This is a genomic window from Mesorhizobium wenxiniae, from assembly GCF_002284535.1.
In the GTDB taxonomy this organism is placed as follows: domain Bacteria; phylum Pseudomonadota; class Alphaproteobacteria; order Rhizobiales; family Rhizobiaceae; genus Mesorhizobium; species Mesorhizobium wenxiniae.
This window is the reverse complement of sequence record NZ_NPKH01000034.1, coordinates 1-114,541: the sequence shown is the minus strand read 5'-3', so window position 1 is coordinate 114,541 and position 114,541 is coordinate 1. Positions and strand designations below refer to the sequence as shown.

The 114,541-nt window shown below is 63.3% G+C and carries 101 protein-coding genes, 1 tRNA gene and 4 pseudogenes (1 of these 106 cut by a window edge); 64 read left to right on the top strand and 42 right to left on the bottom strand.

The genetic code is table 11. The features are described from left to right. The 9 genes and pseudogenes from CIT31_RS26920 to CIT31_RS26880 form a co-directional block, all read left to right on the top strand. On the top strand, positions 1-685 hold the 3' portion of the coding sequence (locus CIT31_RS26920) for an acyl-CoA dehydrogenase family protein (protein ID WP_095521158.1). 464 nt of this gene lie to the left of the window's left edge; the window shows 685 of its 1,149 coding nt (coding positions 465-1,149); the start codon falls outside the window, past its left edge; its stop codon occupies positions 683-685. 84 nt (positions 686-769) lie between these two features. Next, the gene (locus CIT31_RS26915; RefSeq protein ID WP_095521087.1) at positions 770-1,165 is read left to right on the top strand and encodes a RidA family protein; all 396 of its coding nucleotides are present in this window, start codon (positions 770-772) and stop codon (positions 1,163-1,165) included. A 195-nt stretch (positions 1,166-1,360) separates the two neighbouring features. After that, positions 1,361-2,089, top strand: a complete 729-nt coding sequence (locus CIT31_RS26910) for a GntR family transcriptional regulator (protein WP_095521157.1) — start codon at positions 1,361-1,363, stop codon at positions 2,087-2,089. A 171-nt stretch (positions 2,090-2,260) separates the two neighbouring features. Further along, a complete protein-coding gene (locus CIT31_RS26905; RefSeq protein WP_095521086.1) occupies positions 2,261-3,400 on the top strand; it encodes an aminotransferase class V-fold PLP-dependent enzyme in 1,140 nt (379 codons plus the stop codon). A 99-nt stretch (positions 3,401-3,499) separates the two neighbouring features. After that, the gene (locus CIT31_RS26900) at positions 3,500-4,297 is read left to right on the top strand and encodes an ABC transporter substrate-binding protein (RefSeq protein WP_095521085.1); all 798 of its coding nucleotides are present in this window, start codon (positions 3,500-3,502) and stop codon (positions 4,295-4,297) included. A 193-nt stretch (positions 4,298-4,490) separates the two neighbouring features. Next, positions 4,491-5,165: an amino acid ABC transporter permease gene (locus CIT31_RS26895; RefSeq protein ID WP_095521084.1), complete on the top strand. Its 675-nt coding sequence runs from the start codon at positions 4,491-4,493 to the stop codon at positions 5,163-5,165. A gap of 82 nt (positions 5,166-5,247) precedes the next feature. Further along, a pseudogene (locus tag CIT31_RS26890) lies at positions 5,248-6,528 on the top strand (cysteine desulfurase-like protein). 463 nt (positions 6,529-6,991) lie between these two features. Beyond that, positions 6,992-7,687 (top strand): RNA polymerase sigma factor, encoded by a 696-nt coding sequence (locus CIT31_RS26885; RefSeq protein WP_095521083.1) that lies wholly within the window; start codon positions 6,992-6,994, stop codon positions 7,685-7,687. A gap of 278 nt (positions 7,688-7,965) precedes the next feature. Beyond that, a complete protein-coding gene (locus tag CIT31_RS26880) occupies positions 7,966-9,240 on the top strand; it encodes a hypothetical protein (RefSeq protein WP_245316480.1) in 1,275 nt (424 codons plus the stop codon). Between the two features lie 365 nt (positions 9,241-9,605). On the opposite strand, the gene CIT31_RS26875 is transcribed toward CIT31_RS26880, so the two are convergent. Genes CIT31_RS26875 through CIT31_RS26855 form a run of 5 tightly spaced genes read right to left on the bottom strand, consistent with a single transcriptional unit; the run spans position 9,606 to position 14,888 of the window. Beyond that, positions 9,606-10,436 (bottom strand): dipeptide ABC transporter ATP-binding protein, encoded by an 831-nt coding sequence (locus CIT31_RS26875; RefSeq protein WP_095521081.1) that lies wholly within the window; start codon positions 10,434-10,436, stop codon positions 9,606-9,608. Then, positions 10,433-11,308, bottom strand: coding sequence for an ABC transporter ATP-binding protein (locus tag CIT31_RS26870; RefSeq protein WP_095521080.1), 876 nt, complete (start codon positions 11,306-11,308; stop codon positions 10,433-10,435). The genes CIT31_RS26875 and CIT31_RS26870 overlap by 4 nt, the downstream gene beginning before the upstream one ends. Positions 11,309-11,310: 2 nt before the next feature. Beyond that, positions 11,311-12,228 carry an ABC transporter permease subunit gene (locus tag CIT31_RS26865; protein ID WP_095521079.1) on the bottom strand — a complete coding sequence of 306 codons (918 nt, stop codon included), beginning with the start codon at positions 12,226-12,228 and terminating at the stop codon, positions 11,311-11,313. A 1-nt stretch (position 12,229) separates the two neighbouring features. Next, entirely contained in the window at positions 12,230-13,237 is a 1,008-nt protein-coding gene (locus CIT31_RS26860; RefSeq protein WP_029357038.1) for an ABC transporter permease subunit, read from the bottom strand. A gap of 58 nt (positions 13,238-13,295) precedes the next feature. Next, a complete protein-coding gene (locus CIT31_RS26855) occupies positions 13,296-14,888 on the bottom strand; it encodes an ABC transporter substrate-binding protein (protein ID WP_029357039.1) in 1,593 nt (530 codons plus the stop codon). A gap of 429 nt (positions 14,889-15,317) precedes the next feature. Here CIT31_RS26855 and CIT31_RS26850 point away from each other — a divergent pair, with 429 nt between their 5' ends. Then, a complete protein-coding gene (locus CIT31_RS26850) occupies positions 15,318-17,180 on the top strand; it encodes a long-chain fatty acid--CoA ligase (RefSeq protein WP_095521078.1) in 1,863 nt (620 codons plus the stop codon). Between the two features lie 85 nt (positions 17,181-17,265). Next, positions 17,266-17,925, top strand: a complete 660-nt coding sequence (locus CIT31_RS26845) for a class I SAM-dependent methyltransferase (protein ID WP_095521156.1) — start codon at positions 17,266-17,268, stop codon at positions 17,923-17,925. A gap of 10 nt (positions 17,926-17,935) precedes the next feature. Here CIT31_RS26845 and CIT31_RS26840 read toward each other — a convergent pair whose 3' ends face one another. Then, positions 17,936-18,658, bottom strand: coding sequence for an HAD family hydrolase (locus CIT31_RS26840; protein WP_029357042.1), 723 nt, complete (start codon positions 18,656-18,658; stop codon positions 17,936-17,938). Between the two features lie 5 nt (positions 18,659-18,663). Beyond that, positions 18,664-20,307, bottom strand: a complete 1,644-nt coding sequence (gene pgi, locus CIT31_RS26835) for a glucose-6-phosphate isomerase (RefSeq protein WP_095521077.1) — start codon at positions 20,305-20,307, stop codon at positions 18,664-18,666. 292 nt (positions 20,308-20,599) lie between these two features. Between pgi and pdxR the strand changes: the two genes are divergently transcribed. Both pdxR and CIT31_RS26825 read left to right on the top strand, forming a co-directional pair. Then, on the top strand, positions 20,600-22,093 hold the full coding sequence (pdxR, locus tag CIT31_RS26830; RefSeq protein ID WP_029357044.1) for a MocR-like pyridoxine biosynthesis transcription factor PdxR: 1,494 nt from the start codon (positions 20,600-20,602) through the stop codon (positions 22,091-22,093). 186 nt (positions 22,094-22,279) lie between these two features. Further along, the gene (locus CIT31_RS26825; RefSeq protein WP_095521076.1) at positions 22,280-23,869 is read left to right on the top strand and encodes a trimethylamine methyltransferase family protein; all 1,590 of its coding nucleotides are present in this window, start codon (positions 22,280-22,282) and stop codon (positions 23,867-23,869) included. 21 nt (positions 23,870-23,890) lie between these two features. On the opposite strand, the gene CIT31_RS26820 is transcribed toward CIT31_RS26825, so the two are convergent. From CIT31_RS26820 to CIT31_RS26810, 3 genes are read right to left on the bottom strand one after another with little or no spacing between them, the layout of a single operon-like run. Next, positions 23,891-24,289, bottom strand: coding sequence for a hypothetical protein (locus tag CIT31_RS26820; RefSeq protein WP_065005970.1), 399 nt, complete (start codon positions 24,287-24,289; stop codon positions 23,891-23,893). A gap of 54 nt (positions 24,290-24,343) precedes the next feature. Next, complete coding sequence (gene chrA / locus CIT31_RS26815) at positions 24,344-25,747, bottom strand: chromate efflux transporter (protein ID WP_095521075.1); 1,404 nt, start codon at positions 25,745-25,747, stop codon at positions 24,344-24,346. After that, a complete protein-coding gene (locus CIT31_RS26810; RefSeq protein WP_095521074.1) occupies positions 25,744-26,559 on the bottom strand; it encodes a chromate resistance protein ChrB domain-containing protein in 816 nt (271 codons plus the stop codon). Before CIT31_RS26810 ends, chrA begins: the two co-directional genes overlap by 4 nt. Before the next feature lie 192 nt (positions 26,560-26,751). On the opposite strand from CIT31_RS26810, the gene CIT31_RS26805 reads away from it, so the two are divergent. Beyond that, positions 26,752-27,171, top strand: coding sequence for a GFA family protein (locus CIT31_RS26805; RefSeq protein ID WP_095521073.1), 420 nt, complete (start codon positions 26,752-26,754; stop codon positions 27,169-27,171). Positions 27,172-27,278: 107 nt separating this feature from the next. Here the strand turns inward: CIT31_RS26805 and CIT31_RS26800 are convergent, their stop codons facing one another. After that, positions 27,279-29,084: an IlvD/Edd family dehydratase gene (locus CIT31_RS26800; RefSeq protein ID WP_095521155.1), complete on the bottom strand. Its 1,806-nt coding sequence runs from the start codon at positions 29,082-29,084 to the stop codon at positions 27,279-27,281. Between the two features lie 157 nt (positions 29,085-29,241). On the opposite strand from CIT31_RS26800, the gene CIT31_RS26795 reads away from it, so the two are divergent. Next, positions 29,242-29,691 carry an SRPBCC family protein gene (locus CIT31_RS26795; RefSeq protein WP_065005974.1) on the top strand — a complete coding sequence of 150 codons (450 nt, stop codon included), beginning with the start codon at positions 29,242-29,244 and terminating at the stop codon, positions 29,689-29,691. A gap of 163 nt (positions 29,692-29,854) precedes the next feature. Here the strand turns inward: CIT31_RS26795 and CIT31_RS26790 are convergent, their stop codons facing one another. After that, a complete protein-coding gene (locus tag CIT31_RS26790) occupies positions 29,855-31,048 on the bottom strand; it encodes an Mrp/NBP35 family ATP-binding protein (RefSeq protein WP_095521154.1) in 1,194 nt (397 codons plus the stop codon). 240 nt (positions 31,049-31,288) lie between these two features. On the opposite strand from CIT31_RS26790, the gene CIT31_RS26785 reads away from it, so the two are divergent. The 10 genes from CIT31_RS26785 (at position 31,289) to CIT31_RS26735 (ending at position 40,352) form a co-directional block, all read left to right on the top strand. Then, the gene (locus CIT31_RS26785) at positions 31,289-31,666 is read left to right on the top strand and encodes a VOC family protein (protein ID WP_065006140.1); all 378 of its coding nucleotides are present in this window, start codon (positions 31,289-31,291) and stop codon (positions 31,664-31,666) included. 91 nt (positions 31,667-31,757) lie between these two features. Next, entirely contained in the window at positions 31,758-32,657 is a 900-nt protein-coding gene (locus tag CIT31_RS26780; RefSeq protein WP_095521072.1) for a LysR family transcriptional regulator, read from the top strand. 134 nt (positions 32,658-32,791) lie between these two features. Continuing rightward, positions 32,792-33,271 carry a formate dehydrogenase subunit gamma gene (locus tag CIT31_RS26775; protein WP_095521071.1) on the top strand — a complete coding sequence of 160 codons (480 nt, stop codon included), beginning with the start codon at positions 32,792-32,794 and terminating at the stop codon, positions 33,269-33,271. Then, a complete protein-coding gene (locus tag CIT31_RS26770) occupies positions 33,268-34,824 on the top strand; it encodes a formate dehydrogenase beta subunit (protein ID WP_095521070.1) in 1,557 nt (518 codons plus the stop codon). Before CIT31_RS26775 ends, CIT31_RS26770 begins: the two co-directional genes overlap by 4 nt. A 12-nt stretch (positions 34,825-34,836) precedes the next feature. Continuing rightward, positions 34,837-37,749, top strand: a complete 2,913-nt coding sequence (fdhF, locus tag CIT31_RS26765) for a formate dehydrogenase subunit alpha (RefSeq protein ID WP_095521069.1) — start codon at positions 34,837-34,839, stop codon at positions 37,747-37,749. Between the two features lie 2 nt (positions 37,750-37,751). After that, the gene (gene fdhD, locus CIT31_RS26760) at positions 37,752-38,582 is read left to right on the top strand and encodes a formate dehydrogenase accessory sulfurtransferase FdhD (RefSeq protein WP_029357058.1); all 831 of its coding nucleotides are present in this window, start codon (positions 37,752-37,754) and stop codon (positions 38,580-38,582) included. Continuing rightward, positions 38,572-38,892, top strand: a complete 321-nt coding sequence (locus tag CIT31_RS26755; RefSeq protein ID WP_095521068.1) for a formate dehydrogenase subunit delta — start codon at positions 38,572-38,574, stop codon at positions 38,890-38,892. The genes fdhD and CIT31_RS26755 overlap by 11 nt, the downstream gene beginning before the upstream one ends. Before the next feature lie 125 nt (positions 38,893-39,017). Then, positions 39,018-39,170, top strand: a complete 153-nt coding sequence (locus CIT31_RS26750; RefSeq protein ID WP_245316479.1) for a hypothetical protein — start codon at positions 39,018-39,020, stop codon at positions 39,168-39,170. A gap of 118 nt (positions 39,171-39,288) precedes the next feature. Further along, entirely contained in the window at positions 39,289-39,732 is a 444-nt protein-coding gene (locus CIT31_RS26745; protein WP_245316484.1) for a YybH family protein, read from the top strand. Positions 39,733-39,797: 65 nt separating this feature from the next. Next, positions 39,798-40,352 (top strand): hypothetical protein, encoded by a 555-nt coding sequence (locus CIT31_RS26735; RefSeq protein WP_245316478.1) that lies wholly within the window; start codon positions 39,798-39,800, stop codon positions 40,350-40,352. Positions 40,353-40,599: 247 nt separating this feature from the next. Here CIT31_RS26735 and CIT31_RS26730 read toward each other — a convergent pair whose 3' ends face one another. From CIT31_RS26730 to CIT31_RS26700, 7 genes are all read right to left on the bottom strand, one after another. Continuing rightward, a complete protein-coding gene (locus CIT31_RS26730) occupies positions 40,600-42,027 on the bottom strand; it encodes a gamma-aminobutyraldehyde dehydrogenase (protein ID WP_095521066.1) in 1,428 nt (475 codons plus the stop codon). Positions 42,028-42,056: 29 nt separating this feature from the next. Then, complete coding sequence (locus CIT31_RS26725) at positions 42,057-42,872, bottom strand: ABC transporter permease (RefSeq protein ID WP_065005983.1); 816 nt, start codon at positions 42,870-42,872, stop codon at positions 42,057-42,059. Next, positions 42,862-43,827: an ABC transporter permease gene (locus tag CIT31_RS26720; protein ID WP_095521065.1), complete on the bottom strand. Its 966-nt coding sequence runs from the start codon at positions 43,825-43,827 to the stop codon at positions 42,862-42,864. The genes CIT31_RS26725 and CIT31_RS26720 overlap by 11 nt, the downstream gene beginning before the upstream one ends. Positions 43,828-43,951: 124 nt before the next feature. Continuing rightward, positions 43,952-44,950: an ABC transporter ATP-binding protein gene (locus CIT31_RS26715; RefSeq protein ID WP_095521064.1), complete on the bottom strand. Its 999-nt coding sequence runs from the start codon at positions 44,948-44,950 to the stop codon at positions 43,952-43,954. A 186-nt stretch (positions 44,951-45,136) separates the two neighbouring features. Beyond that, positions 45,137-46,288, bottom strand: coding sequence for an ABC transporter substrate-binding protein (locus tag CIT31_RS26710; protein ID WP_029347787.1), 1,152 nt, complete (start codon positions 46,286-46,288; stop codon positions 45,137-45,139). Positions 46,289-46,415: 127 nt separating this feature from the next. Continuing rightward, a complete protein-coding gene (locus tag CIT31_RS26705) occupies positions 46,416-47,342 on the bottom strand; it encodes a LysR family transcriptional regulator (RefSeq protein ID WP_065005986.1) in 927 nt (308 codons plus the stop codon). A gap of 76 nt (positions 47,343-47,418) precedes the next feature. Beyond that, a complete protein-coding gene (locus tag CIT31_RS26700) occupies positions 47,419-48,195 on the bottom strand; it encodes a DeoR/GlpR family DNA-binding transcription regulator (RefSeq protein ID WP_065005987.1) in 777 nt (258 codons plus the stop codon). Positions 48,196-48,630: 435 nt separating this feature from the next. Here CIT31_RS26700 and CIT31_RS26695 point away from each other — a divergent pair, with 435 nt between their 5' ends. Then, positions 48,631-49,515: a phosphotransferase family protein gene (locus tag CIT31_RS26695; protein ID WP_065005988.1), complete on the top strand. Its 885-nt coding sequence runs from the start codon at positions 48,631-48,633 to the stop codon at positions 49,513-49,515. Beyond that, positions 49,512-51,965, top strand: coding sequence for a GcvT family protein (locus tag CIT31_RS26690; RefSeq protein ID WP_095521063.1), 2,454 nt, complete (start codon positions 49,512-49,514; stop codon positions 51,963-51,965). The genes CIT31_RS26695 and CIT31_RS26690 overlap by 4 nt, the downstream gene beginning before the upstream one ends. Before the next feature lies 1 nt (position 51,966). Here the strand turns inward: CIT31_RS26690 and CIT31_RS26685 are convergent. Then, a pseudogene (locus tag CIT31_RS26685) lies at positions 51,967-52,101 on the bottom strand (class I SAM-dependent DNA methyltransferase); the annotation flags it as partial. 155 nt (positions 52,102-52,256) lie between these two features. Here CIT31_RS26685 and CIT31_RS26680 point away from each other — a divergent pair. Then, positions 52,257-53,252 carry a class I SAM-dependent methyltransferase gene (locus tag CIT31_RS26680; RefSeq protein WP_095521062.1) on the top strand — a complete coding sequence of 332 codons (996 nt, stop codon included), beginning with the start codon at positions 52,257-52,259 and terminating at the stop codon, positions 53,250-53,252. A 263-nt stretch (positions 53,253-53,515) separates the two neighbouring features. Here the strand turns inward: CIT31_RS26680 and CIT31_RS26675 are convergent, their stop codons facing one another. Then, positions 53,516-54,148 (bottom strand): class I SAM-dependent DNA methyltransferase, encoded by a 633-nt coding sequence (locus tag CIT31_RS26675; protein ID WP_095521153.1) that lies wholly within the window; start codon positions 54,146-54,148, stop codon positions 53,516-53,518. 159 nt (positions 54,149-54,307) lie between these two features. On the opposite strand from CIT31_RS26675, the gene CIT31_RS26670 reads away from it, so the two are divergent. Then, on the top strand, positions 54,308-55,210 hold the full coding sequence (locus CIT31_RS26670; protein ID WP_095521061.1) for a phosphotransferase family protein: 903 nt from the start codon (positions 54,308-54,310) through the stop codon (positions 55,208-55,210). A gap of 119 nt (positions 55,211-55,329) precedes the next feature. Here the strand turns inward: CIT31_RS26670 and CIT31_RS26665 are convergent, their stop codons facing one another. The 4 genes from CIT31_RS26665 to ilvD form a co-directional block, all read right to left on the bottom strand. Continuing rightward, positions 55,330-56,250, bottom strand: coding sequence for a DMT family transporter (locus CIT31_RS26665; RefSeq protein WP_095521060.1), 921 nt, complete (start codon positions 56,248-56,250; stop codon positions 55,330-55,332). Between the two features lie 141 nt (positions 56,251-56,391). Continuing rightward, the gene (locus tag CIT31_RS26660; RefSeq protein WP_095521059.1) at positions 56,392-56,646 is read right to left on the bottom strand and encodes a hypothetical protein; all 255 of its coding nucleotides are present in this window, start codon (positions 56,644-56,646) and stop codon (positions 56,392-56,394) included. Positions 56,647-56,760: 114 nt separating this feature from the next. Continuing rightward, entirely contained in the window at positions 56,761-58,053 is a 1,293-nt protein-coding gene (locus tag CIT31_RS26655; protein ID WP_095521058.1) for an amidohydrolase family protein, read from the bottom strand. A gap of 28 nt (positions 58,054-58,081) precedes the next feature. Beyond that, positions 58,082-59,926 (bottom strand): dihydroxy-acid dehydratase, encoded by a 1,845-nt coding sequence (ilvD, locus tag CIT31_RS26650; RefSeq protein ID WP_095521057.1) that lies wholly within the window; start codon positions 59,924-59,926, stop codon positions 58,082-58,084. 272 nt (positions 59,927-60,198) lie between these two features. On the opposite strand from ilvD, the gene CIT31_RS26645 reads away from it, so the two are divergent. Then, positions 60,199-60,672: a VOC family protein gene (locus tag CIT31_RS26645; protein ID WP_095521056.1), complete on the top strand. Its 474-nt coding sequence runs from the start codon at positions 60,199-60,201 to the stop codon at positions 60,670-60,672. A 42-nt stretch (positions 60,673-60,714) separates the two neighbouring features. On the opposite strand, the gene CIT31_RS26640 is transcribed toward CIT31_RS26645, so the two are convergent. Continuing rightward, positions 60,715-62,322 carry a peptide chain release factor 3 gene (locus CIT31_RS26640; RefSeq protein ID WP_095521055.1) on the bottom strand — a complete coding sequence of 536 codons (1,608 nt, stop codon included), beginning with the start codon at positions 62,320-62,322 and terminating at the stop codon, positions 60,715-60,717. Positions 62,323-62,443: 121 nt separating this feature from the next. On the opposite strand from CIT31_RS26640, the gene CIT31_RS26635 reads away from it, so the two are divergent. Next, positions 62,444-63,520, top strand: coding sequence for an NAD(P)/FAD-dependent oxidoreductase (locus CIT31_RS26635; protein WP_095521054.1), 1,077 nt, complete (start codon positions 62,444-62,446; stop codon positions 63,518-63,520). On the opposite strand, the gene CIT31_RS26630 is transcribed toward CIT31_RS26635, so the two are convergent. From CIT31_RS26630 to CIT31_RS26620, 3 genes are all read right to left on the bottom strand, one after another. After that, complete coding sequence (locus CIT31_RS26630) at positions 63,514-64,887, bottom strand: amidase (RefSeq protein ID WP_095521053.1); 1,374 nt, start codon at positions 64,885-64,887, stop codon at positions 63,514-63,516. The genes CIT31_RS26635 and CIT31_RS26630 overlap by 7 nt on opposite strands. 165 nt (positions 64,888-65,052) lie before the next feature. After that, the gene (locus CIT31_RS26625) at positions 65,053-65,853 is read right to left on the bottom strand and encodes a class II glutamine amidotransferase (protein ID WP_095521052.1); all 801 of its coding nucleotides are present in this window, start codon (positions 65,851-65,853) and stop codon (positions 65,053-65,055) included. A gap of 14 nt (positions 65,854-65,867) precedes the next feature. Next, positions 65,868-66,122 (bottom strand): DUF6356 family protein, encoded by a 255-nt coding sequence (locus CIT31_RS26620; protein WP_165778563.1) that lies wholly within the window; start codon positions 66,120-66,122, stop codon positions 65,868-65,870. A gap of 112 nt (positions 66,123-66,234) precedes the next feature. Between CIT31_RS26620 and CIT31_RS26615 the strand changes: the two genes are divergently transcribed. The 6 genes from CIT31_RS26615 to CIT31_RS26590 all read left to right on the top strand — a co-directional run bounded on the left by CIT31_RS26615 (position 66,235) and on the right by CIT31_RS26590 (position 70,743). After that, complete coding sequence (locus CIT31_RS26615) at positions 66,235-66,705, top strand: Lrp/AsnC family transcriptional regulator (RefSeq protein WP_065006000.1); 471 nt, start codon at positions 66,235-66,237, stop codon at positions 66,703-66,705. A gap of 84 nt (positions 66,706-66,789) precedes the next feature. Next, positions 66,790-67,275 (top strand): dUTP diphosphatase, encoded by a 486-nt coding sequence (dut, locus tag CIT31_RS26610; protein WP_095521051.1) that lies wholly within the window; start codon positions 66,790-66,792, stop codon positions 67,273-67,275. Positions 67,276-67,287: 12 nt separating this feature from the next. Further along, the gene (locus CIT31_RS26605; protein ID WP_095521050.1) at positions 67,288-67,995 is read left to right on the top strand and encodes an HAD family hydrolase; all 708 of its coding nucleotides are present in this window, start codon (positions 67,288-67,290) and stop codon (positions 67,993-67,995) included. A gap of 34 nt (positions 67,996-68,029) precedes the next feature. Then, positions 68,030-68,878, top strand: a complete 849-nt coding sequence (locus CIT31_RS26600; RefSeq protein ID WP_095521049.1) for a hypothetical protein — start codon at positions 68,030-68,032, stop codon at positions 68,876-68,878. A 69-nt stretch (positions 68,879-68,947) separates the two neighbouring features. Beyond that, positions 68,948-69,751, top strand: coding sequence for an isocitrate lyase/PEP mutase family protein (locus tag CIT31_RS26595; RefSeq protein ID WP_095521048.1), 804 nt, complete (start codon positions 68,948-68,950; stop codon positions 69,749-69,751). Next, a complete protein-coding gene (locus CIT31_RS26590; RefSeq protein ID WP_095521047.1) occupies positions 69,748-70,743 on the top strand; it encodes a proline racemase family protein in 996 nt (331 codons plus the stop codon). Before CIT31_RS26595 ends, CIT31_RS26590 begins: the two co-directional genes overlap by 4 nt. 145 nt (positions 70,744-70,888) lie before the next feature. On the opposite strand, the gene CIT31_RS26585 is transcribed toward CIT31_RS26590, so the two are convergent. Further along, positions 70,889-71,584, bottom strand: a complete 696-nt coding sequence (locus CIT31_RS26585; RefSeq protein ID WP_029347756.1) for a sulfate transporter family protein — start codon at positions 71,582-71,584, stop codon at positions 70,889-70,891. A gap of 195 nt (positions 71,585-71,779) precedes the next feature. On the opposite strand from CIT31_RS26585, the gene CIT31_RS26580 reads away from it, so the two are divergent. Then, complete coding sequence (locus CIT31_RS26580) at positions 71,780-72,772, top strand: adenosine kinase (RefSeq protein WP_065006006.1); 993 nt, start codon at positions 71,780-71,782, stop codon at positions 72,770-72,772. A gap of 58 nt (positions 72,773-72,830) precedes the next feature. Here CIT31_RS26580 and CIT31_RS26575 read toward each other — a convergent pair whose 3' ends face one another. After that, positions 72,831-75,110, bottom strand: coding sequence for an NADP-dependent malic enzyme (locus CIT31_RS26575; protein WP_095521046.1), 2,280 nt, complete (start codon positions 75,108-75,110; stop codon positions 72,831-72,833). 141 nt (positions 75,111-75,251) lie between these two features. Between CIT31_RS26575 and mutS the strand changes: the two genes are divergently transcribed. Next, a complete protein-coding gene (mutS, locus tag CIT31_RS26570) occupies positions 75,252-78,002 on the top strand; it encodes a DNA mismatch repair protein MutS (protein WP_095521045.1) in 2,751 nt (916 codons plus the stop codon). 51 nt (positions 78,003-78,053) lie between these two features. Here mutS and CIT31_RS26565 read toward each other — a convergent pair whose 3' ends face one another. From CIT31_RS26565 to CIT31_RS26555, 3 genes are all read right to left on the bottom strand, one after another. Then, positions 78,054-78,899 (bottom strand): aldo/keto reductase, encoded by an 846-nt coding sequence (locus CIT31_RS26565; protein WP_095521044.1) that lies wholly within the window; start codon positions 78,897-78,899, stop codon positions 78,054-78,056. Positions 78,900-78,977: 78 nt separating this feature from the next. Continuing rightward, positions 78,978-79,379, bottom strand: coding sequence for a CopM family metallochaperone (gene copM / locus CIT31_RS26560; RefSeq protein WP_095521043.1), 402 nt, complete (start codon positions 79,377-79,379; stop codon positions 78,978-78,980). 43 nt (positions 79,380-79,422) lie between these two features. Then, positions 79,423-81,927, bottom strand: coding sequence for a heavy metal translocating P-type ATPase (locus CIT31_RS26555; RefSeq protein ID WP_095521042.1), 2,505 nt, complete (start codon positions 81,925-81,927; stop codon positions 79,423-79,425). Positions 81,928-82,169: 242 nt separating this feature from the next. On the opposite strand from CIT31_RS26555, the gene CIT31_RS26550 reads away from it, so the two are divergent. The 5 genes from CIT31_RS26550 to CIT31_RS26525 all read left to right on the top strand — a co-directional run bounded on the left by CIT31_RS26550 (position 82,170) and on the right by CIT31_RS26525 (position 89,834). After that, entirely contained in the window at positions 82,170-84,971 is a 2,802-nt protein-coding gene (locus CIT31_RS26550; protein WP_095521041.1) for a [protein-PII] uridylyltransferase, read from the top strand. Between the two features lie 46 nt (positions 84,972-85,017). Further along, entirely contained in the window at positions 85,018-86,631 is a 1,614-nt protein-coding gene (gene murJ / locus CIT31_RS26545; protein WP_095521040.1) for a murein biosynthesis integral membrane protein MurJ, read from the top strand. A 573-nt stretch (positions 86,632-87,204) separates the two neighbouring features. Then, on the top strand, positions 87,205-88,317 hold the full coding sequence (gene trpS / locus CIT31_RS26535) for a tryptophan--tRNA ligase (protein WP_095521039.1): 1,113 nt from the start codon (positions 87,205-87,207) through the stop codon (positions 88,315-88,317). A 90-nt stretch (positions 88,318-88,407) separates the two neighbouring features. Then, a complete protein-coding gene (locus tag CIT31_RS26530) occupies positions 88,408-88,899 on the top strand; it encodes a universal stress protein (RefSeq protein ID WP_029347740.1) in 492 nt (163 codons plus the stop codon). 365 nt (positions 88,900-89,264) lie between these two features. Next, entirely contained in the window at positions 89,265-89,834 is a 570-nt protein-coding gene (locus CIT31_RS26525) for a NifU family protein (protein ID WP_029347737.1), read from the top strand. Positions 89,835-90,025: 191 nt separating this feature from the next. On the opposite strand, the gene CIT31_RS26520 is transcribed toward CIT31_RS26525, so the two are convergent. Continuing rightward, positions 90,026-90,643, bottom strand: a complete 618-nt coding sequence (locus CIT31_RS26520; RefSeq protein WP_029347736.1) for a L,D-transpeptidase — start codon at positions 90,641-90,643, stop codon at positions 90,026-90,028. 225 nt (positions 90,644-90,868) lie between these two features. On the opposite strand from CIT31_RS26520, the pseudogene cueR reads away from it, so the two are divergent. Continuing rightward, positions 90,869-91,290 (top strand): annotated as a pseudogene (cueR, locus tag CIT31_RS26515) (Cu(I)-responsive transcriptional regulator). Positions 91,291-91,332: 42 nt separating this feature from the next. On the opposite strand, the gene CIT31_RS26510 reads toward cueR, so the two are convergent. Further along, positions 91,333-91,659 (bottom strand): GYD domain-containing protein, encoded by a 327-nt coding sequence (locus tag CIT31_RS26510; protein ID WP_095521038.1) that lies wholly within the window; start codon positions 91,657-91,659, stop codon positions 91,333-91,335. Between the two features lie 150 nt (positions 91,660-91,809). On the opposite strand from CIT31_RS26510, the gene CIT31_RS26505 reads away from it, so the two are divergent. From CIT31_RS26505 to CIT31_RS26495, 3 genes are all read left to right on the top strand, one after another. After that, complete coding sequence (locus CIT31_RS26505) at positions 91,810-92,160, top strand: DUF1330 domain-containing protein (protein ID WP_095521037.1); 351 nt, start codon at positions 91,810-91,812, stop codon at positions 92,158-92,160. Positions 92,161-92,183: 23 nt separating this feature from the next. Next, positions 92,184-92,257, top strand: a tRNA-Cys gene (locus tag CIT31_RS26500). Between the two features lie 115 nt (positions 92,258-92,372). Further along, complete coding sequence (locus tag CIT31_RS26495; RefSeq protein ID WP_095521036.1) at positions 92,373-92,873, top strand: MmcB family DNA repair protein; 501 nt, start codon at positions 92,373-92,375, stop codon at positions 92,871-92,873. A 95-nt stretch (positions 92,874-92,968) separates the two neighbouring features. Here the strand turns inward: CIT31_RS26495 and nhaA are convergent, their stop codons facing one another. The 5 genes and pseudogenes from nhaA to CIT31_RS26470 form a co-directional block, all read right to left on the bottom strand. Beyond that, positions 92,969-94,165: a Na+/H+ antiporter NhaA gene (nhaA, locus tag CIT31_RS26490; protein WP_095521151.1), complete on the bottom strand. Its 1,197-nt coding sequence runs from the start codon at positions 94,163-94,165 to the stop codon at positions 92,969-92,971. Between the two features lie 209 nt (positions 94,166-94,374). After that, a complete protein-coding gene (locus tag CIT31_RS26485; RefSeq protein WP_082982096.1) occupies positions 94,375-94,938 on the bottom strand; it encodes an ActR/PrrA/RegA family redox response regulator transcription factor in 564 nt (187 codons plus the stop codon). A gap of 64 nt (positions 94,939-95,002) precedes the next feature. Then, entirely contained in the window at positions 95,003-96,328 is a 1,326-nt protein-coding gene (locus CIT31_RS26480) for an ActS/PrrB/RegB family redox-sensitive histidine kinase (protein ID WP_165778567.1), read from the bottom strand. Positions 96,329-96,361: 33 nt separating this feature from the next. Then, on the bottom strand, positions 96,362-98,941 hold the full coding sequence (hrpB, locus tag CIT31_RS26475) for an ATP-dependent helicase HrpB (RefSeq protein WP_095521034.1): 2,580 nt from the start codon (positions 98,939-98,941) through the stop codon (positions 96,362-96,364). A gap of 91 nt (positions 98,942-99,032) precedes the next feature. Next, positions 99,033-99,253, bottom strand: a pseudogene (locus CIT31_RS26470) (hypothetical protein); the annotation flags it as partial. A 106-nt stretch (positions 99,254-99,359) separates the two neighbouring features. Here CIT31_RS26470 and CIT31_RS26465 point away from each other — a divergent pair. The 13 genes from CIT31_RS26465 to dhaK all read left to right on the top strand — a co-directional run bounded on the left by CIT31_RS26465 (position 99,360) and on the right by dhaK (position 110,329). Continuing rightward, positions 99,360-100,049, top strand: coding sequence for a PIG-L deacetylase family protein (locus CIT31_RS26465; protein WP_095521033.1), 690 nt, complete (start codon positions 99,360-99,362; stop codon positions 100,047-100,049). A 232-nt stretch (positions 100,050-100,281) separates the two neighbouring features. Next, a complete protein-coding gene (locus CIT31_RS26460) occupies positions 100,282-101,613 on the top strand; it encodes an ABC transporter substrate-binding protein (protein WP_095521032.1) in 1,332 nt (443 codons plus the stop codon). 123 nt (positions 101,614-101,736) lie between these two features. Then, positions 101,737-102,684, top strand: a complete 948-nt coding sequence (locus CIT31_RS26455) for a carbohydrate ABC transporter permease (RefSeq protein WP_036267555.1) — start codon at positions 101,737-101,739, stop codon at positions 102,682-102,684. Continuing rightward, positions 102,681-103,631 (top strand): carbohydrate ABC transporter permease, encoded by a 951-nt coding sequence (locus tag CIT31_RS26450; RefSeq protein ID WP_095521031.1) that lies wholly within the window; start codon positions 102,681-102,683, stop codon positions 103,629-103,631. Before CIT31_RS26455 ends, CIT31_RS26450 begins: the two co-directional genes overlap by 4 nt. Then, positions 103,628-103,834, top strand: a complete 207-nt coding sequence (locus CIT31_RS26445) for a hypothetical protein (RefSeq protein WP_095521030.1) — start codon at positions 103,628-103,630, stop codon at positions 103,832-103,834. Before CIT31_RS26450 ends, CIT31_RS26445 begins: the two co-directional genes overlap by 4 nt. A 3-nt stretch (positions 103,835-103,837) precedes the next feature. After that, positions 103,838-104,950 (top strand): ABC transporter ATP-binding protein, encoded by a 1,113-nt coding sequence (locus CIT31_RS26440; protein ID WP_095521029.1) that lies wholly within the window; start codon positions 103,838-103,840, stop codon positions 104,948-104,950. Beyond that, a complete protein-coding gene (locus CIT31_RS26435; protein ID WP_095521028.1) occupies positions 104,943-105,962 on the top strand; it encodes an ABC transporter ATP-binding protein in 1,020 nt (339 codons plus the stop codon). Before CIT31_RS26440 ends, CIT31_RS26435 begins: the two co-directional genes overlap by 8 nt. A 29-nt stretch (positions 105,963-105,991) precedes the next feature. After that, complete coding sequence (gene dhaL / locus CIT31_RS26430) at positions 105,992-106,594, top strand: dihydroxyacetone kinase subunit DhaL (RefSeq protein WP_095521150.1); 603 nt, start codon at positions 105,992-105,994, stop codon at positions 106,592-106,594. Then, positions 106,591-106,980 carry a dihydroxyacetone kinase phosphoryl donor subunit DhaM gene (gene dhaM / locus CIT31_RS26425; RefSeq protein ID WP_027151568.1) on the top strand — a complete coding sequence of 130 codons (390 nt, stop codon included), beginning with the start codon at positions 106,591-106,593 and terminating at the stop codon, positions 106,978-106,980. Before dhaL ends, dhaM begins: the two co-directional genes overlap by 4 nt. A gap of 21 nt (positions 106,981-107,001) precedes the next feature. After that, entirely contained in the window at positions 107,002-107,304 is a 303-nt protein-coding gene (locus CIT31_RS26420) for an HPr family phosphocarrier protein (protein ID WP_095521149.1), read from the top strand. Further along, positions 107,288-108,874 (top strand): phosphoenolpyruvate--protein phosphotransferase, encoded by a 1,587-nt coding sequence (gene ptsP / locus CIT31_RS26415; RefSeq protein WP_095521027.1) that lies wholly within the window; start codon positions 107,288-107,290, stop codon positions 108,872-108,874. The genes CIT31_RS26420 and ptsP overlap by 17 nt, the downstream gene beginning before the upstream one ends. A gap of 8 nt (positions 108,875-108,882) precedes the next feature. Next, positions 108,883-109,308: a hypothetical protein gene (locus CIT31_RS26410; RefSeq protein WP_095521026.1), complete on the top strand. Its 426-nt coding sequence runs from the start codon at positions 108,883-108,885 to the stop codon at positions 109,306-109,308. A gap of 34 nt (positions 109,309-109,342) precedes the next feature. Continuing rightward, the gene (gene dhaK / locus CIT31_RS26405; protein WP_095521025.1) at positions 109,343-110,329 is read left to right on the top strand and encodes a dihydroxyacetone kinase subunit DhaK; all 987 of its coding nucleotides are present in this window, start codon (positions 109,343-109,345) and stop codon (positions 110,327-110,329) included. A gap of 371 nt (positions 110,330-110,700) precedes the next feature. Here the strand turns inward: dhaK and CIT31_RS26400 are convergent, their stop codons facing one another. After that, positions 110,701-111,447, bottom strand: coding sequence for a DUF2259 domain-containing protein (locus CIT31_RS26400; protein WP_245316476.1), 747 nt, complete (start codon positions 111,445-111,447; stop codon positions 110,701-110,703). A 212-nt stretch (positions 111,448-111,659) separates the two neighbouring features. Here CIT31_RS26400 and CIT31_RS26395 point away from each other — a divergent pair, with 212 nt between their 5' ends. From CIT31_RS26395 to CIT31_RS35360, 3 genes are all read left to right on the top strand, one after another. Continuing rightward, on the top strand, positions 111,660-113,567 hold the full coding sequence (locus CIT31_RS26395) for a propionyl-CoA synthetase (RefSeq protein ID WP_095521023.1): 1,908 nt from the start codon (positions 111,660-111,662) through the stop codon (positions 113,565-113,567). Positions 113,568-113,670: 103 nt separating this feature from the next. Beyond that, positions 113,671-113,937, top strand: a complete 267-nt coding sequence (locus CIT31_RS35365; RefSeq protein ID WP_245316475.1) for a hypothetical protein — start codon at positions 113,671-113,673, stop codon at positions 113,935-113,937. Further along, positions 113,934-114,416, top strand: coding sequence for a hypothetical protein (locus tag CIT31_RS35360; RefSeq protein ID WP_245316474.1), 483 nt, complete (start codon positions 113,934-113,936; stop codon positions 114,414-114,416). Before CIT31_RS35365 ends, CIT31_RS35360 begins: the two co-directional genes overlap by 4 nt. Positions 114,417-114,541 lie beyond the last annotated feature (125 nt).

The window sequence follows — 114,541 nt, the reverse complement described above, 5'->3', positions numbered from 1 at the left end:
AAAGACCTGGATTTCCAATGGCGGCATTGCCGATCTCTACGTCGTTTTCGCTCGCACTGGCGAGGCGCCCGGCGCCAAGGGGCTTTCCGCCTTCATCGTGCCTGCAGGCACCGAGGGCCTGACGATCGCCGAGCGGCTGGAGGTGATCGCGCCGCATCCGCTTGCACGCCTGTTCTTCGACAATGTCCGCGTTCCGGCCTCGGCATTGATCGGCAAGCCAGGAGACGGTTTCCGTCTCGCCATGTCGGTGCTCGACGTGTTCCGCTCGACGGTCGGCGCGGCGGCACTCGGCTTTGCCCGGCGCGCGCTGGACGAAAGCATCACAAGAGTGGCCGAGCGCAAACTGTTCGGCGCTGCGATGGCCGAGCTGCAAATGGTGCAGGGCCATATCGCCGACATGGCGCTTGATGTCGATGCCGCCGCCTTGCTGGTCTACCGCGCCGCCTGGACCAAGGACATTGGCGCCGCCCGTGTCACCCGCGAAGCGGCGATGGCCAAGCTGTTCGCCACCGACAAGGCGCAAGAGGTGATCGACAAAGCCGTGCAACTGCATGGCGGTGACGGCGTCCGCAAGGGCCACATCATCGAAAGCCTCTATCGCGAGATCCGCGCGCTGCGCATCTACGAGGGCGCATCCGACGTGCAGAAGGTGGTCATCGCCAGGCAAGTGATGGGAGCGGCCTGAGGCCGATCTAGCGAAGAAAAATTGCGGATTGGACTGGTTCGATTTTGAACATTGCGACCGGGTTTGACTATCGGGAGGCTTGATATGCACACCATCCTGCAGCCGGAAGGCTGGGCGAAACCAATCGGTTACGCCAATGGCGTCGCCGCGCGCGGGCAGCTGATCTTCATCGGCGGCCAGGTCGGCTGGACCGGGCAAGGCCAATTCGAAACCGATGATTTTGTCGGCCAGGTGCGGCAGACGCTTACCAACATCGTCGCGGTGCTCACCGAGGCCGGCGCCAAGCCTGAGCATATCACCTCGATGACCTGGTACTTTACCGACAAGGCCGAGTATCTGGCCAACCTCAAGGGGATCGGCGAGGCCTATCGCGAGGTCATCGGGCGACATTTTCCAGCCATGGCCGCCATGCAGGTGATGGCGCTGGTCGAGGATCGCGCCAAGGTGGAGATCCAGGCCACGGCGGTGATCCCGGACTGAGGCGAGAAGGGAGAGCCACACGCTGGCGCCCGTCTTCTCCCAGTTTCTTCACGGAAGAGGTGGAGGCTGAGAGCGATTGCCCCCAGCGTGCCACCCAGACGGCTTGGCTTAACGCCGGTCTTGTGATCAGATGATCATGCCTGCTTCGGTTGGGCAATGACCGCACATAGCTTCTGTCGGGAGAACAGCGAAACCGTGGCTCTGGGATTTGAACCGGTATCGGGACGTGTGACCGTCCAGGATGGTGTCTACCAGCAGCTTCGGCATGCCCTGATGGTCGGCAGCTTCGATCCGGCCCAGGTGCTGACCATAGCCTCGCTGGCCGAAGCCTTCGGCACCTCGAACATGCCGGTGCGTGAGGCCTTGCGGCGGCTCGCCGCCGAGAACGCGCTGGAGATATCGCAGAACGGCTCGGCCTGCGTGCCGGTCGTCACCCGCGCGCGGCTCGACGATCTCTGCCGGGCGCGCGTCGCCGTCGAAGGGCTGGCGGCCGAGCTCGGGGCGCCGCGCCTGACCGCTTCCGAGATAGCCACATTGCAGAGGATCACCGCCGACCAGAAGGCGATCGGGCGCAATGGCAGCATCTACGAACTGATCGCCAAGAACCAGCAGTTCCATTTCACCATCTACCGCGCCTCCGGCTCCGACGTGCTGTTTCAGTTGATCGAGACGCTGTGGCTGCGCTTCGGCCCCTATATGCGGTTGTTGTCCAACCATGTCGCGCCCTTGATGCGCGCCGGCACGATGGAGCCGTCCGGGCGGCACACTGCGATCATCGCAGCACTGAAGGATCGCGATTTTGCCCGCGCCCGCGAAGAGGTGATTGCAGACATCAGGACGACGCAGGAGACGCTGCGTGCAATCTGCCCCGACGTGCCGGAAACCAAGCCGGTCGAGTTCGCCGGGTTCGGCACGGCCTGCTGAAGCTCCGCTGCGGATTGAACGCCAAATTGACGCCGGAAAGTGCCGATCCGCGACCACTCGCGGTCGGAAAAAATCGCCCCCGATTTCCCGATTGAATCGCATTTCTTCGCGGGCAGCGATTGATCCATATTCGGTTTTGTGATCACATGATCACAAGGGAGCAAAAGCGTCGTGCCTGGTTATTTTCTCTACCATTCGATCGGGACGTTTCCCGGCAAGGCGGAGTGCATGGCTGCTGCCCTGTCGGAATTCTCGGGCGTCTGGTCGGCGGAAGATGACGGCCAGTGGCCGGCGGCCCTGGCGGCGCGGCAGCGGTTTATCGATGCCTGGAGCCGGCTGATCGACGCGCCACAAGGTACGCTGACCACCGCCGAGAACGTCACGTCAGCCCTCTACAGCCTGATCGGCGGCCTGCCGTCCGCGCGTCTGGCGGGAAAGCGCCTGCTGGTCGCGGCCGACTGTTTTCCGAGCCTGCACTTCCTGCTTGCCGGACTTGCCGAACGTTTTGACTTCGTGCTCGACACCGTGCCGCTGCGGCCCGGCGAGAGCTGGGTGCGCGACGAAGATTTCATCGCCCGCTGGCAAGACGATGTCGGTCTGGCCTTGCTGACCTTCGTCACCTCGACGGCGTCGCATCGCTGCGACGTGGCGCGGCTTGCCGAGCATGGCCGGAAGATGGGCAGCATCGTCGGTGTCGACATTACGCAAGGCGTCGGCGTGACGCCCTTCTCGATTGCGAAGACGCCAGTCGATTTCGTCGTCTCGACCTCGTTGAAATGGCTGTGCGGCACTTCGGGCGCCGGCGTCCTGCAGGTGGCGCCCGATCTGCTGTCCGCCTGCCGGCCGGAACTTCGCGGATGGTTCAGCCAACCGAACCCGTTCTCCTGGGATCTCGACAGTTTTTCCTATGCAAGCGATGCGCGACGTTTCGACCATGGCACACCGGCCATCCTGGCCAGCGTCGCATCGCTGCCCGGCCTTGAATGGGTCGCAAAAACAGGCGTCGACGCCATCCGCTCACAGAATGCCAGCATGACCGAGCGCATCATCGGCTGCGCGCTGGACAATGGCTGGGTGCTCCGTACGCCGCTCGATACAGACAAGCGCGGCGGCAGCGTCATGCTGACCCTGCCGCAAGGCGTCGACCCGGTGAAGACGGTGTCGACGCTGCGCAGTGATCGACTCTACTGCGACGCGCGCGGCGCGACGCTCAGGCTGTCGCCCGGCATGGTCACCACAGACGACGCGCTGGGTACATTGCTGGAGCGTCTGCAGCAGTTGATCGGCTCGCGGCAACGCCGCGCATCCTGACTTCAGGCGCCGCCTCGCCTGCAGTGTCCGGAAATACGGCGCTGAAAGGGGCGGAAGTGAAAAGCGCCACAGGGAGTGGCCGAACCAGAGGGAACGAAAATGAGCTTCACTCGCCGTAATCTGCTTCTTCTCGCTGCCGCCATCGGCATTGCCGCCGGCCCAGTCGCCGCCTATGCCGCGGACGTGCTGAATGTCGGCGCCTATCCGACCAATCCGCCGTTCGAGTACAAGAACGAAAGCGGCACCTTCGAGGGCTTTGAAGTCGACATCGTCAACGAGGCGGCCAAGCGTATCGGCATGACCACGGAAATCGCCGATCTCGGATTTCAGGCCCTGTTCGCCGCCACGACCTCGAAGCGCATCGACGTTGCCATCTCATCGATCACGATCACCCCGGAACGGCTGAAGTCGCAGTCGTTCACGCAGCCCTATTACGATTCCGACATGGGCATCGCCGCCAAGGCCGACAGCCCGATCAAGTCCGAGGCCGACCTCAAGGGCAAGATCATCGGCGTGCTGTCCGGCTCGACCGGCGAAGCCTGGACCAAGCAGCACCAGGAGGCCGGCGGGTTCAGCGAGGTGAAGGGTTACGACACGCAGCAGAACCTGCTGCTCGATCTCAGCGCCGGTCGCGTCGACGCCGCGGTCAGCGACATTCCGGGCCTGGAATACTCCTTCACCCGGATGAAGGACCTCGCCGTAAAAGAGCGTATCAAGACCGGCGAGCAGTACGGCCTGATGATGGCCAAGGACCACCCGCTGCTCGGCAAGCTGAACGACGCGCTGACGGCGATGAAGAAGGACGGCACGCTGGCCGCGATCCACAAGAAGTGGTTCGGCAGTGACGCACCCGCCGATTCTTCGACCGTCAAGGAAATGCCTACCCCGAAGGCCTGAGCGGCAGCGGCTGAAATCGAGCCGGCGTTCCACACCGGCACGATTTCACGGACAGCGTTGCGCGTCTCCTGGACGTGCAACGGACGCCGTAGCCCTTCGACTTTCACGCATGATCCGCTCCGAAACCCGATTTCGGAGTTTCGGCAGCATGCTTTAGCGTCGCGGGACGCCAAATCTTTCGGGAATGCTCCCCATGTCGCTGATCGAGACCTTCTTCAACGCCGATGTCATGATCTCCAGCCTGCCGGCGTTGCTGCGCGGCTTCCTGAACACGCTGCTGCTCGGGCTCTTGAGCATCGGCATCGGTATTCCCGTCGGCCTGGCGATCAGCCTGATACGGCTCTACGCGCCGAAGCCGCTGCGGCTGCTGGCGGTCGGCTATATCGATATTTTCCGGGCGATGCCGGTGCTGGTCGTGCTGATCCTGATCTACTACGCGCTGCCGTTCCTCGGCATACGCCTGTCGTCCTGGACCTCCGCGGTGACGGCATTCGCCATCATCATGGCGGCTTACTCGGCCGAGGTGTTCCGCTCCGGCATAGAAAGCATTCCGCGCGGCCAGTTCGAGGCGGCGCAAGCACTCGGCCTGCCGTTTTTGCTGACCTTGCGCAAGGTAGTGCTGCCGCAGGCGATCCGCGTGGTCATTCCGCCGATGACCAGCAACTGCGTCTCCATGTTCAAGGACACCTCGCTCGCCTCAACCGTGGCGCTGCCCGAATTGCTGAAGGAAGCCACCAATGCGCAGTCACTCTACGCCAACCCCTCGCCACTGATCGGCGCGGCGCTGGTCTATCTCCTCTTTCTCTGGCCGATGGTCCGCCTCGTCAGCCTGCTGGAACGCCGCTTCAAAACCGAGAAGACCCGCTGACGTCGCCAGTTTCCCCATCTGCATCTGTCACCTTCCCCATCTGCCAATTTTCATATCTGTCAGCCACTCGCAGGAGACCATCTTGGACAAGCATCAGCCCCACAATGCGAGCGACGTCTCCTCAGCCTTCCCGGTCGACACGATCCGCGCCATGTTTCCAGCCCTGCAGCAGGCCGGCGACTTCATCTTCATGGACAATGCTGCCGGCGCGCAGATCCCGCAAAGCGTGCTCGACGCGGTGACCAACCATCTGGTCGCGCATAACGTACAGCGCGGGGGTCGCTAAGACCGCAGCGTCACCGTCGATCAAGCGATCGACGACGCGCGCGAAAGCGTGGCGCTGCTGATCAATGCCTATAGTCCTGCGGAAATCTGCTTCGGCATGAACGCCACCTCGTTCATCCGGCTCGTCAGCCTCGGCATCGGCCAGATGCTTGGAGAACGGGACGAGATCGTCATCACCGATATGGACCATGACGCCAACATCGCCACCTGGCTCGCGCTGGCGCCCGCTGGCGCCAAGTTCAAATGGTGGCGGATGCGCGACGACGGCAATCTCCATGTCGACGATTTGCGCCCGCTGATCTCCGACCGCACCCGGCTCGTCGCCTGCACCGTCACCGCGCATTCGATCGGCTCGATCGTCGATGTTGCTGCAGTGGCTGATATCGCGCATGCGGCCGGCGCCGAAGTGTTCGTCGACTGTGTGCATTACGGGCCGCACGGACTGATCGACGTGCAGGCCTGGGATTGCGACTATCTGGTCTGCTCCGGCTACAAGAATTTCTCGCCGCATATGGGCTTCTTGTGGGGCCGCTTCGAGACGCTGAAGCGGCTACCGACCTTCCGCGAGGATTTCATTCCCGACGAGCCGCCCTACAAGGTCGAGGCCGGCACCTTCATCTACGAGAACGTCTCCGGCATGGACGCCGCGGTGCGCTATCTCGAATCGATCGGCCGCAACTTCCTGGCCGAGAACAACCGGTCGCGCCGCGACAACATCGTCGCCGGCATGAATGCCATCCGCGACTATGAGCTGGTGCTGGCGCGCGAAATGCTCAGCGTGCTCAAGGAGTGCGGCGCAACGATCTATGGCGTCGCCGACGAAGCCCGCCTCAACGAGCGCGTGCCGACCTTCTGCTTCAACATCGGCACGCTGTCGCCGCAAATGATCGTCGAGGCGATGGCCGAGATGCAGATCGGCATCCGCGACGGCCACATGTACGCGCCACGGCTGATGAAGCGTCTGAACCTCTCGATGGACAGCGGCGCCATCCGCGCCTCGCTGGTGCATTACAACACGATCGAGGAAGTCCGGCGCTTCGGCGAGGCGCTGCGCGCCATTATCGCAAAGCTGTCCTGATCGGCGTCTAGAGCGACATGCATTTAGGTTGAACTCTCGCTCTATCTGTTTTTAGCCGCGCGAGTGCTTCCACTCGGCTGCAAAACGCTGCAGGTCAAAACTCGATCATCTTGCAGCCGCCGATGGCTAAGAGGCGTCAGGAACGCGCCAGGTCAGCTCGTTGCGGAGAAGCTGGCCGAACACCCGCTATGGCGCAAAGCGGTCGCTCGTCACATCAGCACTCCATTGCATTCCGCCTCTCGGCGATAGCAGCCATCGTCTCAGGTTCGATGCACGGATCACGCGCCGCCGCTGCATGCGATTGCGATAGGGATGTACAATTCTCAGTAATCGGCGCCATCATCCACAGTTGGTCTTGGCAGCGCACAGGCCGTGCAGGACTCGCGAACATCTCTTCGGCAGGCACTCTCGTGTTGAGCTGGCCCGCACGCCACAGGTACCGGTGAAGCGCTTGGAGAGCACCATGACGAAGCCGATCGCACCGACCGAGGCAGTGAGAGTGGAAGACCTCGACGATGCGGCATTGGTCGATCGCGCGCAACAGCGCGACGGGGCTGCTTTCTGGTTGATCATAAAACGTCACAACCAGCGCCTCTATCGAATCGCTCGCGCCGTCCTGGATGACGACGCCGAGGCGCAGGACGTGCTCCAGGAGACCTACATCCACGCCTTCATGCATTTGTCCGAATTCCGCGCGGAGGCACAGCTCTCCACCTGGCTCACCCGGATCACGCTGAACGAGGCGCTGGGCCGCCGCCGGCAAAGGCGACCGACGGTCGACGTAAAGGCGATCAAAGCCATGCCCGCTCCGTTCAGCGCATACAACGCTGACCCGGAGGAGGCATCCGCCCTCGCCGAGATCCGCCGGCTGCTGGAACGCGCGGTCAGTGACCTTCCGGAGCACTTTCGCATCGTGTTTGTTATGCGCGATGTCGAGGAAATGAGCACTGAGGAGACGGCCCTCCTTCTCGGTTTGCGACCTCAGACCGTGAAGACTCGGCTGCATCGCGCGCGCCGGCTGCTGCGTGAGACGCTGCGGGACAAGCTTGCCACCGTGTTTACCGACACCTTTCCCTTTGCGGGCGCGCCTTGTGACCGCCTCATGCAATCGGTCCTCGACCGGCTTGGAATTAGTCTTCTGCAATTGCAGGCTTACTAGGCGGCAGAGCGACCGAGCACGGGTTGCGCGAGTCGTGCCGACTTCAGGAGGTCCTCCGGCGGGCAGCGGCGAAGTCGGGAACCTTTTGACAGTTGGGACCATCCAATGCTCATCGGCCGCAGAGCGCCGGTGAAGATCTGTGTTGGATCCGGCCAACCGTGGAGGCTGCCGACCGGCAAATCTATTAGGGAGGACTGCCAATGCTCATGCGTGTTAAGGTAATCGCCTGCTTTTCCGTTCTCGTGCTCTCCTCAACTCTGATACCGACCGCTGCCCAAATGAGCGCGAAGGGATCGACAAGCGGGAAGGATTTTGACGACGCGGCCGCTGAGCAGGCTAAGCAGTATCTTGAAGAAGGCCGCGAGACATTCCGCTTCGATACGTTCGGCAGCGAGGATTTCTGGGGTGGAAAGCTCAAGCTTCACGACGCGATCGCTGGCGATAAGCTAGGTGGCGCAGGACCAGGGCTCAGCCCGCAAAAGGCCCTCGAACTCGGCCTGAAGGTCGATGTGAACGCCATCCCGAAGGATGTGGCCGAGGCACTTAACAAAGGTGAAGTCGATCTCGCGGACCCGGCCAGCACGCTTCTCCTGCTCAAAGCCAACGCCGTTGTCGGAGTAACCGGTTTTTTTGGCGAGGACGGGAAGACGCTGACTTCCGTCGGCATTCAGTGCGCGGTGTGCCATTCGACGGTCGACGACTCATATGCGCCGGGCATCGGGCACCGACTCGACGGCTGGCCCAACCGAGACCTCAATATAGGGGCGATCGTGGCCTTGGCGCCGGATCTGACCGCCTTTGTAGAAATGCTGCAGATCCCCGAAGCGGAGGTGAAGAAGGCAGTAGAGGCTTGGGGGCCGGGAAAATTCGATGCGGAACTGAATCTCGATGGCAAGGCCTTCCGGCCAGACGGCAAGACTGCCGCCACGCTCAATCCGCCGGCCTTCGGGCTAGCGGGCGTAAACAACCACACGTGGACCGGCTCCTGGGGGACGGTGAGCTACTGGAACGCCTACGTCGGCAATCTCGAAATGCATGGGAAAGGCGTGTTTTACGATCCGCGGCTGGACGACGCCGAGAAGTATCCGGTCGCCGCCAGAACGAAGCAAGGCCACAAGCAGGACAGCGAAGACCGGATTACTGCCAAGCTGCCCGCCCTCCACTTCTACCAGCTCTCTCTGCCAACCCCAAAGCCGCCGGAAGGCTCCTTCGACAGTGCCGCTGCAGAGAACGGGATGGCGCTGTTCAACGAGAAGGCCAGATGCGCTACCTGCCATGTCCCGCCAATCTTCACGGAGCCGGGCTGGAACCTGCACACGGCGGAGGAGATCGGGATCGACGATTTCCAAGCGATGCGCTCTCCTGACGAGAGGTACCGAACCGCGCCGCTGCGTGCCCTGTGGGATGTCGAGAAGATCCACAAAGGCGGGTTTTACCACGATGGGCGGTTCGCCACGCTTGGTGACGTGCTGGAGCACTACAACAGTCATCTCGGCCTCAATCTGACCGATCGGGAAAAGAGCGATCTAATCGAGTATCTGAAATCGATTTGATCTGAGGTTCGGCGTGAATCCGGTATTCCCTTTGCCAGTGCTAATGGGCTCGCTTCCTACATGACGGGTTCGCCTGTGACACGAGGGGCCGGAACCACGCCGAAGAGTGTGGCGCCATACCAGAATTCTCCAAATCAGAGGCGCCGCTGCGGCAAGGTGCACCCATTTCCTGAAGCCGAACGCGTGCGAGATCGTCGCAGGCGAGATCAGCCCGGATGGCTGGTGCCGCTTTCGCGAACCGCTGCCGGCCTGAGGGATTGATCGGTTCATAACAAGGACTGCTTTTCCCGCCTAATCCAGAGCTGCTGCTCTGCTTGTTGAAGGTCGCGAATGGGTCAAACTCGGTCATTCAGAGTAGTTTGACTCTAGGCCGCCTTCTTCTTCGCCAGCCTCGCCTTGATCGAGGCGACGTCGGCGCGCGGCGTGGCCGCGAATAGCGTCTTAGTGTAGCTGTGCTTAGGGTCGGCAAAGACTTCGTCGCGCGAACCGTATTCGACCGCCTCGCCGTAATACATGACCATCACGTCGTCGGCGATGTAGCGCACCACCGACAGGTCGTGGCTGATGAAGACATAGGTCAGCTTGAATTCGTCCTGCAGGTCGGCGAGCAGGTTGAGCACCTGCGCCTGCACCGACAGATCGAGCGCCGAAACCGGCTCGTCGAGCACCAAAAGGCTTGGATTGAGCATCAGCGCGCGGGCAATGGCGATGCGCTGGCGCTGGCCGCCCGAGAACATGTGGGGGTAGCGGTTGTAGTGTTCGGGGCCGAGGCCGACCTTCTTCAGCATCTTCATGGCGAGATCGCGCCGTTCGGCGGCCGGCTTGTCGGTGTTGATGAGCAGCGGCTCGCCCAGCACGTCGCCGATCTTCTGGCGCGGATTGAGCGAACCATAAGGGTTCTGGAAGACGATCTGCACCTTGCGGCGCATCTCCTTCGTCAAGCCATCCTTGGCGATGTCGACCTTGTTGCCGTCGATGAAGAGTTCACCTGATGTCGCCGGATCGATCAGGGTGATGATGCGGGCGAGCGTTGACTTGCCGCAGCCGCTTTCGCCGACGATGGCCAGCGTCTTGCCCTTGTCGACGCTGAAGGAAACGCCCTTGACCGCATGCACCGTGCGCGAGGGACGAAACAGGCCGCCGCCGACATGATAGTCGCGCACGATGTTCTTGCCTTCGAGAACCGTCACACTCATGGCGCGGCTCCCGTTGCAGTCCCGGCTCCCGCAGCAGAGGGGGCCGGTTCGAACAGCATGTCGGAAATGGTCGGCAGCCGGTCGCCGACGGCATTTTCCGGCAGCGCCGACAGCAGCGCGCGCGTGTAGTTGCTCTTCGGCTGCTCGAACAGCGACAGCACGTCTGCCTCCTCCATCTTGCGGCCCTTGTACTGGACGATGACGCGGTCGGCGGTTTCGGCCACGACGCCCATATTGTGGGTGATCATGATCAGTCCCATGCCATATTTGGCCTGCAGGCCAACCAGAAGGTCAAGGATCTGCTTCTGGATGGTGACATCGAGCGCGGTGGTCGGCTCGTCGGCGATCAGCAGCTTCGGATTGCAGGCAATGGCGATGGCGATCATGACGCGCTGACACTGGCCGCCCGACATCTGGTGCGGGAACGAGTTCAGCCGCTCTTCCGGATCGGCAATGCCGACCAGCTTCATCAGCTCGATGGCGCGGGCCCGGCGCTGGGCGCGGTCCATGCCCATGTGGAAACGCAGCACCTCCTCGATCTGGAAGCCGGCGGTGAAGCACGGATTGAGGCTGGCGATCGGCTCCTGGAAGATCATCGAGATGTCCTTGCCGACGATCTTGCGGCGCTCGGACGGGCTGAGCTCGAGCAGGTCGATGCCGTCGAAGGCCATGCGGTCGGCCTTTACCGTGGCCGTATTCGGCAGAAGCCCCATCACTGCCAGCATCGCGACCGATTTGCCGGAGCCGGATTCGCCGACGATCGCCAGCACCTCGCGCGGCTCGATCGACAGGTCGATGCCTTGTACGGCCATGAAAGGTCCGGCGGCGGTATCGAAGGACACGGTGAGGTTCTTGATCTCGAGAAGAGGCATGGTCACGACCTCTTCAGCTTGGGGTCAAAGGCATCGCGCAGGCCATCGCCGATCAGGTTGATGGCAAGCACCGTGATTAGAATGGCAAGGCCGGGGAAGGTCACCACCCATGGCGCGCGCAGGATGAACTCGCGCGCCGTGGCCAGCATCGTGCCCCATTCCGGCGTCGGCGGCTGCGCGCCGACGCCGAGGAAGCCGAGAGCCGCGGCCTCGAGAATGGCGTTGGAGAAGGACAGCGTCGCCTGCACGATCAGAGGTGCCATGCAGTTCGGCAAGATCGTCTTCACCATCAGCCTGAGGTGACTGGCACCGGCCACCTTGGCGGAGATCACATATTCGCGGTTCTTTTCAGCCATCACCGCCGCGCGCGTGAGCCGCGCGAAATGCGGCTGCAGCACCAGCGCAATCGCCAGCATGGCGTTGAACAGGCCGGGTCCGAGGATCGCCACCAGAACCAGGGCGAGGAGCAGCGACGGGAAGGCCAGAATGACGTCCATGATGCGCATGATCAGCGTATCGACCCAGCCGCGGAAATAGCCGGCGAGCACGCCGAGGACGATGCCGCTGGTCAGCGAGAAAACGACGACGACCAGACCGATGAACAGCGAGAACCGCGCGCCGAAAATCAGCCGCGAAAGCATGTCGCGGCCGACCGCGTCGGTGCCGAGCAGGAACATCGATTTGCCGCCCTCCTGCCAGACCGGGGGCGTCAGCAGCGAATCGCGAAACTGTTCGTCAGGCGAATGCGGCGCGACCAGCGGTGCGAAAATCGCGATCAGCACCAGAGCCGCGAACACGACCAGGCCGATGACGGCGCCGGTGTTCATCGAGTAGTAATGCCAGAACTCGGCGAAGGCGCGCTGCCGGCCGCCGGTCGGAATGGCGGCGGCGGTGGCTTCTGCCGTGGTTTGGTCGGTCATCTCACTGCACCCGGATTCGTGGGTTGATGACGGCGTAGAGCACGTCGACGATCAGGTTCACCGCCATGACAATTAGCGCGATGATCAGCAAGCCGCTCTGGACGACGACATAGTCGCGCTTGGCGATCGCGTCGATCATCCACTTGCCGATACCGGGCCACGAAAAGATCGTTTCGGTCAGGATGGCGCCGGCCATCAGGGTGCCGACCTGCAGGCCGATGGTGGTAACGACGGGGATCAGCGCATTGCGAAAAGCGTGGAGCCCGATGACGCGGCGCGGCGCCAGGCCCTTGGCGCGGGCGGTGCGGACATAGTCTTCGCCCAGCACCTCCAGCATCGCCGACCGCGTCTGCCGCGCTATAACGGCGAGCGGGATTGTCGCCAGCACGATCGCCGGCAGGACCAGATGACTGGCGGCGGACCTGAAAGCGCCGCTCTTGCCGGAGATCAGGCTGTCGATCAGCATGAACCCCGTGGTCGGCTTGAAGAAATACTGAAGGCCGATGCGGCCGGAAACCGGCGTCCAGCCGAGATAGCCGGAGAAGAAGATGATGAGCAGCAGGCCCCACCAGAAGATCGGCATCGAATAGCCGGTCAGCGCCACACCCATCGTCGCCTGGTCGAACCATGATCCGCGCTTGACCGCGGCGAAGATACCGGCGGGAATGCCGATGAGCACGGCAATGATCAGCGCGATCGTCGCCAGTTCCAGCGTCGCCGGAAACAGCGCCTGGAATTCACCGAGCACAGGCCGCTTGGTGGCGAGCGATATGCCGAAGTCGCCGGTCAGGACCCTGCCGATATACTCCAGATACTGGATGACATAAGGCCGGTTGTAGCCAAACCGCTCGATAAGCTCGGCGTAGCGTTCGGGGCTGACGCCGCGCTCGCCAGCCAGGGCCAGGATCGGGTCGCCCGGCAGGAGACGGACGAAAGCGAATGCCGCCAGCGATATGCCGAACACCGTCGGGATGATCAGGGCGAGCTTGTGGAGGAGATAGCGGAGCATCTTACTTCATAGAACGGCGGCGCCGGAAGTCCAGCGCCGCCGTCGAATTTCTCAGGAGTTATTCGGTGACGTCGACGCCGTCGAACCTATGAATGCCGAGCGGGTCCATGACGAAGCCGGTAACTTTCTTGTTCATCGGCATGAAGACCTTGGAATGGGCGATGGTCAGCCATGGCGCCTCACGCTTGAACACGACCTGAGCTTCCTCGTAGATCTTGGTGCGCTCCGCGACGTCAGTAGTTGCCTTGCCCTTCTGCAGCAGGGCTTCGAACTCCTGGTTGCACCATATCGCATAGTTGGACTGGCCGATGGCATCGCAGCCGAGCAGGAACAGGAAGTTGTCCGGATCGCCATTGTCACCGGTCCAGCCCAGTTGGAAGGCGCCGTCGCGGTCCTTGGCCTTGCCGCGTTCGCGATACTCGGTCCATTCGTAGCTGACGATCTCGGCCTTCACGCCGATCTTGGCGTAGTCGGCCTGAATCAGTTCGGCTACTCTTTGGGCGTTCGGATTGTACGGGCGGCTGACGGGCATTGCCCAGATCTTCATCGAGAGATCCGTGACGCCGGCATCAGTCAGCATCTTCTTGGCCGCGTCCGGATCGTACGGATCGTCCTTGATGTCCTTGTTATAGGACCACATCGTCGGCGGGATCGGGTTTATGGCCGCCTGGCCAGCGCCCTGATAGACCGCATCGAGAATGGCCTGCTTGTTGACGGCCATGTTGAGGGCCTTGCGGACCTCGACCTTGTCGAAGGGCGGCTGGGTCGTGTTATAGGCCATGTAGCCGATGTTCAGGCCTTCCTGCTCGTCGACCTTGAGGTTCGGGTCGGCTTTCAGGCCGGCAATGTCGGCCGGCGCCGGATACGACATGATATCGCACTCGCCCGCCTTCAGCTTCTGCGCGCGCACGGCCGGATCGGTCGTGATGGCAAAGATCAGATCGTCGATTTTCTGGCGGCCGCCATAGTAGCCGTCCCATGCCGCATAGCGGATGACCGCATCGACCTGGTAGTCGACGAACTGGAACGGACCGGTGCCGATCGGCTTTTGGGTGAATTGCTGCCTGGTGCCGGCCTTGTCGAGCTGGTCGGCATATTCCTTGGAGACGATCGAAGCAAAATCCATGCCGAGGTCCGGCAGGAAAGCGACTTCAGGCTTGTTCAGCACGAATTTCACCGTCAGGTCGTCGACCTTGACGATTTCCTTGAGAAGATCCGGGAAGCCCATGCCGGCAAAATATTCCCAGCCGGTGCCTGCCAGATAGTCGAACCACGGGTTTTCCTTCTTCCACTGGCGTTCGAAGGAGAAGATCACGTCGTCGGCGTTGAGATCGCGCGTCGGCGTGAAGTAGTCGGTGGTCTGGAACTTCACACCCGGCCGAAGCTTGAACGTGTATTCGAGACCGTCGTCAGAAACCGTCCAGCTCTCGGCGAGGCCGGGGGTGATGGTGGTTTTGCCGTGTTCGAACTCGACCAGGCGCGAATAGATGGTGCGCGACGACGCGTCGAAGTCGTTGCCACCGCTCCACGGCGACGGGTCGAAGCCGGCCGGCGACGCCTCCGAGCAGTAGACCAGCTGTTTCGCATTGGCCATGCCGCCGAGGACGCTTGCGGCCAGCAACGCGGCCGCAAAAGTCAGTTTCTTTTTCATGGAGGACTCCCTGATGTTCTTCCAAGCCCCTCTATCAGGCTCGCGAAGCGCGCATATAAGCACCGTTTTTCCGGCTTTGGAACACCCCGTTTGCCTACCCCATGGGAAGCAGAATTTAATTCTCCGGCATCCTCGATAAAGAGAATGAAATGTTAATTTCTGCCGATCACGGTATTATTAACGACTGCATTTTTTTATTGATCTTCAACCCGGCGTTGGTGAGGAACCGCGACCATCGGCTTGTCATTGGCGCGGAAGATTTCTTTCCAGTCTTGCCGCAGGGTCAGACTTGCACGGCTGCCGATAGTCGCAATACATAGATGGCAGGCTGCATTTCCTGGATGCCGGCAGCAGCGGAGGACGTCTCTGTCATTCGGAGGCAACGCGGCGGGCAAGCAGAGACAATAAGAACAACCGAGGGAGGGACAGGTGGCAAAAGCACCAAGGACAACGGCCCCCGCGAAAGCGAGGGCCAAAACTGCCGCAAAACCGGCCAGTTCCGACAAGCCAAAGGCGCCGACGGCCAAAGCCGTTGCCAAGCCGAAAGCGGCACCGACATCGGCTACATCGGCGTCGAAGCCGGGTCCGGCCGAGAGATTGCCGAAAGCGGTTGGCGCCGGATCGCCGGAAAGGCCTTGGCTCAAGAGCTACCCGAAGGTCGTTCCTGCCGAGATCGGCGCCCTGCCGTTCGGCTCAATCGGCGATCTGCTCGCCGACGCCTGCAAGCAGTATGCCAGCCGGCCGGCCTTCACCTGCATGGGCAAGACCATCACCTATGCGGAAGTCGAGCGGCAATCGGCCGCCTTCGCCGCCTATCTGCAGTCTACGGGACTGCAGAAAGGCGCACGCGTGGCGGTGATGATGCCGAACGTGCTGCAATATCCGGTGGCGATGATGGCAGTGCTGCGTGCCGGCTATGTCGTGGTCAACATCAACCCGCTCTACACGCCGCGCGAGCTGGAACATCAGCTCAGGGATTCAGGCGCTCAAGCCATCGTCATTCTCGAAAATTTCGCCAACACCTTGCAGGCGGTGATCGCCAAAACCGCTGTCAAGCATGTCGTGGTCGCGGCGATGGGCGACATGCTTGGCGGCCTGAAAGGAACGATCGTCAATCTCGTCGTGCGCCGCGTGAAGAAGATGGTCCCGGCCTGGTCGCTGCCCGGCCATGTCAAGTTCAACGCCGCGTTGAAAGCAGGCACCGGCATGAATTTCAAGCCGGTGAAGGTCGCTGCCGACGATGTCGCCTTCCTGCAATATACCGGCGGCACCACCGGCATCTCGAAGGGCGCGGTACTGCTGCACAGCAACGTGCTGGCCAATGTGGCGCAGAACGCGCTCTGGATCGAGGACGCCTTCACGGTCAAGCCGAAACCGGCGCATCTCAACTTCATCTGCGCGCTGCCGCTCTACCATATCTTCGCGCTGACGGTGAACGCACTGATGGGCATGCAGCTCGGCGGCCAGAACATACTCATTCCCAATCCGCGCGACATTCCCGGCTTCGTCAAGCAACTCGGCAAATATCCGATCCACATCTTTCCAGGCCTCAACACGCTGTTCAACGCGCTGCTAAACAATGAAGATTTCCGCAAGCTTGACTTCAAGCCACTGATCCTGACGCTGGGCGGCGGCATGGCGGTGCAGAAGGGTGTTGCCGAACGCTGGAAGGCGTTGACCGGCTGCCCGGTTACCGAGGGCTACGGGCTTTCGGAAACCTCGCCGGTGGCCACCGCCAACACATTCAGCAATGGCACCTTCACCGGCACGATCGGCCTGCCGCTGCCCTCGACCGAGATCGCCATCCGCGAGGACGACGGCAACGATTTGCCGCTCGGCGAAGTCGGCGAGATCTGCATACGCGGACCGCAAGTGATGGCCGGCTACTGGAACCGGCCGGACGAGACCGCCAAGGTGATGACCAAGGATGGTTTCTTCAAGTCGGGCGACATGGGCTTCATGGACGAGCGCGGCTACACCAAGATCGTCGACCGCAAGAAGGACATGATCCTGGTGTCCGGCTTCAACGTCTATCCGAACGAACTCGAGGAAGTCGTGGCGCTGCATCCGGGCGTGCTCGAAGTGGCGGCGATCGGTGTGCCGGACGAGCATTCAGGCGAAGTGCCGAAGCTGTTCGTCGTCAAGAAGGACCCGTTGCTGACCGCTGAGGTGCTGACCGTCTATTGCCGCGAGAACCTGACCGGCTACAAGCGGCCAAAATACATCGAGTTTCGGACCGAACTGCCGAAGACGCCGGTGGGCAAGATTCTGCGGCGGGCGTTACGGGGATAGGGATAATTTGGGCGATTGCCTTACTGTAGATGACACGGTGGACACGCTTTCCCGTCACGATCCGCTGACATTCATCAAGGCGAACATGCGTATCGCCCCTGTTCCTGCGCTTCCCGAAATCCGGCTTTATGCAACGCATCCCGCGAGCGGTCTGTGGCGGCTCACGCATCAAGAAGGACAAGCAGCCGAGCCGGAAGAAGAAGGAACCGAAGCCGACGAGGACGGGCCCGAGCCGCATCCACCTTACTGGGCCTATGCCTGGGCCGGCGGCGCGGTGCTTGCCCGCTACATCCTCGATCGGCCGGAGTCCGTGGCCGGGCTTCGCGTGCTCGACCTCGGCGCCGGGTCGGGCCTCGTCGGCATCGCCGCGGCAAAGGCCGGAGCGCGCGAAGTGCTCGCGTCTGAGATCGACCGCAACGGCGTCGCGGCGCTCGGTCTCAATGCGGCGGCGAACGGCGTCGCAATCACAGTCGTCGGCCAGGACATCACCGCTGGTCCGCCGCCGCCGGTGGATGTCGTGGCAGCCGGCGACTTGTTTTACGGGCAAGATCTCGCCGACCGGGTCATCCCCTTCCTCGACCGCTGCCTGGCCGCACGCATCAATGTGCTGATCGGCGACCCGGGCCGGGCCTACCTGCCCCGCTCGCGGCTTCGGCTGCTGGCCGAATACCGCGTGCCGGATGTCGGCGAAGCAAAAGGCGCGGCGATGAAGCCGAGCGGTGTCTTCTCGTTCGAGCCGGAGTAGCCCTGCGAGTTCAGGTCGTCTCCTTGACCCTTGCCGAAAGAAAGTCGGGCAGGTCGGCAACCGAATCCAGAATGACGTCGGCGATCTGCGATAGCGATTCCCGCGTGCCGGTGCCGGAGAGCACGCCGATTGCCAGACCGCAGCCGCCGGCCCGCGCCATCTCCAGATCGTGGCGATTGTCGCCGACCATGGCGATCGCGGTCGGCCTCAGGCCGGTAAGGTCCGAGAAGGCAAGGATCGTATCCGGCGCCGGTTTCGGATTGGCCACCGCGTCGTAACCATAGGCGGCGTCGAACAGCTGCGCGACGCCGAGCGTCAGCAATGTCTTTTCCGCGCCAGTGGTCGAATCGTTGGTGGCGACGCCGAGCCGGTAGGATTTCCTGTGAAGAACGCCGAGCGTCTCGACGATGCCCGGCAGCGCCACCGCCATCGCCGAGCCCTGCACCGAGGTGATCTCGTTGAAGCGGGCGACGGCAAGCATCTGGTCTTCATCCGACAGCCGCGGAAACCAAAGCTCGACGACATCCATGTTGGTGCCGGAGGCGAAGATGGAGTCGGGCTTGAAGCGTTTGGTGGCGAAATCGTAGCCCGCCGCGGCAAGCAGCCTGTCGGCCTTCCAGCGGTCGCCCTCCGACGCATCCATCGCCATGAAATCGGCAACGCCGAGCCATGTTGCGTTGAAGTCGACAAGCGTGCCGTCCTTGTCGAACAATATTCCCTTGATCTCGGCCAAGCCGCTTACTCCGATCCGCGCAATCGGTGGATGTGTCCCACCAGTCCGGCGGTCGAAGCGTCCCGCTTTGCGGCATTCTCCTTGCCTTCCACGACAGGCAGCAGCCCGGTCGCCAGTTCCTTGCCGAGCTCGACGCCCCACTGGTCGAAGGAATTGATGTTGAAGAGCGTGCCTTCGACGAAGACGCGGTGCTCATAGAGCGCGATCAGCCGTCCGAACGTATGCGGATCGAGTTGTCTGTAGAGGATCGTCGTCGAGGGCCGGTTGCCGGAGAAGACGCGGTGCGGGGCGATCCTGTCGACCTCGGCGGGCGCCATGCCTTTCGCCAGCATCTGCGCGCGCGCTTCCTCCAGCGTGCGGCCCTTCATGAAAGCCTCCGACTGCGCCAGGCAGTTGGCGAGCAACAGATCGTGGTGATGCTTGAGGTCCGGCTCATGACCGATGGCCGCTGCGAGGAATTCGACTGGAATGAAATCGGTGCCCTGGTGCAGCAGCTGGAAGAAGGCGTGCTGGCCATTGGTGCCGGGCTCGCCCCAGACCAGCGGGCCGGTCGGCGTGGTCACAGCGCCGCCGTCGAGGGTGACGCTCTTGCCGTTCGATTCCATGTCGAGCTGCTGTAGATAGGCCGGCAGCCTCGACAGGCGCTGATCGTAGGGGATGACGGCGCGAGCGGGGTATTTACAGATCACCCGATGCCACCAGCCGACCAGCCCCATCAGCGCCGGCAGGTTCCTGGCCAGCGGCGCAGTCTGGAAATGCTCGTCCATCGCATGCGCGCCGTCGAGAAAGGCGCGAAAATTCTTCGGGCCGACGGCGATCATCACCGGCAGGCCGATCGCGCCCCAGACCGAATAGCGTCCGCCGACCCAGTCCCAGAAGCCGAAGACGCGGTCGGACGCGATGCCGAACTTGGCCACCAACTCCAGCGCCGTCGAGACGGCGGCGAAATGCTTGCCGACCGCTTCCTTGCCGAGCGCCTTCTGCACCCATTCGCGCGCCGTCTCGGCATTGGTCATCGTCTCGACCGTGGTGAAGGTCTTCGAGGCCACGATGAACAGCGTGGTTTCGGCGGAAAGGCCCATCAGCGTGTCGTGGATATGAGCGCCGTCGATATTGGACACGTAGTGCGTGCGCGGCCCGTCGTGATAGGGCGCCAGCGCCAGCGTCGCCATGGCCGGGCCAAGGTCGGACCCGCCGATGCCGATGTTGACGATGTCGGTGATCTTCTTGCCTGTGGCGCCGGCCGCCTTGCCGGAGCGCACGGCATCGGCGAAGACGCCCATCGCGTCGAGCACGGCGACAACCTCCGCCTTCACATCCTGACCGTCGAGCACGATGCCCTTGCCGTTCAGGTTGCGCAGGGCGGTGTGCAGCACGGCGCGGCCTTCGGTGACGTTGATCTTCTTGCCTGAGAACATCGCGGCGCGCCGGCCTTCGAGATCGGCGGCTCCCGCCAGCTTCTCCAGCATATCCATCGTCTGCGCATCGACCGCGCATTTCGACCAGTCGAGCAGCAGGTCGCCGTCGGTGGCGGAGAATTTTTCGAAGCGCTGCGGATCAGCGGCGAAAGCCTCGCGCATGCTGCCCGATTTGGCCGCACGGTGATCGCGCAGGGCGTCGAGCTGTTTTTGAAAGGACGATTGATCCACTGCCTCACTCCGAGCCTTGAAATGCCAACATAACAGACCGGATGTTTCCGGCGCGTGTCGTCGCGTCCAAACTATCTAGCCGAAATCAACTGGTTTCAATGCGCAGCGATGACGCACGGCGTCACGCTGGGATGACGCGTTGCGTCATGCCAGGGGATGACGCAGTGCAGCGAAGGATCACTGGCGTAAATCCCAGCGATCAGAAAAATTGATTGGCGCAACAGCTTGTGCCACCGGTACATTCGACTGGTCCAGCCAAGTGAAAAAAGCTGGCCATCGAGGAACATCTTCCATGCCACAGCGAAACGACACGGCCATATGGTCCGGCCTGTTCCGGATTTCGGCGGAATCCGGCCAGACCCTGCAGGCACAGATCCGTCAAGCAATCGTCGCCGCCATCCTCGACCGGCAAATCGCCGCCTCGATGCCGCTTCCGTCCTGCCGGATCCTGGCCGAGAAACTCGGCGTGGCGCGCGGCACCGTGGTGCTGGCCTTCCAGCAACTCGTCGACCAGGGTTTCCTTGTGGCGCGCGAACGGCGCGGCCATTTCGTCAATCCGGACGTGCTGGCGACGCCGGCCAAACCGCACCAGAAGGCGCCCGACCAGGCCAATGAGATCGACTGGAAGGCGCGCCGACAGATCGCGGCCAGCGACATGCCGCCGCCGGCCAAGCACGACAACTGGATCAAGTCGTCCTACCCCTTTGTCTATGGCCAGTTCGATCCGGCACTGTTCCCGACCGCCGAGTGGCGCGAGTGCAACCGCATGGCGCTCGCCGTGCTCGAGATCCGCAACTGGGCGTCCGACATGGTCGACCGCGACGATCCGCTGCTGATCGAGCAGATCCAGGCGCGGCTGTTGCCGCGGCGCGGCATCTTCGCCAACCCCGATGAGATCATCGTCACGCTCGGCGCGCAGAATGCGCTCTACATGCTGGCGACGCTGCTGATGACCAAAGGCTCCAAGGTCGCCATGGAAGACCCCGGCTATCCCGACGCACGCTCGATCTTCCGGCTGGCGGGCGCCGACGTCACACCGGTCCCGGTCGACCACTCCGGCATCGTAACCGCTTCTATTCCCAGTGATTCCGGCTTCGTCTTCGTGACGCCCAGCCACCATTGCCCGACCATGGTGCCGCTGTCGGCGGAGCGCCGGCAGGACCTGCTGGCGCGCGCCAATCGTCACAACCAAATCATCATCGAGGACGGCTATGACAGCCAGCTTCTGGACGAAGCGCCGCAGCAGGCGCTGAAGAGCCTCGACCGCTCGGGCCGCGTCATCTATGTCGGCTCAATGTCGAAGACGCTGGCTCCGGGCCTTAGGCTCGGCTACATCGTGGCCTCGGCCGGGCTGATCTCCGAGCTTCGCGCGCTACGCCGCTTCATGCTCCGTCATCCGCCGGCCAACAACCAGCGCGCGGTCGCACTGTTCTTGTCGCTTGGCCACCATGAGGCGCTGGTGCGGCGGCTGTCGAGCGCTTTCGACGAACGGCGCAAGCGTCTGATCCATGCAATTTCCGCTTTCCTGCCGGAGTGGCGCTCGACCGATTCCGCCGGTGGCGCGTCGCTCTGGCTCGAAGGGCCGCGCGGCACCGATTCGCGCGGGCTGGCCGAGGCCGCTGCCTCGCGCAGCGTCATCATCGAGCCTGGCGACCGCTTCTTCGACCGCACCGAAAAGCCGTCGCGCTTCATGCGGCTGGGCATCTCCTCGATTGCGCTGCAGCACATCGAGCCCGGCATCCGCGAACTCGCGACGGCGGCCGGGCGCAGGCCGGCGGCGGCTTGATGCCTCGGTCGGGGCGTGACAGAGACCGGCCGCCATTCTTTAGCGTTCTGGCATATGTGACGGGACCGTCTGGCTCATAGGCTGCACCAATGCCGGCGGCATAGTTCGAGGCATAAGGGGACGAAGCACGCCGATGGTGGACCAACCACCGCCGCCCGCTTCGCAGCTAAAGGTGGAGTGCCTCCCATGTCAGTGGCTGTTGAGAAGCCGGATACGCCCTCGGACCAACGTTCGCGGCGTTCCGGGGGGCGCGAAGCGCGCCGCGCCATGCGGGCGGCGCCGCTTGCCGACGATATCAAGCCGGTGCGCGCCGGCCTTGAAGGCGGAAGCTACGGGCCGCTCAGCGAAAACGACCGCGAGCGCATCCACGAAGCGGTGCTGACGCTGCTTGAAACGGTCGGCTTCGCCAATGCCATCCCATCCTGCATCGAGGCGCTGACCAAGGCCGGCGCCACGCTCGGCGAGGACGGCCGCATTCGTTTTCCGCGCGCGCTCGTCCTCGACACCATCAAGAAGGCCGCACGCCACTTCACCCTTCATGGCCAGGATCCCAAGCACGACATGCTGATCCAGGGCAAGCGCGTGCATTACGGGACGGCGGGCGCCGCCGTGCATCTGGTCGACGTCGAGAAGCGCGAGTATCGAGAGTCGCTGCTGCAGGACATCTATGACGCGGCCCGCATCGTCGAAGGGCTCGACAACATCCACTTCTTCCAGCGGCCGATGGTGCCGCGCGACATTCCCGATCCGCTCGACATGGATTTCAACACGCTCTACGCCTGCGTGATGGGCACGTCGAAGCATGTCGGCACGTCCTTCACGGTGCGCGAGAACGTCAAGCCGGCGCTCGACATGCTCTATGCCATTGCCGGCGGCGAAGAGAATTTTCGCGCGCGGCCTTTCGTCTCCAATTCGAACTGTTTTGTCGTGCCGCCAATGAAATTCGCCGAGGACGCCTGCGGCGTGCTCGAGGCCTGCGTCGAAGGCGGCATTCCGATCCTGTTGCTGTCGGCCGGCCAGGCAGGCGCCACAGCGCCGGCGGCGATCGCCGGCGCGGTGGTGCAAGCGGTGGCCGAAGTGCTCGCCGGCCTCGTCTATGTCAACGCCATCAAGCCGGGGCATCCGGCGATTTTCGGCACCTGGCCGTTCGTCTCGGATCTCAGGACCGGCGCCATGTCAGGCGGTTCGGCCGAGCAAGCGGTGCTGACGGCTGCCTGCGCCCAGATGGCGCAGTTCTACGACCTGCCCGGTGGTTCGGCCGCCGGCATGACGGATTCGAAACTGCCTGATATCCAGTCCGGTTACGAAAAGGGCATCACCGACGTGATGGCGGGCCTTGCCGGCCTCAACCTCGTCTACGAATCGGCCGGCATGCACGCCTCACTGCTCGGTTTCTGCCTGGAAAGCCTGATCATCGACAACGACATGCTTGGCCATTGCCTGCGCTGCGTGCGCGGCATCGAGGTGACCGATGAGTCGCTGTCGATAGACACCATCGCCGACGTCTGCCTGAAGGGGCCGGGTCACTATCTCGGCAACGAGCAGACGCTGCGGCTGATGCAGACGGAATATTTCTACCCGGCGGTTGGCGACCGGTTTTCGCCGAAGGAGTGGAACGAGAAAGGCAGGCCCGACATCTTGCAGCGGGCGATCATCGAGAAGAAACGCATCCTCGCCGAGCGCTTCCCTCGCCATGTCCCGAAGCTGGTCGACGACAAGTTGCGCGCCCGCTTCGGCAATCTTATCCATCTGCCGCGCAGCGGCATGGGCGGCTGAGAACGCTTCTCGTCAAAACGGTCAGTCGGTCCTCAACCCATAGCGCTCGACGACCTCGCCACTGATCAGCTTGGCATGCAGCGTCATCAGTATGATTTGCGCATCGAAGCTGTCGCCGGCCTCAAGTGCCGCCTCCAGCCGGCGCTCCGCATCCAGCCTATGTTGAAGGCCGTTGGATTGCTCGAATGCTTCCGGCCCGGCAATACAATAGCCAAATAGCTGCGCCACCGCTGGATAGGCTTGTAGTGGCGGCTCGTCAGACCAGTGGTCTTTCATCAGATTGACGATGGTGAGCTTTGCTCCCTCCGGCACAAGGGCGGGATGAAGGTCGACGCCGCGTAACGCGGCGTCGAGTTGCCTGAGGTCGCCTGATCGGCCGAACATTCCAAGGAAGCCTAGGGAAGAGCGTTGTCTCGCCATGATGTTCCTATCCGAATGCCCGAACTACAATGAAGCGACGGCCGCACGCAGCCGCTATCCGCTCGCTGCCAGCAACAAAACACCGGCAAAGGCCGATCCCGCAAGCGTCGGCAGCATGCCGATCTTCAGCTTCAGAATGGCGATCATGGCAGCACACGACAGCAGCGTCGCGCGCCAGTCGATGGATGAGAGCACCGGCACGTCCATTCCAAGCCCGATGTTGCGCACTTCGCCGAAGATGACGTGCAAGCCGAACCACAGAGCGAGATTCATGATGACGCCGACGACGGCGGCAGTGATCGCGGTCAGCGCCGCCGACAGCGCCTTGTTGCCGCGCAGGGCTTCGATGTAGGGCGCACCGAGGAATATCCAGAAGAAGCAAGGCGTGAACGTCGCCCATAGGGTGAGCATCGCCCCAAGCGATCCTGCAAGCAGCGGGCTCAACGATCCGGATTGGCGGAACGCGGCAAGAAAGCCGACGAACTGCAGGACCAGAATGAGCGGACCAGGCGTGGTTTCGGCAAGCCCGAGGCCATCGACCATTTCACCGGGTGCGAGCCAGCCGAAGGACTCGACCGCTGCCTGCGCGACATAGGCCAGGACCGCGTAAGCGCCGCCGAAGGTGACGACCGCCATGACGCTGAAGAAGCCACCGATCTCAGTCCACACGCTGGTGGATCCGGTGAACGCCCAGATCAGCAGCACGGGGCCGAGCCAGATCGGCAGCCAGATCGCAATGATGCGCGGCGCATGCCATCGCGTCGGCCTGGTGTGGGCTAGCTCGCCGCGGTCGAACATCAGGTCGACCGCGCCCTTGATGTCGGGAACCGCGTCTTTGCCGTGTGCCGCACCGGAAAAAAGGGCCGGCGCAACACGGTTTCCAATCCAGCCCGTCACGCCGGCAAGCAGGATGATGAGCGGAAACGGCAGGTTCAATGCATAGATGGCAATGAAGGCGGCGAGCGCGATCGAAACCATGACCCGGTTCTTCAGGGCCCGACGTCCGATCCGGATCATCGCCTCGATCACGATGGCGAGCACGGCCGCTTTCACCCCGAAAAACAGCGCCTCGACGAGGGGAGCGTCGCCGTATAGCGCATAGAGGATGCTCAAGGTGAGCATCACAAGCGCGCCCGGCGCGACGAACAGGATACCGGCGACCAGGCCGCCGATCGTCCGGTGCAACAGCCAGCCGATATAGATGGCGAGTTGCTGGGCTTCAGGGCCGGGCAGCATCATGCAGTAGTTCAACGCATGCAGGAAACGTTGCTCGCCGATCCAACGCCGTTCCTCGACCAATTCCTTGTGCATGAGCGCGATCTGGCCGGCTGGCCCGCCGAAGCTGAGCAGGCCGATTTTCGCCCAGAGCTTTACGCCTTCGCGGAAGGTTGGCGCAGCCGGCGCTTCGACGATCTCGCCCCCCGAAGCCTCCGTTCTGTCAGAAACCGGGGCGCTCATGGCTTGCTCACGCTTGGCCAGTTGTGCGTCTCCTCGGTGGCGTCGCGGCACCATCGGTAAAACGCATCGTAGAGCAGCATGCCTGCCTCCAGCTGTTCCAGATCGTCGCGAAACATCCGCGACAGGCCAAGCGAGGCGGCCAGGAATCCGGCCGCCTGGGGAACCAGATCGAGACTTGCAGTGTCGGCTGCGCGCACAATCATGGCCAGGCGGTCGAGCGCCTCGGATTCGAGCCCGAACTCTTCGATCATCGTGTCGAAGGTGCAGCGTTCGCCGCGGTGTGACCAGAACACATTGTCGATGTCGAAAGGCACGGCCTGAAAGCGATCCGCAGTGGCCAACACTTCGGCCGCCTCGACAAAGAGGAAAACAGCGCTCGGATCGATGAAACGCCGGATCAACCAGGGGCAGGCGATGCGATCGACCTTCGGGCGCGCCCGCGTCACCCATACGGTGCGGCCTTTTCCATCGCGGGGCGGTATCTTGCCGGCATCGACCAAAAGCCCCTTGGCATCGCCCCAGGCCTCGAAGCCGCCTTCGAGGGATTCGGCACTGACGCCCTCATGCCGCAGCCATGCGGCCACGCCTTGCGAGAGCTTTTGTCCTCTTTGGCAGATGACCGCCACTCGGCTGCCGGCGTATTCGGACGCCCAGGTAGAGACGGTTTTGAAATCACGCCGGCTTGAGGCCGGGAGCAGGCGCGGATCGGCGTTGTAATCATCTTCGATACGAACATCGACGATCGCGGGCGCACCCGGCAGACCAATCAGACGGGATAGTTGCGATACGGTGATAGCGGTTGTCGACGGCATGGCGTCCACCTCCTTGACAGAGAAGCTTGGACGCGAACGTTGGGCTGACGCCTCACGGGGTCGTCGCGATGCACCCCTTGCCATGATCGTGGATTTGTTGCGCCCGCTTGTCAAGCGTCATGCCTGAAGCAAAGGATGCTCTGGCTCCGGCGGCCGGTTTGGCGGAGCCAGAACACGTGTGGGAGGAAAACCATGAAAAAGACCTATCACGGCAGCTGCCATTGCGGCGCGGTCCGTTTCGAAGCCGACATCGACCTCGCCGAAGGCATCCGCAAATGCAATTGCAGCTTCTGCTGGAAGCTCGGCTACCGGAAATCCTTCGCGGCCTATGAGGCCGTGCGGGTGACGGACGGCCGCGACCGGATGGGGGAATACAAGGCGACGCCGTCGAACTGGCCGGAAGGCGACATCAACCACTATATGTGCCCGAACTGCGGCGCGAATTTTCTGTCGCGCGGCTTTCTCGACTTCATGGGCGGGAACTTCTGGGCGGTGAACGTCGCCTGCCTCGACGACGTTACCGAAGAGGAACTCGCCGAAGCACCCCTCGTCTACGAGGACGGCAGGCGCGACAGGCAGGATCGGGCGCCGGAGATCACAGGATATTTGTGAGCGGCGACTTCAGGCAGGCCAGGGCAGAACTGCGCTATAGGACTGACGGCGGCTTGATCCCGAACAAGCCGCCGGTTGCCCGTTGCGGAAAGCGCCCTGCCCGGCGTTCAGTGATTGTCCCGCGGCACGCCGCGGGTGTGCGCCACATCCTGGTACTTTACCGCCGGCTTCAGCACCATTCCTTCGGAAAACTGGTCGACCATGCCGCGCTGGATCTCCTGCCATGGCGTCTGGTGCTTGGGGTAGTGATAGCCGCCACTGTTCTGCAGCTCGGCGCGACGGCGCGTGATCTCGTCGTCGGTGACGAGAATGTCGGCGGTGCCCTTGCGCAGGTCGATGCGGACGCGGTCACCGGTCTTCAACAGCGCCAGCCCGCCGCCTATGGCGGCTTCGGGCGAGGCGTTGAGGATCGACGGCGAGCCCGACGTGCCCGACTGGCGACCGTCGCCGATGCAGGCCAGCGCATGAATGCCCTTCTTGATGAGATGGGCCGGCGGCTGCATGTTGACGACTTCGGCGCCGCCCGGATAACCGATCGGGCCGGCGCCGCGCATGAACAGGATCGTGTGCTCGTCGATGCCTTGCGCCGGATCGTCGATGCGGGCGTGGTAGTCTTCGGGCCCGTCGAAGACCATGGCGTTGCCTTCGAAGGCCTCGGGGTCCTTCGGGTTCGACAGATAGCGTTCGCGGAATTCGGGCGAGATACCGCTGGTCTTCATAATCGCCGAATCGAACAGATTACCCCTAAGATTGATGAAGCCGGCATTGGCTTTCAGCGGCTCGGCGACGGTGCGGATGACGTCGAGATTCTCGTTGACGGCCCCACTGCAATTGTCGCCCATCGTCTTGCCGTTGACGGTCATGGCGTCGGGATGGGGCAACAGCCCGGCCTTCATCAGTTCGGCCACCACCGCCGGCACGCCACCGGCATGATGATAATCCTCGCCGAGATATTCGCCCGACGGCTGCAGGTTGACGAGGAGCGGTATTTTGAGGCCGACCTGCTGCCAATCGTCATTGTCGAGCGGCACGCCGAGATGGCGTGCGATGGCGTTGAGATGGATCGGCGCGTTGGTCGAGCCGCCGATGGCCGAATTGACGACGATGGCATTCTCGAAGGCCTGTCGGGTCATGATGTCGGAGGGCTTCAGATCCTCATGCACCATGTCGACGATGCGTTTTCCCGTCTCATAGGCGATCTGGCCACGCTCGCGATATGGGGCGGGGATCGCGGCCGAGCCAGGCAGCTGCATGCCGAGCGCCTCGGCCAGCGAATTCATCGTGGTGGCGGTGCCCATGGTGTTGCAATAGCCGGTGGACGGCGCCGAGGAGGCGACGATGTCCATGAACTCGTCATAGCCGATTTCGCCTGCCGACAGGCGCTGGCGCGATTCCCAGACGATGGTGCCGGAGCCGGTGCGCTTGCCCTTGTGCCAGCCGTTCAGCATCGGGCCGACCGACAGCGCGATAGCCGGAATGTTGACGGTGGCCGCTGCCATCAGCAGGGCCGGCGTCGTCTTGTCGCAGCCGATGGTGAGCACGACGCCGTCGAGCGGGTAGCCGTAGAGCACCTCGACCAGGCCGAGATAGGCGAGGTTGCGGTCGAGTGCGGCGGTTGGGCGCTTGCCCGTCTCCTGGATCGGGTGGCATGGGAACTCGAAAGGGATGCCGCCCATCGAGACGATGCCCTCGCGCACGCGCTTGGCCAGCTCGATATGATGGCGGTTGCAGGGCGACAGATCCGAGCCGGTCTGGGCGATGCCGATCAGCGGCTTGCCCGACATCAGCTCGGCACGCGTCAGCCCGTAATTCAGATAGCGCTCGAGGTAAAGCGCCGTCATCCCCGGATTGTCGGGATTGTCGAACCACTCCTGCGAGCGAAATTTCTTTTTCTGCGTGGGGGCGCCGGCCATCATGGTCTCCGTATTTGTATGACAAATCGATATGACAACGCGCGAGAGCAGGCAAGAGGCACGCGCCATCCGATTCCGGACTTTGGTGCGATAGACATGCGTCTACCCTCACGCTAGACCGCATCGGGGCCTGTCAGTTTGTATCCTGGAGATTTTGATGGCTTTGGTGATCGAAGGCGAGGAACGCATCGCCGCACCCCTGCAAAAGGTGTGGGAAGCGCTGAACGACCCGGACGTTCTGAGCCAGACCATTCCGGGCTGCCAGAGCCTCGAAAAGAAGTCGGACACCGAGATGGGAGCGACCGTGGTGGTCAAAATCGGCCCCATCAAAGCGACGTTCAATGGCGAGGTGACGCTGAGGAACCTCAACCCGCCGCATTCCTACACCATCCAGGGGGAGGGCAAGGGTGGCATCGCCGGCTTCGCCAAAGGCGGCGCCGATGTGACCCTGACCGCAGATGGCCCGGAGGCGACGATCCTGAGATATGCGGCCAAGGCCGATGTCGGCGGAAAGATTGCCCAGCTCGGCAGTCGGCTGATCGAATCGACATCGAAGAAACTGGCCGGACAGTTCTTTTCGAGTTTTGGCGAGAAGGTGGGCGGCTGATCCCTCCCCCTTGAGGGGCCCTTGAGGGGAGGGTGGCCCGAAGGGCCGGGTGGGGTCCGCAGCGACGCGCTCCGACATTTCTTTCGTAAGAGGGTCGAGGCGGTTGAGACGACCCCTCCCGCCGCGCTTAGCGCGGCACCCTTAAGAGGGAGGGATATCCGCGTCACTCAAACACGATGCTCGGCACGGCGGCTTCAGCCGCGCCGCGTTCTTCGTTGACCCTGCCCCAGACGTTCGCGGCGATGTCGCGGTAGATCTTCGCCTCGGCGCTATCGGGCTTCGAGACCACCACCGGCGTGCCGTCATCCGAGCTTTCGCGGATGCCCATTTCGAGCGGCACTTCGCCGAGGAAGGTGACGCCGAGACGCTCGGCCTCGCGGCGCGCGCCGCCATGGCCGAAGATGTCGTAGCGCTTGCCGGTGTCGGGGGCGAGGAAATAGCTCATATTCTCGACGATGCCCAACAGCGGCACGTCGACCTTCCTGAACATGTTAAGGCCTTTTCGGGCATCGATGAGGGCCAGGTCTTGCGGCGTCGAGACGATGACGGCGCCGGCCAGAGGCACCTGCTGGGCCATGGTCAGTTGCGCATCGCCGGTGCCGGGCGGCATGTCGACGACGAGCACGTCGAGCGGACCCCACTCGACCTCGCGCAGCATTTGCGTCAATGCCGACATCACCATCGGCCCGCGCCAGATCATCGGCGTCTCCTCATCGACGAGGAAGCCCATCGACATGACCTTCAGGCCGTAATTCTCCATCGGCTTCAGGACTTTGCCGTCGACGGTCTGCGGCCGGCCATGGATCTTGAGCAGCCGCGGCATGGACGGGCCGTAGATGTCGGCGTCGAGCACGCCGACCCTCAGGCCGTTGGCGGCGAGGCCAAGCGCGATGTTGACGGCAGTGGTCGACTTGCCGACGCCGCCCTTGCCGGAAGCGACAGCGATAATCGCCTCGATGCCGGGCACGCCGCGCTTGCCCTGGCTGTGCGAGGCCGGAGCATGCGGGGCCGGATGTGGCGCGGCAGCGGGTGCGGCCGGCGGCGCGGGCCGGGGGGCGGGTCTCTGCGGAACCGGAGCCTCCATGCCGCCACCTTTCCTTTCCGCCGTCAGCGCAACCACGGCGCCGGCGACACCGGGGATCGCCTTGACAACACGCTCGGCGGCGGCACGCATCGGCTCCATCTCCTGGGCCCGGGCAGCCGGCACCGTGATCGAGAAGAAGACCTTGGAATCGGCAATGAAAATCTCGGAAACCATGCCGAGGTCGACGATGTTGCCGGTGAAGTCCGGTCCGTTGACCGTCTTCAGGCGCTCGATGACGATTTCCTTGGTAACGTTTTCCTGGACGGCGGGCATCAGCTTTTCCTCTGCTTTCCGCTTGAGATAATGCAGTTCCCGAACATAACCAAGCGGCGGAACGACACTCACCGGGCATGGCATCAAAACTCGCGTCTGCTCGTAGGGATTTGCGGGAGTCAAAACGTCCTTACGGAAGAGGCACGCCGATAGCGCAAGCTGCGGTCGCCGGAAGACGAAGCAGCCCTATCTTGTTGCAGGGCTTCGGACGTGCTCGCCAGCAAGGAAAGGAGACCAATCATGCTCGCAAACAGCAACGCAACGGCCAATCTCGCGGTGAAGGACCTGGCCAAGGCCAAGGCCTTCTATGAAGACGTTCTGGGGCTGACGGAGGTTCACAACGAGGGTGGCGAACTGATCGTCTACAAATGCGGCGACACCAGCATCAATGTGTATCGCTCGAAGTTCGCCGGAACCAACAAGGCGACGGCGGTGACCTGGATGGTCGGCGACGAGATCGACACCGTCGTCAAGGCGCTGAAATCGAAGGGCGTTGTCTTCGAGCACTACGAGATGCCGGACCTGAAGCTGGAAGGCGACATCCATGTCGGCTACGGCATGAAGGTCGCATGGTTCAAGGATCCTGACGGCAACATTCTGAACCTGGTCGACCGTTAGGCTTGGACGGCGGCTTCGGCCGCACGAGGATTCGCCAAGCAAAAGCAGCATGCATCTGGCGTAACCTCACATGGCCGGGTAGCGTCCGCTCATGATCGACAAGCTGGAATTCTTCATCGCGCTGGCCAGGGAAGAGCATTTCGGCCGGGCGGCGGAGGTGTGCGGCGTCACGCAGCCGACGCTTTCGGCCGGCATCAAGCAGCTGGAGGGCCAGCTCGGCGTGATGCTGGTATTACGCGGATCGCGCTTTCAGGGGCTGACGCCGGAGGGAGAGCAGGTGCTGGTGTGGGCGCGCCGCATCGTCGGCGATAGCAGGACCATGCGCGAGGAGATGCGGGCGGCGCGTCACGGCCTCTCGGGGCGCATCCGCATCGCCGCCATCCCGACGGCGCTGGCCATGGTGGCGCGGCTGACGACACCCTTTCGGGCAAAACATCCCGGCGTCACCTTCTCGGTTCTGTCGCGCACCTCGATCGAGGTGCTGTCGCTGCTCGGCAATTTCGACATCGACGCCGGCATCACCTATCTCGACAACGAGCCGCTGGGGCGGGTGACCAGCGTGCCGCTCTATGACGAGCGCTATCAGCTGATCACCGCGGTCGGAAACCCCTATTCCGACCGCGACAAAGTGACATGGGGGGAGCTCAGCCAGCTGCCGCTCTGCCTGCTGACGCCCGACATGCAGAACCGCCGCATCATCGACCAGCATTTGGCCGAAGCCGGCACGCAGGTGCGGCCGACGCTCGAATCCAATTCGATGATCGTGCTGTTCTCCCATATCCGTACCGGCAAATGGTCGTCGATCATGCCGCTCAACCTATCGGAAACATTCGGCTTTTCCGAGCCGATCCGGGCCATTCCGATTGTCGAGCCGGATGCCAGCCACACCGTCGGGCTGGTGGCGACGCCGCGCGAGCCGCACACGCCGCTGGTCTCGGCGCTGCTGGACGAGGCGATGGCGTTGGCGGACGATTTCCGCGCCCGCCACTGAGCTAGAGATTGCAGGCTGAACGGCATCGATAGAAGATGTCTATCGAGCAACGGATCAGCTTTATTGATTTGGTGGGTTTCCTCTGATTTTTTAACCACTTAGCGGAAGATTACTACGACCAGGGAGGGCGCTGCATGACAATGCAGCCTGCAAGTACCGAGATCGCGTTGCGCACGGCGGTGATCGTCCAGGAGCTGAAGGGCCTCGAAGGCCCGCTGTTGCCGATCCTCCACGGCATCCAGGAAGAGTTCGGTCATGTGCCGCAGGACGCGCTGCCGGTAATCGCCGAGGCGTTGAACATCTCCAAGGCGGAGGTGCACGGCGTCGTTACCTTTTATCATGACTACCGCCGCCACCCGGCCGGGCGGCATGTGCTGAAGCTTTGCCAGGCGGAAGCCTGTCAATCGATGGGCTCGGACTTGATCGCCGCCAAACTCAAGCAATTGCTGGGCATCGGCTTCCACGAGACGGCCCGCGACGGTTCGGTGACGCTGGAACCAGTCTATTGCCTCGGCCTTTGCGCCTGTGCGCCATCGGCGATGCTGGACGGCGAGGTGATCGGCCGGCTCAATGACGAAAAACTCGACGAGATCATTGCCGAGGTACGTTCATGATCCCGCGCATCTACATTCCCGGCGATTCCGGCGCACTGGCGCTCGGTGCGGAGAAGGTCGCCAAGGCGGTTCGTGCGGAACTGGCCGATCGCGGCATTGAGGCCAAGATCGTGCGCAATGGTTCGCGTGGCGCCTATTTCCTCGAGCCGATGGTCGAAGTGGCGACAGACAAGGGCCGCATCGCGTACGGGCCGGTGAAGCCTTCCGACGTCAAAAGCCTGTTCGACAGCGGTTTCCTCACCGGCGGCTACCACAAGCGCTGGCTGGGCGCACCCGACAAGATTCCGTTCCTGGCCAAGCAGACGCGGCTGACTTTCGCGCGTTGCGGCGTCACAGATCCGTTGTCGCTCGACAATTACAAGGCGCATGGCGGGCTGAAGGGCCTGCAAAACGCGGTGGCCATGACGCCGGCCGATGTCGTCAGCCAAGTGACCGAGTCCGGCCTGCGCGGACGTGGCGGCGCCGGCTTCCCGACCGGCATCAAATGGAAGACGGTGCTCGATACCACGGCCGACCGCAAATACATCGTCTGCAATGCCGACGAGGGTGATTCGGGCACATTCGCCGACCGCATGATCATGGAAGGCGACCCGTTCGTGCTGATCGAAGGCATGACCATTGCCGGCATCGCGACGGGCGCTACCAAGGGTTTCATCTATATCCGCTCGGAATATCCGCACGCGGTAGCGGTCATGCAGAAAGCCGTCGAGATCGCCCGCAAGGCCGGCCTGCTCGGCCTCAACGTGCTGGGTTCTCCAAATACCTTCGACATGGAAGTCCGTGTCGGTGCCGGCGCCTATGTCTGCGGCGAGGAGACCTCGCTGCTCGACAGCCTCGAAGGCAAGCGCGGGCAGGTGCGACCCAAACCGCCGCTGCCGGCGCACAAGGGCCTGTTCGGCAAGCCGACGGTGATCAACAACGTCATCTCGCTGGCTTCGGTGCCTGTCATCATGGATAAGGGCGCAGCCTTCTACAAGGATTTCGGCATGGGCCGTTCGCGCGGCACCATCCCGATCCAGATCGCCGGCAACGTCAAATATCCCGGTCTCTATGAGGCTGCGTTCGGCATGACGCTGGGCGAGATCGTTGATGATATCGGCGGCGGCACCGCGACAGGATGTCCGGTCAAGGCCGTGCAGGTCGGCGGCCCGCTCGGCGCCTATTTCCCGCGCGCGCTGTTCGATACGCCGTTCGACTACGAAGCGTTCGCCGCCAAGGATGGACTGATCGGCCATGCCGGCATCGTCGTGTTCGACGACAGCGCCGACATGCTGAAGCAGGCGCGCTTCGCCATGGAATTCTGCAGCATCGAAAGCTGCGGCAAGTGCACGCCCTGCCGCATCGGCTCGACGCGCGGCGTCGAGGTGCTGGACCGGCTCGCCCAGAACATCGAACCCGAGAAGCAGATCGCGCTGGTCACCGACCTTTGCAACACGATGAAGTTCGGCTCGCTTTGCGCTCTGGGCGGCTTCACCCCTTATCCGGTGATGAGTGCACTTAACCATTTCCCCGACGACTTTCGGCCGACGCCGGTCGCCGAAGCAGCGGAATAGGAGCGGACAGGTATGAACGCGGCATTCGACATCAAATCGCTGGTCCAGGAAATCGACTACGGCACGCCCGCTTCGGAAGCGGAACAGCAGGTGACGCTGACGGTCGACGGCAAGGCGGTGACCGTGCCGGCGGGGACCTCGATCATGCGCGCTTCGATGGAAGCGGGCGTCGAAATCCCCAAACTCTGCGCGACCGACATGCTGGACTCGTTCGGCTCCTGCCGGGTCTGCCTCGTCGAGATCGATGGACGCGGCGGTACGCCGGCCTCTTGCACGACGCCGGTCGGCGAAGGCATGGTCGTGCACACGCAAACCGACCGCCTCAACGCCATCCGCCGCGGCGTGATGGAACTCTATGTCTCCGACCACCCGACCGGCTGGAACGAGAAGGCCGGCACGGGCGCCAGCGAGTTCGACAAGGTCGCCAACACGGTCGGTCTGACCGAGAACCGCTATGGCGTTGACGGCCGCAACCACGTCAAGCAGGAGAACGGCGTAGCGCCCGGCCATGGTTCGCTGGCTGTTGACTACATCGCCCGCGATGAATCCAATCCTTATTTCACCTATGATCCCGCGCAATGCATCGTCTGCTCGCGTTGCGTGCGGGCCTGCGAGGAGGTGCAGGGCACCTTCGCGTTGACCATTGAGGGCCGCGGCTTCGAATCACGCATGGTCGCCGGCATGCACGAGGATTTCATCGCTTCCGAATGCGTATCCTGCGGCGCCTGCGTGCAGGCCTGCCCGACCGATGCGCTGCGCGAGAAAACAGTCCTTGCCAAGGGCCTGCCGGAGCGCTCGGCCGTCACCACCTGCGCCTATTGCGGCGTCGGCTGCTCGTTCAAGGCCGAGGTCAAGGGCGACGAGGTCATTCGCATGATGCCCTACAAGGAGGGCAAGGCGAACCACGGACATTCCTGCGTGAAGGGCCGTTTCGCTTACGGCTATGCGACCCACAAGGATCGCATCCTGTCACCGATGATCCGGGAAAAGATTACCGACCCCTGGCGGGAGGTGAGTTGGGAAGAGGCGATCGCCCATACGGCCAAGGAATTCCGCCGTATCCAGTACCAGTATGGACGCACCGCGATCGGCGGTATCACCTCCTCGCGTTGCACGAACGAGGAAACCTATCTCGTCCAGAAGCTGGTGCGGCAAGGCTTCCGCAACAACAATGTCGATACCTGCGCGCGCGTCTGCCATTCGCCAACCGGCTACGGGCTCGGCCAGACCTATGGCACCTCGGCCGGCACGCAGGATTTCGACTCCGTCGATTACACTGACGTCGCCGTCATCATCGGCGCCAATCCCGCTTCCGCCCATCCAGTGTTCGCCTCGCGGCTGAAGAAGCGGCTGCGCCAGGGCGCCAAGCTGATCGTGCTCGATCCGCGTCGCACCGAGATGGTCAAGTCGGCACATATCGAAGCGGCCTATCACCTGCCTCTGAAGCCCGGCACCAATGTGGCAGTGCTGACAGCGCTGGCGCATGTCATCGTTGCCGAAGGTCTTTTCGACGAAGCCTTCATCCGCGAACGCTGCGATTGGGCGGAATTCCAGGACTGGGCTTCTTTCGTCGCCTTGCCGGAAAACAGCCCAGAAACCGTCGGCAGATTGTCCGGCGTCGATCCCGAGCTGATCCGTGGTGCGGCACGTCTCTATGCCACCGGCGGCAATGGCGCGATCTATTACGGCCTCGGTGTGACAGAACACAGCCAGGGTTCGACCACGGTGATGGCGATCGCCAACCTCGCCATGGCCACAGGCAATATCGGCCGGCCGGGCGTCGGCGTGAACCCGCTGCGCGGCCAGAACAATGTGCAGGGCTCATGCGACATGGGTTCCTTCCCGCATGAGCTGCCGGGCTATCGCCACATCTCCGGCGAAGCCGTGCGCGACATCTATGAGAGCCTTTGGGGCGTGAAACTCGACGACGAGCCCGGCCTGCGCATCCCCAACATGCTGGACGCCGCCGTCGACGGTAGCTTCAAGGGCATCTACATCCAGGGCGAGGACATTCTGCAGTCCGACCCTGATACCAAGCATGTCGCGGGCGGTCTTGCGGCGATGGAATGCGTCGTCGTGCACGATCTCTTCCTCAACGAGACCGCGAACTACGCACATGTGTTCCTGCCGGGCTCGACCTTCCTCGAGAAGGACGGCAGCTTCACCAATGCCGAGCGCCGCATCAACATGGTGCGCAAGGTTCTGGAGCCAAAGGCGCGCTACGCCGACTGGGAGGCGACGCAGGAGCTTGCCCGCGCGATCGGGCTGGACTGGAACTACCAGCATCCTTCCGAGATCATGGACGAAATCGCCAAGACGACGCCAAGCTTCGCCAACGTCTCCTTCGAGCTGCTCGACCGTGTCGGATCGGTGCAGTGGCCCTGCAATGAGAAGGCGCCGCTCGGCACCCCGATCATGCATGTCGATGGTTTCGTGCGCGGCAAGGGTAAGTTCATCCGCACCGAATATGTGGCGACGGATGAAAGGACCGGGCCGCGTTATCCGCTGCTGCTCACTACGGGCCGGATCCTGTCGCAGTACAATGTCGGCGCCCAGACGAGGCGCACCGAGAATATAATGTGGCACGCCGAGGACCGGCTGGAGATCCATGCGCACGACGCCGAGAACCGCGGCATCCGCGAAGGCGACTGGGTGCGGCTGGCGAGCCGTTCCGGCGAGACGACGCTGCGCGCGCTGATCACCGACCGGGTGTCGCCGGGCGTCGTCTATACGACCTTCCATCACCCCGACACGCAGGCGAATGTCATCACCACCGACTTCTCGGACTGGGCGACCAACTGTCCGGAATACAAGGTCACCGCCGTACAGGTGGCGCCGTCCAATGGCCCGACCGAGTGGCAGAGGGACTATAACGAGCAGGCCCGCCAGAGCCGGCGCATCGCCCCGCTGGAAGCGGCGGAGTAGTCTTGGCCGTGCGCCGCAAAGCAACGACGCAGATATCGCGGCTGGCACACCGCGCCGGCGGCACCACCGCCGCCAACCGCATGGTGCCGAAGGAGACGCCGGTGGCGTTCTCCTTTGCCGGCACCACGCATGCGGTGATGATGGCGAGCCCGGCCGACTTCGAAGATTTCGCGCTCGGCTTCTCGCTCACCGAGGGCATTATCGCTGCGCCAGAAGAGATCGAGGCGATCGAGGTCGAGTATCTCGGCGCCGGGATCGACATCCAGATCCGGTTGAAGGACCGGGCCAACACGCGCTTCCAGGCGCGGCGCAGACGGCTCGCCGGCCCCGTCGGCTGTGGGCTATGCGGTATCGAGTCGATCGAGGAAGCGATGCGCTCGGTCGATGCGGTCGGTTCGTCCAAGCTTACGCTTGGTGTGGAGGACATCACCCGCTCGGTCAAGCTCTTGTCGAAAGTGCAGCCGCTGCACACGGAGACCGGAGCGGTACATGCCGCCGGCTTCTACGTGCCCGGCAAGGGCATCGTCATGGCGCGCGAGGATGTCGGCCGCCACAACGCCCTGGACAAACTCGCCGGTGCGCTGGCGAAAGCCGGTATCTCAGGTGCGTCGGGCGCGGTCGTGGTGACGTCGCGTGTGTCGGTGGAGATGGTGCAGAAGACGGCCGCCATCGGTGCTGCCATCATCATCGCCGTTTCGGCGCCGACCGCCCTTGCCATCCGCACGGCCGAGACCGCCGGAATGACGCTGGTGGCGCTGGTGCGCGGCGATGATTTCGATATTTTCACCCACCCTGACCGGGTGGTTTGCGGAGTTGCCAAGCATGTCGCATGACGAAGAACACATCATGAGCACCGGGGAAAAGCTGGTGCGCATGGCCAACCAGATCGCCGATTTCTTCCATTCCAAGCCGCGCGAGGAAGGCATTGCCGGCGTTGCCGAGCACATCAACAAGTTCTGGGAGCCGAGGATGCGGCGGCAGCTATTCGAGATGCTGGACGACGGCGGTGAAGGCTTCAACGAACTCGTTGTGGCTGCTTCCGCCAAGATCAAGCGGCCCAAGACCGCAGAACAGGCCGATACGAGCATCGGCTACACCGGGCGTGGGCCTGCGCAGGCCGAGCGCGCCGCTCCGCAGAAATAGTCCGACAACAGCCTCCCGGTCGCCAAAGGTCTTATATTCCAACTCTCTAAAGTTTGGCTGCCGCAAACGGTACGCCTCTGCTATGGTTGGCGACAAGAAATCGTCTGGCCGGGCGGGACATTTGCGTGAGGCCGATCGAAACTCGATATGCCCTTAGCGGCGACGTGCGGATCGCCTATCAGGTGGTCGGCCAAGGCTCGTTCGATCTCGTCTTCGTACCGGGCTTCATCTCAAACCTCGACCTGCATTTGGAAGACGAGGCTACAGCCGTCTGTTGAAGCGCTTTCGGCGTTCTCGCGGCCGGGTAGTGTCTCAGTTTGGAATCCGGCGGTCTTGCGCGCCGCTCGCTCTCGCAATTCATGTGCGATATGATTGGTTTTTTGGTAACCAAGTTTGGTGGGCGTTGAAATGTTGAGCTCCGACCTAACGAAATTCATCGAGCAGGACCATATAGCGTTGGGCGCTTTTGTGAAGGGCGATCCTGAGCCCCTAAAGAGCCTCTATTCGCGTCGCGACGACGTGATAATCGCGAACCCGTTCGGTCCACCGGCTAAGGGATGGACAAAAGCGGCTGAGACGATGAATCGAGCTGCCACCAACTACCGGGACGGCGAGATCATTGGCTTTGAGCGCATCTCCGAGTACGCGACGGCGGACTTGGGATACATCATCGAGATCGAGCGGTTCCAATCCAAAGTCGGCGGTGCCGACACAGTGGTGCCGATTGCGCTTCGGACCACCACCATCTTCCGGCGGGAGGATGGCGCATGGAGGATCGTCCTGCGTCACACCGATCCGATAACGTCGGCGCGATCGGCGGCATCCATAGTTGGGCAATAGAAGATGCCAACCGGACCTAAGGCCAGAAACGCCCCGCTGATGTGATCGGCAATGCCGTCCGCGTCATGCGTATTGCCGTAGGTGAGGAAGCCGACGAACTCCTAGACGATGGCAAAGACCCGGCTGCGAAGGCGCTGGGCGAGAAGGGCGGAAAGAAGCATGGTGGGGTCGCTTCGAGCGGCTGTCCGACAAGCCCGACGGCGGCCGCCGCCCTGGCGCGCATGAATGCCGGGATAGACGTAGGCGGCGTGGTGGCGGCGATCTGCGCTCCGACGCTGCTGATCCATCGCCGCAACGATGCGCGGTCGATCCCGACGCCAGCCGCTTCCTGGCCAGGAAGATCGCGAATGCGCGGCTGGTCGAAGGGCCCCGGGCGCGATCATCCGATCTGGACTGGCGATGTGGAACGGGTTGCCGACCTGATCGAGGAATTCCTGACCGGCGAGCGCGCCGTGGCCGAGGCGGAGCGCTTGCTGGCCGCTCTTCTGGCGACCCGGATCTATGATACGGCGCGGCTCGCGACCGCATGGGGAGCGAGCGCAACCAACGCTTTCAGGAAACATGGCGGCTGTTGGTCGGGCGCCATGGTGGCAGCGCGGCAGGTATGCATGGCGAGCTGATGATGTCGCGCTTCGACAGCCCGGCACGTGCCACACGCTGTGCAGGGGCGCTGCGCGAGGCAGCAGCCCTATGTCTTGTCGGCCAGCCTATGGAACATCTATTGCATCGTGGAGTAGCAGTTCTTCTCGCCGTGACCGGGAGAGATGCCGACAGGCGGATGAGCGGTGGCGCCAGCTTGCCAAAGGCTTGTGCTGGCCCTCATCCGGCCTTCGGGCCACCTTCTCCCGTCAACGGGGAGAAGGGAGACTACCCGTGCGCAACCATCACATGGCGGACGGCCGTGTAGTCTTCCAAGGCATATAGTGACATGTCCTTGCCGTAGCCGGACTGTTTCAGCCCGCCATGCGGCATCTCATTGGTGAGCATAAAATGGGTGTTGATCCAGGTGCAGCCATATTGCAACCGAGCGGCTGTCGCCATGGCGCGCGAGACATCCTTGGTCCACACCGAGGACGCGAGGCCATAGTCGCTGTCATTGGCCCAGTTCACCGCCTCGTCGACCTCGAAAAAGCGGGTAACGGAGACAACCGGCCCGAATACTTCGCGGCGCACGATCTCGTCTTCCTGCAGCGCGCCGGCGACGACGGTTGGCTGGTAGAAGAAGCCGGAGCCCTCGCCCGGCTTGCCGCCGGTGGTGATCTCGATGTGCTTCAGTTCCGAGGCGCGCTCGACGAAGCTCGAGACGCGGTCGCGCTGGCGACGTGAGATGAGCGGCCCGATCTCGTTCTCGGTGTCGTCGGAGCGGTTGTATTTGATGGTCGAGACGGCGGAGGAAAGGTCGGCGACGAGCTTGTCGTAGATCTTCTTGCCGGCATAGATGCGGCAGGCGGCAGTGCAGTCCTGGCCGGCATTGTAGTAGCCGAAGGCGCGCAGGCCATTGATCACCGCGCCGAGGTCGGCATCTTCTAAGACGATGACCGGCGCCTTGCCGCCGAGTTCGAGATGCGTGCGCTTGACCGATTTGGCTGCCGCCTGCAGCACCTTCTTGCCGGTGGCGACGTCGCCGGTGATCGAAATCATGTTGACTTTCGGGTGGTTGATCAGCGTGTTGCCGACGCTGTCGCCGCGGCCGAGCACAACGTTGACGACACCTTCCGGCAGGATTTCAGCGAGGATCTTCGCCAGCTTCAGCGAGGTCAGCGGCGTCTGCTCCGACGGCTTGAAGACGACGGTGTTGCCGCCGGCAATCGCCGGCGCCAGCTTCCAGGCCATCATCATCAGCGGATAGTTCCATGGCGCGATCGAGGCGACGACGCCGATGGCATCGCGGCGGACCATCGAAGTGTGACCGGGGATGTATTCGCCGGCGACCTGGCCGGGCATCGAGCGGACAGCGCCGGCAAAGAAGCGGTAGCAGTCGACGATCGCCGGGATCTCGTCGTTGAGCACGGCATTGATTGGCTTGCCACAATTGAGCGCCTCGAGGGCAGCGAAATCTTGTGCCGCGGCCTCGACGCGATCGGCGATTTTTAGGAGATAACCGGAGCGCTGCGCCGGTGTGGTGCGCGACCAGGTGACGAAGGCCTTTTCGGCCGCCAGCACCGCTGCCTCGATCTGCGCCTGGCTCGCTTCGGGCAGGTTGAGGATGGTCGCCCCGGTCTTCGGATTGAGGATTGGTTCCTCGGTTTCGGTGCCCTTCTCGAATTTCGAGCCGATCAGCATCTTGGTGTCCATGGAAGTCTCTCCCTTATGGATTCTTGACGTCATTTGCCCGAACCGGCGATCTGGTCGCCGTCGCGGGTGAGGTAATAGGCGACGAGGATGGGCAGCAGCGTCACCAGCACGACGACCATGGCGACGACATTGGTGACCGGGCGCTGGCGCGGACGGATCAGCTCTTCCAGCATCCAGATCGGCAGCGTCTGCTGCTGGCCGGCGGTGAAGGTGGTGACGATGACCTCGTCAAACGACAGCGCGAAGGCAAGCATGCCGCCGGCGAGCAGGGCGGTGGCGATGTTGGGCAGCACGACATGGCGGAAGGTCTGGAAGCCGTCGGCGCCAAGGTCCATCGATGCCTCGATCATCGAGCCGGAGGTGCGGCGAAAGCGGGCGACAGCGTTGTTGTAGACAACGACGACGCAGAAGGTGGCGTGGCCGAGCACGATCGTCCAGAACGAGAACGGAATCTCGGCCAGCGAAAACGCTGAACGCAGCGCGATGCCGGTGATGATGCCGGGCAGCGCGATCGGCAGGATGACCAGCAGCGAGATGGTTTCGCGGCCAAAGAACCGTGTTCGCGACACGGCGGCCGCGCAGAGCGTGCCGAGGACCAGGGCGACGAGCGTCGAGATAGCGGCGACACGCACCGACAGCGACAGCGACTGCCACACGTCCGGGCGGTTCCAGGTGACGGCGAACCATTGCGTCGTCAGCCCCGGCGGCGGCCAGACGAAGCTCCTTTCCTCGGTCGTGAAGGCATAGATGAAGATCAGGAATATCGGCAGATGCAGGAACAGCAAGCCGCAGGCAGCGGCGATCTTCAGGCCGAGAGGAGCGGATGGTGAGCCATCAGAGCGCATCGAAGGCCCCCATGCGCTTGGCGCCCCAGAGGTAGAAGCCCATGATGACGATGGGCACCACGGTGAAGGCGGCGGCGAGCGGGATGTTGCCGGCGGTGCCCTGCTGCGAATAGACGGCCTGGCCGATGAACAGCCGCGAGGTGCCGATGATCTGCGGGATGATGTAATCTCCGAGCGTCAGCGAGAAGGTGAAGATCGAGCCGGCGACGATGCCCGGGAGCGCCAGCGGGAACAGCACGTTGCGGAAGGTCTGGCCGGGCGAGGCCCCGAGATCGGACGAGGCCTCGACCAGATTGCCGGGCACGCGCTCGAGTGCCGCCTGCACCGGCAGGATCATGAAGGGCAGCCAGACGTAGACGAAGACGATGAAGGTGCCGGTGGACGACACCGACAGGGAATTACCGCCGACGATCGGCAGCGACAGCCAGGCATCGAGCAGCCATAGAAGATGCAGTTTGGCGAGCAGCCAGGTCAGGATGCCTTCCTTGGCGAGGATGAGCTTCCAGGCGTAAATCTTGACCAGATAGCTCGACCACAGCGGCAGCATGATGCCGAGATAGAACAGCGCCTTCCAGCGGCCGCGCGCATAGCGCGCCGCGTAATAGGCGATGGGAAAGGCGACGATCGCGGAGGCGAACGTGACCAGGGCCGCCATCGTCACCGTGCGCAAGATGATGTCGAGATTTGCGGCCTGCAGCAGATCGCCATAGGTCTTCAGCGTGAATTCACGGTTGACGAGGCCGGAGAATTCGTCGATCGAGAAAAAACTCTGCAAGAGCAGTGCGAACAGCGAGCCGATATAGACGATGCCGAGCCACAGCACCGGCGGCAGCAGCATCAACAGCAGCAGAAGCTTGGGCCTGCGCCAGAACAGGTCCGACAGCGCGCCGCGCAAGCCGCGGGCGCGAGGAAGGAGGGCTGGGGCAGGTTTTGCCTGGGCAGCGGTCAGAGTCATGGCTTCGTCGACCGGTTGCGTTCCTTCGCGCCCCCCTCTGTCCTGCCGGACTGTCCGGCAGGACAGAGGGGGTCGCCGTGAACCGCCTTGCCTCGGCTATTAGCGACAGTTGCCGAAAGCGCCATCATGCCGGCTCGTCCATAAGATGCAAATGGTCGCGGTTGAAGGTGAGCACGACCGCCTCACCTGCCTTCGGCAAGGCGGCACCGGCCGGCATGATGGCGTGCAGGCGCAAGCCGTCGACGTCGAGCGCCAGTCTGGTCGTGGCGCCGAGATAATTGGTCGAGACGAGACGAGCGGCAACGCCATCGCCCTTCGCCGCCCGGCCGATGCGAATGGATTCAGGGCGCAGGCTGCCCCAGCGATGCTGGCCGGAATAACGCTGGACGAAATCCGGCGGCAGGACATTGGACGAGCCGACGAAATCGGCGACGAAGCGCGTCTTCGGGCGCTGGTAGATGTCCTCCGGCGTGCCGATCTGCATGATCTTGCCGTCGTTGAAGACGGCGACGCGATCGGCCATCGACAGCGCCTCGCCCTGGTCGTGGGTGACGAAGACGAAGGTGATGCCGAGCGCCTTCTGCAGCGACTTCAGCTCCTCCTGCATGTTCTCGCGCAGTTTGAGGTCGAGCGCGCCAAGCGGCTCATCGAGCAGAAGCACCTTGGGCTGGTTGACCAGCGCGCGGGCGAGCGCGACGCGCTGGCGCTGTCCGCCAGAAAGCTGGCTGGGACGGCGGGCGCCGTAGCCGGGAAGCCGGACCAGCGAGAGCGCCTCCTCCGCCGCCTTCTGCCGCTCGGGCTTGCCGACGCCCTTGACCATCAGGCCGTAAGCGACGTTGTCGAGCACGTTCAGATGCGGGAACAGCGCGTAGTCCTGGAAGACGGTGTTGACGTTGCGGCGATAGGGCGGGACGCCTTCGGCGCGTTCGCCGAAAATGGAGATCGACCCCGATGTCGGCTGCTCGAAGCCGGCGATTAACCGCAGGCAGGTCGTCTTGCCGGAACCCGAAGGTCCAAGCATGGCGAAGAACTCGCCCGGCGCGATATCGAGGTCGACCACGTCGACGGCGCGCACGCTGCCGAAATGGCGCGAGACTCTGGCGAACGAAACGGCGGAGGTCATGGGCTGTCCCAGGCTGATCAAATTCAGGCGACGGCGCTGCCCCTCATCCGGCTGCCGGCACCTTCTCCCTGTATAGTGACGGAGAAGGGGCTAACCGCAACGCTCGCGATCCCCCTCTCCCCGTTCTTCACGGGGAGAGGGTAAGGGTGAGGGCAGGGCTGCGCTCTCACAACGAGCGTGACGAACTCACCGCCCGCCGATGACGCCGATATAGTCCGACACCCAGCGATAGTAAGGCACGCACTGGTCCTGGGTGGCGCACTTCGACACCGGCGTCTTCCAGAACTTGATTTTTTCGAAGTTGCCGTAGCCGTTGGTCTTGCAGCCTTCGTCGCCGAGCAATTCGTTGCCCTTGCAGGCAGCCGGCACCACCGGGAGCGAACCGAACCAGGCGGAGACATCGCCCTGCACTTTCGGCGACAGCGAGTGCTCCATCCACATATAGGCGCAGTTCGGGTGGGCTGCGTCGGCCGCCAACATGGTCGTGTCGGCCCAGCCGGTGACGCCTTCCTGGGGAATGGTCGAAGCGACGGGCTTCTTGGCGGCAATCAGCGTGTTGACCTGATAGGGCCATGAACCGGAGGCGACGACGCCTTCGTTCTGGAAGTCATCGACCTGAATGGCAGCGTCATGCCAGTAGCGTCCGACCAGCGTGCGTTGGACGCGCAGCAGATCGAGGGCGGCCTTGTACTGATCCTCGGTCAGCTCGTAGGGATCCTTGATGCCGAGCTCCGGCTTGTGGAACATCAGATAATTGGCAGCGTCGGCGATGTGAATCGGCCCGTCATAGGCCTGGACGCGGCCCTTGTTCGACTTGCCGTCAGGCAAGGTCATCTCCTCGAAGACGACGTTCCAGCTCTTCGGCGCTTCCTTGAACACCTCGGTGTTGTACATCAGCACATTCGGTCCCCACTGGTAGGGGGCGCCGTAGTGGACGCCGCCAACCGTGAACCATGGCGCATCCTTCAGCCGGTCGTCGACCGTGCTCCAGCTCGGGATGAGATCGGTGTTGATCGGCTGGACCCGCTTGCCGGCGACGAGGCGCAGCGAAGCGTCGCCCGAGGCGGTGACGAGGTCGAAGCCGCCCTCATTCATCAGCGCGACCATCTCGTCGGAGGTGTTGGCGGTCTTGATGTTGACCTTGCAGCCTGTGTTCTTCTCGAAAGACGTGACCCAATCATAGTTCTTGTCGGTTTCGCCGCGTTCGATGTAACCAGGCCAGGCGACTATGTTGACTTGGCCTTCGCCCTTGCCGAGTTCCTTGACTTGGCCGATCGCCTGGCCGGAGAAGGCCAGCGCGACCGTCAGTGCAGTGCACGACTTCAGGAATGAGTTCATCATCGATCTCCCATTTGAGGGGCCGCACTCTCGCGGCGGCTTTGGTCCCTGATTGTGAAAGTGCTGTGAAATTTCCGGTTTCGCAAATTCATTTATCAGAAAGGCGATATCGTTTTTTCCGATAAATTTAACGACCAATCTTCTCCGGCCGCTGACGGACCATGCGCTGCGACTGTGCAAGCCCGATGAAGTCGCGCGCGGCCTGGGGCAGGCCGGAGCCGCGCCGCCAGACCGTGCCGACCTGAACAACCGGCAAGGAGCCCGAAATATCGCGCGATTCGATGCGGTCGCCTTCGAGCGACCATGGCCGGTAGACGAGGTCGGGCAGCAGCGCCACGCCGGCGCCGGTAGCGACGAGGCTGCGCACCGCTTCGACCGAGCGGGTGCGGAAGGCGACGTGCGGCTTAGCGCCGATCGCTGCCAGCAGTTTTCCGGTATTCTCCTCGATCTCGTCGACGGTCAGCATGATCAGCGGCTCCGAGGCGATATCGCCAATGCCGATGATGTCGGCGCCGGACAGCGGATGGCCAAGCGGCAGCCATAGCCGATAGGCCGAGACTTCGAGAATTTCGGACTGCAGGGCGGTGCGGTCGCGCAGGTTCGAGGTGACCATGACGGCGATGTCGAGCTTGCCGCCGATCAGCAGATGTTCGAGGTAATCGCCATTGTCCTCGATGGCCGAAATCTCAACGCCCGGATAGGCGCGGCGATAGCGGGCGAGAAGGTCCGACAGCACATAGCCGGCGACCAGCGAAGTGACACCGAGTTGCAGCCGGCCGCCCGCCGCCGCTTGCTCGCCGAAGAAGGCGCGGCGCGCGTCGGAAACGTCGGCAAGTATCTTTGTCGCGTGGCGCAGGAACTGATGGCCCTTGTGGGTGATGTTCAGGCCGCGCGGATGGCGCTCGAACAGTTCGACGCCGAGATCGCCTTCGAGCTCCTTGATCGCCTCGGTGACCGACGATTGCGAGATGGACAGATTCTGCGCAGCACCCGACACCGTGCCTTGCTCGGCGACGGCGATGAAGAATTGCAATTGGCGGATTGTGAAGGCCATCGCCGAACTAAACACCGGGACGGCAAGGAAGAAAAGCCGCCGATCTCAGGCTCACCGCTTTACTGCTCTGGCCAGGTCAGGTCCCGCTATCGTCACCGGCAATGCTGAGCCGTGCGCCCGCTTGCCCCAGGGCGGAGGCGATGGCGCGCGGCGGCGGACGATCGGTGACGAGTTCGGAAAAACCGTCGAGGCCGCAGACCTGGACGAGGCCCTGGCGGCCGAACTTGGTGTGGTCGGTGATGACGAGCGAGCGCTGGCCACGCGACAGCACCATGCGGGCGAATTCCGCCTCTTCCAGATCATAGTCCATCACGCCCGTGACGGCATCGACCGCACCGGTGGAGATCACCGCATGGCTGACGGAAAAGCGGCTGACGAATTCGATGGCCGAGACGCCGAAGGCGGCGCCCGAATCGCTGCGCAGTTCGCCACCGGCCATATAGACCTTGTTGCCGTTGACGGTGGCCAGCGTGCGGGCGATATCCGAAGAGTTGGTGACCACCGTCAACCGCCGGTGGCCGAGCAGCTCGCGGGCTAGGAAAGATGTGGTGGTGCCGGTGTCGAGCATGATCGATTCGCCGTCGCGGATGGTTGCGGCAACCATGCGGGCAATGGCGCGCTTGGCATCGGCATTCTCGCGCATGCGCCGCTCGAATGGCGCCTCGCCGGCCATCGACGGCAGGCCGACGGCGCCATGCATCTTCAGGATCGAACCGTCAGTGGTCAGCGGCTTGACGTCGCGGCGCACGGTCTCCAGCGAGACGCCCAGCCGGTCGGCCAGGCTGGCGATGGTGACGGTGCCCTCTTCCTGCAGGAGACGCAGGATTTCGCCATGCCGCTTCGAATGGATCATTGGGTTCGCCCAATCGGGTTGTTGCGCTGCTGACCGGTTCTAAGGCAAATCGGCCACAGTTCATAAGGAATCCTAAAGGATTCGGGCAAGAAGGCAGAAAAAGCCACAAGTTTTCGTTGACAGGCCGGATCACATGGCGTGACACTGGCTCGTGACAGGCTCGGAACTGCCACGGGAGAACGATGGCAGAGCCGCACCAAATTTCGCCTGCCCGAACGTCTGGAAAATCGTCTGACGTAAGGGAAAAGGACTGTTTCGAATCCGCGGGGGCGGATGCCGGTGTCGAAGAACCCGGCACAGGGGCTCGTCGGTGCGGTGCGGGATACCGATCCTGGCATCCCGCACCGACGAGATTTTCGCATTGCTCCCTCCTGCCGGCCGCCATCTTTGTCTCGCCCGCGGCGTCTTGAACCCCGCCCAACGAGGGATGAACCTGTGACCGCCGAGGACCGCATCCGCGCCCTGCCCTGCTGGACCGGCAGCATCGAGATCGCGCCGCTGCCGGGCGGCCTGAGCAACGCCAACTATCTGGTCAAGGACGGAGCTGGGCGGCATGTCGTGCGCTTTGGCCAGGACTTTCCATTCCACCACGTCTTTCGCGAGCGCGAGGTGATGACCGCGCGCGCGGCGCACGCCGCCGGCTTCGCGCCTGCAGTCCACCATTCCGAGCCCGGGATCTTGGTGACGGAATTTCTCGGCGCCAAGACCTATGTCGCGGAAGACGTACGCGCCAATATCGGCCGCGTCGCCGCCCTGATGCGCGGCTTCCATCGGGAGATGCCCAATCATGTCTCCGGCGCCGGCTTCATGTTCTGGGTGTTCCATGTCATCCGCGACTATGCGCGCACGCTGGAGGAAGCCGGCAGCCGCATGCGAAGCGAGTTGCCGCGGCTGCTGACGCTAGCGGACGAACTCGAACGGGCGCAGAAACTGCTGCCGATCGTCTTTGGCCACAACGATCTCTTGCCGGCTAATATTCTCGACGACGGCCATAGACTGTGGCTGATCGACTTTGAATATGCCGGCTTCAACACGGCGATGTTCGACCTCGCCGGCGTCGCCTCGAACGCCAGCATGAACGACGAGGAGTCCTTCGCCTTCCTGACTGCCTATTTCATGAAGGAGCCGGACGAGGCGATCCGCCGCTCGCATGCGGCCATGCAATGCGCATCGCTGCTGCGCGAGGCGATGTGGAGCATGGTTTCCGAACTTTATCTCGACGCGCCCGGCATCGACTACGTTGCCTATACCGACGAAAACCTGACGCGGCTCGATGCCGCGCTGGAAAACTACCGAACGAAATACGGACAGAAATCATGACATTGCCCGCTCACGCCGAGATCGTCGTCATCGGCGGCGGCATCATCGGCTGTTCAACGGCCTATCATCTGGCGCGTGACCACAAGGCCGATGTCGTGCTTTTGGAACAGGGCAAACTGACTTCGGGCTCCACATGGCATGCGGCGGGGCTGGTCGGCCAGTTGCGGTCTTCGGCCTCTATCACCCGCGTGCTCAAATATTCGGTCGATCTCTACAAGGGGCTGGAAGCCGAAACCGGGCTGGCCACCGGCTGGAAGATGACCGGGTGCCTCAGGCTCGCTACCAATGCCGACCGCTGGATCGAGTATAAGAGGCTGGCGACGACGGCGAAAAGCTTCGGCATGGATATGCAGTTGCTGTCACCGGCCGAGGTCAAGACAATGTGGCCGCTGCTGGAGGCCGGCGATCTCGTCGGCGCCAGCTGGCTGCCGACCGACGGGCAGGCAAGCCCTTCCGACATCACGCAATCGCTGGCCAAAGGCGCGCGCATGCATGGCGCCAGACTGTTCGAGGATGTCCGCGTTACCGGCTTCGCCATGAAGGATGGCCGCATCACCGCGGTAAAGACCAACAAGGGCGATATCGCCTGCGGCAAGGTGGTGAACTGTGCCGGGCAATGGGCGCGGCAGGTAGGCGCCCTTGCCGGCATCAACGTGCCGCTGCAGCCGGTGAAGCACCAGTACATCGTCACCGAAAGAATAGACGGGTTGGCGACCGATGCGCCGACGATCCGCGACCCCGACCGCCGCATTTATTTCAAGGAGGAGGTCGGCGGGCTGGTGATGGGCGGCTATGAGCCGAACCCGCAAGCCTGGACGACCGATCTTCCCGGCGGCGATGTCCCTGATGACTGGGAGTTCCGGCTGTTCGACGACGATTATGATCATTTCGAGCAGCATATGAACCAAGCGATCGCGCGGGTTCCGGCGCTCGAAACCGTCGGCGTCAAGCAGATGATCAACGGGCCGGAGAGTTTTACGCCGGATGGCAATTTCATTCTCGGCGTGACGCCCGAATGCGCCAACATGTTCGTCGGCGCCGGCTTCAACGCCTTCGGCATCGCTGCGGGCGGCGGCGCCGGCTGGGTGCTGGCGCAATGGGTGGTCGACGGCGAGGCGCCACTCGATCTGTGGGTGGTCGATATCAGACGCTTTTCCGACCTGCACCGCGACCGGCAATGGGTCCGCGACCGCACGCTGGAAGCCTATGGCCAGCACTACACGATCGGCTTCCCGCATGAGGAGTATGTCACGGGCCGGCCGCGGATCGTGTCGCCGCTCTATGAACGGCTACAAAAGCAGCGCGCCGTGTTCGGCTCCAAACTCGGTTGGGAGCGGCCGAACTGGTTTGCGCCGGAAGGCGTCGAGCCGAAGGACATCTATTCGATGGGCCGGCAGAACTGGTTCGCTCCGGTCGGCGACGAACACCGGCACGTGCGCGAGCACGTCGGTATCTTCGACCAGTCGTCCTTCGCCAAATTCGAACTGAGCGGCGCCGACGCGCTGAAGGCGCTCGACTGGATCTGCGCCAGCGATGTCGCCAAGCCGGTCGGCCGGCTGACCTACACGCAGCTTCTCAACACGCGCGGCGGTATCGAGGCCGATCTGACCGTGGCTCGGCTCGGCGAAGAACGATTCTACGTCGTCACCGGCACCGGTTTTAGGACTCATGACTTCTCGTGGATCGGCGACCATGTCGGCAACGAGCTCGACGTGACGCTCACCGATGTCACCGAGGATTTCGGCACGCTGTCGCTGATGGGGCCGCGCGCCCGCGACGTGCTGGCTGCGGTGACCGGTGCGGACGTGTCGAACACCGCTTTTCCGTTCGGACATGTGCGGGAAATCTCCATCGCCGGCCACACAGTTCGGGCGCTGCGCGTCACCTATGTCGGCGAGCTCGGCTGGGAGCTGCATGTGCCAATCGCGGCGGCGGGCGAAATCTTCGACGCGCTGATGGCGGCGGGCGAGGAGCACAGCATCCGCCCGGTCGGCTACCGGGCGCTGGAATCGCTGCGGCTGGAAAAAGGCTACCGCGCCTGGGGCTCCGACATCACGCCCAATGACACGCCGCAGGAGGCCGGCCTCGGCTGGGCGGTGAAACTCAGAAAGAACACGGATTTCCTTGGCAGGCGGGCTCTGGAAAGCATCAGCGGCGGCACACCGAAAAAACGCTTTGCCGGCTTCACGGTCGCAGATTGCGAGATCGTGCTGCTCGGGCGCGAAACGATCCTGCGCAATAACGAGCCGGTCGGCTACCTGACCAGCGGCGGCTATGGCTACACGGTCGGCAAGAACATCGGCTACGGCTATGTGCGCAACGCCGATGGCGTCAGCGACGATTTCCTCACCTCCGGCGACTACGAGCTGGTGGTGGCGATGGAGCGGACGCCGGCAAAAATCCATCTCGAGCCGCTTTACGATCCGGCGGGAGCAAGAATCAAAGCCTAGATCAGCTCACGCGCAGAACGAGGCCGCGGCTCGGCACGGTGTCCGCCTCGCCCGGCATGGAGACATAGGGCGACGTCTCCTCGGCACGCGTGACGACGCGCTTCGTCTCGAGGTCGGCGATCCGCGCGGCAAAACCGGCGCCTATAAGCACTGAGCTTGAGTCCGTACGTCAGATCGAGAACCGCTCTAGGGTTACTGAAATAACACGCTATTCACTTTTCCTGAAACTTGTCTAGCGTTTCACCTGGATTCTACACGTTCGAGACTGTCTTTCTATGACGAGGGCACAATATGCAAATAAACGAAATCGAGGAGAAAAAGCAGAAGATTATCGAAAGGTTCGGCCCCTGGACGGCAGGTTCCATCCATCTGGCCGATCAAATTGACACGTTCGATGAGCCGCACTGGGACGCCCGATTGAGGCGCTTCGTGCAGATCGCTGCAGATCTTGCGGGGAAGCCGTTGGAGAAGCTTCGCGTTCTGGACCTGGCGTGTCTCGAGGGGCAATACGGGATCGAGTTCGCGCTCCATGGGGCCGACGTGCTCGCCATCGAGGGTCGGGAGGCGAACCTTGAGAAGGTGCACTTCGCTAAGGAGGTACTCTCCCTGGACAACCTCGAACTCGCCCTAAATGACGTGCGCAACCTCGACGAGGAGCGCCATGGTCGTTTCGATGTTGTTCTATGTTTGGGGATCCTTTACCACTTGGATGCTCCGGATGTCATGGACTTCGTGGAGAGAATCTCGAAGGTTTGCGGAAAGATATCAATAATCGATACCCATATCAGCCTCAGCGACGAAGCGTCGTACACTTGGAAGGGGAAGACCTACTGGGGCAGGTATGGCAAGGAACACGATACTGATGCGACCTCCGAGGAGAAGCTGGCAGCGCTCTGGAACTCGCTCGACAACCCGAAGGCCTTCCTCTTCACGCGTGCATCGCTCTGCAACCTACTCCGACACGTGGGCTTCACGTCCGTCTACGAGTGCTTGAACCCCTACGAGTATCATAATCCCAACTGGCCGCTGGCTGCAGAAGGGGACAGGCATGTCGTCTGGAGGGATCGCATCACCCTGGTTGCTATCAAAGGGCGGAGTCAGCCACTGCTCTCCTCGCCCATTACGGACGCATCGCCCGAGATCGATCGCCCCGAAAGGCCAGAGTATATCGAGCAGCTCCCGTGCATTACCGGAGTGTCGCGCAGAAGGTCGAGAGGTCTGCGGTCGCGATTGAGCAGGTTCCTGCCCGGCCCTGTGAAGGCAGTGCTGAGGAGGATAATCCAATGAAATGTCGGACAGACGCCGGCGTTGACGCACCTTCACCGACGGCTGCAAGCCGCCTGACTTCCCCGGAGGCGTAAAGGAGGTCGGCTCTTGGGCACTTTTGATACTGCTGGCGAAGTCGGAAATAAGCCCAGTTCGGGGGCAACATGTTGCTTGTAAACTCGGGCTGTCAATTGTCTAGCCGCGGCCAAATTGGCTTCGCCAGCAGTATCACTTTTGGTGACATCGAGCGCACGGGAACCTTAACGAGGGGAATGGAAGAATGATCAGTTCACGCGCAGAACGAGGCCGCGGCTCGGCACGGTCTCCGCCTCGCCCGGCATGGAGACATAGGGCGACGTCTCCTCGGCACGTGTGACGACGCCCTTCGCATCGAGGTCGGCGATCCGCGCGGCAAAACCCGCATCCCACAGCGTGTTCTTGACCGTCAGCACGATTATCCCGCCCGGCCGGCAAATGCGGATCAGTTCGTCGAGCCCTTCGGCGCCGACATGGCCCGAGGTGAAGACGCCGGCCGATATGATCCCGGCATAGGCATTATCGGCGAAAGGCAGCGGGCCGCCGAGCGCCAGGCAGTGAAGCGCCGAATAGACGCCCTTGCGCGCGGCCTGGGCCAGCATGCCCTCGGAAATGTCGAGCGCCTCGACCTGCGGATAGCCCGCGATCTTCAGCCACTCGCCGATGAGCCCGGTGCCGGCACCGGCATCGAGGAGCGGTGCCGCGCCGCGCGGCAAGTGGCGGGCAAGCAGGGCGAGGCAGATGGTCGGATGGCGATAACCGGCCGCCGACATGTCGGCGTCGTAGGTGTCGGACCAGCGGTCGTAGAGCGCCGCCACTTCTTCAGGCCGCTTCGCTGCATAGGCCGCGGCGAGCGCGCCTTCATTTTTCCTGTCCGCCATCGCAGTCCCGTCCGCAAAATCAAAGTGCAGCAGCGTCCTTCCGCGTCCGACAGGACCGTGCGGCGCTGGAGTGAATCGCATGCCGGCGATGATAGCCAAACGGCGAAATTTGTGGAACCGTCGTCGCCACATATAAAGACGCGAAGGAGGGCGGAAGCGATGGTGGACGAGGAAGCACGCGCGGCGCTTGCAGCCATTCCCGTGCTGGCCGGCTACGAGGGACCGCTGGAGCGGCTTGGTGGCCTCACCAACCTCGTCTTCAGAGCTGGAGATGTCTGCCTGCGGATTCCCGGCAAGGGCACAGAGGAGTATATCAACCGCGCCAACGAGGCGGTGGCGGCGAGGGAAGCCGCCAAGGCCGGCGTCAGCCCCGAGCTGCTGCATATCGACGGCGAGACAGGCGTAATGGTGACCCGTTTCGTCGTCGGAGCCGAGACGATGTCGCCTGAAAAATTCAAGACCCGGCCGGGCAGTCCGGCGCGCGCCGGCAAGGCCTTTCGCAGGCTGCACACATCCGGCGCGGTGTTTCCCTTCCGCTTCGAGCTGTTTGCGATGATCGACGACTACCTGAAGGTGCTTTCGACCAAGGCCGTTGCCCTGCCCGCCGGCTACCACGACGTGGTACGCGAGGCGGAAAGCGTGCGCTCGGCGCTTGCCGCGCATCCGCTGCCTCTTGTCGCCTGCCACTGCGATCCGCTGTGCGAAAACTTCCTCGATACGGGCGACAGGATGTGGATCGTCGACTGGGAATATTCCGGCATGAACGACCCGCTTTGGGATCTCGGCGACCTCAGCGTCGAAGGACAGTTTGATACGGCGCAGGAGGAAGAGATGATGGGCGCCTATTTCGGTGGCGAGCCAACGCCGGCGGAGCGCGGCCGCATCGTCATCTACAAGGCGATGTGCGATCTCTTGTGGACGCTGTGGGGGCTGATTCAGCTCGCCAACAGCAATCCGGCCGACGATTTCCGCGCCTATGCCGACGGTCGCTTTTCACGCTGCAGGGCGCTGATGGAGACGACCGACTTCTCAAGGCATCTGGCGGCGGTGCGCGTGGGTTAGGCGCCGGAAATCTGGAACCTTAAAGCACGCCAGGTGATGGAATTCACGCGTGTGCTTTGAGTTCTTTGTTTATGCATGTCGTTGCCCCAAAACCGCTGCGCACTTTTGGGCGACATGCATTAGTTGACGCCTTTCGGCACGTTTTCCGGCGGCACAGTGTCGACCACCTTCTGGCGATGGAAGATGAACAGGCCGGCCAGCACGATAATGCCCGAGCCGATCAGGATGCGCGGCCCGGGCATGTCGCCGAAGAAGGCCAGCCCGAAGATGACGGCCCACAGCAGCAGGCTGTAATGCAGGGGCGCCAGCGTCGAGGCGGGCGCCAGCTTCAGCGCCCTGGTGATCATCAGATGCGCACCGCAGGAGACTAAGCCAAGAAGCAGCATGGCGCCGAAATCGAGCGAGGACGGCGTCTGCCAGTTGCCGATGGTGAGAAACCCGCCGACCAGCAATGTGCCGATGGTTTGCCACGTAACCAACGAGGTGTCGCTGGTGCCGCGCAACCACCGGTTGAGTATGATGGCGAAGGCGAATGAAATGCTACCGGCCAGCGCGAAGGTCGACGACAGCGAAAACGCGGCCGAGGACGGTTTGAGCATTATCAGCACGCCGCAGAAGCCGACCAGGATCGCCATCCAGCGGCGCCAGCCAACCTTTTCACCGAGCAACAGGTGCGACAGCGCCGCCACATAGATCGGTCCGGCCATGTAGAAGCTCATGACGTCGGCGAGCGGCAGATAGACGACGGCGGCGTAGAACAGCGCCGTGTCGAGGGTCGTCATGACGACGCGCAAGACCTGCAGTTCCAGGCGCTCCATGCGGAACAGCCTGGCCGCACCTTGACGCGCGATCATCGGGCCGAGCACGAAAAAAGCGCCGATGGAACGGATCAGGATGACCTGGCCGACCGAAAAGCTGGCGACCAGCCATTTGCCCATCGCATCGTTCAACGCAAACAGGAAATCGCCGGCCAGCATCAGCAGAATGCCGGCCAAAAGCACGTTCCTGATCGTCGAATTCTGGGCTGGCGGCTGTGCCATGCCGATATCGCTTCCTCCCGCATGAAAGCTCGGTAAGCAGCGTCGTAGACGCAAGCAGCCGCTTTGACGAGCGGAAATCGGGAACCCCGGCCGGACCAGCGACTGGAAATCGGCTGGGCCTGTACGGAAGATCGGAACGGCTTACTTTGGCCGTGTCCGAACGATGACCGGACGATAGATCACCGGCCGGTCCCAGGGATCGAAAACCGACACACTTCTCAGCTCAGCGCGGCGCGCCAGATCGATGCGCTGCAGACATTCGGCGAAGGCATCATTCTTCCTGACGAAGCCATAGGACCGGCATTTCGCCTCGTCCGCGGCACGACGGTCTTCGGCCGTCATGCAACCTGCACAGGTCGCCGCCAACGCGACCACCATCGCCGTCTTGTGCCACATCGTGTCCTCCTCACCATAAAAGTGGAGACTGACTGTAGACTTAAGATCAGGACCTATCAATCTGATCGACGTGTGCGGCCTGATGCAGGCTCAACATCTTATCGGGCCTGCCAATTATTGGTCGTGAAGTGGGCGGCGATGCCTGCGGTTCACTGTTCCCGGCCGTCCGGCGATCGAAAGCCGCGTTTCCTGCCTCACCCGCTCGGCCACCACCTTGCCCCTGGCGATGACGCAGAGGCGCTCGGGGCGTAGGCGCAAGGCCTCGACCGGGTCGCCGGCATCGAGGACGACGAGACTGGCGCGCTTGCCAACCGCCAGGCCGAGATGGTCGAGGCCCATGATGGCGGCGTTGACATTGGTGACCATGTCGAAGCAGCGCGCCATGTCGGCCGGGCTCGACATCTGGGCGACGTGAAGGCCCATGAAGGCGACGTCGAGCATGTCGGCGGTGCCCAGCGAATACCAGGGGTCGAGCACGCAATCCTGGCCCCAGCCGACGCGGATGCCGTGGGCAAGCATTTCCTTGACCCGCGTCAGACCGCGGCGTTTGGGGAATGTGTCGTGGCGGCCCTGCAGCATAATGTTGATCAGCGGATTGGGGATCGCCGAGACGCCTGCCTCGGCGATCAGCGGCAACAGCTTCGAGACATAGTAACTGTCCATCGAGTGCATCGAAGTGAGATGCGAGCCGGCGACCCTGCCCTGCAGGCCGAGGCGTTGCGTCTCATAGGCCAGTTGTTCGATATGTCGCGACAGCGGATCATCGGTCTCGTCGCAATGCAGGTCGACCATCAGGCCGCGCTTTGCCGCGATTTCGCAAAGTTCCGTCACCGAACGCGTGCCATCGGCCATGGTGCGCTCGAAATGTGGAATGCCGCCGACGATGTCGACACCCATGTCGAGCGCCCGGATGGTGTTATCGCGCGCCGTCGGCGAGCGATAAAACCCATCCTGCGGGAAGGCGGCCAGTTGCAGGTCGATATAGGGCGCGACCGTCTTCTTCACATCGAGCAGGGCTTCGACCGCCAGCAGCCTGGTATCGCAGACATCGACATGGGTGCGGATGGCGAGCAGGCCCATGGACACCGCCCAGTCGCAATAGGCGAGCGCGCGCTCGCGCACCGCTTCGTGCGTCAACAGCGGCTTCAGTTCGCCCCACAGCGAAATGCCTTCCAGCAGTGTGCCCGACGCGTTGATGCGCGGGATGCCCAGCGAGAGCGTGGCGTCCATGTGAAAATGCGGATCGACGAAAGGCGGCGAGACCAGATTGCCATGCGCGTCGATCGCCGTGCCCGCGGTAACGTTCAGCTCGGGCTCGATGGCCGCGATCGTCTCGCCGATGATGCCGATATCGGCGCTCGTGCCGTCGGGCAGCATGCCGCCGCGGACGATAAGATCAAAAGTCATCTGTCGTCATCCCTTTGAAGAAGCCGACCTATTCCGGCACATACCTTACCGCACCCTTGGCAGCACTGGTCGCCATTGACGCATAGGCGCGCAAAGCCATCGTCACCTTGCGCTTGCGCTTTTCCTCTGGCTTCCAGGCGGCGGCTCCCTTGGCCTCCATCGCTGCGCGGCGGGCGGCCAGTTCGGCATCGTCGACGGCAAGCCGGATGGTGCGGTTCGGGATATCGATCTCGATCGTGTCGCCCTCATGCACCAGCCCGATCAGCCCGCCTTCCGCCGCCTCGGGAGAGGCATGGCCGATCGACAGGCCGGAGGTGCCGCCCGAAAAGCGGCCATCGGTGACCAGCGCGCAAGCTTTGCCGAGGCCCTTCGATTTCAAATAGCTGGTCGGGTAGAGCATTTCCTGCATGCCGGGGCCGCCGCGTGGCCCTTCGTAGCGGATAACAACGACATCGCCGGCCTTGACCTCGTTGGACAGGATCGCCTTGACGCTGGCGTCCTGGCTTTCGAACACCCTGGCCGGGCCGGTGAATTTCAGGATCGATTCATCGACGCCCGCGGTCTTGACGATGCAGCCGTCCAGCGCAAGGTTGCCCTTCAGCACGGCAAGGCCACCGTCCTTGGAAAAAGGATGTTGGGCCGAGCGGATGACCCCCTTCTCCCGGTCGAGATCGAGTTCGTCCCAGCGGCGATCCTGGCTGAAGGCGACCTGCGTCGGCACGCCGCCCGGGGCCGCCAGAAAGAAGTCGCGGACATTCTGGCTTGACGTGCGCGAGATATCCCAATGGTCGAGCGCTTCGCCGAGCGTTCGCGTATGTACGGTCGGCAGGTCGCGGTTGATCAGTCCGGCGTTATCGAGCTGACCGAGGATCGCCATGATGCCGCCGGCGCGGTGGACGTCTTCCATGTGCACATCCGCCTTGGCGGGGGCAACCTTGCATAACACCGGCACCTTGCGTGACAGTGCGTCAATGTCGTCCTGATCAAAATCGATCTCGCCTTCATGCGCGGCAGCCAGGATGTGTAGCACGGTGTTGGTCGAGCCGCCCATGGCGATGTCGAGCGTCATGGCGTTCTCGAAGGCGCCTTTCGAGGCGATGCTGCGCGGCAGCGCGGTGTCGTCGTCCTGCTCGTAGTAGCGCTGGGCGAGATCGACGATCAGATGGCCGGCCTCGACGAACAGCCGCTTGCGGTCGGCATGGGTGGCCAGCGTCGAGCCGTTGCCGGGCAGCGAAAGCCCGAGCGCCTCGGTCAGGCAGTTCATCGAATTGGCGGTGAACATGCCTGAGCAGGAGCCGCAGGTCGGGCAGGCCGAGCTTTCGATGGTCTTGACGTCCGCGTCGGAGACCTTGTCGTCAGCAGCCGCGACCATGGCATCGACGAGATCGAGCGCCTGCGCCTTGCCGGCGAGCACCACCTTGCCGGCTTCCATCGGCCCGCCGGAGACGAAGACGGTCGGGATGTTGAGACGCAGCGACGCCATCAGCATGCCCGGCGTGATCTTGTCGCAATTGGAGATGCAGACCATCGCGTCGGCACAGTGGGCATTGACCATGTACTCGACCGAGTCGGCGATGAGCTCGCGCGACGGCAGCGAATAGAGCATGCCGTCATGACCCATGGCGATGCCGTCGTCGACAGCGATGGTGTTGAACTCCTTGGCGACGCCGCCGGCCTTTTCGATCTCGCGGGCGACCAGCTGGCCGAGATCCTTGAGATGGACGTGGCCCGGCACGAACTGGGTGAAGGAATTGACCACCGCGATGATCGGCTTGCCGAAATCGGAATCCTTCATACCGGTGGCGCGCCACAGGCCGCGGGCGCCGGCCATGTTGCGGCCATGGGTGGTGGTGCGGGAGTGATAGGCGGGCATAGACTGTCCTTGCTGTCTGCGCCGCGCCCGGACAGGCGCGGAAAACCGGAATTGAGCGGCGTTATATACGCCGCGGTCTGGTCTGGCCACGGTTTTGCGATGCGCCGGGATCTTGAGCCAAGACGGTAAGCCGGCCGAGGCAGTAAAAAAGTCAGAGGTGCTGTCGGATCATGTTTTGCCCGAGCGTCCTTGGGCAGACGGCGCGGACGGGCATCAATCGCCAGCCGGCCGTTTTACGAGTGACAACAAAAACCAGCCCGAGGAGCAAGCAAATGCAAAAGATCACCCCCTGCCTGTGGTTCGACGACCAGGCCGAGGAGGCCATGAACCATTACATCTCCATCTTCAAGAACTCGAAGGTGCTGAGCGTGATGCGCTGGCCCAAGGGCAGCGGCGATCGTGAGGGCAAAGTGCTGGTAACCTATTTCGAGCTCGACGGCGTTCAGTTCCAGGCGCTCAACGGCGGGCCGCAATTCAAGTTCACCGAGGCAGTCTCGCTGTCCATCGACTGCAAGACGCAGGAGGAGGTCGACTATTTCTGGGACAGGCTCATCGAGGGCGGTGGCGAGCCCAGCCAGTGCAGCTGGCTGAAGGACAAATTCGGCGTCTCCTGGCAGGTGGTTCCCGAGCAGTTGCCGAGGCTGCTGCAGGACCCCGACACGGAAAAGGCCGGCCGTGTCATGCAGGCGATGATGCAGATGACCAAAATCGACATCGCCAAGATCGAAGAGGCGGCCAGGGGGTGATCGAACGCGCTCGTCCCTTCTCCAGTGGGGAAGGGACGCAGCTCAAGCCGCCTTGTCGCGGACCTGGTAATCCTTGACCGCGGCGAAGCGGATCGCCTTCCAGCGCTCGGCCTCGTAGTTGAGCGAAAAGGCGTGCTGGGCCAGGAACACCGGGTCGTTGTCGAGATCGCGGGCAATGTCGCCGCGATGCGCCTCGATAAAGCGATGCACCTCGGCCTTGTCGTCAGCCGATATCCAGCGGCACACGGAAAAGCGCGACATCTCGAAATCGACGGGCAGCGTGTATTCGAAGTTCAGCCGCTCCTTCAGCACGTCGAGCTGCAGCGCACCGACGACACCGACGATGGCCGGTGAACCATCCTCCGGCGAGAACAGTTGCACGACGCCTTCCTCGGCCATCTGGTGCAGCGCTTCCTTCAGCTTCTTGGCCTTCATCGCGTCGCCGAGGCGAACGCGGCGCAGGATTTCCGGCGCGAAGTTCGGCACGCCGCGAAACAGGATCTCCTCGCCCTCGGTCAGCGTGTCGCCGATGCGCAGCGTGCCGTGATTGGGGATGCCGACGACGTCGCCGGCGAAAGCCTCGTCGGCGGTGACGCGGGTGCGAGCGAAGAAGAATTGCGGCGCAGACAGGCTCATCGGTTTTCCCGTGCGCACCAGCTTGGCCTTCATGCCGCGCTCGAGCTTGCCCGAGCAGACGCGGACGAAGGCGATGCGGTCGCGGTGGTTGGGATCCATGTTGGCCTGAATCTTGAAGACGAACGAGGTCATCTTGTCCTCGGTCGCCTCGACCTTGCGGGTATCTGCCTCCTGCGCGCGCGGCGGCGGCCCGTAGGCGCCAAGCGCCTCGATCAGGTCGCGCACACCGTAATTGCGCAGCGCCGAACCGAAATAGACCGGCGTCAAATGACCCTCGCGGAAGGAATCGATGTCGAGCGGACGGCAGGCTTCGCGCGCCAGCTCCAACTCCTCGATAAAGCCTTCGCGCTCGTTTTCCGGCAACAGGCCGGCGACGCGGTTGGAATCGGGACCGTTGACCGGCGTGCGGTCCTTCTCGGCGTCGCCCTTGCGTACCGCGTTCAGCGCCAGATGATAGGTACCGGAAAAGGTTTTGCCGCGGCCGATCGGCCAGGTGATCGGCGCGGTGTCCAGCGCCAGCTTCTGCTCGATCTCGTCGAGGATCTCGAACGGGTCGCGGCTTTCGCGGTCCATCTTGTTGACGAAGGTGATGATCGGGATGTCGCGCAGCCGGCAGACCTCGAACAGTTTCAGCGTGCGCGGCTCGATACCCTTGGCGGCGTCGATGACCATGACAGCCGCATCGACTGCCGACAGCGTGCGATAGGTATCGTCGGCGAAATCCTCGTGGCCGGGCGTGTCGAGCAGGTTGAAGACGTTGTCCTCATACTCGAAGGTCATCACCGAGGTGACGACCGAAATGCCGCGCTCGCGCTCGATCTTCATCCAGTCCGACCGGGTCTGGATGCGATCCTTCTTGGCCTTCACCTCGCCGGCAAGCTGGATGGCGCCGCCGAACAAAAGCAGCTTTTCGGTCAGCGTCGTTTTGCCGGCGTCCGGATGCGCGATGATCGCGAAAGTGCGGCGGCGCGCCACCGCGTTCGTGATGTCTTCAGCCAATTTATGGAATCCCATGTGGTGCGCGGGCTTCTAGCAGCGCTTTTGCAGCCTGTCGAACAATTTTGGGCGGATGGCCGGTCTTGAGATAGGGTCGCCGCAACGACATCAGAAGACCCGATTCGACAAAGGACCATCCATGAGCGCAGCCAAGCAAGTCATCGTCGTCGGCGCCGGCATCATCGGCGCGTCTGTCGCCTGGCATCTGGCGAAGGCCGGCGCGAACGTAATGGTGGTTGCCGACAGCGGCGCCGGCGGCGTCGCCACGCCGAATTCCTTTTCCTGGATCAATGCCAGTTGGGGCAATCCAGAGCCGTATTTCCGGCTGCGTACCCGTTCGATGGCCGAATGGACGCGGCTTGCGCATGACGTGCCCGGCATTCCGTTGGAATGGTGCGGCGGCCTGTGCTGGGACCTGCCGCCGGCCGAGTTGGAAGCCTATGCAGTCGAGCATTCTGCCTGGGGCTACGGCATCGAGCGCGTCGACCGCATGGGAGCCGCACGGATAGAGCCCAATTTGATCAAGCTTCCCGATTTCGCCCTTCACGTGGCAGAGGAGGGCGTCGCCGAGCCGGTCGCGGCCACGCAGGCGCTGCTGGTGGATGCCGAGCAGCGCGGCCTGCGGGTGGTGGGCGGAACGGCTGTGACCGCGTTGGTGCAGACCAATGGCAGGATTACCGGCGTGGATATGTCAGGCGGACGGATCGCTGCCGACGAGGTGGTGATCGCAGCGGGCGCCGGCTCTCCGGCAATTGCGGCGACGGCTGGGTTAAAACTGCCGATCGAGACGCCGCCCGGCCTGATCGTCCATTCACGCCCCTACGAAAAGCTGCTCAACGGCTTGGTGATCGGCGATCGGCTGCACATGCGCCAGACTGCCGAGGGCCGCATCATCGCCGGCTCGGATTTCGGCGGCGCCGATCCGGGAATGGATGCCGCAGCCACCGGTCGCGAGCTGTTTGCGGCGATGAAGAGCATGCTGCGCGACGCCGACCGGCTGGAACTGGATTTCCACACCGTCGGCTATCGGCCGACGCCGATCGACGGCTTTCCGATCATCGGACGGGCTGAAGGCCTGAGCGGCCTTTATGTCGCGGTCATGCATTCCGGCATCACACTGGCCCCAGCCGTCGGCCTGTTCGCCGCCCGGGAAATCCTCGACGACGCGCGCGACCCGCTGCTTGAGCCGTATGGGCTGACGCGGTTTGCTCAATAGCCGCGCGGACGGCGAAAACCGCCGCTCAGCAGCGCTATTGCCCTGGCGACGCCGAGCAGCCGCGCTTCCGACCAGCGGCGGCCGACCAGTTGCAGGCCGATAGGCAGGCCGTCGCGGTCCTGCCCGCAGGGCATCGACAGTGCCGGGTGGCCGCTGTAGTTGAACACCGCGCCGTAGGCCGGCAGCATCCAGTAGCTCTGCTCCCTGTCATCGACCTTGATCGGTGTTCCCGGCTCGCAATGCGGGAAGGCCGTGGTCATGGCGACGGGGCAAAGCAAGACATCGCAACCTTCGAAAAAACGGTCCCAGGCAAGAATTGACTGGTCGCGGCGGGTGAGCGCCTCGAACCAGCGCGAGACCGGTGTCGGTTCTTCCGGCGGCTTCGGCTGCGCAGCCTCCAGCATCATGCCGATCAGCGCACCGCCTTGCGTCAGATCGTCATGCAGGTCGAGCGTCGGCAGTCTTGCTTCCTCGACCGCTGCCCCCGCAGACTTGAGTTGCTCGGCCAGACTTTCGACCGCGGCCCTGATCTCGCCGGCCACCGGAAAACCCGGAAAGGCCGGCGCGAAAGCGATGCGCAAGGTCTTGAGATCAACCTCTGGCATGTCCTCGACCGGAACCGGAGCAAGATCTGTGTCGCTGCCATCCGGCCCTGCTATGATCCCCAGGATCAGCGCCAGATCTTCGACGTTGCGGGCCAGCGGACCGATACAGGACATCAGCCGCACGCTGCGCGGCGCACCGGTGGGATCGGGAAAGGCGCCGGCCAGGGAGACGCGGTGCTCGGTCGGCTTGAGGCCGTAGACGCCGCAAAAGGCCGCAGGCAGGCGGATCGAATCCTGCATGTCGGTGCCGATCTCGAATGGTGTCATGCCGGTGCTGAGCGCTGCCGCGGCGCCGCCGCTGGAGCCGCCGGCGGCGCGCGATAGATCCCAGGGATTACTGGTGCGGCCAAACAGCGGATTATTCGACTGCCAGTCGCCCAGCATCGTTGCGACATTTGTCTTGCCGACCAGCACGCCGCCGGCCGCCTTCAACCTGAGAACGACCGGGCTGTCTTTTCTCGCCACATAGTCGGCAAAGGCCGGGAAGCCGACCGTGGTCTTTATGCCTGCCGTTTCGTGCGTGTCCTTCAGCGTGAACGGCACACCGTGCAGCGGCCCGACAGCGTCGCCGCGCGCCTGGGCTTCGTCGGCTTTCTTCGCTCGAGCGCGAGCCCCTTCCCTGTCGAGCGTGACGACGGCGTTGACCGCCTCATTTTGCTTGTCGATCTCAGCCAAATGCGCGTCCAGCGCTTCCACGGCGGAAATCTTGCGGTCGCGGATTGCGGCAGCCAATTCTCTGGTGGAGGAAAAGACGAGATCCATGACCAATGCTCCGGCTTGCTAGCGACGCCAGCCTCACCAAATGGCGGGCTACGGCGCGTCTTCAAGCCGAGTTCAGCATTCCAGAACAGGCGGTGCTTGATCGGAATTGCGCTGCGAGGTCTGCTGAGGGGACTGTCCCGCGATGTTGCCGCGATAGCGAGGGATCTACACGGCCAGCGCCAGTCTTACCGGTTCTGGCGCAAACGGGCGAATGGTCATGCCGTCTTTGGCAATGGTGACGAAGCTAGAGGGCGGGATCGGCTGCCAGTCGCCGCCATCACGGTCGAAAGGCTCCGACATAAGGCATCGCCCGCCGCCATTGCCGAAGACGGAGGTGTAGAGCGTCGGCGCGTGGGCATCGGTCGCATAGCGCACCGCATGGAGCGATTCGCCGTCCGACAAGGCGGCGGTAAGTCTCAGCGCCGGTTCGAAGCCGGCCCGGCGCGAGGCGTCCATAACGCGGCTGGTGGCGCGGAGAAGAGCGCCCTCCGCATCACCCGACAGCCCTTCGTCGATCATCAGGAGAAAGAAGAGTTCGGAATCGGTGGTGCCTTCGCGCTGGGCGAAGACCGCGTCAGAGAGCGAATTTTCCAGCTCGCGGCGGATTGTTTCGAAGCCGCCGATCCGGCCGTTGTGCATGAACGACCAGCGGCCGGCAGTGAAGGGATGACAGTTCATGCGGCTGGTGGCGCCGCCGGTCGAGGCGCGCACATGGGCAAGGAACAGGCTGGACCTGATCTGGCGACACAGGCTCTTCAGATTGGGATCGGACCAGGCCGGCAGGATGTCGCGATAGAGACCCGGTTCGGGCCGGTCGCCGTACCAGGCGAGGCCAAAGCCATCGCCATTGGTCGGCGACTTGGCTTCCTGGGCGCAATGACTCTGGGCGACAAGCGAATGGCAGGGCGCCGTGACGATGTCTTCGAGGAAAACCGCTTCGCCAAGATAGGCCGCCCAGCGGCACATCGCTTAATCTTCCCTCAGGCGCGATCCATGAAAGCCGCAGGCTCCTTGATCGCGTGTGTGCCTCTGTTGTGCGTGCGCTGATAGAGCTCGCGAACGATTCGGCTGGCCGTGGTCTCAAACAGAAACGGCAAGAAAGCGTGAATGAGCGCGGCGAAGGCTGCCATGAACAGGCGCGAGCAGAACCACGCCGCGAAGGCCATATGGCTGAAATAGGTCTCGCCCACCTTGGCCGGGTGCGAGGTAAAGAGCCTTGCAAGCCGTATCGTCATGGTGCCCTCCTACCGGGAAAAGCCCCGATGCTGAGTATTCTGGCACGAGCTTTTGGTTCATTGGTCCCAAAATATCCTTGTATTTTGCCAATCATTGGGACAAGCATCCCACATGCCGCTGGAAATCGATGAGATCGACCGAAGATTGCTGGCCGAGCTGCAACGCGACGGTACACTGTCGGTCGACCAACTGTCGGAAAGGGTGTCGCTGTCGCGCAACGCCTGCTGGCGCCGGGTCAAGCGGCTGGAAGAAGACGGCGTGATTACCGGCCGGGTGGCGCTGGTCGATGCGGACAAGCTCGGCCTCGGCCTTTCGGTGTTCGTCCTGATCCGGACCTCCAATCACGATCCGAACTGGCTGCAAAAATTCCGGGCGGCAGTCACCGGTTTTCCCGAGATCACCGGCGTCTACCGGATGTCCGGCGACCTCGATTATGTTCTGCGTGCCCGCGTCGCCGACGTGAAGGCGTATGACCGGCTCTATCAGCGACTGATCGCCAAGGTGGCGCTGTCGGATGTTTCGGCCTCCTTCGTCATGGAGGAGATCAAGGAGACGACGGTCGTTCCCGTAGAACTGCGCTGAAGTGGAACTGCGCTGAAAGAAAGCCGTTGATAGCATTGCCGCCGAGTTGACCGAATCGGCGTTGGTAGCGATAGGATCAGCCTCATGCGCGCAGCCTTCTCCACTTCCTCCGTCATCGGTCCGGCCGTCGGCTTCGTCAGGCTGCCGCATGGCGAGGGCCTGCCGCTTCCCGCCTATGAAAGCCCGGGCGCCGCCGGCATGGATCTGCGCGCCGCGGTGCCGGACGACCGGCCGCTGCTGATCCTGCCGGGAAAACGCGCTCTGGTGCCGACCGGACTGATCCTGGAGATCCCGGAGGGCGTGGAAGGTCAGGTCCGGCCGCGCTCGGGCCTCGCCTTCAAGCATGGCCTCACCTGTCTCAACACGCCGGGCACCATTGACAGCGACTATCGCGGCGAGGTCAAGGTGCTGCTGATCAATCTCGGCGACGAAGATTTCGCAGTGACGCGCGGCATGCGGATCGCCCAGATTGTCTTTGCGTCCGTGATGCAGGCGACGGTCGAGGAGCGCACATTGGCCGGCGGCACGGCGCGCGGCTCGGGCGGCTTCGGATCGACCGGCACGGCCTGATGAGCATAGTGAATGAGAATACCCAAACTCGTCATCTTCGATTGCGACGGGGTTCTGGTCGACACCGAGAACCTGGCCAATCGACGCCTCGCCGAATGGCTCAGCACTGCCGGCTACCCGGCCAGCTTCGAATATTGCCGTAAGAATTTCTCCGGCCGCTCCATGGTATCGGTGCAAAAGGAGGTCGAGGCGACCGGCGTGAGCCTCGGCGCCGATTTCGTCGAGCGTTGGAACGCCAGCCTGCCGGACCTGTTCGCGCATGGCGTCGAAGCCGTCCCCTATGTCAAGGAGTTCATCGAAGCCGTGCACGCTGCCGGCATCGCAACTTGCGTCGCTTCATCGGCACGGGTTTCGAAAATGCACATCACGCTCGGCCAGACCGGGCTGCTGCAGCTGTTCGAGCATGCGCTGTTCAGCTCGACCATGGTTTCGCGGGGCAAGCCGTTTCCCGACCTGTTCCTGCATGCTGCAGGCACGATGGGCTTCGCGCCCGCCGATTGCATCGTCATCGAGGACAGCGTCGCCGGGACGTTAGCCGGCATTGCCGCCGGCATGCGCGTATTTTCCTACTACGGCGACCCGCATTCCGACCGCGACGGCCTGACCGAGGCCGGCGGCATCCTGTTCGACGACATGCGCGAACTTGCCGGGCTGGTGCCGATCCACCGATCTGATCTTCAGGCTTCCCATCCGGCTGGATGCCTCGGTCGTCCGTGCTAGTTTGCGAACGTTCGACAGTGGGAGGCGCCAGCATATGAATTCCATCCTGCTTCGCTTCATTCTCGCCTGTTTGCTGCTGCCGTGCCTGTGGACTGCGGCCGGCGCCCAAGGCGTCAGTTTCCCGGACCTTGGCAGCGCCGTTCCCGGCCACAAAGACACGATCTATCTCGACCTCGCCAGGATGGTCATTCCCGATCTGGCGGCGGACAAGGACGGCTTCTATCGGGGCTGCATGCCGATCGAGATGCGCCATATCGAGGGTCCGGATAGCGGTGGCTCGCCGCCCGTAACGTCGGGCTTTTCTGATGCTGGCGTGCTCCAGATCAAGGCAGGCGGCAAGGATCGGCTGGCCATGCTGTTCGACCTCGGGAGCTCCTCCGACAGCGCCGAGGGTTTTGCGGTGCTGGCGCTCTACGATCTTGCCAGCAGGCCGAGACTGCTCGACGCTGTCAATGTCGCCGTCGACCGGAGCACCTATTTCCGCGATCCGGGCAAGCTGCCGATCGGGCCCAGCGATGACGCCATCATCGCCCTGAGCACGCATTTCAATTCGAGCCAGGGCTATGTGAGCACGCCGCTGATCCTGGTCCGCGACGACAGGTTCGAACTGATCGACATGATCTACACGTTCGACGAGTCACTGTGCGCCTACAAGCGCACGCAGGAGTTGGCGTTTCAGACCATTGCGGACGGCAAGCCCTATGCGGCCATCAAGGCGACGGTGACCGATGCCACCGTGCCGAATGGCGAAAGCTGCGACGAACCGGCGCCCGAGCCTTCCTCGCGCGACATCTCCGTCACCTACCATTGGGACGGGACCGCATACGTCAAGGGGTCCGACGCACTGGACAAATTGGCAGGAGAGAACGCCAATCGCTTCTGAGCCAATCGCATTCGTTTGCCCGGCGGGCAGTGGCGGGATAAAATGCGCTTCGCACTCTGGGGAGCATCCATGGAAAAGGGCAAAATCTTTCGCGACCTGCACAGCTCGATCTTCGTCATGCCCAATCCCTGGGACGTCGGCACGACGAAACTGCTGGCTTCATTCGGTTTCAAGGCGCTGGCGACGACCAGCGCCGGCTTTGCCTTTTCGCGCGGCCTGCCCGACGGCGCGGTGACCTTCGAGGCGATGATCCACCACTGCCGCGAGGTGGCGGCGGCGACCGGCCTGCCGGTCTCGGCCGATCTCGAAAAGGGCAAGGGCGACAGCGCGACAAGTGCATCCGAAACCATCTTCGCGGCCGAGGCCGCGGGCCTCGCAGGCTGCTCGATCGAGGACCACACCGGCGAGCCCGACAAGCCGATCTATGATTTTTCGCATGCCGTCGAGCGCGTCGCCGCCGCAGCGGAGGCGGCACGGGCGCTGAAGCACGATTTCGTCTTCACCGCGCGGGCTGAGAATTTTCTATGGGGCAAGCCCGACATCGACGACACGATCAAGCGGCTGCAGGCCTTCGAGAAGGCCGGCGCCGACGTGCTCTACGCGCCGGGCATCAGTGACATCGAAACGGTGCGAACCGTCTGCTCGGCGCTGACCAAGCCGGTCAACGTCATGGTGAGGCCCGGCTTCACCATCGCCGATCTTTCCCTGGCAGGCGTCAAGCGCATTTCGCTCGGGCCCTGGCTGACCAATTTCGCCTTCGGCATGCTGGAGACGGCGGCGCGCGAGATCCAGCAGGACGGCACCTTCGGCTTCACCCGCACCGCCATGCCTTTCGGCAAGCTGCAGGCGTTGTTTGCCGAACCCCACGCATGACGCTCACCGTCGTCGACATGCACACCGGCGGCGAGCCGCTGCGGATCGTCACCGGCGGCTATCCCAAGATCCCCGCAGGCACGATCCTGGAAAAGCGCGCCTATGTGCGCGACCACCTCGATCATCTCAGGAAGATCCTGATGTTCGAGCCGCGCGGCCACTACGACATGTATGGCGCGCTGCTGGTGGAACCCGACCTGCCCGGCGCCGACCTCGCCGTGCTGTTCATGCACAATGAGGGCTATTCGACGATGTGCGGCCACGCCATCGTCGCGCTCGGCCGCTACGCCGTCGACGAGAGGCTGGTGGCGCGGCAGGAGCCGGTGACGACAGTCAATATCGAAGCGCCGTGCGGGCTGGTCGTCGCCTCGGTCGAGGTGCAGGACGGCAAGGCCGGCGCGGTGTCGTTCGAAAGCGTGCCGGCCTTTCTGTTCGCCCGCGACCAGGAGATTGAATTGCCGGGCTTCGGTTCGATCGGCTTCGACATCGCCTATGGCGGCGCCTTCTATGCGCTCGCCGATTGCCGCCAGTTCGGGCTGGAATTCGGCAGGAACCGCGTGCGCGATTTCGTCGATGCGGCGACAATGCTGACCGGGAAACTGAAGGCCGAGTTTCCGCTGTCGCATCCCGACCATGCCGACCTTGCCTTTCTCTACGGCACCATCCTGACCGACGGACAGGACGCATTTTCCGATACCCCGACCAAAAACATCTGCGTCTTCGCCGAGGCCGAGGTCGACCGTTCGCCGACCGGCTCGGGCGTCACTGCGCGGCTGGCGGCAATGCATGCCAAGGGCGAAATCGCCGGCCAGACGCGGCTGTTCGAGAGTGTTGCAGGCTCGCGCTTTTTCGGCAGCGTGGCGAGGACCGCGAAAGCCGGGCTGCATGACGCCATTATCGCCCGAGTCGGCGGCCGCGCCTACTACTGCGGCCGGGCCGAATTCATCGTCGAACCCGACGACGAGTTGGGACGCGGTTTTCTTTTACGCTAGCGCCGGGGGTGTGCTGAGATTCGCGTCAGCCCGTGCTGAGAACGGTGGGTTCCGAGGACCGGAACGGAGCGTAACGTTTGAGTGCTTACCGGAAGCACAGGAAACCGCCATTCGCAAGCCGGCATCACCCGAATATGAGCACGCCCTAAGCCGCTTCCCGCGCACTGATCGCCTTGTGCAAATGCACCATCATGGCGGCGGCGAAGAGCGGCGTCAGAAGGTTGAGCAGCGGCACGGCGAGGAAGGCAGCGATAACCAGCCCGGCGAGGAACACCGTGACGGCATGTTTTTTGCGCAACGCCCGTGCCTCGGCCTCCGGGCGAAAACGCATGGCGGCGAACTCGAAGAACTCACGCCCCAGCAGATAGCCGTTGACGATGAAGAAGGCAGCGATGTTGATGCCCGGCACCAGCAGAAGCAGCAAGGCCACGATGTTGCCGACGATGACGACGCCGAAGAATCTTATCGCCAGCACCATCGAGCGCAGTGCCGGCATGGCGCGGCCGGGCGGGTCATTGGGATAGTCGGTGCGCTCGACCACTTCTGCGACGTCGTCGAGGAACAGGCCGGCGATGATCGCCGTCACCGGCGCGATCAGCAGCGCCAGACCCAGCGCGAGACCGATGCCGGCGACGATGAAGCCCAGCCATCCGGCCCAGGACGGCAGGCTGGGCAGCCATGCGTCGATCCATGGCCAGGCCAGCCATTCGAACAGGCCCTCGATGGCGAACCACAGCGCGGCGAGCGCCAACAAGGTCAGGCCCAGCGTTTTTGCGAACACCGAGCGGAATTCGGGCGAAAACAGCCGGCTGGCGGCGGCGCGGGCGGCGCTAGAGATCACGGCGTTTCCAATTCCATGGCTGGTATCTCCGAGGCAGGCGGAGACAAGCAAGACACAGGCGGACAGCGTGTGGCAGTGCATCTGCCGTTCGACCAGATTAATAGATCCCGACCCTAGGCAAAGCCGCATCAAATCGCTAGACCCGCCCGCGGCCGGCGTGCCAGAAAGCCGGTGGTTTTCGCGGAGACATCATTGATGCCGAACTATGACGTGCTTTGTATCGGTAATGCCATCGTCGACATCATCGCCCAGTGCGACGAGGCATTTCTGGAAACGAACGGCATCATCAAGGGCGCGATGAACCTGATCGACACGAGGCGCGCCGAGCTCCTCTACAGCCGCATGGGCCCGGCCATCGAAGCCTCCGGCGGCAGCGCCGGCAACACAGCGGCAGGTGTCGCCAGCTTCGGCGGGCGCGCCGCTTTCTTCGGCAAGGTCTCGAACGACACGCTCGGCGAAATCTACGCCCACGACATGCATGCGCAGGGCGTCGCCTTCGACACCAGGCCGCTCAACGGCGAACCGCCGACGGCGCGCTCGATGATCTTCGTCACGCCGGACGGCGAGCGCTCGATGAACACCTATCTCGGCGCCTGCGTCGAGCTCGGGCCGGAGGATGTCGAGGCCGACAAGGCCTCGGGCGCCGCCGTCACCTATTTCGAGGGCTATCTGTGGGACCCGCCGCGCGCCAAGGAAGCGTTCCGGCAGACAGCGAAGCTCGCCCATGCCGCCGGGCGCGAAGTGTCGATGACGCTGTCGGATTCGTTCTGCGTCGACCGCTATCGCGACGAGTTTCTGGAGCTGATGCGCTCAGGCACCGTCGACATCGTCTTCGCCAACAGCCACGAGATCAAGTCGCTTTACCAGACCGCCTCCTTCGACGAGGCGCTGGCGCAGATCCGCAAGGACTGCAAGATCGCCGCCGTCACCCGCTCGGAAAAGGGCTCGGTAATCGTGCGCGGCGACGAGACCGTCACCATCGATGCGACCAAAATCCGCGAACTGGTCGACACCACCGGCGCCGGCGACCTCTATGCCGCCGGCTTCCTCTACGGCTACACGCAAGGGCGCAGCCTGAAGGATTGCGGCGACCTCGGCTCGCTGGCGGCCGGACTGGTCATCCAGCAGATCGGGCCAAGGCCGCGGCAGAATTTGCGCCACGAGGCTGAGCAGGCAGGGCTGCTGTAGGGCTCGACGCCGTCTCTTCCTTCTCTCCCTTATGGGAGAAGGCAGAGACGTCCGCTCCTCACGCCCCCGCCGTATACGCCGCGATCGCCGCCATGTTGACGATGTCGCTGTCCTTGGCGTTGAGCGAGACGATCTGAACCGGCTTGTCCAATCCGACCAGCAGCGGGCCGATGACCGTCGAGCCGCCGAGTTCCTGCAGCATCTTGGTTGAGATCGAGGCCGAGTGGAACGCCGGCATGATCAGCACATTGGCAGGGCCGGTCAGCCGGATGAACGGGTATTGCGCCATGGCGCGCGCGTTGAGCGCCACGTCGGCGGCCATCTCGCCGTCATACTCGAAATCGACGCGCCGCTTGTCGAGGATGCGCACCGCTTCCTGGACGCGCTCGGAGCGCTCACCCTGCGGATGTCCGAATGTGGAATAGGCGAGCATGGCGAGCCTTGGTTCATAACCCATGCGGCGGGCAAAGCCGGCGGCTTCCTCGGCGATGTCGGCGATCTGTTCGGCATTGGGCATGTCGTGCACGGCGGTATCGGCGACGATCACGGTTCGGCCCCGCGCCAGCACGATCGAAACGCCAATGACGCGGTGGCCGGGCTTGGCGTCGATGACACGGCGGATGTCGTCGAGCGCCGTGGAGTAGTTGCGGGTGACGCCGGTGACGATGCCGTCGGCATCACCCAGTGCCACCATGCAGGCGGCGAAATGGTTGCGGTCGTTGTTGATCAGGCGCTGGCAGTCGCGAAACAAGAAGCCCTTGCGCTGCATGCGCTCGTACAGATAGTCGGTGTAGAGGCCATTGCGGCGCGACAGCCGCGCATTGATGATCTCGATGCCTTGCTTGTTCAGCTCGATGCCGGCGTTCCTGGCGTTCTCCTTGATGATGTCGTCGCGGCCGAGCAGGATGGCGGTGCCGAGCCGCTGGTTCACATAGGAGACGGCGGCGCGCATCACCTGCTCCTCCTCGCCCTCGGCGAAAACGATGCGCTTGGGCTGGCGGCGCACGCGGTCGTAGATGCGCTGCAGCGTCGAGGCGATCGGATCGCGGCGGGCGGAAAGCTCCTGCGCGTAGCGGTCGAGGTCGAGGATCGGCTTGCGCGCGACGCCGGACTCCATCGCTGCCTTGGCGACCGCGATCGGAATGGCCGAGATCAAGCGCGGATCGAACGGCACCGGGATGATGTAGTTGGGGCCGAATTTCGGCCGCATGCCCTGGTAGGCGGCGGCGACGTCGTCGGGCACGTCCTGGCGCGCCAGTTCGGCCAGCGCCCGCGCCGCGGCGATCTTCATGTCATCATTGATGGTGGTCGCCCGCACGTCCAGCGCGCCGCGGAAGATGTAGGGGAAGCCGAGCACGTTGTTGACCTGGTTCGGATAGTCCGAACGGCCGGTGGCCATGATGGCATCGGTGCGGATTTCGGCGACTTCCTCCGGCGTGATCTCCGGATCGGGATTGGCCATGGCGAAGATGATCGGCTTCTCGGCCATCGACTGCACCATCTTGGTGGTCAGTGCGCCCTTGGCGGACAGGCCGAGAAACACGTCGGCGCCGTCCAGCGCCTCGGCTAGCGAGCGCGCGTCGGTCTTGACGGCATGCGCCGACTTCCACTGGTTCATGCCTTCTGTGCGGCCCTGGAAGACGACGCCTTTGGTGTCGCACAGAATGATGTTTTCAGGCGCAAAGCCCATTGCCTTCATCAGCTCGATGCAGGCGATGCCAGCCGCACCCGCGCCGTTGCAGACCATTTTCGTGGTCTTCATGTCGCGGCCGGTGATTTCCAGCGCGTTGATCAGGCCGGCGGCCGAGATGATGGCGGTGCCGTGCTGGTCGTCGTGGAAGACCGGTATGTCCATCAGTTCGCGCAGCCGCTGCTCGATGATGAAGCATTCCGGCGCCTTGATGTCTTCCAGGTTGATGCCGCCGAAGGAGGGCCCGAGGAAGCGCACGCAGTTGATGAACTCGTCGGCATCCTCGGTGTCGACCTCGAGATCGATGGAATCGACATCGGCGAAGCGCTTGAACAGCACCGCCTTGCCTTCCATCACCGGCTTGGCGGCCAGCGCGCCGAGATTGCCGAGGCCGAGGATGGCGGTGCCGTTGGAAATGACCGCGACCATATTGCCGCGCGCCGTGTAGTCGAATGCGCGGCTGGGATCCTCGGCGATGGCGAGGACCGGAACCGCGACGCCCGGCGAATAGGCGAGGCTCAAGTCGCGCTGGGTGGCCATCGGCTTGGTGGCGACGATCTCCAGCTTGCCGGGACGGCCCATGGCGTGGAATTCCAGCGCCTCCTGCGCACTGACGGAGGGCCCGGGGTTTTCGTTTTTCCTGGCCATGATGCTTTCGATTTCCTCACCCGTGCAGCACCTCGTCGAGACGGGCGCAATGCTTTCTTTTGTGGAACGTTCGGGATTAAGGCTACACTTCGCCGCTGTAAACCGCCAAGCAGATAGCTCGGGAATTTTGGAAGCAGCTTCTTGAACGACGAAACGCCCATTCGCAGCGACAGCGCTACGCCGGCCTTTGCGCCGGCGACGCCGATGATGGAGCAGTATATCGAGATCAAGGCGGCGAACCCGGATTCGCTGCTGTTCTACCGCATGGGCGATTTCTACGAGCTGTTCTTCGACGACGCCGAGAAGGCGAGCCGGGCGCTTGGCATCGTCCTGACCAAGCGCGGCAAGCACCAGGGCCTCGACATCCCGATGTGCGGCGTGCCGGTGCATGCCGCCGACGACTACCTGCAGAAGCTGATCGGACAAGGGTTCCGCGTCGCCGTCTGCGAGCAGATCGAGGATCCGGCCGAGGCGAAGAAACGCGGCGGCAAGTCGGTGGTGCGCCGCGACGTGGTGCGCTTGGTGACGCCCGGCACCATCACCGAGGACAAGTTGCTGGCGCCGTCAGAATCGAGCTTTTTGATGGCGCTTGGCCGGGTCAAGGGCGGGGCCGAGCCAAGAGGCGGGGAGCGCGGCAGCGCGACAGGGAACCAAGGAAGTTTTGCGCTGGCCTGGATCGAGATCTCGACCGGCGCCTTCCGCGTTGCCGAGACCACCGCAGACCGGCTGCTCGCCGACGTCTTTCGCGTCGACCCGCGCGAGCTGATTGTCGCCGAGCCGGTGTTTTACGATCCCGAGCTGAAACCGGTGTTCGACGTGCTCGGCCGGGTCGCCAATCCGCAGCCGCCGAGCCTGTTCGACTCGGCATCAGCCGCCGGGCGCATCGCCCGTTTCTTCGCGGTGGCGACGCCGGACAGTTTCGGCACGTTTTCCCGCGCCGAGCTATCGGCGATCTCAGGCGCTATCGCTTATATCGAAAAAACGCAGAAGGCCGAGCGGCCGCCGCTATCGTGGCCCGAGCGCGAGGAGCAGGGTTCGACGCTGTTCATCGATCCGGCGACACGCGCCAATCTGGAGCTGCTGCGCACCCTTTCCGGCAGCCGCGAGGGCTCGCTGTTCAAGGCGATCGACCGCACGGTGACCGGCGGTGGGGCGCGACTGCTCGCCGATCGGCTGATGGCGCCGCTGACCGATCCGGCGGCAATTGGTGCAAGGTTGGATTCGGTGTCGTTCTTCCGGTCGGAGACACGACTGTGCCAGGCGGTGCGGGCGAGCCTGAAGAGCGTCGCCGACATGCCTCGCGCCCTGTCGCGGCTGGCGCTCAACCGCGGCGGCCCGCGCGATCTCGGCGCGCTGCGTGCCGGGTTCGACGCTGCCGGCACTATTGCCGAACTGTTCGGGGCGACCGCCCTTCCGCAAGAACTGGCGGCGGCGCTGGCGGCGATCGAGGCGCTGCCACGTCCGCTGGCCGAGCATCTGACGCAGGCGCTCAGTGACGAGCTGCCGCTGCTCAAGCGCGACGGCGGCTTCGTCCGCAGCGGCTACCACGTTGAGCTCGACGAGATGCGGGCACTGCGCGATGAATCGCGCAAGGTGATTGCCGGGCTGGAGCGCTCGCTGATCGACGAAACCGGCATCCGCTCGCTGAAAATCCGGCACAACAATGTGCTTGGCTATTATATCGAAGTCACCGCCAACCACCATGCGATCATGACGACCAGCGATGGAGCGAAGGCGCGCTTCATCCATCGTCAGACCATGGCCAATGCCATGCGCTTCACCACGACCGAACTCGCCGAGCTGGAATCGAAGATCGCCAATGCCGCCGACCGGGCGCTGGCGATCGAGCTTGCCGCCTTCGACAGGCTGACGGCGGAAGCGGTCGGCCAGGCGGACAAGATCCGCGGCGGCGCAGAAGCGCTTGCCGTGGTCGACGTGTCGGCGGCACTTGCGCTGCTTTCCGAAAGCGAAGCCTGGTGCCGGCCCGTGGTGGACGCCAGCCTCGCCTTCGCAATTTCGGGCGGACGGCATCCGGTGGTGGAACAGTCTCTGCGGCGTTCGGGCGAAGGATCGTTCGTCGCCAATGATTGCGATCTATCGCCGGAAGGCGATGCCAAGAACGGCGCGATCTGGCTGCTGACCGGCCCCAATATGGGCGGCAAATCGACCTTCCTCAGGCAGAACGCGCTGATCGCCATCCTCGCCCAGACCGGCTCCTTCGTGCCGGCGGCATCAGCCCATATCGGCGTCGTCGACCGGCTGTTTTCACGTGTCGGGGCCTCGGACGATCTGGCGCGCGGCCGCTCGACCTTCATGGTCGAGATGGTCGAAACGGCGGCGATCCTCAATCAGGCCGGCGAACGCGCGCTGGTGATCCTGGACGAGATCGGCCGCGGCACAGCTACCTTCGACGGCCTGTCGATCGCCTGGGCGGCGGTCGAGTATCTGCACGAGAAGAACCGTTGCCGGGCGATCTTCGCCACCCACTTCCACGAGATGACGGCGCTGGCCAGCAAACTCGCTCGGCTGCACAACGTCACCATGCGGGTCAAGGAATGGGCGGGCGACGTGGTCTTCCTGCACGAGGTCGGCAAGGGTGCCGCCGACCGCTCCTACGGCGTGCAGGTGGCGCGTCTGGCCGGCTTGCCGGAAGCGGTGGTCGGGCGGGCCAGGGAAGTGCTGCACCAGCTGGAAGCGGGCGAGGTTTCGGGCAAGGCAAACCGGCTGGTCGACGATCTGCCGCTGTTTTCGGTGGCGGTGAAACGAGAGGCGCCGAAGCCGGCAAACAGCGACGGACTGAGCGCGGCGCTAGGGGAGATCAATCCCGACGAGATGACGCCGAGGGAGGCGCTGGAAGCGCTGTATCGGCTGAAGGGAATGGCGGGGAAGTAGTCAGGCTTCGTACGATAGCGCAGGGAACGCGACCCTAGGTCCTGCGCCACCTCAAATCATCTGCAGCCCGCGCTTGCGGGTCGGTGGCGGGAAGGCACGGTCGATTTCTGCGGAATCTTCCGAGGTGAGCTCGATGTCCAACGCAGCGACATTCTGGCGGATATGCTCTTGCCTGCCGGCCTTTGGGATGGCGATGACGCCGTCCTGTGCCATCAGCCAGGCCAGCGCCAACTGAGCCGCCGTGGCATTGTGGCGGGCGGCGATGGCTTCGAGCGTGGTATTGCGCGCCAATACGCCCTGATCGACCGGCGAATAGGCCATCAGCGGAATGCCGCGTTGCCGGCTCCAGGGCGCAAGGTCGAATTCGGGGCCGCGCTGGGACAGATTGTAGAGGATCTGGTTGGTCTGGACGCTGTCGCCGGCCGGCAGGCTGACCAGTTCCTCCATCTCATGGGTGTCGAAATTGCTGACGCCCCAGTGGCGGATCTTGCCGGCCTTTTTCAACGCGTCGAAGGCCTCGACCGTTTCCGCCAGAGGCAGGCTGCCGGGCCAGTGCAGCAGATAGAGATCGATACGGTCGGTGCGCAGATGCCTGAGGCTTCTGTCGCAGGCCGCCGGAACGCCGATGCGCGAGGCGTTGGACGGCAGCACCTTGGAGACCAGGAACACCTCGTCGCGGCGCCCGGCAATGGCATCCGCCACCACCTCCTCGGCCCCTCCGCTGGCATACATTTCGGCGGTGTCGATCAGCGTCATGCCGAGATCGAGCCCGAGCTTCAGCGCGTTGACCTCATCGGCATGGCGGCTGAAATCCTCGCCCATCTTCCACGTGCCCTGACCCAGCACGGGAACGGCTTCGCCCGAGGGCAATGTGGTGGTTCTTATTGTTGATGGCATGGCGCGCTCCAGTCGACGCCGATGGCAGCACACCGTTCGGGAGAAATCCACCCCGGATTTCCCGCGAGCTGGCTGGTGCTACTCCACCGGATGGGCGGCCAGCCAATCCTGCATCTGCTTGATCTCGGCTTCCTGCGCCGCGATCACCGCTTCGGCCATTTTGCGCATTTCCGGATCCTTGCCATTGGCAAGCTCGATCTTGGCCATGTCGATTGCGGCCTGATGATGCGGGATCATGCCGCGGGCGAAATCGACATCGGTATTGCCGGAAGGTTCGATCGCCATCATGGCGGTGTGCATCTTGTCCATCGCCGCCTTGTACCCGTTGGTCGAGGGACTTTGCGCGCCCATCGCGCCCATGTCGTGCGCCCCCTTGTCGTGTTTCATCTCCTGGGCTTGCGACGGAATGCTTTCGAGGAAAACGGCAAGCAGCATTCCGGCCGCCATGAGCAGCAGCACGATCTTCTTGGCCAAGGTCATTCATGATCTCCTTTTTGAACGAATTTCTATCTGGAGGCTTGGCTCAGAGTCTCAACGTCCTGAGCCGCAACGCGTTGGTGATGACCGAAACCGAGGACAGGCTCATCGCCGCTGCCGCAATCATCGGCGACAATAGCGTGCCGGTGAGCGGATAGAGCACGCCGGCGGCAACCGGCACGCCAAGCACGTTGTAGAGGAAGGCGAAGAACAGGTTCTGGCGGATGTTGCGGATCGTCGCCTGGGCGAGCGTGCGGGCCCGGACGATGCCGTTGAGATCGCCCTTGACCAGCGTGATCCCAGCGCTTTCGACCGCTACATCAGCGCCGGTGCCCATGGCGATGCCGACATCGGCGGCGGCCAGCGCCGGCGCGTCGTTGACGCCGTCGCCGGCCATGGCGACGCCGGCGCCCCTGGCGCGCAACTCCTCGACCAGCGCACTCTTCTGTTCCGGCAGCAGGCCGGCACGCACCTCGTCGATGCCGAGTTTGCTGGCGATGGCTTTCGCCGTGCGTTCGTTATCGCCGGTCGCCATGATGATCTTGAGGCCGCGGTCGTGCAGCGCCTTGATCGCTTCTGATGTCGTTGCCTTGATCGGGTCGGCGACGGCGACGATGCCGGCCAGTTTCTTGCCGACGGCGACGAACATCGCGGTCTTGCCTTCGGCCTGCAGCGCTTCGGCACTGGTCGAGATGGATGCGATATCGATGCCGAGATCGGCCATCAGCGCGGCGTTGCCGAGCGCGACGTTCTTTCCCAACACCGTGCCGGAAACGCCCTTGCCGGTCACCGCCTCGAAACCGCCGACGTCGGGAATCTTTACCCCGCGTTCACGGGCGCCTTCGACGATCGCCTCGGCCAGCGGATGCTCCGAGCCTTTTTCGAGGCCGGCGGCAAATGCCAGCAGATCATCCTGCGTTATGCCTTCGGCCGCGACGAGGTCGGTCAATCTCGGCCGGCCTTCGGTCAATGTGCCGGTCTTGTCGACGATCAGCGTGTCGACCGAAGCAAAGCGTTCGAGCGCCTCGGCATCCTTGATCAGCACGCCGGCATGCGCGCCGCGCCCCGTGGCAGTCATGATCGACATAGGCGTGGCAAGCCCCAGCGCGCAAGGACAGGCGATGATCAACACCGAGACCGCAGAGACGATGGCAAAGATGAGGCTGGGTTGCGGCCCGAAGATCGCCCAGGCGATGAACGCAACGATCGCAACCACCACGACGGCCGGGACGAAATAGAAGGAGACGCGGTCGGCCAGACCCTGGATCGGCGCGCGCGAACGCTGCGCCTTGGCGACGAGCTCGACGATCCGCGCCAGCGTGGTTTCGGCGCCGATCCTCTCGGCGCGCATGATCAGCGAACCGTTCTTGTTGAGCGTGCCGCCGGTTAGGGGGTCGCCTTCGGTCTTTTCGACCGGCAGCGGCTCGCCTGACAGCATCGATTCGTCGATGGAAGAGCGGCCTTCCAGCACGATGCCGTCGACCGGCACGGCATCGCCGGGGCGGATGCGCAGGCGATCGCCGGCCTTGACCGTGTCGAGCGGCACGTCGTTTTCGGAACCGTCCTCGCCGATCAGCCGCGCGGTCTTCGGCGCGAGGTCGAGCAGCGCGCGGATCGCCGAGCCGGTTTTCTCACGGGCGCGCAACTCCAGCACCTGGCCGAGGAAAACCAGCGCCACGATGACGGCGGCCGCCTCGAAATAGACCGGCACCGTGCCCTCATGACCGCGGAACTGGTGCGGAAATATATCCGGGAACAGCGCGGCGACGACGCTGTAGAGATAGGCCGCACCAACGCCGAGCGAAATCAGCGTCCACATGTTGGGGCTGCGGTTGAGAACCGAATCCCAGCCGCGATGGAAGAAAGGGAATGCCGCCCACAGCACAACCGGGCTGGCCAGCGCCAATTCCACCCAGATCTTCGCCGAATCCTCGATGAAGGCGCTAAACGTCACACCGAGCATTGGCGCCATGGCGAATATCAGCAATGGCACCGACAACACGGCGCTCACCCAGAACCGCCTCGTGAAGTCGACCAGTTCCGGGTTCGGCCCCTCATCGCCGGTCGGCACGCCCATCGGCTCCAGCGCCATGCCGCAGATCGGGCAGGCGCCCGGCTTGTCGCGGACGATTTCGGGATGCATCGGGCAGGTGTATTGCGTGCCTTTCGGCATCGCCTGCGGCTCTGGCTTGTCGCCAAGATACTTTGCCGGCTCCGCCTCGAATTTCCCCTTGCAGCCGGCCGAACAAAAATAGAAGCCCTGGCCTTCATGCCGGGAAAAATGCTTCGCGGCGGCACGGTCGACACGCATGCCGCAGACCGGGTCGGTGGCGGTAAGGTACTTTTCCGGCTCGGCCGTGAATTTTGAACGGCAGCGCTCGCTGCAGAAATGATAGAGATGGCCGCCATGCTCGGCTGTCGGCTTGCCGGCGGCCGGATCGACGGTCATGCCGCAGACCGGATCGCGAATGACGGCGTCGGCGACGGACGGAACAGCTTTTGCCGCGCAGCAGCCGCTATGGGCGTGATGGTCATGGTCGGAATGCGTCATGCGGAAATGCCCCTGTGTCTCGGTTCTGAAACGGAGGTAGTGCTTCCAGTGACTGGAAGGTCAAGGACCAATTTCTGTTTTTCTTGCCGAGGCGCGCGCCAAACCGCCGGCGGACAATCCCGCATCCAGCCGCCGCCGCATGACATCGACGACTCCGTGGAGAGCGTGTCCGTCCGCCCCATACCCAGCGCCGCGAAAACGCGCTATAGACGCCGCCAAAACGGCGAGGCCGAACCGCACTTATGGCAAGAATCTCTCTAAAGCTCGATGAACTGATCGACAGCCAAGCCTTGCGCTGCGAGATGACGGCGCTGACCGCGGCCACGGCAGGCGACGGCTCCGGCAAGGCTGCGCGCGCCGGTGTTCTCCAGCTTCTCAAGGGCAGGCTGACCGCCGGCCGCAGCATCGCCGAACGCATGCTGATGGACGACGGCAGTGGCACCGCCTGCGCCGCCCGGCTGTCGCATCTCATGGACGAGATCATCCGCGCGCTCTACGATTTCGCCGCCAGCCATGTCTATCGCGTCAAAAACCCGTCATCGGCCGAACGCATGGCCGTCGTCGCAGTCGGCGGCTATGGCCGCGGCACGCTGGCGCCGGGATCCGACATCGATCTCCTCTTCCTGCTGCCCTACAAGCAGACGCCATGGGGCGAGCAGATCGTCGAATACATGCTCTACATACTTTGGGATCTGGGGCTAAAGGTCGGCCACGCCACCCGCAACATCGACGAATGCCTGCGGCTGTCGCGCACCGACATCACCATCCGCACCTCGATCCTGGAAGCGCGTTTCCTGTGGGGCGAGCAGAAGCTCTATGACGAGCTCTTGCAGCGTTTCGACCGCGAGGTGGTGCGCACGACCGGGCCCGAATATGTGCAGGCCAAGCTTGCCGAACGCGACGAGCGCCATGCCAAGGCCGGCGAAAGCCGCTATCTGGTCGAACCCAACGTCAAGGACGGCAAAGGCGGCCTGCGCGACCTGCAGACGCTGTTCTGGATCGGCAAGTATTTCTACCGGGTGCGCACCGGCGAGGAGCTGGTCGACAAGGGCGTCTTCACCGGCACCGAATACCGGGAGTTCCAGAAGGCCGAGGATTTCCTGTGGGCGGTGCGCTGCCACATGCATTTCCTCACCGGCAAAGCCGAGGAACGGCTGCATTTCGACATCCAGCGCGAGATCGCCGAGCGGCTGGGCTACACCACACATCCAGGCCTGTCGGCGGTCGAGCGCTTCATGAAGCATTACTTCCTCGTCGCCAAGGATGTCGGGGATCTCACCCGCATCTTCTGCGCTGCACTCGAGGAAGAGCAGGCCAAGCATGTGCCGGGCTTCAACCGCATCTTCCTCACGTTCTCGCGTCGCAAGCGCAAGCTTGCCGGCACGTCCGATTTCATTATCGACAACCATCGCATCAACGTCGCCGACGACCTGGTGTTCGAGCGCGATCCGGTCAATCTCTTGAGGCTGTTCTGGTTCGCCGACAAGCACGCGCTGGAATTTCACCCCGATGCGCTGAAGCTGCTGACCCGTTCGCTCGGCCTCGTCGGCAAGGCGCTCAGGCGCGACGAGGAAGCCAACCGGCTGTTCCTCGACATATTGACGTCGGACCGCAATGCCGAACTCAATCTCAGGCGCATGAACGAGGCGGGACTGCTGGCAAAGCTGATCCCGGATTTCGGCAAGATCGTCGCCATGATGCAGTTCTCGATGTACCACCACTATACGGTGGACGAGCACCTGATCCGCTGTATCGGCGTGTTGGCCGAGATCGAGCGTGGCGACGGTGAAAAGATCCACCCGCTTGCCCACACGCTGATGCCGGGACTGAAGAAAAGCCGTGAGGCGCTCTACGTCGCGGTGCTTTTGCACGACATCGCCAAGGGACGGCCCGAGGACCATTCCGAAGTGGGTGCCCGGATCGCGCGGCGCATCTGCCCGCATATGGGGCTGTCCGCGGCCGACACCGAAACAGTTGCCTGGCTGGTCGAGAACCACCTCGTCATGTCGATGACGGCACAGACCCGCGATCTCAACGACCGCAAGACAATCGAGGATTTCGCCGCGATCGTGCAGTCGGTCGAACGGCTGAAGCTGCTGCTCATCCTCACCGTCTGCGATATCAGAGGCGTCGGGCCGGGCGTCTGGAACGGCTGGAAAGGCCAATTGCTGCGCACGCTCTACTATGAGACCGAATTGCTGTTGACCGGGGGATTTTCGGAAGTGTCGCGCGCCGAGCGAACGGCGGCGGCACGCGAGCGGCTGGCCGAAGCGCTTGCCGATTGGTCCGAAAAAGCCCGCAAGCGCTATGTCGGCCTGCACTACGAGAACTATCTGCTGACGGTCGATCTCGCCGACCAGCTTCGCCACGCCGAATTCATCCGCGAGGCGGATGCGGCGGGCAAGAAGCTCGCCACGATGATCAAGACCCATCAGTTCGAGGCGGTGACCGAGATCACCGTGCTGGCGCAGGACCATCCCCGCCTGCTTTCGGTCATTGCCGGGGCATGTGTGGCGGCCGGCGGCAACATTGTCGACGCGCAGATCTTCACCACCGCCGATGGCCGCGCGCTGGACACCATCCTGATCTCGAGGGAATTCGACCGCGACGAGGACGAACGCCGCCGCGCCGGGCGCGTCGGCCGCCTGATCGAGGATGTGCTGTCGGGCAAGAGCTGGCTGCCGGAGATGATCGAGAAGCGCACCAAGCCGCGGCGCGGCGCCAAGGTCTTCCGCATCCCGCCGCGCGCCGAAATCCGCAACACGCTGTCGAACCGGTTCTCGGTGATCGAGGTCGAGGGGTTGGATCGGCCGGGCCTGCTGTCCGAGATCACCGGGGCGTTGTCCGACCTGTCGCTCGACATCGCGTCGGCACACATCACCACCTTCGGCGAAAAGGTCATCGATACCTTCTATGTAACCGATCTCACTGGCCAGAAGATCGACAGCCGGACGCGCATGGCCGCCATCCAAAACAGGCTGGTCGCGGTTCTCGAAGGCACCGCGCCGGAGCGCGGCGGCAAGGCCAAGGCCGCGGCCGAGTGACAACCACCATTTATTTGTCCCAATCCTGCAGGCAGTCTCCAGACGCATGAGCCTTGTCAAAAAGTTCGCGACGGTCGCTTCCGGCACGCTGATGAGCCGTGCCCTCGGCTTCGGCCGCGAGATGCTGATGGCGGCCGCACTCGGCACCGGGCCGATCGCCGACGCCTTCAACGCGGCGTTCCAGTTTCCCAATACCTTTCGTCGGCTGTTTGCCGAAGGCGCCTTCAATGCCGCCTTCGTGCCGCTGTTCGCCAAGGAAATCGAGACCTACGGCACCGATGGCGCCAAGCGCTTTTCGGAAGAGGTGTTCGGCGTGCTGTTCACGGCGCTGCTGGCGCTGACCATCGCCATGGAGCTGGCGATGCCGCTGATCGTGCGCTACCTGGTGGCGCCGGGCTTTGCCGACACGCCGGGAAAGTTCGAGATGACGGTCCGGCTTGCGACCATCATGTTTCCCTACCTGATCTGCATGTCGCTCGGCGCCATGATGGCCGGCATGCTGAATTCGCTGCGCCGCTATTTCGCCGCGGCGGTGGCGCCAGTGTTCCTCAACATCATCCTGATCGGCGTGCTCGCCTATTCCTGGCACAAGGGATCGGACGCGCGCACCGTCGGCTTCGCGTTGGCCTGGGGCGTGCTGGCGGCGGGGCTGGTGCAACTGGCGATCGTTTGGGTGGCGGTGCGCCATGCCGGCATCTCGATCGGTTTCCGCAGGCCAAAGATGACACCCAATGTCAAGCGGCTGCTGATCCTGGCGCTGCCGGCGGCAATCACCGGCGGCATCACTCAGATCAACCAGCTGATCGGCACCGCGATCGCCTCGGCGCAGGACAGTGCGGTGTCGTCGCTCGCCTATGCCGACCGTATCTACCAACTGCCGCTCGGCGTCGTCGGCGTCGCCGTCGCCATCGTGCTTCTGCCCGAACTGTCGCGGGCGCTGAAGTCAGGCAATCTGATCGAAGCGGCCAATCTGCAGAACCGGTCGGTGGAGTTCACCTTGTTCCTGACCTTGCCGGCGGCGGCGGCACTGCTGGTCATGTCGGAGCCGATCGTGGGGCTGGTCTACGAACGCGGGGCATTTGCCGCCAACAACTCGACGCCAATCGTGGCGGCAATCCTGGCGATCTTCGGCTTGGGTTTGCCGGCCTTTGTGCTGATCAAGGCGTTCACGCCCGGCTATTTCGCCCGCGAAGACACGCGCACGCCGATGATCTTCGCCGCCATCTCGGTGGCGGTGAACATCACCACCGCGCTGACGCTGTTTCCGCAGATGGGCGCGCCGGGCATCGCCGTCGCCTCGGCCGTCGCCGGCTGGGTCAATGCGCTGATGCTGCTCGGCGTGCTGATCCGGCGCGGTCACTGGGGCCGCGACGTACCACTCATGAGACGCATCCCACGGCTGGTGCTGTCGGCGGCGGTGATGGGGGCGGCGCTCTATTTTGCCGAGCACTGGTTTGCCGCCCAACTGGCCTCGGGCTCACCGCTGGTCGTCAAGGCTACGACGCTTCTCGCGCTGGTTGCCGGCGGAGCGTTGCTTTATTTCGTCACCGCCTTCGCCACCGGCGGCGCCGATTTCGGCATGATCCGGCGCAATGTCAGGCGGAAGGGATCGCCGCCTGTCAGTGAGCCGAACGATAGCGGCTCTGTCGACAAGCATTAGTCTTCACAGGACAGTTGGTCATAGACCGAGCGCGGCAGCGGGTTGCGCGCTTGCTTGCTAAGCTCAATCCCGAACTCGGCCCGAAGCCGTGCCGCCGTTTCCAGCGGCGTCTCACGATTGCGCCAACACCGCTGCTTTCCCACGACGTTGGCCAGGCAATCGCTTGAAACAAGCCGTGGCCCAATTGTCGTTGTCGGCGCCGCCCCTCATTGCCCTGCCGGGCATTTCTCCCCGTTTTACGGGGAGAAAGTAGCTGGCCGCAATGCCGGCGGCCCTCCTGCAACGTTAGCGACCGGTGAAACCGGCGATGACGGTGTCTTTCTCCCCGTCTCTTTATACGGGGAGAAATGTCCGGCAGGACAATGAGGGGCAGCGTCGGCCTGTCAAGCCGAGCGACAAGCGCAACAAGCGCGATGCCTCAAACAGTATGGAACAAGCAATCTGGCCCCAAGCGATTTGCCCCGCCGTGCTAGCCGACAACCTCTTGATCCGCTCCCCGCTCTCGTCCATAAGCGCGCCGTCGAAAGACTTTCGCCGCGTGCGAAACGGCCCTCCACAAGCCAGGGAAACACCATGACTGACTCCAATCAGCCCGCCTTCAATCAGCCTGCCTTCAATCAGCCTGCCTTCAAGCCACTTGTCTTTTCCGGCGTCCAGCCGACCGGCAATCTGCATCTCGGCAACTATCTCGGCGCCATCAAGAAATTCGTCGCCCTGCAGGACACCTCCGATTGCATCTATTGCGTCGTCGACCTGCATTCGCTGACCGCGCAGCTTGTCCATGACGATCTCAAGGACCAGACACGCTCGATCACCGCGGCGTTTCTCGCCTCCGGCATCGACCCGAAGAAGCACATCGTCTTCAACCAGTCGCGGGTCATGCAACACGCCGAGCTTGCCTGGATCTTCAACTGCGTGGCCCGCATCGGCTGGATGAACCGGATGACGCAGTTCAAGGACAAGGCCGGCAAGGACCGCGAGAATGCATCGCTCGGGCTGCTTGCCTATCCGAGCCTGATGGCCGCCGACATCCTCGTCTACCGCGCCACCCACGTGCCGGTCGGCGATGACCAGAAGCAGCATCTGGAGCTGACACGCGACATCGCGCAAAAATTCAACAACGACTTTTCGGACCGCATCGCCGGCCTTGGTGTCGGCGTCGAGATGAAGGTCGGCGAGGAGACGGTGAACGGTTATTTCCCGCTGACCGAGCCGATCATCGGCGGACCGGCGGCGCGCATCATGTCGCTGCGCGACGGCTCCAAGAAGATGTCGAAGTCGGACCCGTCGGACCTGTCGCGCATCAATTTGACCGACGATGCCGACAGCATCTCGAAGAAGATCCGCAAGGCCAAGACCGACCCCGAGGCATTGCCAAGTGAATTGGACGGCCTTGCCGGCCGGCCGGAAGCCGAAAACCTGGTCGGCATCTATGCGGGTCTGGCCGAGATATCGAAGGAGGCGGTGCTGAAAGAATTCGGCGGCCAGCAGTTTTCGGTGTTCAAGCCGGCGCTGGCCGACCTTGCCGTGGAAAAGCTGGCGCCGGTCGCCGGCGAGATGCGCCGCATTTCCGACGACCGCGCATATGTCGACGCAGTGCTGAGGGATGGCGGCGAACGCGCCGGCACACTGGCCGAAGCGACGATGAAGACCGTGCGCGACATCATCGGCCTGCTGCAAGGCTGATCTGCACCCGCCATCGCTGCACCCGCGGGTCGCTTGCGGCCGGGCTGTGGCGGTGGCAGATTGCGACCGAAACCATCGAACAGGGTGAACATGGTCTCCAAACGCCTCAGCCGCGAAGCCGGCCATCGCCGCAAATTCCTGGCGATCATCGACGACACGCCCGAATGCGAGCGGGCCGTCGCCTACGCCTCGAAGCGCGCGCAGAGCACCAGCGGCGTGCTGGTGCTGCTCTATGTGATCGAACCGGACGATTTCCAGCATTGGCTCGGTGTCGAGAAGATCATGCGCGAGGAGGCCACCGCCACCGCGCGGGCGGCGCTTGATGCGTACGCCAACAAGGTGCGCCAAAAGCTCGGCATCGAGCCGGAACTGGTGGTGCGCGAAGGCAAGCCGACGGAAGAGATCCACAAATTGATCGAGGAAGACCAGGATATCGCCATCCTCGTGCTGGCGGCCGGCGCCGGTAAAGAGGGCCCGGGGCCATTGGTCGGCGCGGTCGCCGGCAAGGGCGCCGCCTTTCCCATCCCAGTGACGGTGGTGCCGCAGAACCTGTCGGACGAAGAGATCGACAGCCTGGCCTAAGGTATGTTGATATTCAGGTGATGCCGGAGTGCGAATGGCGGCTTCCTGCGCTTCCGGTGCTCACGTACCCAAAAGTACGCTCCGCTCCGGTTCTCGGAAGCCACCCAGTCTGGTCGCGTCGCGCCCGACTTCGACTCCGACGCGGCCTGACCTGAATCTTCAACACCCTAAGCGCAAAATCCCTGGCCAGCGCAAAAATCGAAGTGCTGCAGCCCTGCACGTCCAATAAGGACGCGCGGTGCTGCAGAAGAAAATTCATTCTCTCGGGCGGCCGTTCCGGCGATGCCTTTGGCTTGAATGTCCCGCCGATAAGGCCTATTTAGAATTATTCCAAACTATCTGCCCGAATGGGCACGGAGACATCCATGTTCATCCAGACCGAATCGACGCCAAATCCGGCGACATTGAAGTTCCTGCCCGGCAAGGAAGTGCTTGTCGAAGGCACCGCCGATTTCCGCGATGCCGACAGCGCCGCTACGGCTTCGCCGCTGGCCGGCCGGCTGTTCGAGATCCCCGGCGTCACCGGCGTCTTCTTCGGCTATGATTTCATCACCGTGACCAAGGACGGGCCCGACTGGCAGCATCTGAAGCCGGCGATCCTCGGCGCCATCATGGAGCACTTCATGTCCGGCGCGCCGGTGATGGCCAAGGCCGGGCCCGCTGCCGAGACCAGCCAGACCGGCGAATTCTACGACAAGGCCGACGAGGAACTGGTCATCACCATCAAGGAATTGCTCGACACGCGGGTGCGCCCGGCCGTCGCCCAGGATGGCGGCGACATCACCTTCCGCGGCTTCGAGAACGGCACCGTGTTCCTGCACATGAAGGGCGCCTGCGCCGGCTGCCCGTCATCGACGGCGACGCTGAAGCACGGCATCCAGAACCTGCTCCGGCATTTTGTTCCCGAGGTGCAGCAGGTCGAACAGGTCTCTTAGAGACCCGGCTCAAAGAACGCCAATCCGCGATAGCCAGGGCAATCGCTTCGGGTTTGCGCTGCCGGGATCGACAATTGGTCTTTTGTCTGAAGCGATTGCTCTGGCGCGATAACAAAAAACCGGGCCAAAGTGCCCGGTTTTCTGTTCTGCGACGTCCATTTGTTGCCTAGACGGTCCGCGTATGAAAGTTTTTACAAGACTATCACTTTAGCGCCGACCGAGGTGCGGTCGTAGAGGTCGATGATATCCTGGTTCATCAGCCGGATGCAGCCCGACGACATCGCCTTGCCGATCGAGTTCCACTCCGGGCTGCCATGCAGGCGGTAGCCCGAATCGCCGCCCTTGTTGAACAGATACAGGGCGCGCGCGCCGAGTGGGTTGGTCAACCCCGGCTCCATGCCGCCGGCAAACTTGGCGAGCTCCGGCTGGCGCTTGATCATCGCCGAAGGCGGCGTCCAGGTCGGCCATTCGCGCTTCACCGCGATACGGGCGGTGCCGCGCCATTCAAAACCCTCGCGGCCGACGCCGATCCCGTAACGCATCGCCTCGCCGCCGCCCATGACATAATAGAGAAACTTGTTCTGCGTATCGACGACGATGGTGCCCGGCTTTTCATCGGTGTCGTAGCTAACGACCTGCCGGCGATACTTGAACGGCACCTTTTCGATCGGAATGCGCGGCAGTTGATAGCCCGCATCGGTCATCGGGCCATAGTTGTTGGTGAATATCTGCGAGCCGATGGTGCTGCAACCAGCAATAGCCGTCGACAGCGCAAGTGCGGCGACGATTGCGAATGACTTCATGCGCATGAAAAGGTCCGATGCCCCGCCCGAAATAGAGCGGCTCGAGACGGCCGCTTTGTCGCCATCATTCATGCTGGCATTTGCTTTGCTTGCCAAGCGCGCGATGCCTATATGCAGGGGCCTACATGCCGGTAAGTCCTCAACTGTGGCTTTTCGGCAACGGCGATCATAAGATTATGTAGGAAATTCAATGGGGCGGCCGCCAAGCCGCCGGAAGTCAAGGAACCCATCATGAATGTCGTAGATGCCGCCCAGCGTTCCGGCCTGCCGGCCAAGACCATTCGCTATTATGAGGAGATCGGCCTGATCCGTCCGGCGCGCGCCGGCAACGGCTACCGCGACTACGGGGCGACGACATCCCCCGGCTGACTTTCCTGCGCCGCGCGCGCAACCTCGGTTTTTCGATCGACGTCTGCCGCCAGCTGATGGCACTCTACCACGACCGTAGCCGCGCCAGCCATGACGTGCGCGAGATCGCCGCCGCGCATGTGACTGCAATCGAGGAGAAGGTGCGCGAGCTGCAGTCGATGCGCTCGACCTTGCAGAAGCTGATCCATGCCTGCCACGGCGACGACCGGCCGGACTGCCCGATCCTGGAGGATATTGCGGGGGCTGCGCATGCTGGAGATAAAATCGCTTTCGCGGCGGCATGAGCGACTAGCCTCCGACACTCCGCGAGGCCGCAAAGGGAGCCCTTACGACCCCGGCGGGCGATACCGGATCGACTTTGCCTTCCCAAGCGCTTGCATCGTCTCCTCGACGCTTAGGAGAACGGTGGTCTCGTACGAGTTGATCGCTCCTCCCGCACCGATGGCCAGCATGACAGATGCCATCGAAACGTTGTCTGGCGCCTCCCACAGGTTCCAGCCATCGTGCTCTCCGAACGCATACCAGAACCCGTGCAGCTTTCCGCCCACCGACTCGATGTAGGTGCGGGCTGCCTCGCGTCTATCCTCGGGGTTTTCGATCAAGCGCGCCCAGGTTTCGGGCGTATAGCTGAATCGTGAGAGATACATGGGCATGGTTCGTCTCCTCCCAGAGCTGCCCCCAACGAATGTAGTAAAGCGCCCGATACAGGGAGAGGCGACTCGTTTCCGAGGCTTAGTACCGCTGGCTTAGTTGCGAGGCCGCTAATGGAGCTGCTTCACTGGCTTTCTCAGGGAGTAAGGCCAATGGCAGCGTATCTCATTGCTGATGTAAACATAACCGATGCCGCCGTTTTCGAGGAATACCGCCGGGATGTGCCAGCAACCGAAGCGCGCTATGGGGGACGGTACATCGCTCGTGGCGGAGCCACCAAAGTGCTGGAAGGCGATTGGGAACCTCATCGCCTGGTCATTGTCGAGTTTCCGGACATGGCCTCCCTCATGGCATGGTACGGCTCTCCAGAGTACAGCCGGCTCAAAGCTATCCGTGAACGCTGCGCAAAGACGAGGATCATTGCTCTGGAGGGCGTGATCCCCGAACCGGATAATCGGCCAGAGAAAGGACATCCGGGCGTCGACAGGTTGACTAAGCGCTGATGGGTTGGGCATAGAGGCACCAAGGTCTGAGGGCGGGACGGTGACGCATCGGTCTGCAAAACCGACGTAGTGGGTTCAATTCCCACTCAGACCTCCAGCCACTGGCGCTAATTTTGTTCCGCTGTCGATTGTTTCCCGTTGGGTTTGTCAACCAGATAATCGCCTGAAGAAAACGGGTTCAAACCGTGAACAAAGTCTGGCATGGTGCTCCCATGCCAATCATCTCGCCTGTCCCTCTCAACCCGCTTATCGACGGCCGTCAGTCGGAGCGCGCCATCCTCGTGCGGCGTGGCGTGCAGCGGCTGCTCAAGGAAATGGGCGCGCATGTGCTGCCCGAACTGTCACTGGCGACCGGGCGCCGCGCCGACCTCGTCGCGCTGACCCGGCAGGGCGACATCTGGATCATCGAGATCAAATCCTCGATCGAGGATTTCAGGGTCGACCGTAAATGGCCGGACTACCGGCTGCATTCGGACCGCTTCTTCTTCGCCACGCATCCCGGCGTGCCCTCGGAGATCTTTCCACAGGAATGCGGTTTTATCCTTTCCGACGGCTATGGAGCCGAAATCCTGCGCGATGCGCCCGAGCACCGCATGGCGGCGGCGACACGCAAGGCGCTGATGCTGAGGATCGCGCGGGCCGGTGCAGCGCGGCTGCTCGCGGCGGAAATCGCCGGCGTCTCGGTGCCGGCGCTGGAGGGGGAGAGTGAGTAGGGTTTCTGAGCGCTTCGGTTAGTCTCACTGAAACGTTTATGCTCTTCCTACCCTTCGCGCTGCCCCTCATCTGCCTGGAAACCGCAGCGGCAGCTTTATTCCATCTCCTCGTCCGCCCCATTCGCCGCCGGCGCCACCAGCAGCACGGCGGCGCCGAGGATCGCGGCGATAAAGGACCCGGCGAGGATGCCGACCTTGACCGCGTCCTGCAGCTCGACATTGCTGGCGAAGGCGAGCAGGCCGATGAACAGGCTCATGGTGAAGCCGATGCCGCAGAGCAGCGAAATGCCGATCATGTGCAGCCAGCCGGCATTGACCGGCAGGTCGGCGAAGCCGAGCCGGATGGCAAGCGCGGAAGAACCGAACACGCCGACCAGCTTGCCGGCGACGAGGCCGGCGGCGACTCCCAGCGTCAGCGGCTCGACCAGGGCGGCTGCGCTCAGGCCGGCGAGCGAAACGCCGGCATTGGCGAAGCCGAAGATCGGGATGACGACGAACGGCACTATTCTGTGCAGGCCGTGCTCGAGCCGGTGCAGCGGCGAATGGTCGAGATCATGCCCGATGCCCGGGGAGACTTTCAAAGGTATGGTCAAGGCCAGCGCCACGCCGGCGAGCGTGGCATGGACGCCCGATTTCAGCACCAGCACCCACAGGACGACACCGAGCAGGATGTAGGGTACCAGCGTCAGCACCTTCATGCGGTTGAGCACGATCAGCAGAGCGATGACCGCGAAGGCGGCGCCGAGATAGGCGAGCGACAGGCCGGTCGTGTAGAACACCGCGATGATGATGACCGCGCCGAGGTCGTCGATGATGGCGAGCGCGGTGAGGAATACCTTCAGCGACCCCGGCACGCGGCTGCCGAGCAGCGACAGCACGCCGAGCGCAAACGCGATGTCAGTGGCGGTCGGGATCGCCCAGCCGGACAGAGCGGCCGGGTTGTCGAGGTTGATGGCGACATAGACAAGTGCCGGCACCAGCATGCCGCCGGCGGCGGCGATGCCGGGAAGGGCGCGCCGTGGCCAGGTGGAGAGCTGGCCATCCAGCATCTCGCGCTTGATCTCCAGGCCGACCAGCAGGAAGAACACGGCCATCAGGCCGTCATTGATCCAGTGCGATACGCTGAGCGGTCCGAGATAGGCGTGAAGGGCGTCGAAATAGGCTTCGGCCAGCGGCGAATTGGCGACGATCAGGGCCAGTGCCGCGGCTGCCATCAGGACGATGCCGCCTGCCGCCTCGCTGTCGAGGAATTCGCGTAGAATGGAGACCGGCCGTTGCTTCTGGTCCTGCATGTCGTCTCCGTCGCGTCGCCTACCCGCCGGCAGGGCCAACATCACCCGATGCGATGATGCGCAAACACCAATCGCAGGGGCAAGTCTCTACAGCGCTGCGTATCCTTTGGGGCGCGCAAAGCACGCTGTAGGACTTTGAGTTTGCGCGTGATCCCCAGCGAAAACCGATTCCGCCATTCGCCGACACGAACCTTCGGTTCGGTCAGGCGTCAGCGCGGCGCGCGCTTGGCCAGTATCCGCTGCAGCGTGCGGCGGTGCATATTGAGCCGGCGCGCGGTCTCGGAGACGTTGCGGTCGCACATTTCGTAGACGCGCTGGATGTGCTCCCAGCGCACGCGGTCGGCCGACATCGGGTTTTCAGGCGGCGCGGCGCGTTCGCCCGCCGTGCGGGTGAGTGCGGCGAAAATGTCGTCGGCATCGGCCGGCTTCGACAGGTAGTCGATGGCCCCCAGCTTCACCGCCGTCACTGCGGTGGCGATGTTGCCGTAGCCGGTGAGGATGATGGCGCGGGCGTCGTCGCGCTTCTCGCGGATGGCGGCAACGACGTCGAGGCCGTTGCCGTCGGCGAGCCGCATGTCGACCACGGCATAGGCGGGCGGGTTGGCGCGCGCCTTGGCCACCGCCTCCTCGACGCTCTCGGCGGTTTCGACTACGAAACCCCTGGTTTCCATGGCGCGGGCAAGGCGCGTGAGGAACGGCTTGTCGTCGTCGACGATCAGCAGCGAGGTGTCCTCGCCTTCAACCATTGCGCCAATCGTTTCGTCGCCGTTCATCGTCTTCTAAATTCCTGCTGCCCGATTTTTACGCAGATATAGTTTTGGAGCGCTATTGTCCAATTCAAGCCGTGTCAAACATGGTGGCCGAAGCCGATTCAGGGTTGAGGAAGACGCTGCGCGGCCACGATATCTGCACGACGGCGCCCTCGCCCGGTTCGTTGGAATTGCGGAAATCGAGCGTGGCCCCCGAGCGTTCAAGCAAGGTCTTGGCGATGAAAAGCCCCAGTCCGAGGCCGCCGCCAGCCTCGGTGCCCTGGCGCGTCGACATATAGGGCTCGCCGATGCGGTCGATGATTTCGGGAGGGAAACCCGGCCCGTCGTCGGTGATCGAGAAGGTGACGGCGGCCTCGTTCCAGCTCCAGCGCACGGTGACGCTCTTACGGGCAAAGTCGACGGCATTCTCGACCAGATTGCCGAGGCCGTAGATGACGCCGGGATTGCGCCGCCCGACCGGTTCGGGGCCGATGCGCTCGCCAGGGCGAAGCTTGATCGAGATGCCGAAATCGCGGTGCGGGGCCGTCATCTCCTCGACCAGCGAAGTTAGCGGCATGCGGGAGAGATGCGCCTCGCCCTCGGACGACAGGCTGGTCAGGCGCTTGAGGATTTCCCGGCAACGCTCGCTCTGCGAGCGCAGCAGCGTCACGTCCTCGCCGTATTTTGGATCGTTGCGGAGCGCCTTCTCCATCTCCTTGGCGACAAGCGTGATGGTGGCAAGCGGCGTGCCCAGCTCATGCGCGGCGGCGGCGGCAAGGCCGTCCAGTGCCGACAAATGCTGCTCGCGCTGCAGCACCAGCTCGGTGGCGGCAAGCGCGTTGGCGAGCAGCCGGGCTTCCTCGGCCACGCGGAAGGCATAGATCGCGGTGAAAGCGATCGAGGAAAACACCGCCATCCACATGCCGGCGACATAAATGAACGGCATCTCCAGCGGCGCGCCCTCGTACCAGGGCAGCGGCAGATGGAAGAACACCAGCAGGCTCGCCGCCACCATCACCAGCGCGCCGAGGATGGCGGTCAGGCGCAGCGGCAGCGACGTCGCCGAGATGACCACGGGCACGGTGACCAGCACTGAAAACGGATTGGTGAGGCCGCCCGTCAGGTAGAGCAGGCCGGCAAGCTGCAGGCTGTCGATGGTCAGGATGGCGAAAGCCGGCAGCGGGGTCAGCCGATGCGCCGCCGGATAGCGGAAGGTCAGCCACAGGTTCATCCAGGCAGAACAGGCGATCAACGCGAAGCAGGGACTGACGGGCAGCGGGAACTTCAGCCCATAGGCAACGACGATAACCGCCAGGCTCTGGCCCACGATGGCAAGCCAGCGCAGCCTGATCAGCGTGTTAAGGCGCAGCCGCTGGCTTTGCTGGAAGTCGGGCGCCCGCAGGATGTTTATCATGGCCAAGGATTTATAGCCGGAAAAGGGTAAAGGCTAGGTCCCCCGCGGTTTGGCGCGGCTGGTGGCTGTGGCGAGAAGCGGGTTCTCCGGCCAGACGTGCTTTGGGTAACGACCACGCATGTCGGCCCGCACATCGGCCCAGGAGCCGCGCCAGAAACCGGGCAGGTCGCGGGTCGTCTGGATCGGCCGGTGCGCCGGCGATAAAAGCTCGAGCGTCAGCGGCACGGTGCCACTGGCGATCGCGGGATGCCGGTCGAGACCGAACAACTCCTGGACGCGGATCGCCAGCACCGGCCATTCGCCATCATAGCGGATCGGCACGTGGCTGCCGGACGGAGCGTCGAAATGGGTCGGCGCCAGCGCCTCGATCCTGCGCTGGAGATCGTGCGGCACCAATGCCATAAGGCCTGCCGAAAGCACGGCCGGATCGATCGCCGCAAAGGACGCCGCGCCGGAGAGATACGGCAGCAGCCAGTCGTCGAGGATATCGTCGAGCGCGGCGTCGGAAACATCGGGCCAGGGCGGGCCGAGGCCGCGATGCAGCCAGCCAAGCCGTTGACGCAGCGTTTCAGCCTCCTTGCCCCACGGCAAAAGCGACAGCCCGTGTTGGCGCAAGGCGTCGAGGATGGCGCGATCCGCCTCAGTGCCGGCCGGCGGCGGCAGCATACGTTCGGACAGCGTGAGGGCGCCGAGGCGAACGGTTTCGCGCACGCGCACCGCGCGCCTGTCGCGGTCGAAGTTGGTTTCACGGCTTGTCTCGATTTTTTGCGCAAGTGTAGCGCGAATGTCGGTCTCATCTATCGCCGCTGCCGCCGTGATGCGGGCGTTCTGCGCCTTGCCCTGCAGATCGGCGACGACGAGCCAGGCCGCGCCGGCCAGCGGGTCGGCGGCGTCGAGCATGGCGCCCGAACCGTTGGCCAGCACGAAACGGCCGCGCTCGCCGCGCGCCTTGGCGACGCGATCCGGCCAGGCATGGATGAGGAGCGCGCCGGCCCTACGCTCCCCCTCGAGGGGAGGGTCGATCCGCGAAGCGGAGCGGGGTGGGGTCGGATCGGGCACGCCATCGGCGATCCCACCCCGTCTCCCTCGCTTCGCTGCGCTCGGCTCGCTCGCCGGCCCTCCCCTCGAGGGGGAGGCTGAAGCCTGTTTCGCCAATCGCTCGGCGAGCTGCCGCGCGGCGATGGCGCGCGGCGATCTTTCGGATCGGAACCGCATCAGCCGCCGTTCGAGGTCGGCGCCATCGCCGCCAAGGCCACGCTCGGTGAGCAGCACGGCGAGCATGGCCGCTTCGAACGCCTGGCCTGTCTTTGCCGCGTCGGCGACCATGTGGGCCAGCCGCACCGGCAGCGCCAGCCTGCGCATCGCAGCACCCGATTCCGTCAGGCGCCCTGCCTCGTCGATGGCGTCGAGCGCACGAAGCAGCGATCTTGCCTCGTTGAGTGCTGGGGCCGGCGGCCGATCGAGGAACGAAAGGCTCACCGGGTCGACGACACCGAAGGCGGCGCAATCGAGCATCAACCCCGACAGATCGGCTTCAAGGATTTCCGGCGTGGTGAAGGCGGGAAGCGCCGCCGTCTGCTCTGCCCGCCACAGCCGGATGGCGACGCCCGGCTGCGTGCGCCCGGCGCGGCCGGCGCGCTGGTCGGCCGAGGCTTTGCTGACCCGCACCGTCTCCAGCCGCGTCAGTCCGCTGGCCGGTTCGTAGCGCGGCAGGCGCGACAGGCCGGAATCGATGACGACGCGCACGCCGTCGATGGTGATCGAGGTCTCGGCGATCGAGGTCGCCAGCACCACCTTGCGGCGGCCGGACGGCGCCGGCTTGATCGCGGCGTCCTGCGCCTTGTTGTCGAGCATGCCGTAGAGCGGCACGATATCGGTGTCGGCACTGACGCGGCCTTGCAGCCGCTCGGCGGTGCGCTCGATCTCGCGCTGGCCGGGCAGGAAAGCGAGCACGCTGCCGCTCTCATCGGCAAGGGCCGTGCGGATCGCCTTGGCCATGGCGTCTTCGATGGCGATGCCGGCCGGCCGCTCGTCGTAGCGGATGTCGACGGGAAAGGCGCGGCCTTCGCTCTCGATCACCGGGGCGCCGGAAAGCAGCCGCGAGACGCGCCCGCCGTCAAGCGTCGCCGACATGACCAGCAATCGCAGCTCGGGCCTCAGCGCACCTTGCACGTCGAGCGCCAGCGCCAGCCCGAAATCGCCGTCGAGCGAACGCTCATGGAACTCGTCGAAGAATACCGCCGAGACACCGGGCAACTCCGGATCGTCGAGGATCATCCGCGACAGCACGCCTTCTGTCACGACGAGGATTTTGGTCCTCGCAGAAGTGCGGTTTTCCATGCGCATGGCGTAGCCGACTGTTTCGCCGGGTTCCTCGCCGAGCAGTTCGGCCATGCGGCGGGCGGCAGCGCGGGCAGCGAGCCGGCGCGGCTCGAGCAGAATGATCTTTCCCGTGCCGAGCCATGGCGCGTCGAGCAGCGCCAGCGGCACCAGCGTGGTCTTGCCGGCGCCGGGCGGCGCCACCAGCACCGCGCTGTTGCCTTGGCCGAGCGCTCCGCTGAGCGCCGGCAGCACGGCGGAGACCGGAAGCTCTGGCAAGGGTTTTCTGGTCATTGTTCCAAGGATGCATCCATCCAATTGCGGCGGATCCGCAGCGCCCGCATATCAGCGGTGGCGGTCGCCGCGCAACCGGGGGCGGGCCAACTCAAAGCCGGGTCCGCGAGAACGGGTTCCAGCGCACCGTGCCGAGCCTCACATCCTCGCGCACCATCGTCAAAAGGCCGAAGCCGCCAATGACGGCGAGGCCGACAAGCGGCAGAAGATCGGGCGACAGAAGATCTGGCGACAGAAGATCTGGATATTTCTGGAGAACGCGCCCAGGATCACTGGCCCGAGTATCTGCGAATAATGCGTCGGCGCGATCCGCCCAGGCTTTTGACAACGACATCGTTGCATGAACAGCTTGCATAGGGGAGCTGGGCGAGCAGAATTCCGTTCGTCCACGTTATTCCAGTTCCAGGGAGAATGCAGAGTGAAGATACTGGCGCTCGGTGCGCATCCGGACGATATCGAGATCTTTATGTTCGGTACGATGGCGGCCTATGCCGCACAAGGCGCAGAATTGGTTTTTGCGATAGCCACGGATGGCGCCAAGGGCGGGAAGGGCGATCCGGAATTACTCGCCCGCGCCCGCCGCGAGGAAGCGGCTGTGGCGGCGGACCTGATTGGCGGGACACCGCACTTCCTCGGCTTTCCGGATGGCGCGCTGGTTGCCGATGCCGCGCTGATCGCGGCGCTGAAGGCGCTGATTGGCGACGTGAAGCCAGATCTGGCGATCACCCATGCGCCGAACGACTATCATGGCGACCACCGTGCGCTGTCGGATGGCCTGCGCATCGCGGCATCCTTCACTGTCCCGGTGCTGCATGCCGATACGCTCGGTGGCACCGGCTTTTCGCCGACGCATTATGTCGATATCTCCGGGCATTTCGAGCTCAAGGCAATGGCGATCCGGGCGCACCAGTCGCAGGACCCCGAACGTTTCGTCGATGCGGCGCGCACGCAGAACGCGTTTCGCGCCGGCCAGTGCAATGGCGCGACCGGTTCCTTCGCTGAGGCCTTCCGCTTCGAACCGATTTTCCCCTTCGCCGATATCCGCGCCCTGCTGCCGCCGGCCCCAGTGATCCGGCCGGTGACGGTGAGCACCAAAACGGTTAAATGAGCCGGCGCCCGCGCGCCGGACGATCTGACACCCGCCTTTTCTGAACCAAGCAACCCATGCGCCATGCTGCAGCGCAGCGACGAATTCGCTTGCCTTGTTTAGTAAAAATTGCATCACTAAACAAATTACTAAACACCCGACGCTCAACCGCGTCGCCATGTTTGGACCCCTGGGGAGGGGGACGAGGTTTTGAAACCGTCATCCGGACGCGTTTCGTAAATGGGAGGAAGGCATGAAATCGACCTTGAAACTGACGTTAGGACTGACCTCGGCGATGTTTGCGTCGACCGCCGTTTCGAACGTCGCGCAGGCGGAAGATCTGACGCTTTGCTGGGCAGCTTGGGACCCGGCCAACGCGCTTGTCGAATTGTCCAAGGATTTTACCAAGGAAACCGGCATCGGCATGAAATTCGAGTTCGTGCCGTGGACCAACTATGCCGATCGCTTCCTCAACGAGTTGAATTCCAAGGGCAAGCTGTGCGACCTGATCATCGGCGACAGCCAGTGGATCGGCGGCTCAGCCGAGAACGGCCACTACGTCAAGCTGAACGACTTCTTCGATAAGGAGAAGATCAGCATGGACGACTTCGTGCCGGCGACCGTCGTCGGCTATTCGGAATGGCCGAAGAACTCGCCGAACTACTGGGCGCTGCCGGCCATGGGCGATGTCGTCGGCTGGACCTACCGCAAGGACTGGTTCTCCAAGCCGGAACTGCAGAAGGAATTCAAGGAAAAATACGGCTGGGATCTCGCCGCGCCGACGACCTTCGACCAGTTGAAGCAGATCGCCGAGTTTTTCCAGAAGCGCGAGATCGACGGCAAGACGGTCTATGGCGCGTCGATCTATACCGAGCGCGGCTCCGAAGGCATCACCATGGGCGCCATGGACGTGCTCTACAGCTTCGGCTTCAACTATGAGAAGCCCGACAAGCCCTACGAGATGGACGGCTTTGTCAACTCCGAGAAATCGGTGAAGGGCCTGGAGTTTTACAAGGCGCTCTATGACTGCTGCACGCCTCCCGGGGCCTCGAACAGCTACATGGGCGAAGGCGTCGACGCCTTCAAATCCGGCCAGGTGGCGATGCACATGAATTTCGCCTTTACCTGGCCCGGCCTGCAGAAAGACGAGAATGTCGGCGGCGACAAGATCGGTTATTTCGCCAATCCCAAGGGACCCGACGGCGATCAATTCGCCCAGCTCGGCGGCCAGGGCATTTCGGTGGTGTCCTATTCCGACAAGCAGGAGGCCGCGCTCAAATACATCAAGTGGTTCGCCAACAAGGACGTGCAGGCCAAATGGTGGTCGCTGGGTGGCTTTTCCTGCCTCAACGCGGTCGTCAAAGACCCAGGCTTCCCGGCCAGTCAGCCCTATGCTCAGACCTTCCTCGACTCCATGGCCATCGTGAAGGATTTTTGGGCAGAGCCCAGCTATGCGCCGCTGCTGCAGGCGTCGCAGAAGCGCTTCCATGACTATGTCGTCGCCGGCCAGGGTTCGGCCAAGGATGCGCTCGACGGCCTGGTCAAGGACTGGACCGAGGTCTTCCAGGACGATGGCAAGATGTAGTTGGGGCAGATGTAATCGGCTCCTCCCGAGCCATGCCGCGTGTCCCGTGCCGCCCTTGGCACGGGACACAGTTCAGATAAATTCCATTGTCGAGACGACCAAGTGACCGAAGCGGGACTGACCATGCTCAATCGGACTGCGGACAGCGTTGCCCGGGCTACGCCTGAGCCGTTGGCCCGCAAGGTCCGGGGCATCAGCGACAAGGGCCTCGCCTGGCTGTTCATCTCGCCGACGATCCTGTTGCTGCTCGCCATCAACATCTTCCCGCTGTTCTGGGCGATCTATCTCTCCTTCACCAATTACCGCGCCAATCGCCCCAACGAGGTGGTCAGGAACGTCGGCCTTGCCAATTACAAACGCATCCTCGGTGACCAGGACATCTGGATCGCCATGCAGACGACGGCGCATTTCGTGTTCTGGACCATCCTGCTGCAGACGCTGATCGGCTTCACGCTGGCTTGGCTGATAGACCGGAAGTTTCGCGGCCACGCCTTCTGGACGACCATCATTCTCGTGCCGATGATGCTGTCGCCGGCAGTTGTCGGCAATTTCTGGCGCTTCCTCTACGAGCCGCAGATCGGTCTGTTCGCCTATGCCGTCTCGTTCGTCACCGGCATTCCGGCAACGCAGATCGGCATGCTCTCCAACGTGTCGCTGGCGCCGTGGTCGATCGTCATCGTCGACACCTGGATGTGGACGCCTTACGTGATGCTGATCTGTCTCGCCGGGCTGCGCTCGATCCCCGAATACATCTATGAGGCGGCCGAGGTCGACCGGGCCTCCAACTGGCGGCAGTTCTGGTCGATCACGCTGCCGATGGCGCTGCCCTTTATCATGCTGGCGGTGCTGTTCCGCGGCATCGAGAACTTCAAGATGTTCGACATGGTCAACCTGCTCACCGGCGGCGGACCGGGCTCGACCACCGAAGTCGCCTCGATCACGCTGAAGCGGCAGGCCTTCGAAAGCTGGCGGACGGGTTATTCCTCAGCCTTCGCCATCATCCTGTTCGTCGCGGTGTTCGGGCTGGCCAATATCTACGTCAAGGCGCTCAACAAGGTGAAGCAGAGATGAGCCTGACGTCAGCCCATTCAGTCGTCGCACCCTCGGCCACGTCGAAGCGCGTCGCCGGCACGATCATCGTGCTTTACGCGCTGATCTCGATCGTGCCGCTGCTGTGGATCTTCGCCACCAGCTTCAAGACGCCGCCGGATTCGATCGCCTATCCGCCGAAGATCCTGTTCCAGCCGAGCGTCGAGGGCTACTGCAATCTGTTCTCGACCCGCACCCGGCAGACACCGGAATACATCAACTCGCTGGGACCGGCGACGGGCCTCTGCGAGGAGACAGTGCGCAAGCGCAACATGGTGATCGCCGGGCCGTCCAACTTCATGCCGCGCTTCATAAACTCGCTGATCATCGCCTTCGGCTCGACCTTCTGCGCGGTGTTCCTCGGCACAATGTCGGCCTATGGCTTCTCGCGCTTCAAGGTGCCGTTGGCCGACGATCTGCTGTTCTTCATCCTGTCGACGCGGATGATGCCGCCGATCGCGGTCGCTATTCCCATCTACCTGATGTACCGCGAGCTCGGCCTGTCGGACACCGCACTCGGCATGATCCTGCTCTACACGGCGGTCAACGTGTCGCTGGCCGTGTGGCTGCTCAAGGGCTTCATCGACGAGATCCCGCGCGAATACGAAGAAGCGGCGATGATCGACGGCTATACGCGGCTGCAGGCCTTCTGGCGCACCGTGCTGCCGCAGGCGACCACCGGCATTGCCGCGACGGCCATCTTCTGCCTGATCTTCGCCTGGAACGAGTATGCGTTCGCCGCACTGCTGACCTCGGGCACGGCGCAGACCGCACCGCCCTTTATCCCGACCATCATCGGCGAAGGTGGCCAGGACTGGCCGGCCGTCGCCGCGGGCACGACGATCTTCCTGGTGCCGATCCTGGTGTTCACCATACTGCTCCGCAAGCAGTTGCTGCGTGGCATCACCTTTGGCGCGGTGCGCAAATGAGCCTGACCCAACCCGCAAAACGCAAGTCGCGCTGGCCGGCATGGGCGAGGCGCGGCCTGATGGAGAATATCGCGACGGTGACCATAGCCATTGGCTTCCTGATGTTGTTCCAGCCCTTCGCGCTGTCGCTCTATACTTATTCGTTCATCACCATGCTGGCCGGCACGGCGATGTTCATAATCGTCTCGAAATTTCCGGAGTAGAGGATGGCGGAGATCAGGGTCGAGCATCTGAGAAAGGCATTCGGCGATTTCGTCGCCGTGCAGGATTCCAGTTTCGTCGTTAGAGATGGCGAGTTCTTCGTCATGCTGGGACCGTCGGGTTGCGGCAAGACGACGACCTTGCGCATGATCGCCGGCCTGGAATTGCCGACCGGCGGCAAGATCCTGCTTGGCGGCGAGGACGTCACCATGCGGCGTGCCCGCGAGCGCGACATCGCCTTCGTCTTCCAGCTGTTCGCGCTCTATCCGCATATGAATGTGCGCAGGAACATCGGCTTCCCGCTGCTGGCGCAAGGCATGCCAGGCATCGAAATCCGCCAGCGCGTCGAGGAGACGGCGAAGCTGTTGCGCATCGACCAACTGCTCAACAAATCAGTCTCCGGCCTTGCCGGCGGCGACCGCCAGCGCGTGGCGCTCGGCCGCGCCATCGTGCGGCGGCCAAAATGCTTCCTTATGGACGAGCCGCTCGGCACGCTCGACACCGAATTCCGCGATCTCATGGTCCATGAGCTGCGCGAACTGCACAACCGCATCCATGCCACCACCGTCTACGTCACGCATGACCAGATGGAAGCGATGTCGATGGCCGACAAGATCGCGGTGATGAACCACGGCGTCATCGAACAATTCGGCACGCCACGCGAAATCTACGATCGGCCGGCGACGATGTTCGTCGCCGATTTCATCGGCTCGCCGCCGATGAATTTTCTCGGCTTTGGCGGCGGGCTTTCAAAGGGCGCCAGGGAGATCGTGGTGCAAGGCGCCAAGGTGGCAGTGCCGGAGGTGCGCGAGGATATCGCGTCGACCGACATGGCGCTCGGCATCCGGCCGGAACACATCCGCTTCGACGACGGCTCGAAGCTGCGCGGCGCCATCTATGGCACCGAATATCTCGGCACCACGCAGATCGTTGCGGTGGAGACATCAGGCGGCATCATCAAGGCGCGGGTGCCGGCCGAAATCCGGCTCAATGCGGGCGACCATGTCGGCCTGGCGCTGAGCAGCGCACGGCTGTCGCTGTTCGAGAAGGGATCCGGCCGCGCGGTGCGAACCGCAATCCATGACGGGGCCTCCCAGGGAAAAGCGCATCATGGCTGACGTGCACATCAAAGGCGTGACAAAAGCCTTCGGCGACCATGTCGCCGTGGACACTCTCGATCTGCACGTCGCCGATGGCGAATTCGTCGTGCTGCTCGGCCCGACCGGGGCCGGCAAGACGACGACGCTCCGGCTTGTCGCAGGATTGGAACGGCCGGATACGGGCTCAATCCATATCGGCGGCCGTGATGCGACAATGTTGTCGCCGGCCGAGCGCGACACCGCCTTCGTCTTCCAGCAATATTCGCTCTATCCGCATCTGTCAGTCTACGACAACCTGGCCTTTCCGCTGCGCTCGCCGGCGCGGCGGCTGAGCGAGGACGAGGTGCGCCGCCGCGTCGAGGATGTGGCCAAGATGGTGCGTATCCACCACAAGCTCTCCAACCGCTCCACCAAACTTTCCGGCGGCGAGATGCAGCGCGTCGCCATCGGACGCGCCCTAGTGCGCAAGCCCTCGATCTACCTGATGGACGAGCCGCTGTCGTCGCTCGATGCCAAGCTGCGCGCCGATCTCCGGCTCGAGCTGAAGCGCATTCAGGCCGAGGTCGGCGCTACCATGCTTTATGTCACGCACGACCAGATCGAAGCGATGACGATGGCCGATCGGATCGGGATTCTCGCCGATGGCGTTCTGGTGCAGATCGGCACGCCGAGGACGATCTATTCCGAGCCGGCAAACCTTCATGTCGCCGCAAGGCTCGGCCAGCCGGCGATCAATCTGTTGCCGACCGGCCTGCTGCCCGATGGCGACATGCCGGCGGGAACCAGGACGATCGGTGCGCGTACAGAACATCTGTCGATCGGCAAGGCATCGAACGGCCCCGCCGACGGCGTTGTTGACTGGGTCGAACATCTGGGCGACCAGAATCACCTGCATGTGACGGTGGGAAGCAAAAAGCTGGTGACGCTGACCGACCCCGACACGCAATTGGAAAGAGGCGACAGGGTGGCTATTCGTTACCGGGCGCCGCTGTTCTTCGACCAGGCCGGCAACAGGATTGCAAACCGATGAGCCCTGGGACGCTGGACAAGACTGGGACGATGGACAAGGTTGACCTGAAGACGCTGATATCAGCCACCGCCGACACGATTGCAGCTCACGCGGACGAGCTGACCGCGCTCGACCAGGCGATCGGCGACGGCGACCATGGGCTCAATATGAAGCGCGGCTTTGAGGCGGTGCGAGCTGAGGCCGAGGCGTTCGCGGCAAAGCCATTGCCGGAGGCGCTGAAGGCGATCGGCACCAAGCTGGTGATGACGGTCGGCGGGGCGTCGGGACCGCTGTTCGGGACGCTGTTCATGGCGCTCGGCAAGGGGATTTCCGCTGAGCCGGATCACGCCAATCTGGAGGCGGCCTTCGGTAAGGCAATCGAGGCGGTGGCAGCCAGGGGCAAGTCGCAGGTCGGGCAAAAGACCATGCTCGACGTGCTGAAGCCGGTGCATGACGCCGTGCTGCAGGGAAAAACCGGGGCGGAAATCGCCGATGTCGCGGACAATGCGGCCGCTGCCACCGTGCCGATGAAAGCCTTGCGCGGACGCGCCTCGTTTCTCGGCGACCGCTCGATCGGCCATATGGATGCCGGCGGGCGCTCGGTCGCGCTTTTGGTGCGGGCCGTCGTCGAAAGCATCGAGGGGCAAGCATGAGCAATGTCGGCATCGTCATCGTATCGCATTCACCGCTGGTCGCCGAAGGCACGGCCGATATGGTGCGCCAGATGGTCGGCGACGAAGTGCCGCTTGCATGGTGCGGCGGAAACGGCCATGGCGGGCTGGGAACCAATGTCGAGGCGATCATGGGCGCCATCGACAAGGCCTGGTCGGAGGCGGGTGTCGCCATACTTGTCGATCTTGGTGGCGCCGAGACCAACAGCGAGATGGCGGTCGAGATGATCGGCGAGCCGCGCGCGCACAAGATCATCGTCTGCAATGCGCCGATCGTCGAAGGCGCGGTGATGGCGGCGACGGAGGCGTCCGGCGGCGCCTCGCTCAGGGAAGTGGTGGCGACGGCACACGAATTGTCGCCATCGTGAATGAACAGGAATTTTGACAGCATGTCCGCATCCGCCGAAGCCACAGTCCTGATCACCCATGAGGTCGGCCTGCATGCGCGCCCTTCGGTGAAGTTTACCAAGCTCGCCAAGACATTTTCAGCCGAAGTCGAAGTGGCGCTCGCCGCCAACGGGCCTTGGTTCGACGCCAAGAGCATCGTCAAGGTGATGGCGGCCAAGGCGCCGAAAGGCACGGTGCTGCATATCCGAGCGAGGGGTGACGGCGCCGGCGAGGCGGTCGGCGCGCTGGTCGAGCTGGTGCGGCGCGACTTCGACGAGGGCGTGGACCATGCCCGAACCGCTTAGGCTGAAGGGGATTTCGGCTTCGGCCGGCTATGCCGAAGGGCCGCTGTTCAACCTCGATCCGGTTGTCGCGCGCTATAACCGTAAAGCGACCGCCGCTGACGAGAGGCTCGCGCTCGGAACGGCAATCAAGGCAGCGACCGGCCGACTTGCCACGCTCGTCGCAGCGACCGAGGGCGATGCAGCCGAAATTCTCGAATTCCAGCTCGCCATGCTGGAGGACGATGCACTGACCGGCCCGGCCTTTGCCGCGATTGCCGTCGGCCAGCCGGCCAATACGGCATGGCGGCAGGCGCTCGACGCCGAAATTGTGGGCTACGAGACGTCCGATCAGGACTATTTCCGGGCGCGCGCCGCCGACATGCGCGACATACGCGACCAGGTGCTGCGTACACTGACCGAAGAGAGCGAGGCTGCGGCGCCGGCAGGAGCCATCTTCTATGGCGAGGACATCGCGCCGACGCGCTTTCTCGAAACCGACTGGAGTTCCGGCGGCGGCATTGCGCTGAAAGCGGGCAGTGCCGCCAGCCATGTCGCCATGCTGGCGCGCTCGCGCGGCGTGCCGATGATCGTGGGGCTCGGTGCTTCGCCGGCTCATCTTGCCGGCGTCGCCCTGCTTGATGCCGAGCATGGCGGCATCATATTGGCGCCATCAAGGGCAGAGGTCGAGGCGTTCCGGCGAAAATCGTCCTCTTTCGCGGCACGTCGCGACCGGGCGGAAACTTTTTTGACCCGGCCCGCAGTGACGAATGCCGGCACGGCGGTGAGGGTGCAGGTCAACATCGCCGATCCGTCCGATGTCAACAGCATCGATGTCTCGACCTGCGACGGCGTCGGGCTAATGCGGACCGAATTCCTGTTCGGCAAGACGCTGCCAGATGAGGAAACGCAATATCGAGCCTACCGCAAAGTGCTCGAATGGGCTGAAGACAGACCGGTGACAATTCGTACCGTCGACGCCGGCGGCGACAAGCCGGTGCCGGGGTTCACCGTCGAGGAGGGCAATCCTTTTCTCGGCCTGCGCGGCATCAGGCTATCGCTGGCAAGGCCGGAGGTTTTTCGGGTACAGATCCGGGCGCTGCTGCGCGCCGCCATTCATGGCAATCTCAAGGTGATGTTCCCGATGATCGCCGTTGTGGACGAATATCAGCGTGCCGCCGCCCTGTTCGCGGAAGAGAAGGCCGCGCTTGCCGCGCGCGGCGTCGCGCAAAAAATGCCGCCGCTCGGCATCATGGTCGAGGTGCCATCGGTGGCGATCGCTCCTGAGGCTTTTGCCGAGGTCGCTTTCTTGTCGATCGGCTCGAACGACCTGACCCAGTATGTGATGGCGGCGGCGCGCGACAATGCTTCGGTTGCGCATCTCAATTCGATCAGGCATCCGGCCGTGCTTCGGCTGATCGCCTCGGTTGCGGCGTTCGGCCGCGCGCAAAAGATTCCGGTCAGCTTGTGCGGCGACGCCGGCGGCGATCCGGCGGCGATCCCGGCGCTGATCGAGGCCGGCCTGCGTGACCTTTCCGTGGTTCCCGCCCAACTCGCAATGGCCAAGGCGGCCATTGCGGACGTTTCGATCTAGGCGCGGGCATGGCCGAGAAGACACCCGAACCCGGCTCCGAAGAGGCGATCCGCGCCTATAAAATGGTCCTGTCGCAGGTCCTCGACCAGCGCCCGTCCGGCATGCGCCAGCGCTTGGCCGATGCGCTCGGCAAGCACCGCAGCTTCGTCACGCAGATTTCCAGCCCGGCCTATTCGATCCCGATCCCGTCGAAACATTTGCCGGCTATTTTCTCCGTCTGCCATTTCAGCCCGGCCGAACGCGACCATTTTCTTGCCGCCTACCATCAGGCGCATCCCGGAAAAATGTCGGTGGCATCAGGCATGCGCAAGACGCGGCATGTCTCGCTGATCGTTCCCGATTTCGGCGACGACAAGCAGAATGCAGCGCTCGACCGGGCGGTCAACGATTTCATCCAGAAAATCACCAGCATCGCCGGCAAGGTTGGGACATAGTCGCGCCACGCCTGGCCATTTCGGAAGGACGGTCATGAAGAAATTTCTGAATTCGGTCGACACGGTGCTGGCCGAAAGCCTCGACGGCTTCGTCGCCGCGCACTCCGACATACTGGTGCTGGGCGACGATCACAAATTCGTTCGCCGCAAAGCGCTCAAGCCCGGCAAGGTGGCGCTGATTTCCGGCGGCGGCTCTGGCCACGAACCGCTGCATGGCGGGCTGGTCGGCCATGGAATGCTGGACGCCGCCTGCCCCGGTCAGGTGTTCACCTCGCCGACGCCGGACCAGATGCTGGCGGCTGCAGACGCGGTCAACACCGGCGCCGGTTGCCTGTTTATCGTCAAGAACTACGAGGGCGATGTGATGAATTTCGAGATGGCCGCCGAAATGTCGGAGGGGGTCATGCAAGTGGTGACCAATGACGACGTCGCGGTCGAGAACTCCTCCTACACCACTGGCCGGCGCGGCGTTGCCGGCACCCTGGTGGTCGAGAAGATCGTCGGCGCCGCAGCCGAGCAAGGCATGGCACTGAAGCCGTTGAAGGCGCTTGGCGAACGCGTCAATACCGCAACGCGGTCTATGGGCGTTGCGCTGACCAGCTGCACCGTACCGGCGGCCGGCAAGCCGACCTTCGATATCGGCGACGGCGAGATGGAGTTCGGCGTCGGCATTCATGGCGAGCCCGGCCGCCGCCGCGACACGTTGAAGAGCGCCGACGCCATCGCCGAGGAGATCTGCTCGGCAATCCTGGGCGATCTGCGCGACAGGGCGAAAGGCCCGGCGCTGCTTTTCATCAACGGCTTCGGCGGCACGCCGCTTATGGAGCTCTATCTGATGTACAACAGCGCCCGGAAAATCTTCGGGAGCAACGGCGTGACGGTCACTCGCTCACTGGTCGGGTCCTATGTGACATCGCTCGACATGGCGGGCTGCTCTATCACGCTGACCATGGTCGACGACGAGACGACCGCATTGTGGGACGCACCGGTGCATACGGCTGCGCTGCGCTGGGGGATGTAGAACCGCCAACACCGCGCTGCCGCTTACAACAAAAGTGGCGGTCAAAAAGCAAAGCCCGCTTCAGTCTGCGAAGTGGGCCTTAGCGAGGACTCCCAACAACAGTCGGTGACAAAACTGTCATGCTCTATCCCGAGCATTATCAGGCCAGTGTGGTGGAGTTAGGCACAATGTTGCTTTGTTTACCTTTGGTAAGGTAAGGAATCCGGCGATTTTGGGAAGGCAGAACATGCGTTACAATTGGGATCGAGCGCCGACGGGTTTCGAACGTCACAGAAAGGCGCTGGCCGCTGCCTTGCTGATCGCCGGCGGTGTCGGCCTCATGCTCGCGGCGCTGCCGCTTTAGAACCGTATTTGAGCGCAAGCAGCGCTTTTCAACGCAGCTGGCCGGTCACGGCGATAAAGCGGCGGTCCAGTCCTTCAAATCCCTGGCTGAAGCGTTGCACGAGCACGGCAAGCACTGCCGGTTTGCCGTCCGGAGTGAATGCATAGGATTCCGACAGGCTGTAGGAGGTCGGGCAATTCCTCGAGCCGGGCACGGTCTTGTCCTCATGCAGCAGTTGGAACGGCTTGCCATCCTGTGCCTGCAGCGTCAGGCGGAAACCGAACGCCTTGCCGGCCGTGGCGCCTTGCTGCTCGTCGAAACTCGACGAGCAATCCATCGTGCTGTCGGCAAGTATCTGGTCGAGCTGGATGATCGAGATGCCGAGCTCGTCATAGGTCGGCGAAAGCCATTTCTGCGAGACCTGCTCGAGGCGCGCAATGTCTTGGTAAGCGACCATGTCGTCCGGAAAGGTGAACCTGTCCAAGGCCGTCCGCTCGCCGCGCGCCGCTATGGCATATTGGGCGAGGATCGGCGCCGCCTGCGCGGCAGCCTGTGCCCTCGCCTGATCGAGAGTGAGCGTCGCCTCCTCGGTTTCGTCGACGATGCGGATCGGTTTGCCGCCGACGAACTCATCGGTGCGCGTGTCGATGATGTCGATCTCCGACCAGCCAGAATCCGAAGCGCCGGCATCGATCGTGCCGTACTGTTCGAAGGCGAAGTACGTACCGTCCGGCGAAAAGCCGATAATGCGCCGTGCCGCCGCATCGCCGGCCTGAGCGGCGGAAGCGACCATCATCAGCATCGCGGCCAATAAGGCAGATCCAACCTTGCATCGCAACTTCATTGCGCCTTGCCCCAATTATGACCCCAGACCCCAATTATAACCCGAGACCATCGTGCCGGGTATTTGCGACCAAGGCGAGAACGCCAAAAGACGAAATTGCATATGCTTGCAAAAACAGCATACGCTATTTCAAAGACATCAGACATTCCTGGGGAGGAAGCCGGATGGCGTCACGCTACCACGAGGTCTATGACGGCTGGAAACGCGACCCGGAAAAATTCTGGGCGAATGCGGCCAAAGCCATCGACTGGTTCACACCGTTCGACACGGTCTTCGATCCGAATGCCGGCGTCTATGGGCGCTGGTTTGGCGGCGCCTCCTGCAACACCTGCTTCAACGCCGTCGACCGCCACGTGGCGGGTGAACGCGCCGATCAGATCGCGCTGATCCATGACAGCGCGATTTCAGGCACGATCAGGAAATTCACCTATGCCGAACTGAAACGCGAGGTGGTCGCGCTGACGTCGGTGCTGAAGAACCGCGGCGTCCAGAAAGGCGATCGGGTCATCATCTATATGCCGATGGTGCCGGAAGCGGCGTTTGCCATGCTTGCCTGCGCCCGCATCGGCGCCGTGCATTCGGTCGTCTTCGGCGGCTTTGCCTCGCACGAGCTCGCCACGCGCATCGACGATGCCAGGCCGAAGCTGATCATTTCCGCCTCTTGCGGCCTGGAGCCCGGGCGCGTCGTCGCCTACAAGCCACTGCTCGACAAGGCGATCGAGATGTCGCGGCACAAGCCCGAGGCCTGCCTCATCCTCCAGCGCGACCAGCTGCCCTGCGAGCTCAGGGAAAACCACGACATCGACTATGCCGACGCCGTCGCCCGCGAGCGGGCCGCAGGCGCCAATGTCGACTGCGTTCCAGTGCTCGCCACCGATCCGCTCTACATCATCTACACCTCCGGAACGACCGGCCAGCCCAAGGGCATCGTGCGCGACAATGGCGGCCACATGGTTGCGCTGAAATGGTCGATGGAGAACGAGTTCGGCGTCAAGCCGGGCGAGGTGTTCTGGGCGGCTTCCGATGTCGGCTGGGTGGTCGGCCATTCCTACATCGTCTACGGCCCGCTGCTGCATGGCTGCACGACCGTCATGTTCGAAGGCAAGCCGGTCGGCACGCCCGACGCCGGCACCTACTGGCGGGTGATCGCGGAGCATGGCGTCGTCGCGCTGTTTACCGCGCCGACCGCCTTCCGCGCCATCAAGGGACAGGATCCCAAGGGCGAATTCGTCCCGAAATACGACCTGTCGAAATTCCGCACACTGTTCCTCGCCGGCGAGCGCGCCGATCCGGAAACCATCAAATGGGCGGAGCAGAAACTGAGCGTGCCGGTAATCGACCATTGGTGGCAGACCGAGACCGGCTCGCCGATGACGATCAACCCAGCCGGATTGGGCCTGCTGCCGGTGAAATACGGCTCGCCCGGGGTGCCGATGCCCGGCTACGACATCCGTGTGCTCGACGATGCCGGCCACGAAGTGCCGCGCGGCACGTTGGGCAATGTCGTGGTCAAGCTGCCGCTGCCGGCCGGCTGTCTGCCGACGCTGTGGAATGCCGATGACCGGTTTCGCCAAGCCTATCTCGATGAATTCCCCGGTTTCTACAAAACGGCGGATGCCGGCATGATGGACGAGGACGGCTATTTGTTCGTCATGGCCCGAACCGACGACATCATCAATGTCGCCGGCCACCGGCTTTCGACCGGCGCCATGGAGGAGGTGCTGGCCGGGCATCCAGACGTTGCCGAATGCGCCGTCATCGGCATCGCCGACGCGATAAAGGGCCAGGTTCCGCTCGGCTTCGTCGTGCTGAATGCGGGTGTCGCGCGTGACACCGGCACTATTGAGACCGAGGTGGTCACGCTGGTGCGCGAGCGGATCGGCCCGGTCGCCGCCTTCAAGACGGTGGTGACGATCAAGCGCCTGCCAAAGACGCGCTCCGGCAAGATCCTGCGCGGCACCATGCAGAAGATTGCCGATAAGGAAGAATGGACGATGCCGGCGACCATCGACGATCCGATCATTCTCGACGAAATCACCGCAGCGCTCAAGGGACGCGGAATCGGCCTGTAAAGACATCGGAGCATCGACAGCGCGCCCGGTAGCCAATTGGCCATTGTGCAATGCAGCAAATCGCCATACAGTTTTGTCGGGGTCGCCCACCGACGATTACGGCATGGCTCAGCAAAAAACCACATTTGGCGGCGTCGACATACTTCGATTTCTCGCCGCAGTGCTCGTGATGTTCTACCACTATGGTTACTGGGTGTGGGCCTTTCCCGCCGGCGTTTCGGCACGGGCCACCGGCGGCATCCCGCCGCATCCGGAACTGGAGATGCTCGGCTCCGGATGGGGGCGTACAGGTGTTTTTCGTCATCAGCGGCTTCGTCATCGCCTTCAGCGCCGAAAACTCGACCGCCTTGCGGTTTTTCGGCAAGGGTGAGGCGGCTGGCGCCGGCAGTCTGGATCTGCGCGCCGGTCACCGCGGCGGTGCTGCTCCTCGTCGGGCTCAGCTGGCCGACGGATGCCGTGACCCGGCTCGTTCCCACGGCATTGTTCGCTCCCTACTCGCCCTGGGTCGACAGCGTCTATTGGACGCTCGGCATCGAGATCGCCTTTTACGCCGTCGTCTGGACCTTGCTGTGGCTGGGCCGCTTCCATCTGATGGAGGTGGTGGCCATCGCGATCGGCCTGATCAGCACGCTCTTCTGGTGCCTGTATTATCCGCTCGACTGGTCGGAGTTTGCCGAGACGCGTTGGTTAGCCCTGCTGTTGGTGCATCACGGATGCTTCTTTGCGACGGGCGTGATGATCTGGCTGATGCGATTCAAGGCGGTGACGCCGTTCCCTCTTGTCCTCTGCGCGCTGTTTCTGGCCGGCTGCGTCTGCAGATCGCCAGTTCGGTCGATGTTCACACGGTGAAGGTCGAAGAGCAGATGCCATACGCGCCACCGATCGTCTTCTTCCTAGAATCTTTCACGTTTTGACGGAAGCGTATCCGGCGTTAGCAAAGTAGTTGTTGCATTCTGTAGCCTCGATGGTTTCGA

What these genes read in the sequence shown, in the direction of transcription:
- CIT31_RS26730 (WP_095521066.1), bottom strand. Translation starts at nt 42,027, where the DNA reads ATGGACACCAAGATGCTGATCGGCTCGAAATTCGAGAAGGGCACCGAA.
- CIT31_RS26880 (WP_245316480.1), top strand. Translation starts at nt 7,966, where the DNA reads ATGAGCGCGAAGGGATCGACAAGCGGGAAGGATTTTGACGACGCGGCC.
- CIT31_RS26400 (WP_245316476.1), bottom strand. Translation starts at nt 111,447, where the DNA reads ATGATGGTCGCTTCCGCCGCTCAGGCCGGCGATGCGGCGGCACGGCGC.
- CIT31_RS26705 (WP_065005986.1), bottom strand. Translation starts at nt 47,342, where the DNA reads ATGGCCTTCACAATCCGCCAATTGCAATTCTTCATCGCCGTCGCCGAG.
- CIT31_RS26620 (WP_165778563.1), bottom strand. Translation starts at nt 66,122, where the DNA reads ATGACGATACGGCTTGCAAGGCTCTTTACCTCGCACCCGGCCAAGGTG.
- CIT31_RS26640 (WP_095521055.1), bottom strand. Translation starts at nt 62,322, where the DNA reads ATGGGATTCCATAAATTGGCTGAAGACATCACGAACGCGGTGGCGCGC.
- CIT31_RS26510 (WP_095521038.1), bottom strand. Translation starts at nt 91,659, where the DNA reads ATGCCCATGTATCTCTCACGATTCAGCTATACGCCCGAAACCTGGGCG.
- CIT31_RS26460 (WP_095521032.1), top strand. Translation starts at nt 100,282, where the DNA reads ATGAAATCGACCTTGAAACTGACGTTAGGACTGACCTCGGCGATGTTT.
- CIT31_RS35365 (WP_245316475.1), top strand. Translation starts at nt 113,671, where the DNA reads ATGGCTCAGCAAAAAACCACATTTGGCGGCGTCGACATACTTCGATTT.
- CIT31_RS26450 (WP_095521031.1), top strand. Translation starts at nt 102,681, where the DNA reads ATGAGCCTGACGTCAGCCCATTCAGTCGTCGCACCCTCGGCCACGTCG.
- CIT31_RS26505 (WP_095521037.1), top strand. Translation starts at nt 91,810, where the DNA reads ATGGCAGCGTATCTCATTGCTGATGTAAACATAACCGATGCCGCCGTT.
- CIT31_RS26875 (WP_095521081.1), bottom strand. Translation starts at nt 10,436, where the DNA reads ATGAGTGTGACGGTTCTCGAAGGCAAGAACATCGTGCGCGACTATCAT.
- CIT31_RS26625 (WP_095521052.1), bottom strand. Translation starts at nt 65,853, where the DNA reads ATGTGCCGCTGGGCGGCCTATCTTGGCGAAGCGGTTTTCCTCGAAGAC.
- CIT31_RS26660 (WP_095521059.1), bottom strand. Translation starts at nt 56,646, where the DNA reads ATGTGGCACAAGACGGCGATGGTGGTCGCGTTGGCGGCGACCTGTGCA.
- CIT31_RS26645 (WP_095521056.1), top strand. Translation starts at nt 60,199, where the DNA reads ATGCAAAAGATCACCCCCTGCCTGTGGTTCGACGACCAGGCCGAGGAG.
- CIT31_RS26615 (WP_065006000.1), top strand. Translation starts at nt 66,235, where the DNA reads ATGCCGCTGGAAATCGATGAGATCGACCGAAGATTGCTGGCCGAGCTG.
- CIT31_RS26780 (WP_095521072.1), top strand. Translation starts at nt 31,758, where the DNA reads ATGATCGACAAGCTGGAATTCTTCATCGCGCTGGCCAGGGAAGAGCAT.
- ptsP (WP_095521027.1), top strand. Translation starts at nt 107,288, where the DNA reads ATGCCCGAACCGCTTAGGCTGAAGGGGATTTCGGCTTCGGCCGGCTAT.
- CIT31_RS26395 (WP_095521023.1), top strand. Translation starts at nt 111,660, where the DNA reads ATGGCGTCACGCTACCACGAGGTCTATGACGGCTGGAAACGCGACCCG.
- nhaA (WP_095521151.1), bottom strand. Translation starts at nt 94,165, where the DNA reads ATGCAGGACCAGAAGCAACGGCCGGTCTCCATTCTACGCGAATTCCTC.
- CIT31_RS26770 (WP_095521070.1), top strand. Translation starts at nt 33,268, where the DNA reads ATGATCCCGCGCATCTACATTCCCGGCGATTCCGGCGCACTGGCGCTC.
- CIT31_RS26790 (WP_095521154.1), bottom strand. Translation starts at nt 31,048, where the DNA reads ATGCCCGCCGTCCAGGAAAACGTTACCAAGGAAATCGTCATCGAGCGC.
- CIT31_RS26480 (WP_165778567.1), bottom strand. Translation starts at nt 96,328, where the DNA reads ATGATAAACATCCTGCGGGCGCCCGACTTCCAGCAAAGCCAGCGGCTG.
- CIT31_RS26530 (WP_029347740.1), top strand. Translation starts at nt 88,408, where the DNA reads ATGGTCTCCAAACGCCTCAGCCGCGAAGCCGGCCATCGCCGCAAATTC.
- CIT31_RS26795 (WP_065005974.1), top strand. Translation starts at nt 29,242, where the DNA reads ATGGCTTTGGTGATCGAAGGCGAGGAACGCATCGCCGCACCCCTGCAA.
- chrA (WP_095521075.1), bottom strand. Translation starts at nt 25,747, where the DNA reads ATGAGCGCCCCGGTTTCTGACAGAACGGAGGCTTCGGGGGGCGAGATC.
- CIT31_RS26420 (WP_095521149.1), top strand. Translation starts at nt 107,002, where the DNA reads ATGTCCGCATCCGCCGAAGCCACAGTCCTGATCACCCATGAGGTCGGC.
- CIT31_RS26440 (WP_095521029.1), top strand. Translation starts at nt 103,838, where the DNA reads ATGGCGGAGATCAGGGTCGAGCATCTGAGAAAGGCATTCGGCGATTTC.
- CIT31_RS26895 (WP_095521084.1), top strand. Translation starts at nt 4,491, where the DNA reads ATGTCGCTGATCGAGACCTTCTTCAACGCCGATGTCATGATCTCCAGC.
- CIT31_RS26800 (WP_095521155.1), bottom strand. Translation starts at nt 29,084, where the DNA reads ATGGCCGGCGCCCCCACGCAGAAAAAGAAATTTCGCTCGCAGGAGTGG.
- CIT31_RS26900 (WP_095521085.1), top strand. Translation starts at nt 3,500, where the DNA reads ATGAGCTTCACTCGCCGTAATCTGCTTCTTCTCGCTGCCGCCATCGGC.
- hrpB (WP_095521034.1), bottom strand. Translation starts at nt 98,941, where the DNA reads ATGACCAGAAAACCCTTGCCAGAGCTTCCGGTCTCCGCCGTGCTGCCG.
- CIT31_RS26735 (WP_245316478.1), top strand. Translation starts at nt 39,798, where the DNA reads ATGCGTATTGCCGTAGGTGAGGAAGCCGACGAACTCCTAGACGATGGC.
- dhaL (WP_095521150.1), top strand. Translation starts at nt 105,992, where the DNA reads ATGGACAAGGTTGACCTGAAGACGCTGATATCAGCCACCGCCGACACG.
- CIT31_RS26670 (WP_095521061.1), top strand. Translation starts at nt 54,308, where the DNA reads ATGGTGGACGAGGAAGCACGCGCGGCGCTTGCAGCCATTCCCGTGCTG.
- pdxR (WP_029357044.1), top strand. Translation starts at nt 20,600, where the DNA reads ATGCCACAGCGAAACGACACGGCCATATGGTCCGGCCTGTTCCGGATT.
- CIT31_RS26915 (WP_095521087.1), top strand. Translation starts at nt 770, where the DNA reads ATGCACACCATCCTGCAGCCGGAAGGCTGGGCGAAACCAATCGGTTAC.
- CIT31_RS26525 (WP_029347737.1), top strand. Translation starts at nt 89,265, where the DNA reads ATGTTCATCCAGACCGAATCGACGCCAAATCCGGCGACATTGAAGTTC.
- dut (WP_095521051.1), top strand. Translation starts at nt 66,790, where the DNA reads ATGCGCGCAGCCTTCTCCACTTCCTCCGTCATCGGTCCGGCCGTCGGC.
- copM (WP_095521043.1), bottom strand. Translation starts at nt 79,379, where the DNA reads ATGACCTTGGCCAAGAAGATCGTGCTGCTGCTCATGGCGGCCGGAATG.
- dhaM (WP_027151568.1), top strand. Translation starts at nt 106,591, where the DNA reads ATGAGCAATGTCGGCATCGTCATCGTATCGCATTCACCGCTGGTCGCC.
- CIT31_RS26720 (WP_095521065.1), bottom strand. Translation starts at nt 43,827, where the DNA reads ATGACTCTGACCGCTGCCCAGGCAAAACCTGCCCCAGCCCTCCTTCCT.
- murJ (WP_095521040.1), top strand. Translation starts at nt 85,018, where the DNA reads ATGAGCCTTGTCAAAAAGTTCGCGACGGTCGCTTCCGGCACGCTGATG.
- CIT31_RS26665 (WP_095521060.1), bottom strand. Translation starts at nt 56,250, where the DNA reads ATGGCACAGCCGCCAGCCCAGAATTCGACGATCAGGAACGTGCTTTTG.
- CIT31_RS26455 (WP_036267555.1), top strand. Translation starts at nt 101,737, where the DNA reads ATGCTCAATCGGACTGCGGACAGCGTTGCCCGGGCTACGCCTGAGCCG.
- CIT31_RS26410 (WP_095521026.1), top strand. Translation starts at nt 108,883, where the DNA reads ATGGCCGAGAAGACACCCGAACCCGGCTCCGAAGAGGCGATCCGCGCC.
- CIT31_RS26555 (WP_095521042.1), bottom strand. Translation starts at nt 81,927, where the DNA reads ATGACGCATTCCGACCATGACCATCACGCCCATAGCGGCTGCTGCGCG.
- CIT31_RS26635 (WP_095521054.1), top strand. Translation starts at nt 62,444, where the DNA reads ATGAGCGCAGCCAAGCAAGTCATCGTCGTCGGCGCCGGCATCATCGGC.
- CIT31_RS26870 (WP_095521080.1), bottom strand. Translation starts at nt 11,308, where the DNA reads ATGCCTCTTCTCGAGATCAAGAACCTCACCGTGTCCTTCGATACCGCC.
- CIT31_RS26865 (WP_095521079.1), bottom strand. Translation starts at nt 12,228, where the DNA reads ATGACCGACCAAACCACGGCAGAAGCCACCGCCGCCGCCATTCCGACC.
- CIT31_RS26565 (WP_095521044.1), bottom strand. Translation starts at nt 78,899, where the DNA reads ATGCCATCAACAATAAGAACCACCACATTGCCCTCGGGCGAAGCCGTT.
- CIT31_RS26715 (WP_095521064.1), bottom strand. Translation starts at nt 44,950, where the DNA reads ATGACCTCCGCCGTTTCGTTCGCCAGAGTCTCGCGCCATTTCGGCAGC.
- CIT31_RS26600 (WP_095521049.1), top strand. Translation starts at nt 68,030, where the DNA reads ATGAATTCCATCCTGCTTCGCTTCATTCTCGCCTGTTTGCTGCTGCCG.
- CIT31_RS26520 (WP_029347736.1), bottom strand. Translation starts at nt 90,643, where the DNA reads ATGCGCATGAAGTCATTCGCAATCGTCGCCGCACTTGCGCTGTCGACG.
- CIT31_RS26700 (WP_065005987.1), bottom strand. Translation starts at nt 48,195, where the DNA reads ATGATCCATTCGAAGCGGCATGGCGAAATCCTGCGTCTCCTGCAGGAA.
- CIT31_RS26775 (WP_095521071.1), top strand. Translation starts at nt 32,792, where the DNA reads ATGACAATGCAGCCTGCAAGTACCGAGATCGCGTTGCGCACGGCGGTG.
- ilvD (WP_095521057.1), bottom strand. Translation starts at nt 59,926, where the DNA reads ATGCCCGCCTATCACTCCCGCACCACCACCCATGGCCGCAACATGGCC.
- CIT31_RS26860 (WP_029357038.1), bottom strand. Translation starts at nt 13,237, where the DNA reads ATGCTCCGCTATCTCCTCCACAAGCTCGCCCTGATCATCCCGACGGTG.
- CIT31_RS26885 (WP_095521083.1), top strand. Translation starts at nt 6,992, where the DNA reads ATGACGAAGCCGATCGCACCGACCGAGGCAGTGAGAGTGGAAGACCTC.
- CIT31_RS26605 (WP_095521050.1), top strand. Translation starts at nt 67,288, where the DNA reads ATGAGAATACCCAAACTCGTCATCTTCGATTGCGACGGGGTTCTGGTC.
- CIT31_RS26655 (WP_095521058.1), bottom strand. Translation starts at nt 58,053, where the DNA reads ATGACTTTTGATCTTATCGTCCGCGGCGGCATGCTGCCCGACGGCACG.
- CIT31_RS26820 (WP_065005970.1), bottom strand. Translation starts at nt 24,289, where the DNA reads ATGGCGAGACAACGCTCTTCCCTAGGCTTCCTTGGAATGTTCGGCCGA.
- CIT31_RS26435 (WP_095521028.1), top strand. Translation starts at nt 104,943, where the DNA reads ATGGCTGACGTGCACATCAAAGGCGTGACAAAAGCCTTCGGCGACCAT.
- CIT31_RS26755 (WP_095521068.1), top strand. Translation starts at nt 38,572, where the DNA reads ATGTCGCATGACGAAGAACACATCATGAGCACCGGGGAAAAGCTGGTG.
- CIT31_RS26725 (WP_065005983.1), bottom strand. Translation starts at nt 42,872, where the DNA reads ATGCGCTCTGATGGCTCACCATCCGCTCCTCTCGGCCTGAAGATCGCC.
- CIT31_RS26550 (WP_095521041.1), top strand. Translation starts at nt 82,170, where the DNA reads ATGGCAAGAATCTCTCTAAAGCTCGATGAACTGATCGACAGCCAAGCC.
- CIT31_RS26580 (WP_065006006.1), top strand. Translation starts at nt 71,780, where the DNA reads ATGCCGAACTATGACGTGCTTTGTATCGGTAATGCCATCGTCGACATC.
- CIT31_RS26680 (WP_095521062.1), top strand. Translation starts at nt 52,257, where the DNA reads ATGCAAATAAACGAAATCGAGGAGAAAAAGCAGAAGATTATCGAAAGG.
- CIT31_RS26845 (WP_095521156.1), top strand. Translation starts at nt 17,266, where the DNA reads ATGCGTATCGCCCCTGTTCCTGCGCTTCCCGAAATCCGGCTTTATGCA.
- CIT31_RS26810 (WP_095521074.1), bottom strand. Translation starts at nt 26,559, where the DNA reads ATGCCGTCGACAACCGCTATCACCGTATCGCAACTATCCCGTCTGATT.
- CIT31_RS26855 (WP_029357039.1), bottom strand. Translation starts at nt 14,888, where the DNA reads ATGAAAAAGAAACTGACTTTTGCGGCCGCGTTGCTGGCCGCAAGCGTC.
- CIT31_RS26590 (WP_095521047.1), top strand. Translation starts at nt 69,748, where the DNA reads ATGACGCTCACCGTCGTCGACATGCACACCGGCGGCGAGCCGCTGCGG.
- CIT31_RS26445 (WP_095521030.1), top strand. Translation starts at nt 103,628, where the DNA reads ATGAGCCTGACCCAACCCGCAAAACGCAAGTCGCGCTGGCCGGCATGG.
- CIT31_RS26575 (WP_095521046.1), bottom strand. Translation starts at nt 75,110, where the DNA reads ATGGCCAGGAAAAACGAAAACCCCGGGCCCTCCGTCAGTGCGCAGGAG.
- CIT31_RS26805 (WP_095521073.1), top strand. Translation starts at nt 26,752, where the DNA reads ATGAAAAAGACCTATCACGGCAGCTGCCATTGCGGCGCGGTCCGTTTC.
- CIT31_RS26825 (WP_095521076.1), top strand. Translation starts at nt 22,280, where the DNA reads ATGTCAGTGGCTGTTGAGAAGCCGGATACGCCCTCGGACCAACGTTCG.
- fdhF (WP_095521069.1), top strand. Translation starts at nt 34,837, where the DNA reads ATGAACGCGGCATTCGACATCAAATCGCTGGTCCAGGAAATCGACTAC.
- CIT31_RS26630 (WP_095521053.1), bottom strand. Translation starts at nt 64,887, where the DNA reads ATGGATCTCGTCTTTTCCTCCACCAGAGAATTGGCTGCCGCAATCCGC.
- trpS (WP_095521039.1), top strand. Translation starts at nt 87,205, where the DNA reads ATGACTGACTCCAATCAGCCCGCCTTCAATCAGCCTGCCTTCAATCAG.
- CIT31_RS26595 (WP_095521048.1), top strand. Translation starts at nt 68,948, where the DNA reads ATGGAAAAGGGCAAAATCTTTCGCGACCTGCACAGCTCGATCTTCGTC.
- CIT31_RS26495 (WP_095521036.1), top strand. Translation starts at nt 92,373, where the DNA reads ATGCCAATCATCTCGCCTGTCCCTCTCAACCCGCTTATCGACGGCCGT.
- CIT31_RS26485 (WP_082982096.1), bottom strand. Translation starts at nt 94,938, where the DNA reads ATGAACGGCGACGAAACGATTGGCGCAATGGTTGAAGGCGAGGACACC.
- dhaK (WP_095521025.1), top strand. Translation starts at nt 109,343, where the DNA reads ATGAAGAAATTTCTGAATTCGGTCGACACGGTGCTGGCCGAAAGCCTC.
- CIT31_RS26710 (WP_029347787.1), bottom strand. Translation starts at nt 46,288, where the DNA reads ATGAACTCATTCCTGAAGTCGTGCACTGCACTGACGGTCGCGCTGGCC.
- CIT31_RS26785 (WP_065006140.1), top strand. Translation starts at nt 31,289, where the DNA reads ATGCTCGCAAACAGCAACGCAACGGCCAATCTCGCGGTGAAGGACCTG.
- CIT31_RS26675 (WP_095521153.1), bottom strand. Translation starts at nt 54,148, where the DNA reads ATGGCGGACAGGAAAAATGAAGGCGCGCTCGCCGCGGCCTATGCAGCG.
- CIT31_RS26690 (WP_095521063.1), top strand. Translation starts at nt 49,512, where the DNA reads ATGACATTGCCCGCTCACGCCGAGATCGTCGTCATCGGCGGCGGCATC.